The organism is Variovorax sp. MHTC-1 (assembly GCF_003984645.1).
In the GTDB taxonomy this organism is placed as follows: Bacteria; Pseudomonadota; Gammaproteobacteria; order Burkholderiales; family Burkholderiaceae_C; genus Variovorax.
In genome coordinates this window covers 1-82,886 of the sequence record NZ_RWKI01000021.1, presented here as the reverse complement: position 1 = coordinate 82,886, position 82,886 = coordinate 1, and the positions used below count along the sequence as shown (strand labels likewise).

Sequence of the window (82,886 nt, the reverse complement as noted above, 5' to 3'; positions counted from 1 at the left end):
GAGGATCCCAAAGCAGCTCGCCGTCTTGAGCGGAGCCCTCGATTATGACACGGTTTATGAGCGCCGGCCAACTGCCCCTCAACTTTTTGCGCGCAACGCCGCTATCTGCTGCCGCTACTGCCGCGCCATGCGGGTGTTCGCCGGCAGTGCCTGCGGCCAACTGGTGCGGAACGGGTTGATGTCGAGTCCGCCGCGCCGGGTATAGCGGGCATAGACGGCCAGCTTCGCCGGCTGGCAGCGGCGCCAGATGTCCCGGAACATGCGCTCCACGCAGGGTTCATGGAACTCGTTGTGATTGCGGAAGCTCACGATGTAGCCCAGCAGGCCCGCCTGGTCGATCGGCGGGCCGCTGTAACGAATCTGCACGCTGCCCCAGTCGGGCTGGCCGGTCACGAGGCAGTTGCTCTTCAGCAAACGGCTGGTGAGCGTCTCGGCCACAGGAACCTGGGTCGGGTCGCTCGAAAGCAGTTCGGGCGCCGGCTGATAGTGCGTGCATTCGATGTCGAGCCGATCGAGATCGAGGCCGTCGAGTTCATGCACCTGCTCGCGGTCGAACATGTCGGGGGCGACCAGTTTCACGCCGATGCCCGCGGCGCTGTCGCTGCCGCGCCACAAGGCTTCGCTCAGATCCGTGCGCAGGCGTTCGCGCACGGCTTCCGCATCGGCGAACACCGTGCTGTTGAAGCTGTTGAGATAGAGCTTGAAGGATTTGCTCTCGATGATGTTGGGCGTCTCGCAAGGCACGGTGAAATGCGCGATGGACAACTGGGGCTTGCCGCGAGGATTGAGCCAACTCAGCTCGAAAGCAGTCCAGAGGTCGGCGCCGAAGAAGGGCAGTGCATTGGCGGCGATGCCCATGGCTTCACGCTGCGTTGCGCGCGAAATCGGGAACAGCAGGCCGGCGTCGTAGCGATCGACGTAAGCCGAGGCGCGGCCCAACTGGGATTGTTCGGGGGTGTTGTCGAGGCTCATGCGCGTTTCTCGGCTGTCTGCAAAAAAGGGACGATGTGCTGCAGGAGGATGTCGATCACCTGTGGCGGCAAGTCATGTCCCATGCCGGGCACGGACACGAAGCGTGCGCCCGGGATGCGCCGCGCGGTGTCCTGACCGCAGGCGATGGGAACCAGGGGATCGGCGTCGCCATGCAGGACGAGCGTGGGGCTGGCAATGCGCGCCAGCAGGGCTTCGCGGCCGCTGTCGGCACCGATGGCCAGCATTTGCCGCACGATGCCCGCCGGCCGGTACGCGCGCCTCAGCCCGCGGGTGATTCGGTCGGTCAGCACCCGCTCTTCCTGCGGATATGCAGGGCTAGAGATCAGGCGAACAAAGCCCAGGCTGTGCGCCACCAGCGCGGCCTCGGTCCGGCTGGCGGGGCGCCGCATGAGTGCGGCCGCCACATCGGGCCGCGGGCCCGGCAGGTTGCGGGCGCCGCTCGAGCTCATGATGCTGACCAAGCTGGTCATCCGCTGCGGCGCGGCGGCTGCCAGGCGCTGGGCGATCATCCCGCCCATCGACGCGCCCACCACGTGGGCAAGCCCGATGCCCAGCGCATCGAGCACGCCTAGCGCGTCGTTCGCCATGTCCTGCAGCGTGTAGGCGGAGCGCACCGGCAGACCGATGCGCTGCCGCACGGCCTGCCAGACGAGGTTGCCGGTACCGGCCTCGTCGAAGCCCTGACTCAGGCCGATATCCCGGTTGTCATAGCGCACGACCCGGAAGCCGGCCTCGACCAGTGTCTGCACGAAGGCGTCCGGCCAGGCAATGAGCTGCATGCCCAGGCCCATGATCAGAAGAATCACGGGGCGCCCCTCGCCGCCGCTGTCTTCGACCTCGATCTGGATGCCGTTGGCTGTCAGTTTCATAGCGTCGTCGACAACCCGCAGGAGCGCCGCGGGCCCTGGTGAGCTAGATGAACTCGCGCTCCCGCAACCACTTGGTCGCGACCCACTTCTCGCCGGCGAGCACCGGGGCCCCGCCATGCAGCGTGCGCGTCCCAGGGTCGGGTCGCTCGTAGCTGAAGAAGACGCCGGTGCCGCGCTTGGGTGCAACCTCGAGCCCGACGTCCGGGAAGGTGGTGGCGCCGCCCAGCTCAGGCTCCTGAAGGTACATCACGAGCGTCGCGACGCGCTGGCCGCCGCGCCGCAGGATGGTCGGAGTGCCGGGCTCTGCGGGATCGAAGTAGTCGTAGTGCGGCCGGTATTGCGCACCGGGGCTGTAGCGCAGGATCTGCAGGCCTTCGCCGAACTCGAGCGGCCAGCGCAGCAAGGTCGCGATGCGCTGCTCCAGCCGCGCGACGAAGACGTTCTCGCCGCGCTCGAAAAACATGCCGTCGCTGGTGCGATCGACGTTGAGCGCCTCGCCGCCGGTCTGGGTCTCGACGGTGAGGGAACGCGCGAGCCGCAGCCGGGCGGCCGCGATCAGGCCTTCGCATTCCTCGTCGGACACCAGGTCGCCGAACACCACGACGCGCGGATGGCGCATCGTCTGGAGCACCTGGACGAGGCGATCTCCGGTGTCGATGTAGAGCGGCGAGGTCGACAGGTCCGGCCCCGGCATCTCGGCACGCGGCGGAGTGACGGCCGCCGCGCCCGCAGCCTGCGCCTCGACCTCGGCCAGGGCGGCTTCCGCTACCTCGGGGTGCCAGCCGGCATCGCGCATCGAAGCTCGCAGGCTGGGTACCGAATGCCCCGCAGCGAGCTGCGCGACAACCCACTCGCGCAACTCGGGACTGATTGCCTGCCCCAGACTCATGCCGCTCTCCTCCTGAATACGAAGCGCTCGGGCGACGATGCCCCGGCATCGAAGCCGTAGCCCTCGAGATCGAACTTCTCCAGCACCTTGGGCGTGGCCGCCTTGTGCAGCACGGCCCAGCGCGCCATCAGGCCGCGGGCGCGCTTAGCGAAGAAACTGATGACCTTGTACTTGCCGTTCTTCCATTCCTCGAACACGCATTCGATCACTCGCGCCCTGAGCACCTTCTGGTCGACCGACCTGAAGTACTCCTGCGAAGCGAGGTTGATCACGACCGGCGTGCGATCCGCCTGGAGACGCTCGTTCAAGTAGCCGGCAATGCGTGAGTTCCAGAAGGCATAGAGGTCCTTGCCGTGGCCATTGGCCAGCTGCGTCCCCATCTCGAGCCTGTAGGGCTGCAGCCGATCGAGCGGCCGGAGCACGCCGTAGAGGCCGCTCAGGATGCAGACATGATCCTGCGCCCAGGCCAGCTGCGCCGCGCTGAGCGTGTTCGCGTCGAGCCCACCATAGACATCGCCGTCGAAGGCCAGCGCAGCCTGCTTGGCGTTCTTCTCCGTCCCCTTGGGGGTCCAGGCAGCGTAGCGCGCCACATTGAGCGCGGACAGCTTGTCCGACAGGCGCATGAGTTCGGCGATCTGTTGCGGCGACTTCTGCCGCAGCAGCTTGATCAGCTCGGCGGCCGGGCCCCGCGGCCCTTCGAAACGAGGCTGAGTGGCGGGCAGCGCATCGGGTACCGGGGTGTCGTAGTCGAGCGACTTCGCAGGCGAGATCAAAAACAGCATCTCTGAATTATCTTCGGGCCCGGACGGATTGCTCTCGAGGCATCGAACACGGCGCACGCCGCAGTCGAATAAAATCCTTCGCTCATCCACCCCCACCAGCGGCATCCTGCGGGATGCCGCTCGTCTTTGCACCGCCATGAGCGACACCTTGTCCCAACCCGGCCTCGAGAGCCTTTCCAAATCCTTCGAACCCGCCGCCCTCGAGGCGCACTGGGGTCCCGAGTGGGAACGGCGCGGCTATGCGGTCGCGGGTTTCCGCGGCACTGGGCAACCGAAAGACGGCGCGCCCTCCTTCGCGATCCAGCTGCCGCCGCCGAACGTGACCGGCACGCTGCACATGGGCCATGCGTTCAACCAGACGATCATGGACAGCCTCGCGCGCTACCACCGCATGAAGGGCGACAACACGCTGTGGATGCCAGGCACCGACCACGCGGGCATCGCGACCCAGATCGTGGTCGAGCGCCAGCTGCAGGAACAGAAGATCAGCCGCCACGACCTGGGTCGCAAGAACTTCGTCGCCCGCGTGTGGGAGTGGAAAGAGCAGTCGGGCAACACCATCACCAACCAGATGCGCCGCATGGGCGACACGGTCGATTGGAGCCGCGAATACTTCACGATGGACGAGAAGCTCTCGAAGGTCGTCACGCAAACCTTCGTGCAGCTCTATGAAGAAGGCCTGATCTACCGGGGCAAGCGGCTGGTGAACTGGGATCCGGTGCTCAAGACCGCGGTGAGCGACCTCGAGGTCGAGAGCGAAGAGGAAGATGGCTTCCTCTGGCACATCGCCTATCCGCTCGAAGACGGCACGGGCACCCTCACGGTGGCGACCACCCGGCCCGAGACCATGCTCGGCGACGTCGCCGTCATGGTGCACCCCGAGGACGAGCGCTACAAGCAACTGATCGGCCGGCGCGTCAAGCTGCCTCTGGTGGACCGCCTGATCCCGGTGATCGCCGACGACTACGTCGACCGCGAATTCGGCACCGGCGTGGTCAAGGTCACGCCCGCGCACGACCACAACGACTACGCCGTCGGCCAGCGCCACGGCCTGCAGACCCTCGGCGTGCTGACGCTGGACGCCGCGATCAACGACAACGCCCCCGAAAAATACCGGGGGCTCGACCGCTTCGTCGCGCGCAAGGCGGTGGTGGCCGACCTCGAGGCGCTCGGCCTTCTGGTCGAAACCAAGAAGCACAAGCTCACGGTACCGCGCTGCGCACGCACGGGCGCCGTCGTCGAGCCGATGCTGACCGACCAATGGTTCGTCGCCATGACCAAGCCTGACGCCGGAGGCCAGTCGATCGCGCAGAAGGCCATCGATGCGGTGCGCTCGGGCGAAGTGAGCTTCGTGCCCGAGAACTGGGTCAACACCTACAACCACTGGATGGAGAACATCCAGGACTGGACCATCTCGCGCCAGCTCTGGTGGGGCCACCAGATCCCGGCCTGGTACGACGAGGACGGCAAGGTCTACGTGGCACACGACGAGGTCGAAGCGCAAGCCAAGGCGCCCGGCAAGAAGCTCATGCGCGACGCGGACGTGCTCGACACCTGGTACTCCTCGGCGCTGGTGCCCTTCTCCTCGCTCGGCTGGCCCGAGAAGACACTGGACTACGACCTCTACCTGCCCTCCAGCGTGCTGGTCACGGGCTACGACATCATCTTCTTCTGGGTCGCCCGGATGATCATGATGACCAAGCACTTCACCGGCCGCGTGCCTTTCAAGCACGTCTACATCCACGGCCTGGTGCGCGACTCGCACGGCCACAAGATGAGCAAGTCCGAGGGCAATGTGCTCGACCCGGTCGACCTGATCGACGGCATCGCGCTGCCCGAGCTGCTGGACAAGCGCACGCAGGGCCTGCGCCGGCCCGAGACCGCGCCCGCCGTGCGCAAGAACACGCAGAAGGAATTCCCAAACGGCATCCCGGCTTTCGGCGCCGATGCGCTGCGCTTCACCTTCGCGTCGCTCGCCTCGCTGGGCCGCAACATCAACTTCGACCACAAGCGCTGCGAGGGCTACCGCAACTTCTGCAACAAGCTCTGGAACGCGACGCGCTTCGTGCTGATGAACTGCGAAGGCCAGGACTGCGGTCTGCGCGAGCACACCAAGGAAGAATGCGCCGTCGGCGGCCCGGCTCATGGCTACCTCAAGTTCAGCCAAGCCGACCGCTGGATCAGCTCGCAGCTGCAGCGCGTCGAGGCCGAGGTCGCCAAGGGCTTCGAAGACTACCGGCTCGACAACGTCGCCAATGCGATCTATCAGTTCGCCTGGGACGAGTTCTGCGACTGGTACCTCGAGATCGCCAAGGTGCAGATCCAGCAGGGCGACGACGCGCAGAAGCGCGCCACGCGCCGCACGCTGATCCGCACGCTCGAAACGCTGTTGCGACTGGCGCATCCGGTCATTCCCTTCATCACCGAAGAGCTCTGGCAGAAGGTGGCTCCCGTGGCCGGCCGCCGGGGCGAGTCGGTCATGATCGCAGCCTATCCGAAGACCCAGCCCGAGAAAATCGACGAAGCGGCCGAGGCCCACGTCGCGCGGCTCAAGTCGCTGGTCGATGCCTGCCGCACGCTGCGCGGCGAAATGAATGTCTCGCCCGCCACGCGCCTGCCGCTGTATGCCGTGGCCGACGACAACGCGAGCAGCGCCTTTCTGCGCGATGCCGCACCGGTGCTGCAGGCGCTGGCCAAGCTCAAGGAAGTGAAGGTCTTCGACCACGCATCCGACTGGGCTGCGGCTGCCGAGGCGGCGCCGGTGGCAGTGGTCGGCAACGTGCGCATCTGCCTGCACATGGAGATCGACAAGGCCGCGGAAAAAGCCCGCATCGGCAAGGAACTGGCGCGCGTCGAAGGCGAGATCGTCAAGGTCAACAGCAAGCTAGGCAACGAAGCCTTTGTCGCCAAGGCGCCGCCCGCGGTAATCGAGCAGGAGCGCAAGCGGCTCGCGGACTTCAGCGCCACGCTCGAGCGGCTGCGCGACCAGCTTGTGCGCCTCGGCTGACAGACGTTCGACATCGGAGAGCTTTAGTATTCGGGTTCGGCGCAAAGGCGCCGTTCCTCCTCCGATCCATCCTTCCCGATCAGACGCAAAGCCCATGTCCACTTCACCAGCGCGCATTCGCAAGGCCGTGTTTCCCGTCGCAGGCTTCGGCACCCGTTTTCTGCCAGCCACCAAGGCGCAGCCCAAGGAAATGCTGCCGGTGGTGGACAAGCCCCTGATCCAGTACGCGGTCGAAGAAGCCTACGCTGCCGGCATTCGCGACATGATCTTCGTCACCGGGCGCAACAAGCGTGCGATCGAAGACCACTACGACACCGCCTACGAGCTCGAAAGCCAGCTCGAGGCCAGCAACAAGCTTGCGCTGCTCGAGATCGCACGTTCGGTGATGCCGGACGACATGACCTGCTCCTATGTGCGCCAGCCCCGCATGCTCGGACTGGGGCACGCCGTGCTGTGCGCCGAACACCTGGTCGGCGACGAACCCTTCGCGGTGCTGCTGGCCGATGACCTGATGGTCGGCCCCGAGAACGGCGAACCCGTGCTGGCGCAGATGACACGCGCTTTCGGCAGGCTTGGCGGTTCCTTGCTGGCGGTGCAGGAAGTGCCGCTCGAACACGTCAAGCGCTACGGCATCGTGGCCGGCGACACGATCGAGGAAGGCCTGGTCAAGGTCAATCGCATGGTCGAGAAGCCGAAGCCGGAGGACGCGCCCTCGCGCCTCGGCGTGGCAGGCCGCTACATCCTGACCCCGGGCGTGTTCGAGGAGATTCGCAACCAGCCCAAGGGCGCCGGCGGCGAGATCCAATTGACCGACGGCATCGCCGCGCTCATGAAGAAGGAATCGGTCTACGCCTATGCCTACAAGGGCGTGCGCTACGACTGCGGCAGCAAGGAAGGCTTCCTGCAGGCCACCGTCGAGCTTGCACTCGCGCACCCGGAGGTGGGCGGCGAGTTCCGCGACTACCTCAAGAGCCTGGAGCTTTAGGCGGATTCGACAGCACCAGCGGCTCGAGGAAGCGGACCAACTCCTCATCGGCGATCGGCGTCAGCGGTAGGCCGAAAGCATCCTTCACGCGCGCCACGAGGGCTTGCGCCCACAGAGCGTTCCACGCCAGCCCGGTGTGGCGGTCGGCCAGCAAGGCGTTGCGGGGATCGTCGCCAATCGTGTTCGTCACCTGCAGCGTCGAGCCGATTGCGACCGTCTTGTAGTCCGGCTTGCCATCGGCACTGCGCGACCCCCAACGGGCCTGGAACCACGCGAGATCGTCGAAATACGCCAGGCGGGGGTCACTGCCGGCCAACCGGCGGATGGCTGCATTGAAGCCGTCGAGCGCGGCCGCGATGTTCGTGGTTTCGGCTGCCGATTGCCATCGATCGAAGTTGGCGGGGTCGTCCGCTTCGTTGCCGATGCCCACCAGGAGGATGCGCGTCGACGGGTGCGAGGCATGGATCAATGCGACCGCGGCACCGATCTCGCCGGCGCAATAGGCCGTGGCGGCACGCAGTTCGGGCGCCGAAGGATCGCGCGCCTGGAGATCCAGCAGTCCGCTCCAGCTATTGAGGCCGATGCGGATCACCACCAGGCCGCGCATCCAGCGCTCGGGCTCCTCGTCCATCAGCGCGACCAGGCGCGGCGCTTGGCGAAAACGGCCTCCCATGAGGTTTTTGCAAGCGGCACCGGAATTCGCGAAGTTGTAGAGATAGTCCTCCTTTTTCGGAGCCCGGCCGCCGCGCAGGCCCAGTTGTTCGCGCGCCCACGCCACCACACCGGGCCGACCCCAGGGGACCCAGGGCCCCAGGTCCAGCTCCTGCCCGCGCAGGCGCGCGAGCACCTCGGTCCACTGGAAAGTGCGTGAACGCCACGCGCCGCCACGCTCGGTGGTATCGGAAGGAAACCAGGCATGGTCCTGGTAGGAATGACTGTTCGAGTCGCCAAGCACAGCGAGCGGAATCGCCTTGGACAGAGGACGATGCGGGGTATCGGGCGGCATGCCGTCGCTCCAGAGGGTCAACGTGAGCAGCGCGGCCGCGGCGGCCAGCGCAAGCGCCAGTACGGCAATGCGTGCGCTGCGCTTCACGGCGGCACCGTCAGCGGCGGCGCAGCACGTGGATGAAATCGGTGCCGACGGTCTGTTGTTCGACCAGGTCGTTGCCGGTCTGGCGTGCGAACGCCTGGAAATCGCGCACCGAGCCCGGATCCGTGGACACCACCTTCAGCAACTGGCCGCTCTGCATCTCATTGAGCGATTTCTTGGCCTTCAGGATGGGCAGCGGACAGTTGAGTCCGCGGGTGTCGATTTCTTTGTGGATGTCCATCGCCTTGTCCTGTCCTTGAAGCTGCGTCGATTCTAGGCAGCTCATTCGGCCACGGGGGTTGCCGGCCGCGGCCAGTCCATGAACTGGGGCTCGTGCCCGCGAGTGCGCAGCCAATCGGCCAGCGCGTAGCCGGTGCCGGCCGGCCAGCACTTGAGGGCGCCAAGCTCGTAGAGCCGGTAGTCGACCAGTTCGGGCGACAGGCGCACCTCGCCATCGGCCACCGCGTGGTAGGCAATGATCACCTGGTTCATGCGCTGGAAGTCGTACACGCCGACCAGGTTCAACGCGCTGGCGTCCAGGTTCGTCTCTTCCTTGATCTCGCGCGCGATGCCCTCCTGCGGCGTCTCGCCGGCCTCCATGAAGCCGGTGATCAGCGCATACATCTTGTGCGGCCACGCGGCATTGCGCGCCAGCAGCACCTGGCCGCGGTACTCGATGATCGCGGCCAGCACCGGTGTCGGGTTGTTCCAATGGGTCCAGCCGCAGGATGGGCAGCGCAGGCGTGACTTCGGCCCGCCGTCCTCGGCCAGCTCGATGTGGGCCAGCGGCGTGGCGCAGGCCGGGCAGAACTTGTGCTCGGACATTTCGCGTTCAGGCGGGAAACACACCGGTGGACAGGTAGCGGTCGCCGCGGTCGCAGACCACGAAGACGATGGTCGCGTTCTCGACCGTCCTGGCGATCTCCAACGCCACCCACAGCGCCCCGGCCGACGAGATGCCCGCGAAGATGCCCTCCTCGCGCGCGAGCCGGCGGCACATCTCCTCGGCGTTGTCCTGGCTCACGTGGACCAGCTGGTCGACGCGGCTGGGCTCGTAGATCTTGGGCAGGTATTCCTCCGGCCATTTGCGAATGCCCGGGATCCGCGAGCCTTCCTCGGGCTGCGCGCCAACGATGCACACTTCGCGGTTCTTTTCTTTCAGGAAGTGCGAAACGCCGGTGATGGTGCCTGTGGTGCCCATCGCGCTCACGAAATGCGTGATGCGCCCGCCGGTGTCGGCCCAAATCTCGGGCCCCGTGGTCTCGTAGTGGATGCGCGGGTTGTCTGGGTTGGCGAACTGATCGAGCACGCGGCCCTTGCCTTGCGCCACCATCTGCTCGGCCAAGTCGCGCGCGTATTCCATTCCGCCGCTCTTGGGCGTGAGCACGAGTTCTGCGCCGAAGGCTTTCATGGTCTGTGCGCGCTCGACGGACAAGTCCTCCGGCATGATCAGCACCATGCGGTAGCCCTTGATGGCCGCCGCCATCGCGAGCGCGATGCCGGTATTGCCCGAGGTCGCTTCGATCAGGGTGTCGCCGGGCTTGATTTCACCGCGCTCCTCGGCCCGCTTGATCATCGACAGCGCCGGACGGTCCTTGACCGAACCTGCCGGGTTGTTGCCTTCCAGCTTGCCAAGGATCACGTTACCGCGCTTCGCGTTCGCGGCCGCGTCGATGCGCTGCAGCGCGACCAGCGGCGTCTTGCCGATCGCGTCTTCAATCGTCGGGTATGTCATGGAAGGCACTGTGCCATAATTTTGGGCTGCCTCCCTTCCGTGCCCGGGTGGTGAAATTGGTAGACGCAGGGGACTCAAAATCCCCCACCGAAAGGTGTGCCGGTTCGATTCCGGCCCCGGGCACCATGGCCTCCCGGCCATGCAGTGGCGCCTGCGTGTCAGCCGCAGCCGACGCCCACACACCGGATGAATCCGGACAAGATATCCGCACCGGAGCCGACGAGGCGGTCAGCCGCGGGCTGCTGGCTTCCAGGTCCGCGAACGCCTATACCTTCAAGCATTGGAGGCGCGCCATGGACAAGATCATTCTGGATTCGGCAGGAGTGGGTTGGGGTTACGAATGCCTCGGGCTGAATGGCTCGAGGATCTTCACCAACAGCCAGGCCGAAGCCCACTTTTGGCATTCACTCGGCTATGTGGTGCTTCACTATTCGCATTGGGCGACGTGAACCATCGGATCGCGAGATGCATGGAGGAGAAGCCATGTTCATCATCATAAGAAACATACCGTCAGGGCAGGATTCCCGCATCGTGATCGCGTGCATCCGCGCGTGCGTCTGGGCCGGCGTCGAAGGCCGGCCGTTCTGCATGCTGCGGTGAAAAGGCGCTTGCCTCTTTCCGACTTCAGTCGTCCCGATCATCCCAATCCCGGCGGTGGTGATGGCGGTACCCATGGCGATAGCCTGGACCGTAGTACACCGGGGCTGGCGGCCCGTAATACACGGGCGCGGGACGGTAGTACGCAGGCGGAGGCGGACGGTAATACACAGGCGGCGCGGGCTGGTAATAGATCGGCGCGGGGCGCGAATAGACGGGGGCGGGTTCGTAGTAAACCGAGCCAGGTTCGGCGACGCCGATGGCCACGCCGGGTGCATTGATCCCTACGGACCAGCTCACACCGGCATTGGCCGTCGTTGCCGCGAAGAGCGCGGCGGCCATCGCGGTACCGGCCGCGACATACTTGAAAAAGACAGAACGGTTGAGGTTCACAAGAACTCCTGAGAAAAGGGCAAAAAGTGCCATCTCAACAACCAACGCGCCGAGCGCAGCGTAAGTGCACCGTCTCGCGAGTGAAGATCGTTGCCAAACGTCACAGGCCGAGGAGCTGTGACCATCCCGGCAATCAAAGATGAATGACGCCGAGCCGGGCCGCCTGCGTGACGGCGTCGGTGCGGCCTGTGGCATCGAGCTTGTCGATCAGCGAACCGACATGGAACTTCGCCGTGTGCACCGAGATGCCCAGGCGCCGCGCGATGGCCTTGTTGGAGGCGCCTTCAGCCACCAGGGCCAGCACCTCGAATTCGCGCGGGGTCAGCACCGAATCCACGGGCTCGCCGTGCTCCACCGCGTCTGAAGGATGGACCACGACGACATCGGCGGTCTCTCCGCGCTCGGCCAGGCGCAGGCCCGGCGCAGTTGCCAAGGCGGCAACGAGCCGTTGCGCCAATCCGGCGTCGTCGATCTGGATCGCGACCACGATCGCCTTCATCGCAGGGCCCTCGTTCAATCGATCGGCCTTTCACCCACGGTGAGCTGAACCTCGACTGGCTCGCCCGCACGCTGGAGCGACAGCGTGAGGACCGAGCCTACGCTCGCTGGACCGAGTGCGCGCAGCAGCAGTTGCACGCTGCGGATCGGCTCGCCGTTCACCGCCACGATGATGTCGCCCTGATGGATGCCGGCCGCCGCACCGGGCCCCTGCTCCGCCACTCCCATGACCATCGCGCCGACGCTGGCATGGTTCACCTTGACCGGCTGCAGGCTCAGCCCGAGATAACCACGCGGCATGCGTCCATGCGCGGCGAGCTGCGCGGCCACGCGCTCGATGGTCGGCGCCGGAATCACCAGCACGCGCCGCCGCGGGCCGAACACCGACATGCCGATGACGCCGCCCTTCGCATCGAGCACCACCCCGCCTTCGGCGCTGGGTCGCAAGCGCAGATCGAGCTCGATCCTGGCGTCGATCTCGCCGCCGCGCAGGCTGCGCCAGCCCGGACCGGCGAGCGAGACCATGCCGCTCGCGCAAAGCGGCACACCTTCGCGCGAAGCGACTGCGAGCACGAGCTCGCCGGCGCGCGTCGATGCGTTGTCGAGCGCCAGATGCGGGGCTTCTGCACCTTCGAAGCGAAGCAGCACGATGTCGGTAGTGGGGTCGCGGCCGGCCACCTTGGCGGCAACGGTCGTACCGCCGGGCAGCGTGATCTCGACGTCCTCGTCTTCGGGAAGCGCTTCTTCCGAGGAGACGATGCATCCGGGGCGCCAGACGAAACCGCTGGCGCGCGAGCGCCGCGTGTGCACGGCGACCACGCTGCGCGCTGCGACGGCGACCATGTCGGCCATCGCCGCAGACAATTGTTCGAGGGGCGACAAGGAAACAGTGTTCGACATCAAGACCTCCAGAGACGCTTGCATTGTCGGAACCCCTGCGCTTCACGCCTACTGCCCGGTTGGGCAGGCGAACCCTAGCCCGCTGCTTCGACGGCCGCAGTTCGGCGTTCGCGCATTACCCAGATTGAACAGCGGCGTGGCCATCAAGGTCGTGACGATCGCCATCAGTGCCAGGATCGACGCGCATTCATCAGCGAGCCGATGACGAGGCGGGGTCAGGGAGCGAGGCCCGTCGCCACGGTCGGATGACGAAGGCGCACTCGCAGCTCGCGCTTGAGCCGCGTATTGTCCATCCGCCGCGACTCGCCCAGGAAGCTGAGCAGCGACGGTGGCAACTGCGTCTGCGCCTGCTCGCGTGCGATGCGCGGGGGGCGCGGCATGCCGTACAGGTCGGCGGCCAGGTCGATGTAGTCGCCCATCTTGATCTCGCTGTCGTCGCTCGCGTGGAACACGCGCTGCGAGCCGCCGCGCCACAATGCGGCCACGCAGGCGCGCGCCAGGTCGTCGGCATGGATGTGATTGGTGTAGACGTCGTCTTCTGCGCGCAGCACCGGCGTGCCCTTTTTCAGCCGCTCGCGCGGCGTGCCGCCTTCGCGATCGGGCGCATAGATGCCGGGGATGCGCAGGATGCGCACGGCGACACCGGCGCGGCCGAGCCAGCGCACGCTGCGCTCGGCATCGACGCGGCGATGTGCGCGCGGCGTGTCGGGCTTCACGGCTCGCGTCTCGTTGATGCGCGCACCGCCGCAGTCGCCGTAGACGCCGCTGGTCGAGCCGTACACCATCGCGGCCGGCAACGAGCGCAGCCGCAACGCGCGCACCAGCGCGATGGTGCGCGCGTCGCGCCACCATTGCGCCCCTTCCGCGCGCGCCGGCGGCGCGAGATGCAGCACGCGCGTGGACAGGCCCGAGAGCCGACGCAGCGTCGCGGGTGCATCGAGATCTGCCACGATCGGCGTGATGCCGGCTTCGCGCATCAGCACCACGCGCCCGGGCGAGGAGGTCAGCCCGATCAGCTGCACGCGACCCCGCAGAGCGCGTACCGCCCTGAGTCCCACATCGCCGCACCCGACCACGAGCACACGCTCGCGCCGGAAGCGCGAGGGCCTTGCACCTAGAGGGCTGTTGATTGAGGGCAAAATCCAATTCCTTTTTCTTGATTCAGAGTCGAAGAATACCCATGACCAGTGCAGCGCCGAACGAGGCGGGTTTTCACATCACGGTAGAGCCGAGTGGTCGTCTTTTCACCGCGCATGCCGATGAAACCATCCTTGCGGCCGGCATTCGCCAGGGCATCGGGCTGCCCTATGGCTGCAAGGACGGCGCCTGCGGCTCGTGCAAATGCAGGAAGCTCTCGGGCGAGGTCAGCCTGGGTCCGCACCAGAGCAAGGCGCTCAGCGCCGATGAAGAGCTGGCCGGTTTCGTGCTGACCTGCTGCGCGCGTGCGCAGAGCGATGTGGTGCTCGAATCGCGCCAGGTGACCGACGCCAACGCCTTCCCGATCCGCAAGATGCCGGCGCGCGTGCTCGCCATCTCGAGGAAGTCGCACGACGTCGTGATGCTGCGCCTGCAACTGCCGGCCGGCGAACCGCTGCAGTTCCACGCCGGGCAGTACATCGAATTCATCCTGCGCGACGGCACACGGCGCAGCTACTCGATGGCCAACGCGCCGCACACGCTGGGCGAGCCGGGCACCGGCATCGAGCTGCATATACGGCATCTGCCGGGCGGCAAGTTCACCGACCATGTATTCGGCGCGATGAAGGAGAAAGAGATTCTCCGCATCGAGGGGCCGTACGGCAGCTTCTTCCTGCGCGAAGACTCGGACAAGCCGATGGTGCTGCTCGCCTCGGGCACCGGCTTTGCACCGATCAAGGCGCTGCTCGAACACATGAAGTTCAAAGCCATCCATCGGCCTGCGACGCTGTACTGGGGCGGCCGGCGGCCGGAAGACCTCTACATGGACGACTGGGTGCGCTCGCATCTTGAGCAGATGCCGAACCTGCACTACGTACCCGTGATCTCGAATGCGGTGCCGGAAGACAACTGGCGCGGGCGGACCGGCTTCGTGCACCGCGCGGTGATGGAGGATTTCGCCGATCTTTCGGGCTACCAGGTGTATGCCTGCGGAGCGCCGATCGTGGTCGACTCGGCCAAGCGGGACTATGTGGCCGAGCGCGGCTTGCCCGAGGACGAGTTCTTTGCCGATGCGTTCACGACGGAGGCGGATAAGGCTTTGCCTTAGGCTGCGAAGCTCGGATCGCAAGCACAATCGGCAGCATGAACGCCAGACATTTTCTTTTCACCCTCGTTTCCGCCGCCGCCCTCCTCGCCACCGCGCAAGCCGCAGCCCAGCAGCAACGCCCCATCCGCCTCGTCGTCCCCTACGCCGCCGGCGGCCCGATCGACGTCACGGCCCGCGTCCTGGCCGAAAGAGTCAAGGACTCGCTGGGCACCGTCATCATCGACAACAAGCCCGGCGCCGGCGGCAACATCGGCGCCGATGCAGTGGCCAAGGCCGCGCCCGACGGTCTCACGATCGGCATCGCCGCGACCGCGACCCACGCGGTCAATCCGTGGCTCTACAGCAAGATGCCCTTCAACGCGGCCGCCGACTTCGCGCCGATCACGCAGATGGTCCGCGTGCCCAATGTGCTGGTGATGAATGCCGAGACCGCGCAGCGCCTGAAGATCAACACGCTGGCTGACCTGATCGCGTACGCCAAGGCGAATCCGGCCAAGCTCAACTACGGCAGCGGCGGCAACGGCAGCGCGGGCCACCTCGCGGGCGAGATGTTCAAGAAGGACGCCGGCATCTTCGCCGTGCACATCCCCTACAACGGCGGCAATCCGGCGCAGCTCGCACTGCTGTCGGGCCAGGTCGACTTCAACTTCGACAACCTCGCGACCGCAGCACCGAATATCCGCTCGGGCAAGCTCAAGGCGATCGCAGTGACGACGGCCCAGCGCAGCAGCGCGCTGCCCGAGGTGCCGACGGTGGCCGCCACGCTCAAGGGCTTTTCGATCGACACCTGGTGGGGCCTGGTGGCGCCGGCCGGCACGCCGGCCGATGTGGTGGCCAAGCTGAATCAGGCCTTCGTCGCGGCGCTCCACACGCCTGAGACCAAGACCCGCTTCGCGTCGCTGCTGGCCGAGCCGGTCGCCAATACGCCGGAGCAGTTCGGCGCCTTCATGAAGAACGAGCTCGTGAAATACGAGAAGGTGGTGAAAGCCACCGGCGCCAAGGTCGACTAGCGCTACTCCCCGAGGTACGCTGCCCGAACCTTCGGGTCGCTCAGCATCACCTTGGCGTCGCCGCTCATGGTGATAAGGCCCGACTCCATCACGTAGCCGCGATCAGCCAGTCCGAGCGCACGACTCGCGTTCTGCTCGACCAGGAGCACGGTGACGCCCTGGTCATAGACCTGCTTCACCACCTCGAAGATCTTGTCGACCATGATCGGCGACAGGCCCATCGAGGGCTCATCGAGCAGCAGCACCTTGGGACGCGCCATCAGCGCGCGGCCCATCGCGAGCATCTGCTGCTCGCCGCCGGACATGGTGCCGGCCAGCTGCATGGCGCGCTCCTTCAGCCGCGGGAAGGTCGAAAAGACACGGTCCATGTCCTTCGCGATCTCGGCCTTGTCCTTGCGGATGTAGGCGCCGATCTGCAGGTTCTCGGTGATGGTCATGCGCGTGAACACACCGCGCCCCTCGGGCACCATGACCAGCCCCTCGCCCACCAGGTCCCAGGCCCCGCGGCCCTTGATGCTCTTGCCGAGGAATTCGATGTCGCCGGCGCCATACGGCAGCGTACCGGTGATGGCCTTCATGGTCGTCGTCTTGCCGGCGCCGTTGGAGCCGATCAGCGAGACCAGCTCGCCTTCGCGCACCTCGAAATCGATGCCCTTGACGGCCTGGATGCCGCCGTACGCGACCTTCAGGCCGCTCACCTTCAGAAGTGTCTGTGCCATTTCAGTGTCCTCCCGTGCCGAGGTAGGCCTCGATCACCTTCTCGTTTCGCTGCACGTCCGCCGGCGTACCCTCGGCGATCTGCTTGCCGTAGTCCAGCACCGTCACGCGATCGCACAGGCCCATCACGAGCTTCACGTCGTGTTCGATCAGGAGGATGGTGCGGTCGTCCTTGCGGATGCGGTCGATCAGCTCGCGCAGCAGCACCTTCTCGGTGGCGTTCATGCCGGCAGCTGGCTCGTCGAGCGCGATCAGCTGCGGGTCGGTCGCCAGCGCGCGGGCGATTTCGAGCCGGCGTTGGTCGCCGTAGCTCAGCGTGCGCGCCTTGTAGTCGGCGAACTTGCCGATGCCCACATAGTCGAGCAGCTGGTGTGCGCGCTCGGCGATCGCCGCTTCCTCGGCCTTGAAGCCGCCCGTGCGGAAGATGGCACCCATCACGCCCGAATGGGTGCGGACATGGCGGCCCACCATCACGTTCTCGAGCGCGGTCATTTCCGCGAAGAGGCGGATGTTCTGGAAGGTGCGCGCGATGCCGGCCTTGGCGACCTCGTGCACCGCCGTCGGCTGATAAGGCTTGCCGGCCAGTTCGAAAGTCCCGCTGTCGGGCGAGTACAGGCCCGTGATGACGTTGAAGAAGGTGGTCTTGCCGGCGCCGTTGGGGCCGATCAGTCCATAGACCTGGCCGCGCGTGATCTTGATGCCCACATCGGACAGCGCCTGCAGGCCGCCGAAGCGCTTGGAGATGCCCTGAACATTGAGGACGGTGTCAGTCATTGTTGTGCTCCCCTCGCTCACGGATTGATCGACATGGGACGCGAGGCGGCACCGGGAACCTCGTCGGCCGGCGTATCGATGCCCGGCGCCGCAGCCGGCATGCCGGATGCGGCGCCGGGCGTCGCGCCCCTGCGCGTCAGCGACTTCCCGTGCTCCGGCGAGGGCCACAGACCGCGCGGGCGCACCAGCATGATGATGATCATCGCCAGCGCGATGAACAGCTGGCGCAGGATCGAGGCATCGAGACGCCCGTCGGTCATGGCCTGCAGCGGCCCGGCCACGTAGCGCAGCACTTCAGGCAGCGCGGCCAGGAGCACCGCACCGAGGATCACGCCCGGCAGGTGGCCGATGCCGCCCAGCACCACCATCGCGACGATCATCACCGACTCGTTCAGGGCGAAGGACTCGGGTGAAACGAAGCCCTGGAAGGCCGCGAACATCGCGCCCGACACGCCGCCGAAGCTCGCGCCCATGCCGAAGGCCAGCAGCTTCATGTTGCGGGTGTTGATGCCCATGGCCTTGGCAGCGATTTCGTCTTCGCGGATGGCCATCCAGGCGCGGCCGATGCGCGAGATCTGCAGCCGATGCGAAATGATGATCGTGAAGATCACGAGCGCCAGGAACAGGTAGTAGTACAGCGTGACCGACGAGAGCGAGTAGTCGCCGATCTTGAGCGGCCGGCCTAGGTTGAGGCCCCAGAAGTGGACCGGGTCGATCGCCGTGATGCCCTTCGGACCGTTCGTGATGTTGACCGGATGATCCAGGTTGTTGAGGAACACACGGATGATCTCGCCGAAGCCGAGCGTCACGATCGCCAGATAGTCGCCGCGCAGCTTCAAGGTCGGCGCGCCGAGCAGCACGCCGAACAGGGCCGCGAGCCCGAGCGCGGCCGGTATCACGAGCAGCAGCGAACTGTGCAGGCCGTTGGGAAACATGGCCTTGATGGCCGGGAAGGTGTCGGTCAGGTGCGGCGAGCCGAGCAGCGCGAACAGGTAGGCGCCGATCGCGAAGAAGGCCACGTAGCCCAGGTCGAGCAGGCCGGCGTAGCCGACCACGATGTTGAGCCCGAGGGCCAGCAGCACATAGAGCAATGCGATGTCGGCGATGCGCACCCACGCGTTGCCCTGGCTTTGCAGCAGCAGCGGCAGCACCAGCAGGGCGACGGCCGCGATCAGGAAATAGACGATGTTCTTGCCGTTTTTCATGGCTGTCCCTCCTTCAGGCCCGGTCCGCCACGCGCTCGCCGAGCAGGCCCGAGGGCCTGAGCGTGAGCATGACGATCAGCACGATGAACGCGAAGATGTCGCTGTAGTGGCTGCCGAGCACGTCGCCGGTGAGCGCACCGATGTAGCCCGAGCCGATGGCCTCGATGAGCCCCAGGAGAATGCCTCCGACCACCGCGCCTGCGAGGTTGCCGATGCCGCCGAACACCGCCGCCGTGAAGGCCTTGAGGCCGGGAATGAAGCCCATCGCATGCTGCGCGATGCCGTAGTTGGAGGCGTACATCACGCCGGCGACCGCGGCGAGCACCGCACCGATGACGAAGGTGGCCGAGATCACCATGTCGGGCCGGATGCCCATCAGCGCAGCGACGCGCGGGTTCTCGGCGGTGGCGCGCATCGCGCGGCCGAGCTTGGTGTAATTGACCAGCCACATCAGCACCACCAGGCAGAAGGCGGTGACGCTCAGGATCATGACCTGCGTGGGCGAGATCACGGCGCCGCCGACATGGATCGGCGTGGTGGACAGCAGGTTGGGATAAGCCTTGTTGGTCGGCTTCCAGATGATCATCGCCAGCGTCTGCAAGAGGATCGACATGCCGATGGCAGTGATCAACGGTGCGAGCTTGGGGCTGTTGCGCAGCGGCCGGTAGGCCACTTTCTCGATGACGAAGTTGAGCGTGGCGGCGACCACGCAGGCAATGATCAACGCAATGATGAGGATGATCCATCCCGGCGTGCCGGGCATCGATTCCTGCATGAGTCCGATGATGGTCCAGCTGGTCAGCGCGCCGACCATGAGCACTTCACCGTGCGCGAAATTGATGAGGTTGATGATGCCGTACACCATGGTGTAGCCCAAGGCTATCAAGGCGTACATGCTGCCGAGTACCAGACCGTTGATGATCTGTTGCAGCAAGATGTCCATAGGAGGTTCCCTTTTTCTAATGGTGACGCCCTTGGGGGACGCCCGACTGACCAGGCACGCCGGTTGGGCACCCTGGTTTCCCTTAGCAAAAAACCCGCCAGCATGTGTCGACGGCGGGTTTGTGGCCGGGATTGTAGTCATGCCGGATCGCCATTTCGGTGCGTACCCGACGGGGGTTTTCCCGCTGGCGCGGACCGAATGGTCTTCGGTGGTGCAAGGGAGTACCGGGCCGACGCGCTGCGTGCTTTGTCGTATTAACCGGCCGCGTCGTCGTTTCGCTTGCGCAGTTCGCGCAATTTCTCCGCGATGCGGATCTCGAGGCCGCGCTCGACAGGCCGGTAGAAGGGCGGCGGATCGAGGCCATCTGGCAGATAGCGCTCGCCGGCCGCGAAGCCGCCCTCCTCGTCGTGCGCGTAGCGGTAGCCCTTGCCGTAGTCGAGCTCTTTCATGAGCCGCGTCGGCGCATTGCGCAGATGCATCGGGACCGGGCGCGTGCCATCGGTCTTGATGAGGGCGCGGACCTCGTTGTAGGCCTGGTAGACCGCATTCGACTTCGGCGCGATCGCAAGGTAGACCACGCATTCGGCCAGCGCCAGTTCGCCTTCGGGCGAGCCGAGCCGCTCATAGACCTCGGCGGCGTCGAGCGCCAGACGCAGCGCGCGCGGGTCGGCCAGGCCGATATCTTCGCTTGCCATGCGCACCAGCCGGCGCGCCATGTAGCGTGGATCGGCACCGCCGTCGAGCATGCGCACGAACCAGTAGAGCGAGGCGTCGGGGTCGCTGCCGCGCACCGACTTGTGCAGCGCGGAGATGGTGTCGTAGAACTGCTCGCCGCCCTTGTCGTAGCGGCGCATGCGCTCGCCCAGCACGCGCAGCAGCCATTCGTCGGTGATGTCGCCGAGCTTCTCGGAGCCGGCTGCGACCGAGAGCGTTTCGAGGGTGTTGAGGAGGCGCCTGGCATCGCCGTCGGCATAGGCCACGAGCCGATCGATGGCCTTCGTTTCGATGGCAGGCACCGCCTGGATGTCCTGCGCCCGGGTCACGATCTGCCGGAGATCGTCTTCGCCGAGCGGCTGCAGCACGTACACCGCAGCGCGCGACAAGAGCGCGGAGTTCACCTCGAAGGACGGATTCTCGGTGGTCGCACCGATGAAGGTGAACAGGCCCGACTCCACATGCGGCAGAAAGGCATCCTGCTGGCTCTTGTTGAAGCGGTGGACTTCGTCGACGAAGACGATGGTGCGGCGCTGCTCGAGTCCGTCGCGCGCCAGGGTCGCACGTTCGACTGCATCGCGGATGTCCTTCACGCCGCCGAGCACCGCGCTGATGCTGAGAAACTGCGCATCGAAGGCGTCGGCCATCAGCCGCGCGATGGTCGTCTTGCCGGTGCCGGGCGGTCCCCAGAGGATGCAGGAGTGCGGCTGGCCCGACTCGAAGGCGATGCGCAGCGGCATGCCGGGGCCGAGCAGATGCTGTTGGCCGATGACCTCGCCCAGGGTCTTGGGTCGCAGGCGTTCGGCCAGGGGCTGGTGGGTGGAGGTGGCCATGGAAGCCCGCCGCCCGGCGCTATTGCTTGATCACGTCGGCGCCGGCCGGGGCCTTGAACTGGAAGGTGGCTGCGGGCAGCGCGGGATTCACCTCGACCTTGCTGAACTTCAGCACCGAGCGCTGGCCGAAGCTGTCGAGGATCTCCAGGGCCGCCAGCGCATCGCCCTGAAAGCCCACCTGCACGTTCTGCAATTGGCCCTCCTTGTTCTTGGGGCTGGCCTTGATCCATTGCAGCCCGTCGCGCTCGGGGCCCGCCTCGAGCGCAAAATCGGCTTGCAGCGCTCGCAAATCGGGCGCAGCGGCAATCAACGCGGCCGGCGTCGAGCCGAGCGCCTGCGACTGCTTGCGCTGCGTGACCTGGTTCAGGTCGGCGTCGTAGAGCCAGAGCGTCTCGCCATCGGCCACGATGCTTTGCGCGAAGGGCTTCTTGTAGTCGAACTTGAACTTGCCGGGCCGCTGGAATTCGAAGGTTCCGCTCGACACCTTGGCGCGCGCAGCCTGCCCATCTTTGGCTGGCGCGGTGACGGTCTGCGTGAATTCGGCACGGCCCGACTTGACGTTCTTCACGAACGCTTCGAGGCGTTCCATGCCGCCGGCCCAAACACCGCCTGCGGCAAGAGCCAAGCCCAATCCAACGAGCAGCTTCTTCATCGACATCCCTGATCCCATCATTCGGTGCGTGCGGGCACCAGAATTTCGCGCTGGCCGCTGCCGCTCATGGCGCTCACCAGCCCGGCGTTTTCCATGTCCTCGACCAGCCGCGCGGCGCGGTTGTAGCCGATCTTCAGGTGGCGCTGAACCAGCGAAATGCTGGCCTTGCGGTTCTTGAGCACGACTTCGACCGCCTGGTCGTACATCGGGTCCTTCTCGCCGCCATCGCCGCCACCTTCACCCAGTAGATCGCCTTCGCCGTCGACGGTTCCACCTTCGAGCACCCCTTCGATGTAGTCCGGCTCCCCTTGTGACTTGAGGTAGGCGACGACACGGTGCACTTCTTCGTCGCTCACGAAGGCGCCATGCACGCGCACCGGCAGGCCGGTACCGCTCGGCATGTAGAGCATGTCGCCCATGCCGAGCAGCGCCTCGGCGCCCATCTGGTCGAGGATGGTGCGCGAGTCGATCTTGCTCGACACCTGGAAGGCGATGCGCGTCGGGATGTTGGCCTTGATGAGCCCGGTGATCACGTCGACGCTGGGCCGCTGCGTAGCAAGGATCAGGTGGATGCCGGCGGCGCGCGCCTTCTGCGCCAGTCGGGCGATCAGCTCTTCGATCTTCTTGCCGACCACCATCATCAGGTCGGCCAGCTCGTCGATCACGACCACGATGTGCGGCTCCCGCGCGAGCGGCTCGGGGCTGTCGGGCGTGAGGCTGAAGGGGTTGTAGATGAACTCCTCGCGGGCCTTGGCCTCGTCGATCTTGGTGTTGTAGCCCGCGAGGTTGCGCACGCCCAGCTTGCTCATGAGCTTGTAGCGGCGTTCCATCTCGGCCACGCACCAGTTGAGGCCGTGAGCCGCTTGCCGCATGTCGGTGACCACTGGCGCCAGCAGGTGCGGGATGCCTTCATAGACCGACATTTCGAGCATCTTCGGGTCGATCATCAGCAAGCGCACGTCGCGCGCCTCGGCCTTGTAGAGCAGGCTCAGGATCATCGCGTTGATGCCGACCGACTTGCCGGATCCGGTGGTGCCGGCCACCAGCACGTGCGGCATCTTCGCGAGATCGGCCACCACCGGGTTGCCGACGATGTCCTTGCCGAGGCCCATGGTGAGCATCGACTTGCCTTCGTTGTAGACCTGCGAGCCGAGGATCTCGCTGAGCTTGATCGACTGCCGCTTGGCGTTCGGCAGTTCGAGCGCCATGAAGTTCTTGCCGGGGATGGTCTCGACCACGCGGATCGACACCAGCGACAGCGAGCGCGCCAGGTCTTTCGCAAGGTTGACGATCTGCGACCCCTTGACGCCGGTGGCCGGCTCGATCTCGTAGCGAGTGATCACCGGGCCCGGGGAAGCCAGCACCACGCGCACCTCGACGCCGAAGTCCTTGAGCTTCTTCTCGATCAGGCGCGAGGTCATCTCGAGCGTGTCGGCGGAAACGGTTTCCTGGCGCGCCTGCGCCGAGTCGAGCAGGTCGACCTGCGGCAGCTTGCTGTCGGGCAGTTCGCGGAACAGGGGCTTCTGACGCTCCTTGGCCACGCGATCGCTGCGCGGCACCTCGGTCAGCGCGGGCTCGATCTGTACCGGCGGCGAGGGCGCACGGCGCTTGGGGCGCGGCACGATGCTTAGCTCCTCGTCGGCCGATTCGAGCTCGCCGCCCTGCTCCGCCAGCTCTTCGCGCTCGCGCACCGCTCTCTTCCCCATCGCGATGTCTTCGGCGATCTCGCGTTTTTCGCGGCGCAGTTCGAACAGCGAATAGAGACGAGAGCCGATGCGCTCGGCGATATGACTCCACGAGAAGCGGAACACGAGCGCCGAGCCGATCACGCCGGCAGCAATGGCGATCAGCGCCGAACCGGTGAAGCCCATCCACTTCACGCCAAGCGGCCCGACCAGATAGCCGAGCACGCCGCCGCCATGCCCGGGCAGATGGAATTCCAGCCGATAAAGACGCGACCATTCGAGCATCGCGCTGGCGCACAGCAGCAGCACCAGGCCGAACCAGAACGCCAGGCGACTGCGGTTGAAGCGGCCCCGCGGCGGCTGATCGGCGGGCGTCGGCTCACCGCCGCGCAACCAGCCGGCCAGAGAAGACAACCACACGCGCAAGCCCGCTGCCAGGCACCACCAGACCGAGTAACCGGCCAGGAAATAGCTGGCGTCGGCCAGCCAGGCGCCAATGCGGCCGCCCCAGTTCTTGATCTCGCCGCCGGTGCCCGAGGTTGACCAGGCCGCATCCGAGGGCGTGAAGCTCAACATCGCGAGCAGCCAGTAAAGCAGCAGGACGAAGCCGGCGATCAGCGTGATCTCGTGCGCGAAGCGCATGGCGCGCAAGCGCACCGGCTGCGATTCGGCCGATGTGGACGATTGAAGGGTATTGAGCGAATAGGTCATGGAAGACACGGCCACTGGCCCGCAGGAACGGGCAGACGGCTTGCAGAAACTACAACGAAAACAGTCGCGGCCGCGTTGTCAGGGCCGGCGATGCAGGGGCCAGCGCACTCCGGCGCTGCTAGCCGAAGGATCAGGCGAGCGATGAGAGCCGTTCCTTGACGATCATCGAGCCGTCGGGCTGCGTCTGGACGAAGCCGCGCTCTTCGAGGTCCTTCATGACCCGGCTCACCATTTCGCGCGAAGCGCCGACCATCTTGGCCAGGTCCTGGCGCGAGATCTTGTCACGCACCTTGAGATTGCCCGCGCCGTCGTCGACCGCGAACTCGAGCAGCGAACGCGCCACTCGGCCGTAAACGTCCATCAGCGCGAGCGATTCGATCTTGCGGTCCGCGTGACGCAGCCGCGCAACGAGGCCCCGCATGATGTTGTAGGACATCGAGGAGTTCTCGGGCAGGCAACGTGCAAAGGCTTCGCGGCCGAGCATCAGCACATCGGTCTGGACCTCGGTGCGCACGGTGGCGGAATGCGGCTCGTCGTCGATCATGCTCATCTCGCCGATGTAGTCGCCGGGATGCAGCGTCGCGAGAATGACTTCGCGACCACGGCTGTCCGTACTCATCACCCGGGCGCGACCGGTCAGGATGATGTAGAGCGCGTCCGACTTCTTCCCTTGTTCGACCACCGCCTCGGCCCGCTTGAAGCGCTTCTTGATGATCGCGTCGGCAATGCTCGCAGACTGGGTTGGCGTCAACGCAGCGAACAAAGGTACGCGGCGGAGCAATTCAAGATTGGACAGCATCGACATTCATCAATCCCCGAATTCCGCGCGATCGAGAAGCCCATGCATTAATACAATCGCACGCATTGAAAACAGCCCACGCCCGGTCTTGAACCGAACGGTGATACTCCATATCTATCACCCTGAAAATGTACACGCTGATGCAGCGTCAATCCTAGGTTTTCTACTCATGTCGTCCTCCCCACGCCACGCGAAGGTTCTCATTCTCGGCTCCGGCCCGGCCGGTTATACCGCCGCCGTCTATGCGGCCCGCGCCAACCTTCAACCCATGTTGATCACCGGCATCGCCCAGGGCGGCCAGCTGATGACGACCACCGACGTCGACAATTGGCCGGCCGACGTGCATGGCGTACAAGGCCCCGACCTCATGCAGCGCTTCCTGGAGCATGCCGAGCGTTTCAAGACAGAGATCGTGTTCGATCACATCAACAAGGTCGACCTGAGCAAGCGCCCCTTCACCCTGACCGGCGACAGCGGCACCTACACCTGCGATGCGCTCGTGATCGCCACGGGCGCTTCGGCCAAGTACCTCGGGCTCGACTCCGAGCAGCACTTCATGGGCCGCGGCGTCTCGGGCTGCGCGACCTGCGACGGCTTCTTCTACCGCGATCAGGAAGTCTGTGTGGTCGGCGGCGGCAATACCGCGGTCGAAGAGGCGCTCTACCTGTCGAACATCGCCAAGAAAGTCACGCTGGTGCATCGTCGCGACAAGTTCCGCGCCGAGCCGATCCTGATCGACAAGCTCCACGAAAAGGCCGCCGAAGGCAAGATCGAGCTCAAGGTGCACAACACGCTGGACGAAGTGCTGGGCGACGACACCGGCGTCACCGGCATCCGCCTCAAGAACACTCAGACCGGCGCGACGGAGCGGATCGACCTCAAGGGCTGCTTCATCGCCATCGGCCACCACCCGAACACGGACATCTTCCAAGGCCAGGTCGAGATGAAGGACGGCTACATCCTCACCCGCTCGGGTCTTCAGGGCTTTGCGACCATGACCAGCGTTCCGGGCGTTTTCGCTGCCGGCGACGTGCAAGACCACGTGTATCGCCAAGCCATCACCAGCGCCGGCACCGGCTGCATGGCGGCGCTCGACGCGCAGCGCTTCCTGGAGCAGGACGGCACGCTTTGAGCCGTTCGCCGGCCATGAGGCTATAATCCAAGGCTTTGCCGAATTCGGCCTCTTCTTTTGGGGGGCCGGGAATTCACGGCAAGCCGGGGTACCGCCACCCGTTTCTGGCGAGGTCAAGCTGCAAACCACCCCGCAATCCCCTTGCGCCGGTGCCAGCTGTTTCAAGAAAGAGTGTCCACATGGCACGCGTATGCGACGTAACGGGCAAAGGCCCGATGGTCGGAAACAACGTTTCCCACGCAAACAACAAAACCAAGCGCCGGTTCCTGCCGAACCTGCAATACCGCCGTTTCTGGGTCGAGACCGAAAATCGCTGGGTGCGCCTGCGTGTTTCGAGCGCCGCTTTGCGCCTGATCGACAAAAACGGCATCGACGCCGTGCTCGCAGACCTGCGTGCACGCGGCCAAGCTTAAGGAGCTGAATCATGGCAACGAGCAAAGGCGGACGCGAAAAGATCAAGCTGGAATCCACCGCGGGTACCGGCCATTTCTACACGACCAGCAAGAACAAGAAGACGATGCCCGAGAAGATGTCGATCATGAAGTTCGACCCGAAGGCGCGCAAGCACGTCGAGTACAAGGAAATCAAGCTGAAGTAATTCGGCCGATTTAAGCAAAAAACCCGCTGCGATCCAGCGGGTTTTTTGTTGTCTGCGTTCCATCGACCAGCATGCAGCATCCAGAAAAAAGCCGGCCCCGCAGGCCGGCTTTGGAACGGAGCGGAGACCGCCGCGCGTCAGGCGCGCGCCGCGCGCAGACGGGTGGAGAACTCTCGCAACCCTGCAATGCCGCTGGCTTCCGCACGATGGCACCAGGCGGCCAGGTCGGCGGCCAGTTGTTCGCGCGACTGCGAGGTGTTGAGCCATAGTTGGCGAAGTTCTTCGCGCATCGTCACCATCTTGTCGAGCACCGGGTGTGCGGCACGCGCCTGCACGAGATTCAAACGCGCGGCCGCCGGCACCTTGTCGTCGTCGCGATGCAGCCAGCGCTTGGCGGCCTTCAGCACCGACAGGTCGGCGCCCTTGGCCTTGAGCGTTGCCAGCTCTGCCTTGGTGGCGCGACGCATTTCACGCGCATAACCGGCCATCACTTCGTAGCGATTGGCGATGACGGCTTCGAGCGTCTTCTGGTCGGCCACCGGCTGGATGTCGCCCAGCTGCATCTTCGGCGGCACCTTCTTGACCTTGGCCCAGCCGATCGTCTGCATCATGCGGATATAGACCCAGCCGATGTCGAACTCGTATTTCTTGACGGAGAACTTCGCCGAAGTCGGATACGTGTGATGGTTGTTGTGCAGTTCCTCGCCGCCGATGATCAGGCCCCAGGGCATGATGTTGCGGCTGGCGTCGGGTGCCTCGAAGTTGCGATAGCCCCAGTAATGGCCAATGCCGTTGATGACGCCGGCCGCCGTGATCGGGATCCAGAGCATCTGAACCGCCCACACGGCCATGCCGAGCGCGCCGAAGAGCGCCAGGTTGATCACCAGCATCAGGCCCACGCCCTGCCAGCTGTAGCGCGAATAGAGGTTGCGCTCGAGCCAGTCGTCAGGCGTGCCGTGACCGTAGCGCTCCATCGTTTCCTTGTTCTTCGACTCGGCACGATAGAGCTCGGCGCCGCGCCACAGCACTTGGTCGATACCACGGACTTGCGGGCTGTGCGGGTCTTCTTCGGTTTCGCACTTGGCGTGGTGCTTGCGGTGAATCGCCACCCACTCCTTGGTCACCATGCCGGTGCCCAGCCAGAGCCAGAAACGGAAGAAATGCGAAGGAATCGGGCCCAGATCCATGGCCCGGTGCGTCTGCGTGCGGTGCAGGAAGATCGTGACCGCAGCGATCGTGATGTGCGTAGTGAGCAGCGTGTACAGCACGACCTGCCACCACGTGAGATCCCACAAGCCGTGTCCGAGCCAGTCGATGGCCGCGCTGAGAACGGCAGAGTCAGGAAGCAACATTGAGTTCGGTACTCCATGGCCGCACGAAGGTGCAGCCTTCAGGTAACCTGTGATTTTAAGGCTTCTGCCCCGAAAAGGGGGCTAAATCCTTGATCCATCGCGAGTTATCTCTCTTCTTTGGGTCTTCGCGCCTATTTCCGATTCCAGACCGCGGCAAAGAATCCATCGGTGGCATGACGGTGCGGCCAGAGGCGCAGATAGCGTTTGCCCCCCTCCCCTCCGGCAGCCAGACCCTCGGCGCCCGCGACCTTCAGCCCGGTCAGCAGATCCACGGCGTCCTGCGGCAGGAAATCCGGGTTGGCGGCGCCGAAAGCCTCGGCGATGGCCTCGTTTTCCTCCGGCAGCACGCTGCAGGTGGCGTAGACGAGGCGGCCACCCGATTTGACGAGCCGTGCCGCGCTCTGCAGGATCGCCGTCTGCTTCGCAGTGAGTTCCTCGACCGACTTCGGCGACTGCCGCCACTTGAGGTCCGGATTGCGCCGCAGGGTACCCAGGCCCGAGCAGGGCGCATCGACCAGCACCCGGTCGATCTTGCCGGCCAGGCGCTTGACGCGCTCGTCGCGCTCGTGGGCGATGGCAGCGGGATGCACGTTCGAGAGCTTGCTGCGCGCCAGGCGTGGCTTGAGAGCATCGAGCCGGTGCGCCGAGGTGTCGAATGCATAGAGCCGGCCGGTGTTGCGCATCGTGGCCCCGATGGCAAGCGTCTTGCCGCCCGCGCCGGCGCAGAAGTCCACCACCATCTCGCCGCGCTTGGCATCGAGCAGCAGCGCCAGCAGCTGTGAGCCCTCGTCCTGCACCTCGACCGCGCCTCGCGCAAAAGCGTCCAGCTTGGTGAGCGCCGGCTTGCCGTCGATGCGCAGGCCCCAGGGCGAGAACGGCGTCGCGACCGCCTTGATGGCGGCCAGCGCAAGCTCTTTCTGCACGTCGGGGCGCTTGTCGGTGAGCGCGTTGACCCGCAAATCGAGCGGCGCGGGCTGCTGCAGGCTTTCCATCAGCGGCCAGAATTCGGCGCCCAGCTGCGCCTTGAGCGGCGCCACCAGCCACTCGGGCAGGTTGTGCCGGTGGCGCTCCAGCAGGTCGTCGGGCTTGACAGCGTCGCAGTTGTCGAGCCAGCGCTTTTCCGCGTCGTTGAGTGCGCTCTTCAAAAAATCGCGCGGGCCATGGAATCCGAGAATGGCCATGCGCCGTTCCTTCGGCCCGCTGCCGGAGGGCGACAGATGATCGAACAGCAGCTTCTTGCGCAACACGGTGTAGACCGTCTCGGCGAGCGTGGCGCGCTCCCGGGGCCCGAACTCACGGTGCTCACGAAAGAAGCGGGAAACGACCTGGTCGGCAGGATGATCGAATTTCAGGACGAGGCCGACCAGATCGGCGCAGGCCTCGAGAAGGGCTTTGGGGTGCATGCCCCCATTGTCTCAGCCGGCCGTGCGCATCCAGACCGGCCCGAACGCCTGACGCTCGATCTCAGCGAGAGTGGGCGAATGGCCGGCCCACAGCACCAGCACGGCGCCGGGCAGGTTCAAGGTCTGCTCGAGCTGGCGGCACAGGTTCCAGCGCTCCTCGTCGGGCAGCCCCGGCAGCTCGACGAATAGGACGTAGGCGCGCCGCCATGGGAATTCGCGCAAGTTCTTGCGTACCAGCCAGGCTCGCGAGATCGGGCTACAGCGCACCAGGTCAGCCCTCAGCTCGCCGAGTTCGAATTCGCTCAGGTCATGCCGCGCGATCTGGCTGAAGAAGGGCGTGCTGGTGATCTCCTCCCAGGCGCGCTGCTCGGCCGCCTCGGCCGCCTTGGCCCGCTCGCGCCACAGCTTGAGCGCGGGCTCGTCGTGCGGCCCGGCATCGGGATCCTCGAGCAGCTCGACGGCGTCCTTGGCGGCCCACCAGCGGCTCGCGGCGCTCGCCGCATGCAGCCGCTCCAGCACCGCGAGGCGCGCTGTGCGATCCCTGGGCGGAAGCGTCTGCGCCAATCCTCGCAGCGCGCCGGAATGGTCGGGCGTGATCTGCAACGCGCGCTCGTAGCGGCCACGCACATCGGCGGCGGCATTGATGCGGCGCTCGCAATCGGCCCACTCGACCATCTCGTCGGCATTGTTGCGTCCCCTGCTGGCGGCCAGTGCGACGACGCGTTCCCGCACGCGTGCGAGGTAGGCGTGATGCTGCTTCCAGTCGCTCGCATGCGCGCGGCGCCATTCCCCGTCGAAGTACGCGATCCATTTCGCCTTGTCGGCCAGCAGCTCGAGCGCCGACTTTGCTGACCAAGCCGGCAACACGGCCTTCTCATCGAGCGCCTCGAGCCGGTCGCGCAGCACCGGATGAGTGTCGTCTACATCGCTCACGCGCCGCAATGCGCTGCGCAGCGCCTCGCGCGCCAGATCGGGGGTGACAGGCGCGCCGAGCTGCGTTTCCATCGCGGAGAAGGGCCCGGCCGGCAACGGCTCCCGGGCGGCGCGCGCCCAATGGCCGGACCAGAAGGCATCCGCATACCAGGTGCTCTTGACGGCGATCTCGGTCAATGCGGCAGCGGTCACGCCGGGGCCGAGCAGGCGCGCCGAGATGCGGTCGGCTTCGTATTCATCCTGCCGCGCCAGCGCAAAGGTCTTGGCCGCGAAGCGCGGGAAGTACCAGCGAAAGAAGGCCTGCGAGGCCAGCGCCATCACGCCCTCGTCGTTTTGCAGGCTGGCATCGAGCTTGAGCCAGGACAGGCGTGTGCGGTAGATCCAGGCGCTCAGCTTGCCGTGATTCCCGCGCAGGTGGCCGTACTCGTGCGCCAGCACCGACAGCAGGCGACGCTTGTCCAGCGCCATCAGGAGCGGCAGCCCCACACTCAGGTAGTTGACGGCGCCGCCGAAGAGACCGAAGCGCGGCAACTGGCGGATGCTGGCGTTGAACTCGCTGTCCAGGTAGACGTGGTGGACCGGCGGGCCGTCGATCTTCTGCCGGATGCGGTCCAACGCCTCGAAAAGCGCCGGCGCATCCTCGCGCGCGAGCTGCACGCCTTCGGGCTCATCGAAGCGCACCCACAGCGCGCGCAGCGTGGCCCACAGCAGGCCGAGCGCGAACAGCAGGAGCCAGCCGCGCGTAAAGTTGAAGCGGCCCTGCCCCATCGAGGCGACCACCCAGACGATGATGCCGACCGCCAGCGCCAGGCATGCGATCACCCACAGATAGCCCAGTGCAGCGAAAGCGGCGACGCCGCGCCGGTAGCCGCTGCTGTCGTCCGCGCTGGCATGCTCGCTCAATCGGACCAGATGAACAAAATCGGCTCGATCCATCTCGACCTTTCAGTTCCTTGAGGACAATGCCCAGCGTGACCGACGACAACCTGCCGCCCCTGATCGAAACACCGCCCGGCCGCTACCGCCACTACAAGGGCGGCGAATACGAAGTGCTCGGCACCGTGCGCCACAGCGAAACGCTGGAGCCGATGACGCTCTACCGAGCGCTCTACGGGGCGCGCGGGCTGTGGGTCCGCCCGGCGGCGATGTTCGGGGAGACCGTGGAGATCGACGGGTTGCCACGGTTGCGTTTCGTCAAGCTCGACTAGCAGGCCGGATGTTCAGCCGCAACGCACGGCGGTCACACGGTTGCGCGCATCGACGACGAGATTGAGCCGGCCGCCGTTGAATTCCAGCGTGACCACCTGGTTGGGCTTGAGGATGCGCACGCTCTCGGCACCGGCGCGAACGCGGGCAGCGGTCTCGAGTTGCGCCGATGCGGGCTCGCCGACCGCGAACTTGGCGCCGTCGGCATGGCATTGCGCTTGCGGCGCCGGCGCGGGGGCGGCAGCCACCGGTGCAGGCGCAGGCGACGGCATGGGCGCAGGCGCAGATGCAGCACAACCGGAGAGCGCAGTGGCAACCACTACGGACAGCAACAGGTGACGGCTATTCACAAACGACTCTCCACGCGGGCAAAAACCAGATTGTGTCATTTTGTTTCATAAAGCCAGTCCGCAATAGCCCGCGGGTAAACCCTGTGTTCCTGCGCCAGCACGCGCGCTGAAAGCGTCTCCGGCGTGTCGTCCGGCAGCACCGGCACCACCGCCTGCGCGAGGATCGGCCCATGGTCGAGTTCGACCGTCACCTGGTGCACCGTCACGCCCGCCACCCGGCAGCCCGCTTCGATCGCGCGCCGATGGGTGTGCAGCCCGGGAAAGGCCGGCAGCAGCGAAGGATGGATGTTGAGCAGCCGCCCTTCATAGCGCGCCACGAAACCCGGCGTGAGGATGCGCATGAATCCCGCGAGCACCACCAGCGCCGGCGCATGCGCGTCGATGGCATCGGCCAACGCCGCATCGAAGGCCTCGCGGGTGGCGAAGTCCTGGTGCGGAACCACCGCGGTCGCGATGCCTCGCGCCTGCGCCAAAGCGAGCCCCGGCGCCTGCGCCTTGTTGCTGATGACCGCTGCGACCCGCGCACCGAAGCGCTGTGCCCAGCGCTCATGCGCGGCGGCATGCACGATGGCCGCCATATTGGAGCCGCTGCCGGAGATCAGGATCACGATGTTCTTCATGAGAGGCGGGATTATCTGTGCTCGTTTCCACCGATCTCATTTGTCGCGGCGCGGACACCGCCAACTAGCACGACCGTGCTAAAACCAAACGGTCCGACGGACGCGCCGCCCCCTGCGGCGTTCGATCAACACAGCGAGGCAAGCATGGATTTGAGCTTCACGCCCGAAGAACAGAAGTTCCGCGAAGAGATTCGCGCCTGGGTCAAAGAGAACCTTCCCCAAGAGATCTCCCACAAAGTCCACAACGCGCTGGAGCTCACGCGCGAGGATCTGCAGCGGTGGGCCAAGATCCTCGGCAAGAAGGGCTGGCTCGGCTACGGCTGGCCGACCGAATTCGGCGGCCCGGGCTGGACCGCGATTCAGAAGCACCTGTTCGAGGAAGAAACCGCCCTTGCCGGCGCGCCGCGCATCGTCCCCTTCGGTCCGGTCATGGTGGCACCGGTGATCCAGGCCTTCGGCAATGCCGAGCAGCAGAAGCGCTTCCTACCCGGCATCGCGAGCGGCGAGGTCTGGTGGAGCCAGGGCTACAGCGAGCCCGGTTCGGGCTCGGACCTCGCTTCGGTAAAGACCAAGGCCGAACGAAAGGGCGACAAATACATCGTCAACGGCCAGAAGACCTGGACCACGCTCGGCCAGTACGGGGAATGGATTTTCTGCCTGGTGCGCACCAGCAACGAAGGCAAGCCGCAGACCGGCATCAGCTTCCTCCTGATCGACATGAAGTCGCCCGGCGTGACGGTGCGGCCGATCAAGCTGCTAGACGGCAGCCACGAGGTCAACGAGGTCTGGTTCGACAACGTCGAGGTGCCGGCCGAGAACCTGATCGGCGAGGAGAACAAGGGCTGGACCTACGCCAAGCACCTGCTCTCCCACGAGCGCACCAACATCGCCGATGCGAATCGCGCCAAGCGCGAGCTGGAGCGGCTTAAGCGCATTGCGAAACGCGAGGGGGTATGGGAGGACCAACGCTTCCGCGATGAAATAGCCAAGCTCGAAGTCGACGTGATCGCGCTCGAGATGCTGGTGCTGCGCGTGCTCTCGGCTGCCACCTCAGGCAAGAACTCGCTCGACATCGCGGGCCTGCTCAAGATCAAGGGCAGCGAGGTCCAGCAGCGCTATTCCGAACTCATGATGCTGGCCGCCGGCCCCTTCGCGCTGCCGCTGATCCGCGAAGCGATGGCAGCCGGCTGGCAAGGCGACTTCCCCGGCGGACACCCGGAAGCGGCGCCGCTCGCGACGACCTACTTCAACATGCGCAAGACCACCATCTACGGCGGCAGCAACGAAGTGCAACGCAACATCGTCGCCCAGACCGTCCTCGGTTGAGCTCAGGCACAAGGATCAAGACAATGGACTTCAATTTCAGCGACGACCAGCAACAGCTTCGCGACGCCGTCGCCAAGTGGGTCGAAAAAGGCTACGGCTTCGAGCGCCGCCGCGCGATCGAGGCCGCCGGCGGCTTCTCGCGCGAAGCCTGGGACGAGCTGGCCGAACTGGGCCTGGGCGGTCTCTACATTCCCGAAGACGAGGGCGGCCTCGGCATGGGTCCCGTCGAGTGCATGATCGTGATGGAAGAGCTGGGCCACGGCATCGTGCTGGAGCCGCTCGCCCAGTCCTTCATCGCCGGCGCCGTGCTCGCCGGACATGCCGACGAGGACACCAAGGACAGCTGGTTGCCGCGCATCGCGGGCGGGCAAGCCCTGGTGGTGCTCGCACACCAGGAACGCAAGGCGCGCTACAGGCTCGACGTCTGCGAAGCCAGGGCGGCCAAGGACGGCGACGGCTACCAACTGAGCGGCGCCAAGAGCGTGGTGCCGGCCGGCGACGAGGCCGACGCCTTCATCGTGCCCGCCCAGCTGGACGGCAAGATCGCCCTCTTCCTCGTCCCGCGTTCCGAAGACGGCGTGACCACGCGCGGCTATGGCACGCAGGATGGCAGCCGCGCCGCCGAGGTCGTGTTCGACAGCGCCGCAGCCACCCTCATCGCGAAAGACGGCCTGCCCGCACTTGAACACGCGGTCGACATCGGCATCGCCGCGGCTTGCGCCGAGGCCGTGGGCGTGATGGACAAGACCCTCGCACTCACCGTCGAGTACATGAACACGCGCAAGCAGTTCGGCGTGGCGATCGCGAGCTTCCAGGCACTGCGCCACCGCGTGGCCGACATGAAGATGCAGCTCGAACTCGCGCGCTCCATGAGTTATTACGCCACCCTGAAGCTCAACGCACCGGCCGCCGAGCGACGCCAGGCCGCGGCGCGCGCCAAGTACCAGTTGGGCGTGTCGATGCGCTTCATCGGCCAGCAGTCGGTGCAACTGCACGGCGGCATCGGCGTGACCGACGAGTACATCGGGAGCCACTACTTCCGGAAGCTGACGCAGATGGAGATGAGCTTCGGCGATACGCTGCACCACCTGGGCGAGGTATCGTCGCGCATGCAGGACACAGCCGGCGTCTTCGCTTGACACGCGGAACTGCTATCTTTTCGCGATAGCACCGCGCCCGCCAGCCCTGCGCTCGCGGGCGCTTTTTCTTGTACTGGAGCCTGCCCATGCACACTCGCCGACACTTGATCGTCCTGAGCCTTGCCACGACCATGCTCGCCGCCTGCAACACCGCGCCTCTTTCCAGCGAGCGGCCGCCGATCGTCTTCATGCACGGCAATGGCGACTCCGCGGCACTGTGGCAGACGACGCTGTGGCGCTTCGAATCGAACGGCTGGCCGCGCGAGCGGCTCTTCGCGGTCGACCAGCCCTTTCCGCTGGCGCGCGACGACGATGCGGTGGCCCAGCCGGGGCGCAGTTCGACCGCGGAATCGATGGCTTTCCTGAAGGCGGAAGTCGAGCGCGTGCTGAAGACCACGGGCGCCAGCAAGGTCGTCCTGATCGGCAACTCGCGCGGCGGCAACACGATCCGCAACTACGTGCAGAACGGCGGCGGCGATCGCGTCGTGAGCCACGTGGTGCTGGGCGGCAACCCGGCGCATGGCATCTGGGCGGTCAAGGGGTTTCGCGAAGGCAACGAGTTCTCCGGGCTGAGCCCCTTCATGCAGCGGCTCAACGCACCGAAGAACGGCGCCGGCGACGAAGTCGCGCCAGGCGTGAAATGGCTGACCGTCCGCTCCGACAAGAACGACAAGTACGCGCAGCCCGACGGCGTGTGGATCGGCGCCAAGGGCATGCCGACCAACATCGGCTTCGACGGGCCGGCGTTGAAGGGAGCAACCAATGTGACGCTGCCGCGCGTCGACCATCGCGAGACTTCGTTCTCGCCGGCCGCCTTCGAGGCGGGCTGGCGCTTCCTGACTGGCGAAGCCCCGCGCACGCTGCAGCCGGTGGCCGAATCGACGATCACGCTGTCGGGCAAGGTCACCGGCCTCGGGCTCGATCCGCTCAATCCGGCGAGCGGCAGCTTCGTCAACAACCTGCCGCTCGTGGGCGCCCGGCTCGCAGTCTTTGCAGTCGATGCCGCGACCGGCGCACGCCGCGGCGCGGCCGCGTGGGAACAGACCATTGCGCAGGACGGCCGCTGGGGCCCCTTCAACGCGCAACCGGCCACACCTTACGAGTTCGTGCTGAGCGCGCCGGGCTACGCCACCACGCACATCTACCGCAGCCCCTTCCCGCGTTCGAGCGCAGTGGTGCAGTTGCGGCCCGAGCGCATCGCCGAAGCCGACCGCGACGCCAAGGCGCTGGTCATCTTCACGCGGCCGCGCGGCTACTTCGACCCCCAGCGCGACACCATGCGCTTCGACGGCCAGGCCGCCCTGCCCGGCGTGCCGCCCCAGGGTGCGGGCGTGTCGAGCTCGAAGCTCAAGCTTTCAACTGATGCGCCGCGCAGCATAGCGGCCGAGTTCAATGGCGAACGCGTGGCCGGCCAGAGCTGGCCTGCGGCGCAGGGCAATGTCAGCGTGCTGGAGCTGACCTATTGAGGAGCAAGCGATGGACGCAACAGCCGACTTCGTCCTGCGCTCGCGCGATGCGCGCGGCGTGATCACGCTGACCCTGAACCGGCCGCAGTCCTTCAACGCGCTGTCCGAGGAAATGCTCGCGGCGCTCGACCGCGCATTCGAAGCGGTCGCCGCGGATGACTCGGCCCGCTGCGTGGTGCTGGCCGGTGCCGGCAAGGCTTTTTGTGCCGGCCACGATTTGAAGCAGATGCGGGCGAAACCCTCGCTCGACTACTACGACGAGCTGTTCGGCCAATGCGGCGAGACGATGCTGGCCGTCCAACGCCTGCCGGTGCCGGTGATCGCGCGCGTGCACGGCATCGCGACGGCTGCAGGGTGCCAGCTGGTCGGCATCTGCGACCTTGCGGTGGCGTCGAGCGACGCGAAGTTCGCCGTAAGCGGCGTCAACGTCGGCCTCTTCTGCTCGACGCCCAGCGTCACGCTGTCGCGCAACATCGGCCGCAAGGCTGCCTTCGAGATGCTGGTGACCGGCGATTTCATCAGCGCTGACGAGGCGCTGGCCAAGGGCCTGGTCAATCGGGTCGCAGCGCCCGAAGCACTGGATGCCGAGCTCGAAGCGCTGGTCGCGAGCATCGTCGCGAAGCCCAGGAAGGCGCTGACCCTCGGCAAGGCCTTGTTCTACCGCCAGCTCGAGACCGGAATCGAAGCGGCCCTGGCCGATGCGAGCAAGACCATGGCGTGCAACATGATGGATGACAGCGCACAGGAAGGCGTGCTGGCCTTCATAGAGAAGCGAACGCCCGATTGGCGCTGACTAGCCGTGCAGCCGCGAACTGTGCGGCAGGTGCGCCATCAGGAACTCCATCTGGTCGGCCAGGATCCGGCGATTGCGCAGGATGAAGTCTTCCCACAGGCTGGGCACGTAGGGCGCGTAGAGCAGCGGCATATTGGCCTGCTCGGGCGTGCGGCTGCTCTTGCGGTGGTTGCAGGGCTTGCAGGCGGTGACCACGTTCATCCAGGTGTCGATGCCGCTTTGCGCGAATGGAATGATGTGCTCGCGCGTCAGCTCTTCCTCGTGGAAGTGGCCGCCGCAGTAGGCGCAGACGTTACGGTCGCGCGCGAACAGCTTGCTGTTGGTGAGACCTGGGCGCTGCGTGAACGGGTTGATGCGCGGCACGCCCTTGGTGCCGATGATGCTGTTGACCGCGATCTGCGACTGCTCGCCCGTGACCGCGTTGTGGCCCCCGCGAAACAGCGCGACCTGCGCGCCGACTTCCCAGCGCACCTCGTCCGCCGCGTAGTGGATCACCGCCTGTTCGAGCGAAATCCACGATTGGGGCAGCCCTTGGGCCGACAGCTTCAAGACCTTCACCACACGCCTCCTCAGCAAAGAAGAACCACGGAAAGACCAGGCCATCACGCTCACCCGGAGGCTTGCGGACGACGCACTGCGTCACAATATACCGGCTTTGTGACAAAAAGCTCCGAATGGGCCCATTCGGCGGGCGCAAAGCGCTATCAAAAAGATATCAACCCATGCAGGTTTTCCGGGGTTTCAGGCATCCGGGCGTAGCAAAGGCCTGCGCCCTGACCATTGGCAATTTCGACGGCGTGCACCGCGGCCACCAGGCCATGCTGGGGCTGCTCAACACCGAGGCGCGCCTGCGCGGGCTGCCCAGCTGCGTGCTGACCTTCGAGCCGCATCCGCGCGATTACTTCGCCGCTGTCGCCAAGCGGCCTGAGCTGGCGCCGGCGCGCATCGGCACCCTGCGCGACAAGCTCACTGAGCTGGCGGCCAGCGGCGTCGCGCAGACCATCGTGCTGCCTTTCGACGCCCGCCTCGCCTCGCAGACGCCCGACGAATTCATCCAGCACGTGCTGATCGAGGGCCTGGGCGTGCGCTACGTGCTGGTGGGCGACGACTTCCGCTTCGGCGCCAAGCGCGCCGGCGACTACGCGATGCTCGATGCAGCCGGCGACCGACACGGCTTCGACGTCGCGCGGATGATGAGCTACGAGGTGCACGGCCTGCGCGTCTCGAGCTCCGCCGTGCGCGAGGCGCTGGCCGAAGGCCGGATGGGTGACGTGCAGGCGCTGCTCGGCCGGCCCTACGCAATCTCCGGCCACGTGGTCCATGGCCGCAAGCTCGGCCGCGCGCTGGGCGCCTCGGCGCCGGGCCGCGACGACGGCTTCCGCACCCTCAACCTTCGCTTCAAGCACTGGAAACCGGCGGCCAGCGGCATCTTCGCGGTACTGGTGCACGGCCTGGGCGAGGCGCCGCTGCGCGGCGTCGCCAATCTTGGCGTGCGGCCCTCGCTCGACGCCAATGACGTCAACGCCGGCCGGGTACTGCTGGAGACCCATTGCCTCGATTGGCCGGCCGACCTCGGCGCCGAAGGGGCCTACGGTAAAATCGTGCGCGTGGAACTGCTGCACAAACTGCACGACGAATTGCGCTACACCAGCCTCGAGGCCCTCACCGCGGGCATCGCGAAGGATGGCCGCGACGCACGTGCGTTCTTCGCATCCACCCACGCCGAAACCCATCGCCAGACCACGCGCGACCGAATTTAGCCCTGCACGCACCGTGCTGCCGCCCTTCGACAAGCTCAGGGCGAACGGCTTTTTATTCGCGCCGACGCCTAACCGTTCGGGCTGAGCCTGTCGAAGCCCTGTTTCGAACTCCATCATGTCTGACGTTGCACCCTCCACCGACTACCGCGCCACGCTGAACCTGCCCGACACTCCCTTCCCGATGCGCGGCGACCTGCCCAAGCGCGAACCGGGCTGGGTGAAGGAGTGGAACGACGAAGGCCGCTACCACCGCCTGCGCGACGCGCGCCACGGCGCGCCCAAGTTCATCCTGCACGACGGCCCGCCGTACGCGAACGGCCAGATCCACATGGGCCACGCGGTCAACAAGATCCTGAAGGACATGATCACCAAGGCGCGCCAGCTCGAGGGCTACGACGCGCTCTACGTGCCGGGCTGGGACTGCCACGGCCTGCCGATCGAGAACGCGATCGAAAAGAAGTACGGCCGCAACCTCAGCCGCGACGAGATGCAGGCCAAGAGCCGCGCCTACGCCACCGAGCAGATCGCGCAGCAGATGGGCGATTTCCAGCGCCTGGGCGTGCTGGGCGAATGGGGCCATCCCTACAAGACCATGGACTTCGCCAACGAGGCCGGCGAGTTGCGCGCCTTCAAGCGCGTGATCGAGCGCGGCTTCGTCTACCGCGGGCTCAAGCCGGTCTACTGGTGCTTCGACTGCGGCTCCTCGCTGGCGGAGTTCGAGATCGAGTACGCCGACAAGAAGAGCCAGACGCTCGACGTCGCCTTCAAGGCGCATGAGCCGGCCAAGCTCGCGGCCGCCTTCGGCCTGCCCGCGCTCGCCAAGGACGCCTTCGCGGTGATCTGGACCACCACCGCCTGGACCATCCCGGCCAACCAGGCGCTCAACCTGAATCCCGAGCTCGACTACGCGCTGGTCGACACCGAGCGCGGGCTGCTGGTGCTGGCCGCCTCGCTGGTCGAGATGTGCATGACCCGCTATGCGCTCGACGGCAAGGTGCTGGCCACCGTCAAGGGCGAGAAGCTCGGCGGCCTCGAGTTCGAGCATCCGCTGTACGACGTCGATGCCGGCTACCGCCGCCTGTCGCCGGTCTACCTGGCCGACTATGCCACGGCCGACGACGGCACCGGCCTGGTCCACTCGTCGCCCGCCTACGGCGTGGACGACTTCAACTCCTGCATCGCGCACGGCGTCGCCTACGACGACATCCTGAACCCGGTGCAGGGCAACGGCTCGTACGCGCCCGACTTCCCGCTCTTCGGCGGCCAGAACATCTGGAAGGCCGTGCCGCACATCATCCAGACGCTGCGCGATGCCAACCGTCTTCTCACGACCGAAGCCATCACCCACAGCTATCCGCACTGCTGGCGCCACAAGACGCCGGTGATCTATCGCGCCGCCGCGCAGTGGTTCATCCGCATGGACGAGGGCGAAGGCGTGTTCACCAAGGACAAGGCGCCGAAGACCCTGCGCCAGACCGCGCTGGAAGCAATCGAGGAGACCAGCTTCTACCCCGAGAACGGCAAGGCCCGCCTGCACGACATGATCGCCAACCGGCCCGACTGGTGCATCAGCCGCCAGCGCAGCTGGGGCGTGCCGATCCCCTTCTTCCTGCACAAGGATTCGGGCGAGTTGCATCCGCGCACGATGGAGATCCTCGACCAAGCGGCCGACATCGTCGAAGAAGGCGGCATCGAGGCCTGGAGCCGCGTGACGACCGAAGAGATCCTCGGCGCGGCCGATGCGGCCCACTACACCAAGAGCACCGACATCCTGGAGGTCTGGTTCGACTCTGGCTCGACCTTCTTCCACGTGCTGCGCGGCACGCATCCGAACGTCCATCACGAGACCGGCCCGGAGGCCGACCTCTACCTCGAAGGCCATGACCAGCATCGCGGCTGGTTCCACTCGTCGCTCTTGATCGCCTGTGCGCTCGAAGGCCGCGCGCCGTACAAGGGCCTGCTCACGCACGGCTTCACCATCGACAGCCAGGGCCGCAAGATGAGCAAGTCGCTCGGCAACGGCCTCGATCCGCAGGAAGTCAACAAGAAGCTCGGCGCCGAGATCATCCGGCTCTGGGTCGCGGCCAGCGACTATTCGGGCGACATCGCGGGCGACGACAAGATCCTCGCGCGCGTGGTCGACGCCTATCGGCGCATCCGCAACACGCTGCGCTTCCTGCTCGCCAACACCAGCGACTTCGACATCGCGAAGGACACGGTGCCGATCGATGAACTGCTCGAGATCGACCGCTATGCCTTGAGCCGCGCGGCGCAGTTCCAGGCCGAGGTGCTCGCGCACTACAAGGTCTACGAGTTCCACCCAGTGGTGGCCAAGCTGCAGGTGTATTGCTCGGAAGACCTGGGTGCCTTCTACCTCGACGTGCTGAAGGACCGCCTCTACACGACCGCGCCTCATTCGCCGGCACGCCGCAGCGCGCAGACGGTGTTGTGGCACATCACCCAGGCGATGCTGCGCTGGATGGCGCCCTTCCTGAGCTTCACCGCCGAAGAGGCGTGGAAGTTCTGCGGCAACGGCGAGTCGATCTTCACCCAGGTCTTCAGCGACCTCGGCACGCCCGACGAGGCGCTGCTCGCCAAGTGGAGCCGCATCCGCGAGATCCGCGACAGCGTCAACAAGGAGATCGAAACCGTGCGTGCGGCCGGCCAGGTGGGCTCCTCGCTGCAGGCCAACGTGAAGCTTGTCGCGCCGGCCGAGGACCATGCACTCCTGGCCTCGCTCGGCGAGGACCTCAAGTTCGTCTTCATCACCTCCGCCGTCGAGCTGGCGGCCGGCGACACTCTGTCGGCACAGGTGACGGCGAGTTCCGCCGTCAAGTGCGAACGCTGCTGGCACTGGCGCGAGGACGTCGGCCACGACCCGGCCCATCCGGCCATCTGCGGCCGCTGCACCAGCAATCTCTACGGTGCCGGCGAAGCAAGGAGCATCGCCTGATGGCCACCCGTTCCCTTGCCGCGCCGCGCGCCGGCATCTGGCCCTGGCTCGGCCTGGCGCTGGTGATCCTGATCCTCGACCAGTTCACCAAGACGCTGATCCTCGGCTCCTACAAGCTCGGCGACGCCACCTACATCACGAGCTTCTTCAACATCGTGCGCGCCCACAACACCGGCGCCGCCTTCTCCTTCCTCGCGGATGCGGCAGGCTGGCAGCGCTGGTTCTTCACGGCCGTCGGCGTGGCTGCCGCCATCTTCATCGTCTGGATGCTCAAGTCGCATCCCGGACAGAAGCTGTTCTCCTTCGCCATGGCCGCGATCCTCGGCGGGGCGATCGGCAACGTGATCGATCGCCTGATGCACGGCTACGTGGTCGACTTCCTCGACTTCCATCTTGCGGGCCGGCACTTCCCGGCCTTCAACGTGGCGGACAGCGCGATCACGATCGGGGCGATCTGTTTGATCCTCGACGAGCTGCGGCGGGTGCGCAAAGCGCGCTGAACCTCGTTTCCTGAGCTGCCAAGGGTTTGTCCTTGGCCACCCCTTGTCACGACAGGGTCACACTGCGGCGCTGCAATGTAATCGATTACATAGCAGCGCCGTTACATGAGCATCCAGTCCGTTGCCGAAAGAGCCGGGGTCTCCGTGGCCACGGTCTCGCGCGTCTTCAACTTTCCGGACAAGGTGACGCCGGCCACGCGCGAGCATGTCGAACGCGTCGCCGGCGAGCTCGGCTACCTGCCCAATTCGAGCGCCCGAACGCTGCGCACCCAGCGCAGCCGCGTGCTCGGCGTGGTGCTGCCCACGCTGCTGAACCCGGTGTTCGCCGAGTGCCTGCAGGGCATCGCCCGGGCCGCCGCCGCGGGCGGCTACGCGATCATTCCTGTCACCACCGGCTACCAGCTCGACGAGGAACAGCGCGCGGTCAATCTGCTCATGGCCGGCAATGTCGACGGTCTGATCCTGGTGGTCTCCAATCCGGCCACTTCGGCGGCGCTCGAGCGGCTGCGCGGCGCCGGCCTTCCCTATGTGCTGGTCTACAACCGCCATCCCGAGCACCCCTGCGTCTCGGTCGACAACGAGGGCGCAGTAGGGGGCGCCGTCGCACGCCTGGTCGAGCTCGGGCACCGCCGCATCGCGATGGTCAGCGGCACGCTGGCCGCATCGGACCGCGCACAGCAACGCTGGCGCGGCTTCCTCCAGGGCATGGCAGCCGCCGGGCTCGAGCCGCCCGCGCTGGTCGAAGTGCCCTTCATCGAAACCGCGGTCGACGAACTAAGGCGCTTTCTAGTAACCGCGCCGCGACCGACCGCCCTCGTCTGCTCCAACGACCTGCTGGCCATCCGCAGCATCCGCGCCGCCCATCTGAGCGGGCTCCAGGTGCCGCGCGACCTGAGCGTGATCGGCTTCGACGGCATCGCGCTCGGCGAGGACCTGACGCCGGCGCTCAGCACCGTGACCCAGCCGAACGGCGACATCGGCCGGCACAGCGTCGAGCTGCTGGTGCAGGCGCTGGCCGGCGGCACCGTCCCGAACGCCGACGCGAGCCTCGTGCTGCCCCACGCGCTTCGCACCGGCGAATCCTGCGCACCAGTTTCCTGAACCGCCCTCCACTCCTCAACCAAGGAACTCCCATGTCACTGCCTCTCCATCGCATCGCCCGCGCCGCCCTGCTGGCCTTCGGCCTCGCCGCCGGCTCGGCCATGGCGCAGACCGCCATCTGCTACAACTGCCCGACCGAATGGGCCGACTGGGGCACGCAGCTGCGCGCCATCAAGGCCAAGACCGGCATCACGGTGCCGCCGGACAACAAGAATTCCGGCCAATCGCTGGCGCAGCTCGTCGCCGAGAAGGCCAGCCCCGTCGCCGACGTCACCTACCTCGGCGTGACCTTCGCGATCCAGGCGCAGAAGGACGGCGTGGTCCAGCCCTACAAGCCGGCCGCGTGGAAAGACATTCCCGACGGCCTCAAGGACCCCGAAGGCCATTGGTTCACCATTCATTCCGGCACGCTCGGCTTCATGGTCAACGTCGACGCGCTGCGCGGCAAGCCGGTGCCCAAGTCCTGGGCCGACCTGCTGAAGCCCGAATACAAGGGCCTGATCGGCTACCTCGATCCGGCCTCGGCCTTCGTCGGCTATGTGGGCGCCGTGGCGGTCAACCAGGCGCGCGGCGGCACGCTCGACAACTTCACGCCGGCCATGGACTACTTCAAGGCGCTGCAGAAGAACGAGCCCATCGTGCCCAAGCAGACTTCGTATGCGCGCGTGCTGTCGGGCGAGATTGCGATCCTGCTCGACTACGACTTCAACGCCTACCGCGCCAAGTACAAGGACAAGGCCAACGTCGCCTTCGTCATCCCGAGCGAAGGCACGGTGGTCGTGCCCTACGTGATGAGCCTGGTCGCCAACGCGCCGCATGCGGCCGAGGGCAAGAAGGTGCTGGATTTCGTGCTCTCCGACGAAGGCCAGGCGCTCTGGGCCAAGGCCTACCTGCGGCCGGTGCGCGCCGGCGCGATGCCGAAGGAAGTGGAGGCGCAGTTCCTGCCGGCGGCCGAATACGCGCGCGCCAAAGCGGTCGACTACGGCCGCATGGCGCAGGCGCAGCGCGCGTTCTCGGATCGCTACCTGAAGGAAGTGCGCTGACAACGAACCAGCGTTGGCTGCTGCCGGCCTGTCTGGCGCCGGCGGCGGTGTTCTTCCTCGCCTTCTGGCTGCTGCCGGTGGCGCGCCTGATCGCGCTGCCGGCGGCCAAGGGCTGGGAGACCTACTTCGCCGTGCTCACCGACAGCCGCTATCTGGCGAGCATGCTCAACACGGTCGCGCTGTCGCTGGCGGTGACCGTCGCGACGCTGGTGCTGGGCAGCGCGGTTGGCATCTACCTGGCGCGCCGCGCCTTTCCGGGCCGGCGCCTGCTGCTGTCGCTGCTGACGCTGCCCCTGTCCTTTCCGGGCGTGATCATCGGTTTCTTCGTGATCCTGCTCGGCGGCCGGCAAGGGCTGGTCGCCGACCTGGGCGCGGCCTTCGGCCTGGAGCGCATCACCTTCGCCTACGGCCTGCTCGGTCTCTTCCTCGCATATCTCTACTTCTCGCTGCCGCGCGCCATCGCCACCTACGCGGCGGCGGCCGAGGCGATGAACCTGCAGCTGGAGGAAGCCGCGCGCTCGCTCGGCGCTTCGCGGCTGCGCGTGGTGCGCGACGTCTGGCTGCCGGAGCTCGCACCGACCACGCTGGCCTGCGGCGCGATCCTCTTCGCCACCTCGATGGGCGCCTTCGGCACTGCCTTCACGCTGGCGAGCAAGTTCGAGGTGATCCCGATCACGATCTACAACGAGTTCACCAACTACGCCAACTTCGCGCTCGCGGCTTCGCTCTCGATCGCGCTGGGCCTGGTGACCTGGGCCGTGCTCTTCGCGGCCCGGCATTTCGGCGCCGACCCCACACGCTAGGCACGCGATGCGAACCACCACGACACCCGCTCCCTTCCTGCTGACCGTCACCATGCTCGTGAGCCTCTTCATGATCGCGCCGATGCTGCTGTCGATCATGGCCGGGCTGGTCAACAACTACAGCGCCGGCCTCGAGAGCGGGCTGACATTGCGCTGGCTCGGTGAAGTCTGGGAGGTCTACGGCAACACCGTCGGCTGGTCGATCGCGCTGGCCCTGGGCTGCGTGATCGGCACGCTGCTTTTGGGCGTGCCCTGTGCCTATGCGCTGGCGCGCAGCCGCACGCGCGCCGCACGCGCCTTCGAGGAACTGATCACGCTGCCGGTGGCGGTGCCCGGGCTCGCCACCGCGCTCGCACTGATCCTGGCCTACGGCCAGCTCACCGCCTTCCGCCAGAGCTTCGCCTTCATCCTGGTCGGCCACATCGTGTTCACGCTGCCCTTCATGGTGCGCACCGTGTCCTCGGCCTTCCAGCGCGAAGAGCTGCGGGCGCTCGAAGAAGCCGCGCGCTCGCTGGGCGCGAACTTCAGGCAGCGCTTCCTCGGCGTGCTGGTGCCCGCGGTGTTTCCGGCCATCGTGGCCGGCAGCCTGATGGTGTTCACGCTGTCGGTCGGCGAGTTCAACCTCACCTGGATGCTGCATACGCCGCTGACCCGCACCCTGCCCGTGGGCCTGGCCGACAGCTATGCGTCGATGCGGCTGGAGATCGGCTCGGCCTACACGCTGGTCTTCTTCATCGTCATCCTTCCGGTGCTGTGGGGCCTGCAGTACCTGGCCCATCAAGTGCAAAAACGCTATGGAACTTGAGCGCATTCCCGTCGATATTTCCAGCTGCGCGAAAACCTACGCCGACGGCACGCGCGGCCTGCTGCCGACCACGCTGCATGTCGAGCCCGGCGAGGTGCTGGCGCTGCTCGGCCCCTCGGGCTGCGGCAAGACCACGCTGCTTCGCCTGATCGCCGGCCTCGAGTCGCCCGACGAGGGCAGCCGCATCGTCTTCGGCGACCAGGACGTGACCGACCGGCCGGTGGAGCAGCGCGGCGTCGGCATGGTGTTCCAGAGCTACGCCCTCTTCCCGCAGATGACGGTGGAAGCCAACATCGGCTATGGCCTGCGCATCCGCGGCGTGGCGCCCGCCGAAGAGCGGCGCCTCGTCGGCGAGTTGGTCGACCTCACCCGGCTCGGCGGCCTGGAGAAGAAGCGGCCCAGCGAACTCTCCGGCGGCCAGCGCCAGCGCGTCGCGCTGGCGCGCGCGGTGGCCGTTCGCCCGCGCGTGCTGCTGCTCGACGAGCCGCTGGCCGCCCTCGATGCCAAGCTCAAGGAGTCGCTGCGCGACGAACTGGCCGAGCTGCTGCGGCGGCTGCACATCACCGCGATCCACGTCACGCACGACCAGCAGGAGGCGATGGCGATCGCCGACCGGCTGGCCGTGATGAGCGCCGGCCGCATCGTGCAGATCGGGCGCGGCGAGGATCTCTACCGCGCGCCGCAGCATCCCTTCGTGGCCGAGTTCCTCGGCCGCGTGAACCGGCTGCAGCGCGCGCCCGATGCGGTCGCCGTGGGCGTGCTGCACCTGGGCGGCGCGGCCTTCACTTGCCCGCCGGCGTGGAAGGCGCACACGACGCTGCTCATCCGACCCGAAGACCTGGAAGTCGGTGCGCCCCAGGCCGGCTGGGGCGCAGCGACCGTCGAGCAGCGCACCTTTCTCGGCGACCGCGTACAACTCAAGCTACGCGCGGAGGGACAACCGCTGCTCGTCGCCGACGTAGGCCGCGACATCGCTTTCCGCCCGGGCGACAGCGTCGGTGTTCGCATCGACCCCGATCGCCTCATGACCTCTCAGGAGTTCGCATGACCACCTTTCTCGTTCAACTGAGCGACCTGCACATTCGCGAACAGGGCCGCCTCGCCTACGGCCGGCTCGACACGGCGCCTTACCTGCAGCGCGCGGTGCAATCCGTCCTGCATCTGAAGCAACGGCCCGACGCGGTGGTGATCACCGGCGACCTGAGCGACTTCGGCCGCGCGGCCGAATACGCGCATCTCGAAGAACTGCTGGCGCCGCTTCCGATGCCGGTCTACCTGATGCCCGGCAACCACGACGACCGGGACCAGCTGCGCCGCAGCTTTCCCGCGCATGGCTACCTGGGCAGCGAAGGCTTCGTCCAATACGCCGTGAAGGTCGGCGAGCTGCGCCTGCTCGCGCTCGATACCTGCGTGCCCGGCCACAGCCACGGCACCCTCTGCGAACAGCGGCTCGAGTGGCTCGAAGCGCAGCTCGCGCGCTACCGCGGCGAGCCCGTGGTGGTCGCGATGCACCATCCGCCCTTCGAGACCCTGATCGGCCACATGGACGAGATCGGGCTGCTGGAAGGCAGCGAAGCCCTCGAAGCCCTGATCGCGCGGCATCCCAATGTCGAGCGCATCATCTGCGGCCACCTGCATCGCGCCATCGACGTGCGCTTCGGCGGCAGCATCGCCTCCACCGCGCCGTCCCCGGCGCACCAGGTCGCACTCGACCTGGCGCCGGACGCGCCCTCGGCCTGGATGCTGGAGCCGCCGGGCTTTCGCGTCCATGCCTGGGCCGGCGAGCGCCTGGTGACCCACCTCGTGCCGAGCGGCAGCTTCGAGGGCCCCTACCCGTTCCACGACCACGGGGCGCTGATCGACTGAAGCGGCGCGGGCGCGGCGTATAGTCCTCCGCTTCCATGAAGCATCTGTTGAATCTGCTGGCAGCCGTGGCGCTGCTGGTATGGGGTACCCATCTCGTTCGCACCGGCGTGCTGCGCGTCTTCGGCGCCAATCTGCGCAAGATCCTGGTGCACAGCATGCGCAATCGCTTCACCGCGGCCCTCTCGGGCATCGGCGTGACGGCGCTGGTGCAGTCGAGCACCGCCACCTCGCTGATGACTTCCTCCTTCGTCGGGCAGGGCCTGGTCGCGCTGCCGGCCGCGCTGGCGGTGATGCGCGGCGCCGATGTGGGCACGGCGCTGATGTCGGTCCTGTTCTCGGCCGATCTGTCGTGGCTGTCGCCGCTCTTCATCTTCGTCGGCGTGGTGCTCTTCATCACGCGGGCCTCGACTGCGGCGGGGCGCATCGGGCGCGTGCTGATCGGCCTCGGCCTCATGCTGCTGGCACTGCAGCTGGTGGTGGAAGCCACGGGGCCGCTGTTCTCCTCGCCGCCGGTGCTGGCCTTGCTGGCCTCGCTCAGCAGCGACGTGCTGCTCGAGATCACCATTGGCGCCGCGCTCGCGATCGCCGCCTATTCCAGCCTGGCGGTGGTGCTGCTGGTCGCGGCGATGGCCAGCTCGAACGTGGTGCCGCTCGACGTCGCGCTCGGCCTGGTGCTGGGCGCCAACCTCGGCAGCGGTCTGCTCGCGGTATTGACCACCGCGAAGGCGGCCGCCCCGGTGCGGCAGGTCACGGTCGGCAACTTGGTCTTCAAGCTGCTCGGCGTGGCGATCGCGACGCCCTTCGTCGGCCTGTACCTGCGCGAGGCCAAGCCCTACATCGGCGATGCGACGCAGCTGGTGGTGCTTTTCCACCTCGCTTTCAACGTGGTCGTCAGCATCGGTTTCATCGGGCTCACGGACGGGGTCGCGAAGCTGGTGACGCGGCTCTTGCCCGTGGTGGCCGAGCCCACGGCCATGCAGCGGCCGCACCACCTCGACCCCTCGGCGTTGTCCACGCCTTCGCTCGCCATCTCCAATGCAGCGCGCGAGGCGCTGCACCAAGCCGACATCGTCGAGACCATGCTGATCGGCATGCTCAAGGTGATCCGCGACAACGACCTGCGCCTGGCCGCCGAGCTGCGCAAGCTCGACGACACCGTCGACGAGCTGTACTCGGCCATCAAGTACTACCTGACCAAGATCTCGCGGGAGGCGCTGGGCGACGAGGAGAGCCGGCGCTGGACCGACATCATCAGCTTCACCATCAACATGGAGCAGATCGGCGACATCATCGAGCGCGTGGTGATCGACATCGAGGACAAGAAGATCAAGAAGCAGCGCAATTTCTCGGATGCCGGCACGCGCGAGATCGTGGAGCTGCACGAGCGGCTGGTCGCGAACCTGCGGCTCAGCATGAGCGTGTTCCTGAACGGCAGCGTGCGCGACGCCCAGAAGCTGCTCGAAGAGAAGGCGCGCTTCCGCGACCTCGAGCGCGCGTACGCGACCACGCATCTGGGGCGGCTCTCGGACCAGACCGCGTCGAGCATCGAAACCAGCTCGCTGCACATCGACCTGATCAGCGACTTGAAGCGCATCAACTCGCACATCTGCTCGATCGCCTACCCGATCCTCGATTCGGCCGGCGCGCTGGCGCCGAGCCGATTGCGCGAGTCGCGCCTCACCGCGCTCGAATAAATATCAGAGGGTCAGGATCGTGCACCCGGTGGTCTTGCGCGCCTCGAGATCGCGATGCGCCTGCTGCACATCGGCCAACGCGTAGCGCTGGTCGATCGGGATCTTCACTGCGCCGCTCGTCACCGCCGCGAACAGGTCGTCGGCCATCGCCTGCGTGCTCTCGCGCGTCGCGATGTGGGTGAAGAGCGTCGGCCGCGTCACATAGAGCGAGCCTTTGGAGGCCAGCGTGCCGAGGTTGACCGGCGGCACCGGCCCCGAGCCGTTGCCGAAGATGGCAAGCAGGCCGAAGGGGCGCAGGCAGGCGAGCGAGCCCTCGAAGGTGTCCTTGCCGACCGAGTCGTAGACCACCTTCACGCCCTTGCCGCCCGTGATCTCCTTGACGCGCTCTGCGAAGTTCTCGGTGCTGTAGTTGATCGCGTGCGCGGCGCCGTTCGCAAGCGCCAGCTTGCACTTGGCATCGGTGCCGGCGGTGCCGATCAGCTGCAAGCCCAGCGCCTTGGCCCATTGGCAGGCGATCAGGCCCACGCCGCCCGCGGCCGCGTGGAAGACGAGGAAGTCGCCCGGCTGCAGCCCTTCGACCGGCAGCGTCTTCTTGAGCAGGTACTGCGCCGTCAGGCCCTTGAGCATCATCGCGGCGCCGGTCTCGAAGGAGATCGCATCCGGCAGCTTGCACACGCACTTGGCCGGCATCACGCGCAGCTCGCTGTAGGCGCCCGGCGGCTGGCTCGCATAGGCGGCACGGTCGCCGGGCTTCAGGTGCGTGACGCCCTCGCCCACCGCCTCGACCACGCCCGCGGCTTCCATGCCGAGCTGCAGCGGCATCGCGAAGGGGTAGAGGCCGCTGCGCTGGTAGGTGTCGATGAAGTTGAGGCCCACGGCGTGGTGGCGGATGCGGATCTCTCCGGGGCCGGGCTCGCCGACCTCGACGTCGACGATCTTCAGTTCCTCGGGACCGCCGGTGCGGTCGATGCGGACGGCTTTGCTCATGGGTGATGGCTCCTCGTGCTGACAGTGCATTGGGGTTGATGAAAACGAGGTGCCTATGCTGCCACGGACTGCCGACTAATAGCCCGCGCCCTGAAATGCAGCTGCCGAGCCGGTACAGTCCGGGACCCATGCAGCAGCGTCTTACCCCGGGCACCGCCCTTCTTCTCACGGTGCCACCGCTGCTGTGGGCCGGCAATGCGGTGGTCGGCCGCCTGGTACGCGAAATGGTGTCGCCGATGACGCTGAACTTCGTCCGCTGGCTGCTCGCGTTCGTGCTGCTGCTGCCGATCGCGGCCGCCGTGCTGCGTCGCGGGAGTCCGCTGTGGGCGCACTGGAAGCGCTTCGCCATTCTTGGCCTGCTCGGCAACGGCTGCTACAACGCATTCCAGTACCTGGCGCTGCAGACCTCGACGCCGATCAACGTCACGCTGGTCGGCTCCAGCATGCCGCTGTGGATGCTCGCGACCGGCACGCTGTTCTTCGGCGCCCGGGTGAAGTCGCGTGACCTCGCCGGCGCCGCGCTCTCGATGCTCGGCGTGCTGCTGGTCCTCAGCCGAGGCCGGTGGAGCGAGCTGCTCGCGCTGCGGCTGGTGCCGGGCGATCTCTACATGATGCTGGCGACGATCGCGTGGGCGTTCTACAGCTGGATGCTGGCGCGCACCCACGAACCCGCGGCGGTGCGCCAGGACTGGTCGGCGTTCCTCATGGCGCAGCTGGTTTTCGGCGCCGCGTGGTCGGGCGCCTTCGCGGCCGGCGAGTGGGCGCTCGGCGACGCGTACATCGGCGGGGGTTGGCTCCTGGCCGCCGCGCTGGCCTTCATCGTCATCGGGCCGGCCATCGTCGCCTACCGCTGCTGGGGCGCAGGCGTGCAGCGTGCCGGGCCGCAGGTGGCCGGGTTCTTCACCAATCTCACGCCGCTGTTCGCCGCGCTGATGTCAGCGGCATTCCTGAAGGAGACGCCGCACTGGTACCACGGCGTCGCCTTTGTGCTGATCGTGGGTGGGATCTGGGTTTCTTCGCGGCGCTAGAGCTTGTCGAGAGGCCCTAGTAGGTGCCCGGATAGGCACCGCCGTCCGCCAGCACGTTCTGCCCCGTCACATACCCCGCCTGCACGCTGCACAAGAAGGCGCAGATGGCGCCGAACTCCTCCGGCGTGCCGAAGCGCCGGGCCGGGATGTTCTTCTTGCGGCTCTCCATGACCGCTTCGACATCCTGGCCGGATTTCTTCGCCGCGCCGGCCATGGTGCCCTTGAGGCGGTCGGTGTCGAAGGAGCCCGGCAGCAGGTTGTTGATGGTCACGCCCTTCGCCGCGACCGGAGTGCGCGCGACGCCGGCGACGAAGCCGGTGAGGCCGCTGCGCGCGCCGTTGGAAAGGCCGAGGATGTCGATCGGCGCCTTCACCGAGCTCGAGGTGATGTTGACGATGCGGCCGAAGCCGCGCGCGGCCATGCCGTCGACCGTGGCCTTGATCAGTTCGATCGGCGTCAGCATGTTGGCATCGACCGCCTTGATCCAGGCCTCGCGATCCCAATCGCGGAAATCGCCGGGCGGCGGGCCGCCGGCGTTGGTGACCACGATGTCGAAGTCCTGCTGCAGCGCGAACACGGCGGCGCGGCCTTCCGAGGTGGTGATGTCGGCCGCCACGTGCTTGACGAAAGGCGTCGCACCGCCGGTAATCGCCTGCAGTTTCTTCGCGGCAGCCTCCAGCGCCTCGGCGCCGCGCGCGACGATCACAACGTTCACGCCCTCGCGCACCAGCGCTTCCGCGCAGCCGTAGCCGAGGCCCTTGCTTGCGCCGCACACCAGCGCGGTCCTGCCTGCAATTCCAAAATCCATGGTTCTCTCCTTCGGGCGTTCAGCGCCCCGTTCGTGTGAAAACAAAAATGCCGGCGATGACAAGGGCGGTGCCGGCCGCGATCCATGCGGTGAAGGGCTCGCCGAGGATCAGCACGCCCATCAGGATGGTCGACATCGGCCCGACCATACCCGTTTGCGCCGCCATCGCGGGGCCGATGCGCTCGATGGCCATCATCACCGCCAGGACGGGCAGCGCGGTGCACAGCGTGGCGTTGAGCACCGACAGCCAGACCACCTCGGGCGCCACCTGCAGAGCCGCGCTCATCGGCCGCAGCAAGACGAACTGCGCGATGCACAGCAAGCAGGCCACGCTGGTCGCGAGCCCCACCAGCCGCAGCGAGCCGAGCCGTTTGACGAACTCGCCGCTGGCGACGAGGTAGACCGCATAGCTCACCGCGCTCAGGAACACCAGCAGCGTGCCCCAGGCCGCAGCCGCGCTCTGGCCCAGCTGCACTTCGTGGCCGAACACGAGCAGCACGCCGGCGTAGCTGACGGCCATGCCCGCCACCTGCCAGCGCGTGATGCGCCGGCGGTAGGCGATCCAGCCGAACAGCAGCACCAGCGTGGGATTGAGGTACAGGATCAGCCGCTCCAGGCTGGCCGTGATGTAGGCCAGGCCTGCGAAGTCCAGGAAGCTCGACAGGTAGTAGCCCGAAAAACCGAGCCCGAACACGCCGAGCCAGTCACGCCGCGTCAGCGCCGGCTTGCCGCGCCCGGCCCACCAGGCCATGAGCGCGAACAGCGGCAGCGCGAACAGCATGCGCAGCATGATGAGCGTGACCGCGTCGACGCCGTAGCGGTAGGCCAGCTTGACGATGATGGCCTTGCCGCTGAACGCGATCGCGCCGGCTGTGGCGAGGGCCAGGCCGGGTCCGATGCTGGCGCGAACCGCCGAATGGCTGCTCTTCACGGGGAACACCGCGGAACCGGCTTTGCCGGTCCGCTGGTGTTGCCCCCGGTGAGGGGGTTGGAGAAGCGACACGAAGTGCGCGGAGCCTGGGGGAGTGCCATCAATAGCCCGCGGCCAGGCCGTCGCGGCGCGGATCGCTTGCGGCCACGTAGCCTTCGACCGCCGGATCGCCCGCGCGGCAGATGAACTGGCCGGCGCCGAAGTCCTGGTAGGAGTCGTTGATCACGTCGACCTTGTGGCCGAGCTCCGCGAGACCACGCGCCGTCTCCGGGTTCATGGCGGCCTCGACATTGATCTCGAGACCGTTGTTGAAGCGCCAGCGCGGCGCATCGCAGGCCGCCTGCGGGTTCTGGCCGTAGTCCAGCATGCGCACCAGCGTCTGCATGTGACCCTGCGGCTGCATGTTGCCGCCCATCACGCCGAAGCTCATCACCGGCTGCCCATCCTTCGTGAGGAAGGCCGGGATGATGGTGTGGAATGGCCGCTTGCGCGGCGCCACCAGGTTGGGGCTCTTGTCGTCGAGGCTGAAGCCGTGGCCGCGGTTCTGCAGGCTGATGCCGAATTCCGGCTCGACGCAGCCGGAACCGAAGCCCATGTAGTTGCTCTGGATGAAGCTCACCATCATGCCGCTCTCGTCGGCCGCGGTGAGGTAGATGGTGCCGCCCTTGACCGGGTTGCCCGCCTTGAAGTCCTGCGCCTTGTTCACGTCGATGAGTTTGGCACGCGAGGCGAGGTAGGCGCCATCGAGCATTTGCAAGGGCGTCACCTCCATCGACGATGGCTCCGAGACATAGCGGTAGGTGTCGGCGAAAGCGAGCTTCATGGCCTCGATCTGCAGGTGCTGCGAAGCGACAGAGTCGACCGGAAACGACGCCATGTCGAAGTTCTGCAGGATGCCGAGCGCGATCAGCGCCGCGATGCCTTGGCCGTTGGGCGGCATCTCGTGCAGCGTGTGCCCGCGGTAGTCCTGCGAGATCGGCGCCACCCACTCGGGCTTCCAGTTGGCGAGATCGCGCACCTTGAGGCTGCCGCCGTTGGCGTTGGAAAACTTCTCCAGCGCCTCGGCGATCTCGCCGCTGTAGAAGGCATCGCCCTTGGTCGCGGCGATGGCCTTCAGCGCGCGCGCCGCTGCCGCAAAGCGGAACAGCTCGCCGACTTCGGGCGCACGGCCCCAGGGCAGGAAGGCCTGCGCGAAGCCGGGCTGCGACTGCAGGATCGGCGTGGCCGCGGCCCACTTCTGCTGCACCACCGGCGGCATCAGGTAGCCGCGCTCGGCAATCTCGATGGCCGGTGCCATCAGGTCTTCGAAGGGCAGCTTGCCGAAGTGCTCGGACAGCGCGACCCAGCCGCCGACGGCGCCCGGCACCGTGACCGAGTCGATGCCGCGCTGCGGCGGTGCCTTCGCATCGGCGCCGTACTTGCGGCGGAAGTACTCGGGCGTCCAGGCCTGCGGCGCCGTGCCGGATGCATTGAGCCCGTGCAGCTTCTCGCCGTCCCACAGGATGCAGAAAGCGTCGCTGCCCAGGCCGTTGCTGACCGGTTCGACCAGGGTCATCACGGCGGCCGTCGCGATGGCCGCATCGGCGGCATTGCCGCCTTGCTGAAGCATGCGCAGCCCGGCCTGCGCGGCGAGCGGATGCGAGGTCGAAACCACGTTGCGTGCGAAGACGGGGATGCGGATCGAAGGATATGGATTGGCGTAGTCGAATTTCATGGGGTCAATCGCCTGTGATCTTGCGTTCGGTGATGATCTTTTTCCACTTGGCCGCGTCCTGCGCCACCATGCTTGCGAACTGCGCCGGCGTGCTGGTCGTCGGCGCGATGCCGAGCTTGTACAGCTTGTCGCGCACCTCGGGATCCGCCAACGCTTCATTCGCGGCCTTGTTGATGCGTGCCGCCATATCCGCCGGCAAGCCCTTGGGGCCATAGAGCCCGAACCAGGTGTTCGATTCGAAGCCCGGCAGCGTCTCCGCAATGGCCGGCAGCTCGGGCGCGAGCGGGCTGGGCTTCAGCGTCGTCACGCCCAGCGCGCGCAGCCGCCCGTCGCGCACATGCGGCATGCCGGTGGGCAGCGAATCGAAGAGCACATCGATCTTGCTGCTGATCAGGTCGGGGATCGCGAGCGCCGTGCCCTTGTACGGGATATGCGTGACGAACACGCCGGCCTGCGACTTGAACAGCTCCGCCGTGAGCTGCACGATGGTGCCGTTGCCGCTCGATGCGTAGTTGAGCTTGCCGGGGTTCTTCTGTGCGTACGCTATCCATTCGCGCACCGTCTTCGCCGGCGAGCTGTTGGGCACCAGCATGATGCTCGGCGCATCGCCCACGTGGGCGATCGGCGTGAAGTCGCGCACCGTGTCGTAGGGCAGCCTGGCGTTGATCGCGGGGCCGATGGCGTGCGTGCTGGTAGTGGCAAGCAGGAGCGTGTAGCCGTCGGCCGGCGCCTTGGCCGCGAGATCGGAGCCGATGGCGCCGCCGGCGCCCGGCTTGTTGTCGATGACCAGCGTGGTGCCGAGCTTCTCGCCCATCTTCTGCGACAGGGTGCGCGCGAACAGGTCCGTCGCGCCGCTGGCCGGGAAGGGCACGATGAGACGTATGGGCTTGCCGGGATAGGCCTGCGCGAAGGCGGCAGGCACGACAGCCGCGCACAGCACGAGCGCAGCTGCGCGAACAAAGTGGATTCTTTTCATGGATTGGATTCTGAAGGCCAGCAAAGCCTACTGGAAAAAAACAAAGGCCGCCTTGCGGCGGCCTTTGCGTTCCAGGAACACCGCGGAACCGGCTTTGCCGGGCCGCTGGTGTTGCCCCCGGTAGGGGGTTGGCGCAGCGACACGAAGTGCGCGGAGCCTGGGGGCGAGCCCTAGTCTGGTTCGACGAAGGCTTCCTCGCGCTTGGACTTCACGGCGGGCAGCAAGACGATCACGATCATGAGGGCGGCCGCGATGAGCAGGCCGGCCGAGATCGGCCGCGTGACGAACACGCTCCAGGTGCCGCGCGAGAGCAAGAGCGCGCGCCGCAGGTTCTCTTCCATCATCGGCCCGAGGATCAGCCCCAGCAGCAGCGGCGCCGGCTCGCAGCCGAGCTTGATGAAGGCATAGCCGATGATGCCGAAGATCGCGACCATCCAGACGTCGAAGGTGTTGTTGTTGGTCGAGTACACGCCGATCGCGCAGAACAGCACGATGGCCGGGAACAGCCAGCGGTAGGGAATGGACAGCAGCTTGATCCAGATGCCGATCAGCGGCAGGTTCAGGACGATCAGCATCAGGTTGCCGATCCACATCGAGGCGATCAGGCCCCAGAACAGCTCGGGGTTGCTGGTCATCACCTGCGGGCCGGGCTGGATGTTGTGGATGGTCATCGCGCCGACCATCAGCGCCATCACCGGGTTCGGCGGAATGCCGAGCGTCAGCAACGGAATGAAGGACGTCTGCGCGCCGGCGTTGTTGGCCGCTTCGGGACCCGCGACGCCGCGGATGTTGCCCTTGCCGAAGGGAATTTCGCCTGGCCTGAGCTTGAGCTTCTTTTCCATCGTGTAGGCCGCAAAGGCCGACAGCAGGGCGCCGCCGCCCGGCAGGATGCCGAGGCAGGAACCGAGCGCGGTGCCGCGCAGCACCGCGGGCACGCCGTTCCTGAAGTCTTCCTTGGTCGGCCACAGGTGGTGCACTTCGGAGGTGAAGACCTGGCGGTCTTCCTCCGGGCGCGCGAGGTTGGAGATGATTTCGCCGTAGCCGAACACGCCCATCGCGATCACGATGAAGCTGATGCCGTCGGTCAGCTCCGGGATGTCGAAGCTGTAGCGCGCCACGCCCGAGTTCACGTCGGTGCCGACCAGGCCCAGCAGCAGGCCGAGGATGATCATGCAGATCGCCTTGATCAGCGAGCCCGAGGCCAGCACCACGGCGCCGATCAGGCCCAGCACCATCAGCGAGAAGTACTCGGCCGGTCCGAACTTGAAGGCCAGCTCGGTCAGGGGCGGCGCGAAGGCCGCCAGGATCAAGGTGCCCACGCAGCCGGCGAAGAAGGAGCCCAGGCCGGCGGCCGCGAGTGCCGCTCCCCCTCTCCCCTGCTTGGCCATCTGGTGCCCGTCGATCACGGTCACGACGGAGGACGACTCGCCCGGCAGGTTGACCAGGATCGCGGTGGTCGAGCCGCCGTACTGCGAGCCGTAGTAGATGCCCGCCAGCATGATCAGCGCGGCCACCGGCGGCAGCGCATACGTGGCCGGCAGCAGCATCGCGATGGTGGCGACCGGACCGATGCCGGGCAGGACGCCGATCAGCGTGCCCAGCAGGCAGCCAACGAAGGCGTAGATGAGGTTCTGCAGCGTGAACGCCGCAGTGAACCCGATGGAGAGGTTATTGACGAGATCCATGGTGTTGTCGTTCTCAACCGGTGATGAAGGTAGGCCACACCTGGAACTGCAGCTTCAGCAGGACCACGAAGGCGACGTAGCTGCCGACGGCAAGAATGGTGGCGAGGATCAGGCTGGCCTTGAGGCTGTAGTGCTCGCCCGCGAGGCCGGCGATCAGCACCAGCGCGTAGATCGCGGCGATCAGTCCCATGGCGGGGAGCCCGAAGGTCGGCAGGCCGCCGAGCAGCACGCCGAACACCAGGTTGGAACCGATGATGTAGCCCAGCGGCCGCCATGCGATCTTTCCGATCGGCTCGCCGTCCACCGTCTCGATGGTGAGGGCCGTGAAGATCACGATGATCCCCAGGATGCCCAACAGGATGCCCAGCATCAGCGGAAAGTAGCCCGGGCCCATGCGCGCGCCGGTGCCCACGTTGTAGGTCGTTGCGCCCCATGCGAAGGCGATGCCGACGATGGTGAACATCAGACCCGCAAAGAAGTCCTTCTGACTCTTGATTTTCACGAACAGTCCCCTCGAAAAATTCGAACAGCGGATTGTGTGATCAGGCAGTGGTCAGCTTGATGTGGATTCCACCTAGCGAGAGCCTAGGGTTATCCCGGGGCGCGACGCCGCGCCGAAGCGCTTACTCGAGCGGCGGAGTCGCGCTCAAGACTTCGTCGATGGTCGTCAGGCCCTCGGCCACGCGCAGCGCACCCGCGAGCCGCAGCGGCCGCATGCCGTCGGTCACGGCCTGGCGGCGCAGCCCGGCGAGGTTAGGCTCCTTGTTGACCAGCGTTTTGAAGCCCTCGCCCACGGTGAGAAGTTCGTACAGGCCCATGCGGCCGCGGTAGCCCGTCATGCGGCAGTCGACGCAGCCGACCGGCTTGTAGGCCCGCACCGAGCCCGTGATCTGCCAGGGCTTGACGAAGTCGCCGAGCTGCTCGCGCGTGATGCTGTCGTCCGGCGCCTTGCAATGCGGGCACAGCGTGCGCACCAGGCGCTGGGCCAGCACGCCGAGCATGGTCGCATTGACGAGGTAGTTGGGCACGCCGAGCTCCATCAGCCGTGTGATCGCGCTCGGCGCATCGTTGGTGTGCAGCGTGCTGAAGACCAGGTGGCCGGTGAGCGCGGCCTGCACCGCCATCTCGGCCGTCGCGATGTCGCGAATCTCGCCCACCATGATGATGTCCGGGTCCTGCCGCATCAGCGCGCGCAGGCCCTCGGTGAAGCCGAAGTCGAGCTGCGGCTGCACCTGCGTCTGGTTGAAGGAGGGCTCGATCATTTCGATCGGATCCTCGATCGTGCTCACGTTGACCTCCTCGGTCGCGACGCGCTTGAGCGTGGAGTACAGCGTGGTGGTCTTGCCGGAGCCGGTCGGCCCCGTCACCAGGATGATGCCGTGCGGGCGCGTCACGAGCTGCTCCCAGCGCTGCGCATCGTGCTGCGCGAAGCCCAGCGCATCGAGGTCCTTGACCGCGGTGTCGGGATCGAAGATCCGCATCACCATCTTCTCGCCGAAGGCGGTGGGCAGCGTGGAGAGCCGCATCTCGATCTCTTCGCCGCGCATGTTGCGGGTCTTGATGCGGCCGTCCAGCGGCCGGCGCTTCTCGACCACGTCCATGCGGCCGAGCAGCTTGATGCGCGACACCATCGCGTTCATCACGCCCATCGGCATCTGGTAGGCCGGATGCAGCACGCCGTCGATGCGGAAGCGGATCACGCCCTGCTCGCGCCGCGGCTCCAGGTGGATGTCGCTGGCGCGCTGGTCGAAGGCGTACTGCCAGAGCCAGTCGACTACCTGCACCACGCTCTGGTCGTTGGCATCGAGCTGCTTGTTGCTCTTGCCGAGCTCGACCAGCTGCTCGAAGCTGGCGCCGCCGGCACTGCCGCCGGCCTTCTGCGCCGCGCGCACCGACTTGGCCAGCGAGAAGAACTCCGCCGTGTAGCGCTGGATGTCGACCGGGTTCGCGACCACGCGCCGCACCGCGCGGCGCGCCTGGCGCTCGACCTCCGCGATCCAGTCGGTGAGGAAGGGCTCGGCGGTGGCCACCACCACCTCGGCAGGCGTGACCTGCACCGGCAGCACCTTGTGCCGCTCCGCGTACGCCGCGCTCATGGTGTCGGCCACCTTGCCCACGTCGACCCGCAGCGGATCGATGCGCAGATAGGCCAGGCCCGCGCGGCCGGCGAGCCACTGGCTCAGCATCTCCAGGTCGAGCGGCTTGCCGTCGCTCTCGCGCGTCATCGCGACATTCGCGAGCCGAACCAGCGGATGCTGCCGGCTCTCGGCCTGCGCGCAGCGCGCCAGCGTGCGCTTGGCCTCCACCGGAGAGATCACGCCGTCCTTGGCGAGCCACTCGATCAGGTGCCGCAGGTCGAGCGGTCCTTCGTGGCGGGACAGAGCAGATGGGGTCGAGGAGGAAACAGCGCTCATGAATCAGCAATGGGTTTGAACACCCGCAGCCACTTCGGCGCAGGCAGGCCCCACCGAGTCTGGATGCTTTGGGCGCGATCGGCAAGCACGGGGCGCTTCGGCCGGCCGGGCGTGCGCTGGGCCAGCACCACCGTGTTGCCCTCGCGCGTGGGCCTGAAGGCCCAGAGCGCATCTTCGCCGAAGGCGGCGGCGATCTTCTCGAGGCTGCGCTCGTAGCTCGAGGAGCGGCCGAACAGGTTGACCGTCATGCAGCCGTCCTCGGTCAGCAGGGCGCGGCAGTCGGCATAGAAGGCTTCGCTGTCGAGCACCGGCGCGGCGGCCTCGTGGTCGTACAGGTCGACCTGCAGCACGTCCACATCGCCCTGCCACAGCGGCCGCCGGATCTCGACCGCCGCATCGGCGACGATCACGTGCAGCCTCGCGTCATCGGCCGGCAGCTTGAACCAGCCGCGGCAGGCCGCGACCACCTGCGGATTGAGCTCGACCGCCGTGGTGCGCATGCCCAGCGTCTTGCGGCAGAACTTGGTGAGGCTCGCTGCGCCCAGACCCAGCTGCATCGCATGGCGGCTGCGCACGCTCGCGGCATCGACGAAAAGCAGCCAGGCCATCATGCGCTGCACGTACTCGAGTTCGATCTCGAAGGGCGCATCCAGCTTCATCGAGCCCTGTACCCACTCGGTGCCGAGGTGCAGGTAGCGCACATCGCCCCAGTCGGAGAAATTGACTTCCGGAAGTTCGGGCGCCGCGGCTTTCCTCGCCGCCATCAGACCAGTCCGTGCTTCAGGAAGACCTCGCGCCAGGCCTCGAGCTTGCGATCGAAGGTCCACGATGCGTTCGCCGCGCTCGAGGACGGCAGCCGATAGACCGGCACGCCGAGGCCCTGGGTGTGTCGCGCATGCTTGAAGCTTTCGCCGCCGTTGTGCGCGATCGCGGCCAGCCCGGGCAGCGCAAGGCCCGCGATGTCGTTCGCCTCGCCGTTGCGGATCGCCGAATCGAGGCTGCCTTCGCGCTCGCAAGCGGCGTACACATCCCAGAGGCCGAGGCCGCGCTCGAGCAGCCAGTCACGGCGGGCGGGATAACTGTCTGCCCCCGCGGGGAGCGGGTGGTCGGGCCAAATCGCTTGCAAGATCTTCCAGAAGTGGTTTTGCGGGTGCGCATAGTACTGCCCCACGGCGAGCGAACGGCCGCCCGGGAAACTGCCGAGGACGAGAACGACGGTGCGATCCGAGACGATCGGATCGAGGCCGGTGAGCCGCAGCGGCGGCGCAGGCGATGCTTTCTTCATGCGTGCAGTAGACACAAAAAAACCCGCCGAGGCGGGTTGTTGGCGACAGCCGAGCCCAGGGACTCAGGGCTTCTTGGCGGCATCGTGCTCTGCCGTGCCGGGCACCTTCTCGCCGATCTTCTGGCCGGCGCTGCGCATGCCGTCGGCCGTCTTGTGGCCCGCGCTCGACACGGCATCGCCGGTCTTCTTCGCGACGTTCTTGGTGGCTGTACCTGCCTTCTTGACGCCGCGCTCGGTGGCGCCAACGACCTTCTTCGTCGTGCGCTTGGTGGCGTCGACGGCGTCCTTGCCGGTTTCCTTGGCCTTCTCGGTCATGGTCGGCTCCTGCGTCGCCGGCGCTGGCTGGGGTGCGGACTGGGTTTGCGCCACGGCCGACAGGCCGATGGATGCCAGGGCCAGGGCCAGCACGGCAGGCAAGGTGCGGATGGACGATTTGTTCATGGGAAAGCTCCTTTGATGAGTTGGAGTGACGAACTTGCCACTGGCCAAGAACGAACACTCGAAGCCCAAGGATGACATCCGGATCGCGCCATCGACGCGCTGGCGCGGAAGTCGGGCACTTGGCCTACGCGTGCTGCGGCATGCCGGCCGACGCATCGATCAGCGATGACAGACGCGGCAGCGCCGAAACGGCGTTTCGCGTGGTCGCCTGCGCCAGCGCATCGAGCGCGATACCGCGCAGCCCGGCCACGACTTCGGCGATGCGCGGCAGCTCGCCCGGCTCGTTGCGACCCTGCGGCTCGCCCGCCGCACGCTGCGCTTCGGTGCGGTAGAGCCAATGCGGCTGGATGTCGGGCGCATCGGTCTCCATCACGATCGACGCGAGCGGCAGCGTTGCGGCAAGACGCCGCAGCTGCAATGCGCGCTCGAAGGTCACGGCGCCGCCGAAGCCCAGCTTGAGGCCCAACTCGATGCAGGCCTGCGCCTGCTGCGCGCTGCCGTTGAACGCATGCGCGATGCCCTGCCAGGTCTGGCCGGGCGCGACCTGCCGCAGATGCTTCAAGACCTTGTCCACCGACCGGCGCACATGAATGATCACCGGCAGTCCATGTTTGCGTGCGAGTTGCAACTGAGTGTGAAAGAAGCGCTCCTGCTTGTCGGGATCCAGGCCCGGCACGAAGAAATCGAGCCCGATCTCGCCCACCGCCACCAGGTGCGGGTCGTCGCGGTGCGCGGCAAGTTCCGCGTCGAGCAGCGCCAGGTGCTCGTCCTGCGCCTCGTTGGTGCACATCGGGTGGATGCCCAGCGCGTAGGCATCGTTCTGGGCATGCGCGAGTTCGCGCACCGTTGCGAAGTTGGTGGCCGCCACCGCCGGAATCACGCACAGGGCAACGTTCCGGGCCGCCGCACGCGCCCGTATTGCGGGCATTTCGGTGCCGAATTCCGGTGCATCGAGGTGGCAGTGGGTATCGATGAAGACGGCCATCGCGCGATGATGCCCGAATGCATGCACGGCCGGAGAAAGCGTGCTACCGTGCCTCTCTCACGCGTCGATATTTTTGCCGGAGGTGCCCGATGCGCAGGCCTGCTTTCTACAGTCGCTCGCCCCGCGCGCCGCAGGATGCGGCCGAGTCTCGAACGCCCGAGGCGTCCGACGAAGCCCAGGTGGGCGCGGAAACTCAACCGGCTAAAGCCCCGGCCTCGCGCTGGCAGCCTGGACGCCGCAGCTTCGCGCTGCTGCTTGCGGTCTGCTTCGGCGCCTCGGGCTCGGCGATTGCGCTGTGGCCGCAGCAGAACATCCGCCAATACACGCAGAAGGACATCGACGCCGCCGTGCTGCGCACCCTGCAGACCGCCACCCTGCCCTCGCCGGCCGCCAAGGCAGCCGAGATCATCCGTCCCTCGGTGGTGCGGGTGGTCGGCTACGGGCCCGAAAAGAAGACGCCGGAAGCCCAGACCCAGAAGCGCGGCAACAACGTCGCCAAGGGCAAGCCGCCCGAGGCCGACGAACCGCCGGGCGAGGTGGAGCGCGGCGTCGGGACCGGCGTCGTGGTCGTCGACAAGGGCATCATCCTGACCAACCTGCACGTGGTCGCGGGCGCCGAGAAGATCAAGGTCACTTTCGCCGACGGCCTGGAGGCGCCCGCCGTGATCACCGGCGTGCAGCCCGAGAACGACCTCGCCGTGCTGCAGGCGCAAAAGCTGCCCGACGACCTGATCCCGGCCACGATGCGCTCGACCGCCGACCTGCAGTCCGGCGACCAGGTGGCCGCGGTCGGCTTTCCCTTCGGCATCGGCCCCTCGGTCTCGGCCGGCGTGGTGTCGGGCCTCAAGCGCTCTTTCCGGTCGCCCGAGGGCAAGCAGGAGCTGGGCAACCTGATCCAGTTCGACGCCGCCGCCAACCCCGGCAATTCGGGCGGACCGCTCATCAACATGAACGGCGAGGTGCTCGGCATCGTGACCGCGATCCTCAACCCGACCCAGCAGCGCACCTTCATTGGCATCGGTTTTGCAGTGCCGATCGAGAACGCGGCCTCGGCCGCCGGCTCTCCGCCTTTCTGATGGTCTTTCCGATTCCTCATCGAAAGCAGCAAGCATGAGCACAGAGAACGAACCGACCTCCGCCTCCGCGTCCACCGCCGAGCTGATGGAGCAGATCCTCTACCAGGTGAAGCGCGTCGTCGTCGGCCAGGACCGATTTCTCGAGCGCGTGATGGTCGCGGTGCTGGCGGGCGGCCACCTGCTGGTCGAAGGCGTTCCCGGGCTGGCCAAGACCCTGACCGTCAAGACGCTGGCCGATGCGGTGCGCGGCCAGTTCAAGCGCATCCAGTTCACGCCCGACCTGGTGCCGGCCGACCTGGTCGGCACGCGCATCTACAACCAGAAGACCGGCGAGTTCAGCACCTCCCTGGGGCCCGTGTTCGCCAACCTGCTGCTGGCCGACGAAATCAACCGCGCCCCGGCCAAGGTGCAGAGCGCGCTGCTCGAAGTGATGCAGGAGCGCCAGGTCACGATCGCGGGCGAGACGCACAAGGTGCCGCGTCCCTTCCTCGTGATGGCGACGCAGAACCCGATCGAGACCGAAGGCACCTACCCGCTGCCCGAGGCGCAGGTCGACCGCTTCATGATGAAGGTGCTGGTCGACTATCCGACCGACGAGGAAGAGTTCGTGATCGTCGAGCGCGTGATCGGCGCGCCGGTCGAGGCCAGCCCGGTCGCGACCACCGACCAGCTCGCGGCGCTGCAGGCAGAAGCGCGGCGCGTCTATGTCGACCCTTCGCTGATCCAGTACGCGGTCAGGCTGGTGTCGGCCACGCGCACGCCCGAGCGGCACGGCCTGAAGGACATGCGTCGCTTCATCACCTTCGGCGCCAGCCCGCGGGCCAGCATCAACCTGACCGAAGGCGCGCGCGCCCTGGCGCTCTTGCGCGGCCGCGGCTATGCGCTGCCCGAGGACATGACGGCGCTGGTGCCCGACGTGCTGCGGCATCGCGTGACGCTGTCCTACGAGGGCCTCTCCGAAGGGCTCACGCCCGACGGCCTGATCGACAAGATCATGCGGGCCGTGCCCCCGCCAGCCAAGCCGCTCGAACATGAAAAGCTGGTGGCCTAGCCGGCGCGAACGCGCCGCCAACGACGAACGACTCGCGGGCGAGGCCGCGGCGGGCTCCGCCGAGCGCCTGCTGCGCCGGCTCGAATGGACGGTGATCCGCCGGCTCGACGGCCTGCTGCAGGGCGACTACCGCACGCTGATGCGCGGCACCGGCCTCGACCTGGCCGACCTGCGCGAGTACCAGCACCACGACGACGTGCGCCACATCGACTGGAACGTCACCGCGCGCCTGCAGACGCCGCATGTGCGCGTGTTCACCGAAGACCGCGAGATGGCCGCCTGGTTCATCCTCGACCTGAGCCGTTCAGTCGACTTCGGTTCCGGCCGCAAAGCCAAGCGCGAGATCTCGGCCGGCTTCGTCGGCGTCATCGCTCGCCTGCTCACGCGGCACGGCAACCGCGTCGGTGCGCTGGTCTACGGCAACGACGTCGAGGCCGTGATCCCGCCGCGCAGCGGCCGGCGGCACGTGCTGCACCTGCTGCACGCGATGGAACGCCGCGCCGAAAAGAAGAACGCGCCGGTCCAGAAGGGCATGACCCGGCTGGCCGATCTGCTCAAGTCGGCAGCGGTGCTGATGCCGCGCCGCTCGACCGTGTTCGTGGTGTCCGATTTCCTGAGCGAGCCCGGCTGGGAGCTCCCGCTCGCTCAACTGGTGCGGCGCCACGAGGTGGTGGCGGTGCGCCTCTTCGACCCGCTCGAACTCGAGCTGCCCGACCTCGGCCTGGTGCCGCTCACCGATGCCGAGACCGGCGAGCAGCTCTGGGTCGACACGCACGACGCGAGCTTCCGCAAGCGCTTCGCCCGCGTTGCCGCAGAGCGCGAAACAACCCTGCGCGAGACGCTGGCCAAGGTCGGCGTCGACGCGCTCGAACTCTCGACCAACGACGATCTGGTGGAAGCCATCGTGCGCTTTGCCGACATGCGCAAGCGCCGCGTGCGCGCCGGGTCGTCCAACCCGAAGGCGGTGGCAGCATGAACTTCCTCTGGCCTCAATTCCTCTGGCTGTTGCTCGCGGCGCCGCTGCTGGTGCTGCTGTACTTCTGGCTCATGCGGCGCAAGAAGAAGCTGGCGCTGCGCTACGCCAGCCTCTCGATCGTGCGCGAGGCGATGGGCGTGCGCCAGAACATTCGCCGCCACATCCCGCCCTTCCTGTTCCTGCTCGCGATGATCGCGATGCTGATCGCCGCCGCGCGGCCGATGGCGGTGGTGGTGCTGCCCTCGAACCAGCAGACCATCATCCTGGCGATGGACGTGTCGGGGAGCATGCGCGCGGCCGACGTGCAGCCCAACCGCCTCGTGGCCGCGCAGGAAGCGGCCAAGAGCTTCCTGAAGGAACTGCCGCGCCACGTGAAGGTCGGCATCGTCGCCTTCGCCGGCAGCGCGAACGTCGCGCAGCTGCCGACCACCAACCGCGAAGACCTGGTCACCGCCATCGACTCCTTCCAGCTGCAGCGCGCGACGGCCACCGGCAACGCCATCGTCGTTTCGCTGGCCACCCTGTTCCCGGATGCGGGCATCGACGTCTCGAACTTCGGCCCCCAGAGCAGCCGCCAGCGCGGCGTGCCGCTCGAGCAGGCCGGCAAGGGGCCGCAGAAGGAGTTCACGCCGGTGGCGCCCGGCTCCTACACCTCGGCCGCCATCATCATGCTGACCGACGGCCAACGCACCACCGGCGTCGACCCCCTCGATGCGGCCAAGGTCGCGGCCGAGCGCGGCGTGCGCGTCTACACCGTGGGCATCGGCACGGTGGACGGCGAGACCATCGGCTTCGAAGGCTGGTCGATGCGCGTGCGCCTCGACGAGGAAACGCTCAAGGCGATCGCCAACAAGACACAGGCCGAGTACTACTACGCTGGCACCGCCACAGACCTCACCAAGGTCTACAACACGCTGAGCTCCAGGCTCACGGTCGAGAAGAAGGAAACCGAGATCTCGGCGCTGTTCGCGCTCAGCGCCGCCGTGCTGGCCCTGCTCTCCGCCGGCCTCTCGCTGCTGTGGTTCAACAGGATCCTGTAGCCCGTCGATGTTCGATCTGACGGGAAAAGTCGCGCTCGTCACCGGCGGCAACGGCGGTATCGGGCTCGGCATGGCCGAGGGCTTGGCGAAGGCCGGGGCGCGCGTGATCGTTGCGGCGCGCAATCCTCAGAAATCGGCCGCCGCGGTCGAGAAATTGAAGGCATCGGGCAGCGACAGCTTCGCGCTGGCGGCCGACGTGAGCGACGAAGCATCGGTGCAGCAAATCTTCGACCAGGTGGCCGAGCGCTGCGGCCGGCTCGACATCCTGGTCAACAACGCCGGCACCACGGTGCGCAAGCCGGCCGACCAGCTCGCGCTGGCCGAATGGCACATGGTGATGGACACCAATCTCACCAGCGCCTTCCTGTGCTGCCGCGCGGCCCATCCGCACCTCAAGGCGGCCGGCGGCGGCAAGATCATCAACATCGGTTCGATGATGTCGCTCTTCGGCGCGCCCTATGGGCCGGCCTACGGCGCGAGCAAGGGCGGCATCGTGCAGTTGAGTCGCGCGCTGGCTGCCTCCTGGGCGCCGGACAGGATCCAGGTCAATGCCGTGCTGCCGGGCTGGATCCGCACCGAGCTGACCGACGGCGCGCGTGCGCAGGTGCAGGGCCTCGAGGAGCGCGTCAATGCGCGCACACCCGCCGGGCGCTGGGGCCGGCCGGAGGACCTGGCATCGCGGTCTTCCTCGCGAGCAAGGCTTCCGACTTCGTGACGGGCGCGGCGATCCCCGTCGACGGCGGCTACTCGATCGCAGCCTGAGGCGGCGCCGCGCGCCCTCGCGCGCGGGCGGGTCATTCCATGCGAGCTGCTTCGGCGACATCGTCCGCGCAAACGGGTTCCAGTTCCGCGTCCATCCTCGCCACGGCCTGGTGCAGCAGGCCGCGCAGCCAGACCAGCCCCGGATCCTGCGTGCGGTACTTGTGCCATTGCATCGTCTGCTTCATCGCCGGCATCGGCATCGGCACCGGCAGCAGCCGCAGCGGCAGGGACCTCCGAGCCAGCCAGGCGAGCCGTGCGTGCAGCGTGGCGATGCGATCGGTGCCCACAACCAGATAGGGCACCGCGGCGAAGCTGTAGGTGGTGACTTCGATGCGCCGCACCCCGGGGTAGCGCCGCTTCAGCCATCCCGCGAGCGTGGGCTGGTCCATGCCGGAGGGCTGCATCACGACGTGGCCGGCCGCAGCGTACTGCTCCGCCGTCAGCTGGTCGGCATGCCCGAAGCGGCCGCCGCTCCAGACCACGCAGACGAACTGCTCCTCGAACAGGATGTCGAAGGGATGAGGCTCGGGCGTGCGGTATTCCAGCGGCAGGACGAGCAGATCAGCCTCGCCGCTCTCCAGCTCCCGGTGCGGCGGCCGCAGCAGCGGCAGCAGTTCGAAGCACACGGCGCGCGACTGGGCGCTGGCCAGCGCGAGCACCTGCGGCATCAGGACCATCGAGGTGTAGTCGGAGACGATCAGGCGAAAGCAGCGCTGCGATTCGGAGGGATCGAAGCCCGGCTGGGCCAGGATCGCGGAATCCACCCGCACCAGCACGTCGCGCACGGCCTCCTTCAGCGTCTCGGCGCGCGGGGTCAGCTCCAGCTTGCGGCCGACCTGCACCAGCAGCTCGTCCTCGAAATAGGCCCGCAACCGCGCCAGCGCATTGCTCGTTGCCGACTGGCTCAGGTGCAGGCGTTCTCCCGCCCTGCTGATGCTGCGCTCCGTGAGCAGCGCATCCAGGGCCACCAGCAGATTCAAGTCGAGCTTGTTGAACCGCATGCGGTGACCTCGCCCTTCGAAATCCCTGCGTGCTCCCGAGCTATTCGCGGCATCGATGCAGCGCATGGACGCAAACCATTTTACGGAGGGGTCCGACGCCCATAACCTCTGTCAAACCCTCGAATCCCCGTGCCAGGAGACAAGACCCATGGCCAGACGCCAGGAAGTTGCAGCCCATGTCCATTGAGTTGGCCTGCGAGGCCGTGGGCGACGGTCCTCCGGTGGTGATCCTGCACGGGCTCTTCGGCGCGGGGCGTAACTGGGCCCGGATCGCCCGCGCGCTCGGCGACAGTCACCGCGTCTACCTGCCCGATGCGCGCAATCACGGCGCGTCGCCCCGGGGCCAGACCATGTCGTACACCGAGATGGCGCAGGACGTCCTGGCGCTCATCGAGCGCGAGCGTTTGCAGCGGCCGCTGCTGATCGGCCACAGCATGGGCGGCAAGACCGCCATGACGCTGGCCCTCGAGCATCCGCAGGCCATCTCCGGCCTGGCGGTGGTCGACATCGCACCCGAGCGCTACAGCGACCAGTTCTCGCCCTACATGATGGCCATGCGCGGCTTCGACGCGGCCGCCGCGACCGGCCGCAACGAGGCCCGCCAGGCACTGGCGCAGGACCAGGCGGGCGACACGCCAGTGCTCGACTTCCTGATGCAGAACCTGCGGCGCCACGACGAGCGCTTCGACTGGCGCCTCAACCTGCTGGCAGTGGCCATGTGCATGCAGGAGCTGTGCGGATTTCCGCGGCGGTTCCGGCACCGGCAGTACGAAGGGCCGGCGCTGTTCCTCGCCGGGACCGAGTCGTCCTATGTGCAAGCCGAGTCGCATGACCGCATCGCACGCCTGTTTCCCCGTGCGCACCTGGAACACATCGACGACGCGGGCCATTGGGTGCATGCCGACCAGCCGGGGGCGCTGCTGCGCGCCTTGAGGCGCTGGCTGCATCGGCATGAAGCCGGCACGCCGCGCACCGCAGCTCCGCAGGCAGCGCTGGCGGTGCGCTGATCCGACTCCGACTTCAAAGAAAGCAAGCAGTCTGTTCACCATGCTCCACACCGACAACACGCCGCCCGTGCCGGCAGAGGGCAGCGCGACCCCGCGCGAGCTCGCGCAGGCCTGCCTCGACAATGCGCTCGCCCTGATCGAGTCGGTTCTCGAGGATCGCGAGGACGAGAAGGCCGCGGCCGGCGAACGCGCGGCCATCCGCGTCTGCGTCACCTCGGCGCATGTGCTGCTCGGCGCGGCCCGGCAGCTGATGGCCGAGCCGCTCCATCTGCTGGCGCCGAAGGAGCGCGCGCTGCGGCTGAAGGCGCTGATCGACGAAGCCAAGAACGGCGGCCGTGCGGCCTACCGGGCGGCGCTGATGCTGACGGGACACGAGTGATTGCAGGAGCGTGAAGAATGCCGCGCCACCATGGGTAAACCCTAGCTGGGCGGTATCGGCGGCTCGTTTCAAATAGTTATTCAACTTAACTATCGAAAAAGGGCCTCGTTCATGCAGCGTAGAAGTTTTGTCGCCTCCACGGCCGTCTTTGCCACGGGCTTGGCGCATTTGTCCTCCGCGCATGCCGAAGCCGGGGTGAGCGACAGCGAGATCCTGCTCGGCAGCAGTGCCGTGCTGAGCGGCCCACTCGGCTCGCAGATCAAGGTCGTACACAACGGCGCGGGACTGGCCTTCGATGCGGTCAACGAGCACGGCGGCGTGGGCGGACGCAAAATCAAGCTGGTGTCGCTGGACGACGAGCTGAAGCCCGAGAAGGCGGTGGAGAACTACGGCAAGCTCTTGAACGACCATCGCGTGTTCGCCTTCTTCGGCTGCGTCGGCTCGGGCACCACGGCCGCCGCGGCCAAGCTGCTGCAGCAAAGCGGCGCACCCAGCGTGGGCTGTTACGGCGTGGGCGACACGGCGCGCGAACGCGTAGCCGGCTCCGCCTACTTCGTGCGCGCGAGCAATGCGCGCGAAGCACAGGCCCTGGTCGAGCACCTGACGACCGTCGGCGTGAACAAGATGGCGATCGCCCATCTCGACAACCCGGGCGGCGCCGAAGCGGTCAAGCTCATCGAGGCCGCCATGGCCACCCACAAGCTCACGCCGACGGCAGTGGTTTCGGTGAAGGGGGACGGCTCGACCTCCGCCGCCGCCGGCAAGACATTGGCCGACAGCCAGCCGCAGGCGGTGCTGATGTACTTGGCCGGCACGGTGGCCGGCGAGGTCATCAAGGCGACCTACGGCGCCGGCAGCAAACCGATGTTCTATGGCATGTCGGTCGTCCCGGGCGAGATCACGGCCAAGGTGGTGCACCTGCAGGCGGGCGGACTGGCCATCTCGCAGGTCACGCCCTATCCCTGGGGCGAGGTGGAGACCGTCACGCGCGACTACCGACGCCTGGCGGAGCGCGCGCAGGTGCCGGTGGGCTACGGCAGCTTCGAGGGCTACCTGAATGGGCTGGTGATGATCGAGGCGCTCAAGCGCACCGGCCGCGACCTGACGCGTGCGCGCCTGCACGCGGTGCTGCGCGCTTTCAGGCTGCGGCTGGCCGGCATGGACATCGATTTCACGGCCGGCAGCAGCACGGGTTCGAAGTTCATCGAAATGGTTCGCGTCACGCCCGAAGGCCGCTTCGTGCGCTGACCCGGGCGCTAGGGCCTGTAAGGCTATTTGCGGCGTCGCGAAGGCCTGCCAGGGCGGGCCAATCAAGGCGCGCGACGCCGTGCGTGCGTCGGCACGCACAAGGGGAGCGCAACGCAGAGTGGCGCGCCCTGGCAGGCCTTCCCTGCGGGTTGCCCAGCCAAGGGGCCGTCTGCGGCGTTGCCCGCGCTTGCAAGGCGCAAGCCTTGCTGCGCACGGGCGCCTTGCATCCAGCCCCTTGGCTGGGCAACGCGATCCCCGCAAATAGCGTTAACAGGCCCTAATTCTCGACCCGGTTTCCCAGACCGCCCGCGTCAGCATCCGCCCCGCCCGCGCCCGGACCGCGGGTTCTACCTCGCCGCCGCGGAAGGCGCAGGCGCCGTTGACGAACACGCGCTCGATGCCCACGCTGGCGCTCTTCGGCCGGTCGTAGGTGGCGGTGTCGGCGATAGTGCGCGGATCGAACACCACCACGTCGGCCATCGCGCCCAGGCGCAGCAGGCCGCGGTCGGCGATGCGCAGGTTGCGCGCCGTCATGCCGGTCATCTTGTGCACCGCCTGTTCAAGCGTGAACAGCTTGCGCTCGCGCCAGTAGCGCGCGAACACGCGCGGAAAGGCGCCCCACAGGCGTGGATGCGGATGGCGGTCGTGCGGCAGGCCGTCGCTGCCGATCATGGTGCGCGGATGGGCGATCACGCGCTCCACGTCCTCTTCCTTCATCTGGAAGTAGCAGGCGCCGCCGGGCTGCAGGCGGCGGCAGGCTTCCTTCTGGCCGACGCCCCATTCGCGCGCGATGTCGGCCAGCATGCGGCCCGGCACCTCGGGATGCGGGTCGGACCAGGTCAGCAGGATGTCGATCACGCCGTCCACCAGGTCTTCGCGCAGCACGGTGGAGCCGGCCACATAGGGGTAGACGTCGAGCGCGATGTCCTGCCGCTTGGCGAGCGCGTCGACCAGCGGCAGGGTTTCGAGCGTGCGGCCCCAGTTGGCGGGGCCGGCGCACTTGTGGTGCGAGATCACGAGCGGCGCGCCGGCGCTGAACGCGGTGTCGCCGGCTTCGTGCATGGCCTCGATGATGGTTTCCATCTCGCTGCGCAGGTGCGTGGCATAGACGCCGCCGTGGCGCGCGACGATGCGCGCCAGCGCCGTCACTTCCTCGGCCGGCGCGGCGAAGGCCTGCTCGTAGAAGAGGCCCGAGGAAAGGCCGTGCGCACCGTCGAGCATGCAGGCTTCGAGCAGCTGGCCCATGCGCGCGCACTCGTCCTCGGTGGCGGCGCGGTCGAGCGCATCCATGGTCGCGAAGCGCAGCGTGGTATGGCCGATCAGCGCGGCGACGTTAAGCGCCGGCTGCGCCGCCTCGACCGCGGCGCGGTAGTCGGCCATCGTGGCATGGCGGAAGGAATCGATGCCCAGCAGCGTCAGCGGCGGCCGGGCTTGCGGCGTGCGGTAGGGCGCGAGCGAGATGCCGCAGTTGCCGGTAACCACCGTCGTGATGCCTTGCGAGATCTTCGGCAGGCACAGCGGATCGCGCAGCACGATCGCGTCATCGTGCGTGTGGACGTCGATGAAGCCGGGGGCGATCACCTTGCCGCGGCAGTCGACGGTTTCGAGATCGGCCGCGGCGATGCCTTCGGGCAAACGCTGGCGCAAGCCTTCGCCCATGGCCGCGATGCGGTCGCCGGCCAAGAGCACGTCGCCGGGCCAGCTCGGGCCGCCGGAGCCGTCGACCACCAAGCCGCCTTCGAGCAAGAAGATCGCCTGCTCAGCCATGCTTCACGCCTCCACCATCCCAGCTCTGCAGCGGATGCGTGCTGGCATCGATGCCGTGGCGCTGGAAGGCCTCGCGCGCGCGCTGCAGGCGCTGCACCGCGGGCTCGCCGCGGCGCTGCGCGACCAGCACGGTCAGGATCTCGATCACCGTCAGGTGCGTGAGGTAGGCATCGATGCCGACGTGCATCACCGCGTCGTCGGGCACCGACAGGCCCAGCAGGAAATCGGCCTTGGCGGCGAGCGCCGTGCCGGGCCGCGTGAGCGCGACCACCTTGGCGCCCTGCCCGCGCGCGATGTCGACCGAGTCGAGCAGCGAGGGCATGCCGCCCACGTGCGAGATCGCGATCACCACGCCGCCGGGACGCTGGGCCGCGCCCGCCACCTGCTGCAGGTGGTAGTCGGCCCAGGCGTTGGCCGAGAGGCCGAGGCGGAACAGCCGCGCCTGCAGGTCGTTGGCCATGAACCACGAGGTGGCCCCCGCGCCGTAGAGGTCCACATGCGGCGCCGCCGCGATGGCGGCCACGGCGCCGTCGAGCACTTGCATGTCGAGCTGGCTGCGCACGCCCGACACCGAGGCCGCGGCGCTGCGCGCGATCTTGCCGACCACCTCGTCGGCCGCGTCCTCGATGTTTACGCGCCGGTGCAGCGGCGAGCCGCCGAGCGCCAGCTCCTGCGCCAGCGCGAGCTTGAACTCGCGCAGGCCGGCGAAGCCGAGGTCGCGGCAGGTGCGCATGATGGTCGGCACCGAGCTGCGCGAGCGCTCGGCCAGCGTCTCGAAGCTTTCCTGCAGCGCACGGTCGGGGTCTTCGAGGATCAGGTCGAGGATGGCGCGCCGCGTAGCCGAGGCGCCGTCGCGGCTTTGGGCCATCTTCTGGAGCAGGGAGGATGTCATCGCGCTCGCCATCAGAAATGCATGGCCACGGCGTCGCTGATGCGCAAGTCCTCCTCGACCACCGGCATCCAGTGCCACTTGTCGAAGGTGGTGCAGGGGTGCGAGATGCCGAGGCCGACGCGCTCGCCGACCACGGGCGCCTGCGGCTCCTCGGCGTCGTCCCAGCGCAGGTAGGCGTGCTGGTCGTTGAGCGCCGTGATCTTCCAGCCCGGCGGCACCGCGGCGGGAACCAAGCTGCCGCGCGCGGCGCGTGCGATCGGCACCGGCATCGAGAGGTCGAAGGAGATGTCGCGCTTGCCCACGGCGAGAATCGCGAGCTTGGGCTCGGGGCGCGACTGCACCGTGGCCCACACTTCCATCGCGGGACGCAGGCTCTCGCCGCAATCGCATCCCAGGCGCTGGTCCACTGCGTTCAGCATGCGCTGGTAGAAGCCATGGTCGTGCGTGACGTAGCAGCCCGAGCGCAGCAGGCCGCGCACGCTGCGTCCGAGCCCCGGCTTCAGGCGGCCGGCCACCAGGTCGAAGATCGCCGAGCCGCCGGCCGAGACCAGCACCTCGTCGGTGTCGAACAGACCGTTGACGTCGCAATGGCGGGCGACCGCCTCGACGCGGTCCATCAGCGCGTTCGCATAGGCCGCATCGGGCCCGCTCTCGCCGGTGGCGCCCTGCCCTTCGTAGCACTCGATGCCGGCCAGCTTGACCGCCGCGCTCTCGTGCAGGCGGGTCGCGAGAGTGATCGCCTCCTCATGCGTGCGGCAGCCGGTGCGCGCGCCGTCGACGCCGATCTCGATCATCGCCTCGAAGGGCAGGTGCTCGGGATGACGCCCTGCCCAGTCCTCGATCAGCGCGAGCTGGGCCAGCGAGTCGACCAGGAACACGACGCGCAGGTCGATGTGCGCGTGCAGCAGCAGCTGGATGCCGGCCAGGTCTTCGTCGTTCACCACCTGGTTGGCGATCAGCGTGCGCCGCGCGCCGGCGGCCACGCCGACGGCGAGCTGAGTCACGGTCGCGAAAGTGAGGCCCCAGGCGCCGGCATCGAGCTGGCGCTGGAAGAGCTGCGGCGACATGGTGGTCTTGCCGTGCGGCGCGAGATCGATGCCCCACTGGCGCACGCGCGCCTGCATCCATTGGAGGTTATGTTCCAGCGCCTCGCGCTTGAGCACGGCCAGCGGCAGCGGCAGGTCGCCGGCCAGCACGTGCCAGCCGGCCTGGCCGATCTCGCTGCGACGCTTCGGCGGCTGGGTGCGCGGGTAGCCCTTGAAGCCGGTGTCGAGCAGCGGGTCGAGGAAGTCGTCGTGGTCGGTGGTCATTGGGAAATCAGCTCCTTGCGGATGCAGGCGGAAAAATGGCCCGGTGCGAGTTCGGAAAGCGGCGGCACGGTCTGCGCGCAAGCCTCGATGGCATGCGGGCAGCGCGTGCGGAAGACGCAGCCGGACGGTGGCGACATCGGGCTCGGGATGTCGCCCTGGAGCGCGACATGCTCATTCGGTACAAGCGGATCGGGCTTCGGGCTCGCGGCCAGCAGGGCCCGCGTGTAGGGATGCCGAGGGCGCTCGAAGAGTTCGCTGGTGGTCGCCACTTCCATCACCTTGCCGAGGTAGAGCACGACCACACGGTCGCACAGGTATTCCACCACGTCCAGGTCGTGCGAGATGAATAGCATCGTGAGCGACAGGCGCTCTCGCAGGTCGGCCAGGAGGTTGATCACCTGCGACTGGATCGACACGTCCAGCGCCGACAGCGGCTCGTCGGCGACGATGAACTCGGGCTCCACCGCGAGCGCGCGCGCCACGCCGATGCGCTGCCGCTGGCCGCCCGAGAACTCGTGCGGGAAGCGGCTGGCGTGCTCGGGGCGCAGGCCCACGGTTTCGAGCAGCTCGGCGATGCGCTTGTCGCGTGCGGCCGCGCCCTTGTGGAGTCCGTGCGTGGCCAGCGCCTCGCCGAGGATCGCGTTGATGCGCATCTTCGGATTCAGGCTCGCGTACGGGTCCTGGAAGATGATCTGCAGCTTGCTGCGCAGCTTTCGCAGCGGCCCGGAAGAAAGCTTGCCGATGTCGTCGCCGCGGTAGAGCACCTCGCCCTCGGTGCGCTCGACCAGGCGCAGCAGCGTGCGGCCGATGGTGCTCTTGCCGGATCCCGATTCGCCGACCAGTCCCAGCGTCTCGCCGGCGCGGATGGCGAAGGACACGTCGTCGACCGCGCGCACCGGGCGCTCGCCGCTGCCGAAGTATTTCTTGAGGCCGCGGACCTCGATCAATGGAGCGTTCATGCGGCCCTCGCCAAGGTGTCGATCGCCGGCACGCGGATGCAGCGCGCCTGCCGATCGGGGCGGGTCTCGACCAGCGGCGGGATGGCCTGCCGGCAGGCCGCCACCGCATGGTCGCAGCGCGGCTCGAAGGCGCAGCCCGGCGGCGGGGCCAGCGGGCTCGACACCTGGCCGCGGATCGCGAACAGGCGCTTGGGCTTGGGGCCCCCGCGCAGATGCGCCTTGCCGGGCAGGCAGGCCAGCAGCCCCTGCGTGTACGGATGTTCGGGCGATGCGAACAGCGGTCGCACCGGCGCGCTCTCGACCACGCGGCCCGCATACATCACGACCACGTCGTCGGCATGGTGCGCCACCACGCCGAGGTTGTGGGTGATGAAGAGGATGCTCATGCCGGTCTCGGCCTGCAGCCGGCGCATGAGCTCGAGGATCTGCGCCTGGATCGTGACGTCGAGCGCGGTGGTGGGCTCGTCGGCGATCAAGAGCGTCGGATCGCAGGCCATCGCCAGCGCGATCATCACGCGCTGGCGCATGCCGCCCGAGAGCTGGTGCGGGTATTCGTGCAGGCGCCGCGCCGCGGCCGGAATCTCCACCAGCTCGAGCATCCGCAGCGCATGCGCGAGCGCGGCCTTGCGGTCCAGCCCCTTGTGCAGGCGCACGCTCTCGGCGATCTGCTCGCCGATGGTGAAGACCGGGTTGAGGCTGGTCATCGGCTCCTGGAAGATCATCGCCAGTTCGTTGCCGCGCAGGCGCCGCATGTCGTGGTCGCCCAGTGTCAGCAAATCGACCGTCTTGCCTTCGCGCGTGACGAAGGCGGTGCTGCCGTCGACCTGCGCATTCGCCGTTTTCGGCAGCAGGCGCATCAGCGTGAGACTGGTGACCGATTTGCCTGAGCCCGATTCACCGACCAGTGCGGTGGTCTTGCCGGGCTGGGTCGAAAAGCTCACATCAGCCACCGAGCGGACGAGGCCGTCTTCGGTAGGAAAGCTGGTGCTCAGGTTCTTGACCTTGAGGCGGGGGGTGATTGTCATGTCAATTGCTCCGCCGCGCGATCGCGCTCGAGCTTCGGCCGTCGGGGGTGCGTGCCGAGGACACGGGGTATCCCCCTCCGCGAATGTCCCCCGGCTTCGCCTCCTCCTTTATTTCGCTGCGGGGGACACCCCATGCCCTCGGCACGAGAAACGTCGCGCCGTGCCGGCCGATGCACCACCACCGTGACGGATCACGCCGATGGCGTGCTCTGCGCAGCGAAATAAAGGAGGAGGCTTGCGGCCCTAGGCCGCGCCGGGGGACATTCGCGGAGCAGAGCACGCCGTCGGCGTGATCCCGCCCCCACCGCAGCCAAACCCCTTGATAAGGCGTGAGAGATGCGTTCACCCTATGCCGCCTTCTTGAGCTTGGGATCGAGCAAGTCGCGCACGCCGTCGCCCAGCAATTGCAACGAGAGCGCCGTGAAGATGATGGCGAGCCCAGGGAACAGCACGACCCAGAAGGCCCGGTCCGCATACTGCTGGCTGCCGGCGACCATGGTGCCCCAGGTCGGGATCTCGGGCGGCACGCCGACGCCGAGGAAGGAGAGCCCCGCCTCCGCGAGGATGGCGTAGGCGAAGATAAAGGACACCTGCACCAGGATCGGCGACATCAGGTTGGGCAGGATGTGGCGCCACAGGATGCGCGAGGTGCGCACGCCCAGGGCGCGCACGGCCTCGACGAAGAGCAGCTCGCGCACCACCAGCGTGGAAGCGCGCACCACGCGCGCCACGCGCGGCGTGTAGACCAGCACCAGCGCCAGCACCACATTGCCCAGCGAGGCGCCGAGAATGGCGACCAGCGCGATCGCGAGCAGGATGTCGGGGAAGGACATCATCGCGTCGACCACGCGCATCAGCGGCGCATCGAGCCGGCGGAAGAAGCCGGCCACCAGGCCCAGGAGGGTGCCCGCGACCACCGAGCCGAGCGCCGTCAACGCTGCGATCGCGAGCGAATAGCGCGCGCCGTGGACGATGCGCGAGTACATGTCGCGGCCCAGTTCGTCGGTGCCCATCAGGTGCTGGGCGCTCGGCGGCTTGAGGCGGTCGAGCACGGCCGTGTCGTTCGGGTCGGCCGAGGCGAACCACGGCGCGCCGAGCGCGAGCACCGCGATCACCAGCAGCACCAGGGCCGAGACCATCACGATGCGGCGGTGCATCAGCTGGCGGAGCATTCTTGGCATTTGCATGATTCAGATCTTCACGCGGGGATCGACGACGGCGTACAGCAGGTCGATCGAGAAATTGATGAGCACGTAGATCGCCGCGATCACGAGCAGCGCTCCCTGGATCACCGGATAGTCGCGCCTGAGCACCGCGTTCACCACCAGGTTGCCGACGCCGGGCAGGCCGAACACCGTTTCCGTCACGACCGCACCGCCGATCATCAGCGCGATGGTGAGCCCCAGCACGGTGACGATCGGCACCAGCGCATTGCGCAACGCATGCTTGAGCACCACTGTGCTTTCCGCCAGGCCCTTGGAACGCGCGGTGCGCACATAGTCCTCGCCCAGCACGTCGAGCATCGAGGCGCGCGTGAAGCGGATGATCAGCGCCGAGTTCAAGAGCCCCAGCACCGTGGCCGGCAGGATCAGCGCATGCAGGCGCTCGGCCAGCGGCGCGCCGGGCGCGCCATAGCCCGACACCGGAAACCAGCCGAGCGAGACCGCGAACAGCTGGATCAGCACGATGCCGAGCCAGAAGCTCGGGATGCTGGCGCCCAGCATCGCGATGCCGGTGAACACCTGGTCGACCACGCGCCCGCGGAACACCGCCGAGACGATGCCGCAAGGCAGCCCGATCAGCGCCGCGATCCCGACCGCCATCAGCGCCAGCAGCGCGGTCGGCTCCGCGCGCTCCATGAGCGCCTGCGTGACCGGACGCTGCAGGAAGATCGACTGGCCCAGATTGCCCTGCAGCACTTCGCGCAGCCAGTAGCCGAACTGCACCGGCAGCGGCTTGTCGAGGCCGTATTCCTTCTGCACGCGTGCGATGTCGGCGGCGGTGGCCTGGTCGCCCAGCAGCACCGAGACCGGGTCGCCCGAGGCCGCGCGCGTAAGGATGAAGACCAGCACCGCCACGATGGCGAGCACGACCAGCATGCCCGCGAGGCGGGACGAGAGATAGCGGACCATGGCGAAGGAAGCGGCAGGTGCTTACTTGATGCGCGTATTCCAGAAATACGGCCAGGTCGCCGGCTGGTAGTTGTCCAACGCCGGGCTCTTCGCCGACAGCCCGTTGAACTTGCCGACGTTCACGTACGGCACCTCGTCGTAGACCACCTGCTGCACCTTGCCCCACAGCGCGCCGCGCTTGGCCGGATCGCTCTCGACATTGAAAGCGGACAGCGCGGCCTTCTTGGCCGGCGAATCCCACCAGCCCGGCGCGCCGTCGCCGAGCTGCGGCGGCGAGAGCATGGGCTCGGGGAACTGGCCCGAATGCGTGACGTAGATGTCCCACAGCTTCGGGTCGTTGCGGCGCTGCACCAGCGTGGCCCAGTCGACCACGTTGAGCTCGACCTTGAAGCCGGCGCGCTTGAGCTGCTCGGCCATCAGGAGCGCCATGTTGTAGTGGAAGTCGTACTGGCGGCTGGTCAGCACGCGGATCGGCTCTCCCTTGTAGCCGGCCTTGGCCGCCGCCTCCTTGGCCTTGGGCGCATTGCGCTGGTTGTAGAGATCGGTGCCGCCGGTGGCGTAGAAAGGCGAGCCCTTGGGGAAGTGGTTGCCTTCGGCGACGAAGAAGCGCGTGTCGCCGAAGCCGGCCGCGAGCATCTCGCCCTCGCCGAGCGCGACCTGGATCGCCTGGCGCACAGGCTGGCTGGCGGCCACGCCTTCCTTGGTGTTGAACACCAGGTAGGGGAAGCCGAAGGACGGCGTCATGATCGGCAGCGTCTTCCCGCTGGCCTTCTCGAGGCGCGGCAGGGCTTCCACCGGCAGCAGGTCGGCATAGTCGTACTGGCCGGCCAGCGCGCCCTCGACGCGCGTGTTCGCATTGGGCACCGGCACGAAGCGCAGCTCCTCGATGGCCGCCTCGCGCTTGCCGCCGTAGCCGCTCGCGGGCTCCTTGCGGGCGCTGTACTTGTCGAAGCGCGTGAGCAGCACGTACTGGTCGGGCCGGCGCTCCTTGAACTTGTAGGGGCCGGTGCCGACGAATTCCTTCAGCGGCTGCGCGATCGAGTCCTTGGCCATGATCGCGGCCATGCCGCTCGGCAGCGCCAACTGGGCGAGCAGCGGCGCATACGGCGCCTTGAGCACCAGCTCGACGCCGAGCGGGCCCTTCGCCTTGAGGCTCTCGAGCTCCTTGCCCACCGCCTTGCCGCGCGGCGACTGCTCGATCCAGCGCTGCAGGCTCGCCACCACGTCTTCGGCGTTGAGCTCGCGGCCGTTGTGCAGCATCACGCCCCTGCGCAGGGTGATGGCGTAGGTCTTGCCGTCGGCCGAGATCTTCGGCATGGCTTCGGCCAGCATCGGCACCACGTTCCACTTGGCATCGAAGGTGTAGAGCGGCTCGTAGACGTGCTGCATGATTGTGCCGACCAAGTCGGCGGTGGAGGCCATCGGGTCCAGCGTCTGTGGCTCGGCCACCATGGCCAGGGTCGCGAAATTGCGCGGGCCCTGGGCCTGGGCCGGCGCCACGGCGCACAGCAAGCTGACGAGGAACGCGCCGAGCAGGCTGCGCTTCGAGAGGGCGGGCATGGGCATCTGGAATTCCTTCGTGGGTCGAATGGGGTGTGAAATATATTTTCTATTCGGCCGGACTTTGAAGCATCAAACGTGCCAAATCACGGGTGTTAACCCTAGGTTTTTAGATTTTTACTGAAATAGAATTTCAAACCACCCCTCAACCCAGGAGCCTTTCATGCCACTCGAATACCTCGGTACATCCCCCAAGGCCTCGGACAACCAGGTCCGCCCGTTCTCCCCCGCCGTGCGCGCGGGCGATTTCATCTACGTGTCGGGGCAGGTGCCTGCCGATGCGAACGGCGAGATCGTGGTCGGCGGCATCGAGGCGCAGACCCGGCAGGTCATGGAGAACCTCAAGTCGGTGCTCGCGCTGGCCGGCGCCACATTCGACGACGTCTGCAAGACCACGGTATGGCTGCAGGACGCGCGCGACTTCGGTGCCTTCAACCGCGTCTACATGGGCTACTTCGGGGCCGGCCGTCCCGCGCGCTCGACCACCGAGGCGCGGTTGATGGTCGACGCCAAGGTCGAGATCGACGTCGTGGCCTACAAGCCGAAAGCCTGATGCCGATGCGCCCGAGCCGACGCGACGCCCTGTTGTGGGCTCTCGGTCTGACGACCTTGCCCGCGGCGCGGGCGGCCAGGGCCAGGCCCGGCCCCGCGCCTGCGGAAACCTGGCCGCGCGCATCGCAAGTGCCGGGCGGCGTCGCCCGCCTTTCGCTGGGACCGGCTGCTGCGCGGCCGGTCGCGCTCACTGACGGCGATGTCCCGTTGCTGGTGCTCGGAGACGCCATCGAATGGTCGGCGCTGGTCGGCATTCCGCTCGCCGCGGCGCCGGGCGAGGCGGCGATCAGGATCGTCGCGGGCCAAGGCGCCAATGCACGCGAACTGCGCTACACCATCGCGCCCAAGGCCTACCGCGAGCAGCGGCTGAAGGTCGCTCCCCGCACGGTCGACCTCTCGGCCGAAGACATGGCGCGCTACGAACGCGAGCGAACGCACCAGCAAAAGGTGGCGGCCACCTTCAGCCAGCCGCTGCCGCCCGGCGAGCTGCGAATGAAGGTGCCGGTGCCGGGTCGACGCTCGAGTTCCTTCGGCTTGCGGCGTGTCTTCAACGGTGAGAAGCGCAATCCGCACAGCGGCATGGACATCGCGGCCGCCACCGGCGTGCCCGTCGGGGCGCCGCTGCCGGGCCGCGTGATCGACACCGGCGACTACTTCTTCAACGGCGGCACGGTTTGGCTGGACCATGGCGGCGGCTTGCTCACGATGTATTGCCACCTGAGCGCCGTCGACGTGAAGCCGGGGGAGTTGGTGAAGACCGGCGAGCGCCTCGGCGCCGTCGGCGCCACCGGCCGCGCGACGGGCCCGCACCTGCATTGGTCGGTGATGCTCAACCGGGCGATGGTGGATCCGGCGCTCTTCATCGCCGCCTAGGGACTTGCAACAGGCCCCAGTCCGCTGAATCATTGAAATGGGCGGTGAGGGACGCCCGAGACGGGATGCGATGCAAGGCGCAAAGCGCAGCGATACCCGTAGGTATCGCGAGCATTTGCAACGCCGCAGCGCGCCCGTCTCGGGTGGACAGCG

Annotated in this window: 81 protein-coding genes and 1 tRNA gene; 35 read left to right on the top strand and 47 right to left on the bottom strand. The window is 67.1% G+C overall.

What is annotated here, in order from left to right; genetic code table 11:
• Positions 1 to 114: 114 nt before the first annotated feature.
• The 4 genes from queF to yaaA are packed head-to-tail and all read right to left on the bottom strand — an operon-like array spanning position 115 to position 3,533.
• Positions 115 to 972, bottom strand: a complete 858-nt coding sequence (gene queF / locus EJI01_RS24090) for an NADPH-dependent 7-cyano-7-deazaguanine reductase QueF (RefSeq protein WP_126839657.1) — start codon at positions 970 to 972, stop codon at positions 115 to 117.
• The gene (locus EJI01_RS24085) at positions 969 to 1,862 is read right to left on the bottom strand and encodes an alpha/beta fold hydrolase (RefSeq protein ID WP_126839656.1); all 894 of its coding nucleotides are present in this window, start codon (positions 1,860 to 1,862) and stop codon (positions 969 to 971) included. The genes queF and EJI01_RS24085 overlap by 4 nt, the downstream gene beginning before the upstream one ends.
• 43 nt (positions 1,863 to 1,905) lie before the next feature.
• Positions 1,906 to 2,745: a 2OG-Fe(II) oxygenase gene (locus EJI01_RS24080; RefSeq protein ID WP_126839660.1), complete on the bottom strand. Its 840-nt coding sequence runs from the start codon at positions 2,743 to 2,745 to the stop codon at positions 1,906 to 1,908.
• 2 nt (positions 2,746 to 2,747) lie between these two features.
• Positions 2,748 to 3,533: a peroxide stress protein YaaA gene (gene yaaA / locus EJI01_RS24075; RefSeq protein WP_126839655.1), complete on the bottom strand. Its 786-nt coding sequence runs from the start codon at positions 3,531 to 3,533 to the stop codon at positions 2,748 to 2,750.
• 136 nt (positions 3,534 to 3,669) lie between these two features.
• Between yaaA and EJI01_RS24070 the strand changes: the two genes are divergently transcribed.
• Together EJI01_RS24070 and galU are read left to right on the top strand one after the other, a co-directional pair.
• Positions 3,670 to 6,540 (top strand): valine--tRNA ligase, encoded by a 2,871-nt coding sequence (locus tag EJI01_RS24070; RefSeq protein ID WP_126839654.1) that lies wholly within the window; start codon positions 3,670 to 3,672, stop codon positions 6,538 to 6,540.
• Positions 6,541 to 6,634: 94 nt separating this feature from the next.
• On the top strand, positions 6,635 to 7,525 hold the full coding sequence (galU, locus tag EJI01_RS24065; protein WP_126839653.1) for a UTP--glucose-1-phosphate uridylyltransferase GalU: 891 nt from the start codon (positions 6,635 to 6,637) through the stop codon (positions 7,523 to 7,525).
• On the opposite strand, the gene EJI01_RS24060 is transcribed toward galU, so the two are convergent.
• From EJI01_RS24060 to cysM, 4 genes are read right to left on the bottom strand one after another with little or no spacing between them, the layout of a single operon-like run.
• Positions 7,506 to 8,618 (bottom strand): SGNH/GDSL hydrolase family protein, encoded by a 1,113-nt coding sequence (locus EJI01_RS24060; RefSeq protein WP_126839652.1) that lies wholly within the window; start codon positions 8,616 to 8,618, stop codon positions 7,506 to 7,508. The two genes, galU and EJI01_RS24060, sit on opposite strands and share 20 nt — an antisense overlap.
• A 10-nt stretch (positions 8,619 to 8,628) precedes the next feature.
• Positions 8,629 to 8,856: a sulfurtransferase TusA family protein gene (locus tag EJI01_RS24055; RefSeq protein WP_093108912.1), complete on the bottom strand. Its 228-nt coding sequence runs from the start codon at positions 8,854 to 8,856 to the stop codon at positions 8,629 to 8,631.
• A 41-nt stretch (positions 8,857 to 8,897) separates the two neighbouring features.
• Complete coding sequence (locus tag EJI01_RS24050; RefSeq protein ID WP_126839651.1) at positions 8,898 to 9,440, bottom strand: NUDIX hydrolase; 543 nt, start codon at positions 9,438 to 9,440, stop codon at positions 8,898 to 8,900.
• Between the two features lie 7 nt (positions 9,441 to 9,447).
• Entirely contained in the window at positions 9,448 to 10,350 is a 903-nt protein-coding gene (gene cysM, locus EJI01_RS24045) for a cysteine synthase CysM (RefSeq protein ID WP_126839650.1), read from the bottom strand.
• Positions 10,351 to 10,391: 41 nt separating this feature from the next.
• Between cysM and EJI01_RS24040 the strand changes: the two genes are divergently transcribed.
• Together EJI01_RS24040 and EJI01_RS28880 are read left to right on the top strand one after the other, a co-directional pair.
• Positions 10,392 to 10,476 (top strand) — tRNA-Leu (locus tag EJI01_RS24040).
• A gap of 167 nt (positions 10,477 to 10,643) precedes the next feature.
• Positions 10,644 to 10,799 carry a hypothetical protein gene (locus tag EJI01_RS28880; RefSeq protein ID WP_185879036.1) on the top strand — a complete coding sequence of 52 codons (156 nt, stop codon included), beginning with the start codon at positions 10,644 to 10,646 and terminating at the stop codon, positions 10,797 to 10,799.
• 175 nt (positions 10,800 to 10,974) lie between these two features.
• Here EJI01_RS28880 and EJI01_RS24030 read toward each other — a convergent pair whose 3' ends face one another.
• From EJI01_RS24030 to EJI01_RS24015, 4 genes are all read right to left on the bottom strand, one after another.
• Positions 10,975 to 11,340 (bottom strand): hypothetical protein, encoded by a 366-nt coding sequence (locus tag EJI01_RS24030; protein ID WP_126839648.1) that lies wholly within the window; start codon positions 11,338 to 11,340, stop codon positions 10,975 to 10,977.
• A gap of 133 nt (positions 11,341 to 11,473) precedes the next feature.
• Complete coding sequence (locus tag EJI01_RS24025; protein ID WP_126839647.1) at positions 11,474 to 11,839, bottom strand: response regulator transcription factor; 366 nt, start codon at positions 11,837 to 11,839, stop codon at positions 11,474 to 11,476.
• 14 nt (positions 11,840 to 11,853) lie between these two features.
• Entirely contained in the window at positions 11,854 to 12,738 is an 885-nt protein-coding gene (locus tag EJI01_RS24020; protein WP_126839646.1) for a S1C family serine protease, read from the bottom strand.
• Between the two features lie 215 nt (positions 12,739 to 12,953).
• The gene (locus EJI01_RS24015; RefSeq protein WP_126839645.1) at positions 12,954 to 13,877 is read right to left on the bottom strand and encodes an NAD-dependent epimerase/dehydratase family protein; all 924 of its coding nucleotides are present in this window, start codon (positions 13,875 to 13,877) and stop codon (positions 12,954 to 12,956) included.
• A gap of 41 nt (positions 13,878 to 13,918) precedes the next feature.
• Here EJI01_RS24015 and EJI01_RS24010 point away from each other — a divergent pair, with 41 nt between their 5' ends.
• Entirely contained in the window at positions 13,919 to 14,983 is a 1,065-nt protein-coding gene (locus EJI01_RS24010) for a CDP-6-deoxy-delta-3,4-glucoseen reductase (RefSeq protein WP_126839644.1), read from the top strand.
• A 35-nt stretch (positions 14,984 to 15,018) separates the two neighbouring features.
• Positions 15,019 to 15,993, top strand: a complete 975-nt coding sequence (locus tag EJI01_RS24005) for a Bug family tripartite tricarboxylate transporter substrate binding protein (protein WP_126839643.1) — start codon at positions 15,019 to 15,021, stop codon at positions 15,991 to 15,993.
• Between the two features lie 2 nt (positions 15,994 to 15,995).
• Here the strand turns inward: EJI01_RS24005 and EJI01_RS24000 are convergent, their stop codons facing one another.
• From EJI01_RS24000 to EJI01_RS23965, 8 genes are all read right to left on the bottom strand, one after another.
• Entirely contained in the window at positions 15,996 to 16,712 is a 717-nt protein-coding gene (locus EJI01_RS24000; RefSeq protein ID WP_126839642.1) for an ABC transporter ATP-binding protein, read from the bottom strand.
• A 1-nt stretch (position 16,713) separates the two neighbouring features.
• A complete protein-coding gene (locus EJI01_RS23995) occupies positions 16,714 to 17,484 on the bottom strand; it encodes an ABC transporter ATP-binding protein (RefSeq protein WP_126839641.1) in 771 nt (256 codons plus the stop codon).
• Between the two features lie 17 nt (positions 17,485 to 17,501).
• On the bottom strand, positions 17,502 to 18,689 hold the full coding sequence (locus EJI01_RS23990) for a branched-chain amino acid ABC transporter permease (RefSeq protein ID WP_126839640.1): 1,188 nt from the start codon (positions 18,687 to 18,689) through the stop codon (positions 17,502 to 17,504).
• A gap of 13 nt (positions 18,690 to 18,702) precedes the next feature.
• Entirely contained in the window at positions 18,703 to 19,632 is a 930-nt protein-coding gene (locus EJI01_RS23985) for a branched-chain amino acid ABC transporter permease (protein ID WP_126839639.1), read from the bottom strand.
• A gap of 254 nt (positions 19,633 to 19,886) precedes the next feature.
• On the bottom strand, positions 19,887 to 21,179 hold the full coding sequence (locus tag EJI01_RS23980; RefSeq protein ID WP_126839638.1) for a replication-associated recombination protein A: 1,293 nt from the start codon (positions 21,177 to 21,179) through the stop codon (positions 19,887 to 19,889).
• Positions 21,180 to 21,198: 19 nt separating this feature from the next.
• Positions 21,199 to 21,831, bottom strand: coding sequence for an outer membrane lipoprotein chaperone LolA (lolA, locus tag EJI01_RS23975; protein ID WP_409513979.1), 633 nt, complete (start codon positions 21,829 to 21,831; stop codon positions 21,199 to 21,201).
• A 17-nt stretch (positions 21,832 to 21,848) separates the two neighbouring features.
• Entirely contained in the window at positions 21,849 to 24,227 is a 2,379-nt protein-coding gene (locus EJI01_RS23970; protein ID WP_126839636.1) for a DNA translocase FtsK, read from the bottom strand.
• Positions 24,228 to 24,357: 130 nt separating this feature from the next.
• Positions 24,358 to 25,032, bottom strand: a complete 675-nt coding sequence (locus EJI01_RS23965) for a Crp/Fnr family transcriptional regulator (protein WP_093108931.1) — start codon at positions 25,030 to 25,032, stop codon at positions 24,358 to 24,360.
• A gap of 163 nt (positions 25,033 to 25,195) precedes the next feature.
• On the opposite strand from EJI01_RS23965, the gene trxB reads away from it, so the two are divergent.
• From trxB to rpmG, 3 genes are all read left to right on the top strand, one after another.
• Positions 25,196 to 26,158, top strand: coding sequence for a thioredoxin-disulfide reductase (gene trxB / locus EJI01_RS23960; protein ID WP_126839635.1), 963 nt, complete (start codon positions 25,196 to 25,198; stop codon positions 26,156 to 26,158).
• Between the two features lie 179 nt (positions 26,159 to 26,337).
• Positions 26,338 to 26,571, top strand: coding sequence for a 50S ribosomal protein L28 (gene rpmB / locus EJI01_RS23955; protein WP_007830293.1), 234 nt, complete (start codon positions 26,338 to 26,340; stop codon positions 26,569 to 26,571).
• Between the two features lie 11 nt (positions 26,572 to 26,582).
• A complete protein-coding gene (gene rpmG, locus EJI01_RS23950; protein WP_007830291.1) occupies positions 26,583 to 26,756 on the top strand; it encodes a 50S ribosomal protein L33 in 174 nt (57 codons plus the stop codon).
• 137 nt (positions 26,757 to 26,893) lie between these two features.
• Here the strand turns inward: rpmG and EJI01_RS23945 are convergent, their stop codons facing one another.
• From EJI01_RS23945 to EJI01_RS23935, 3 genes are all read right to left on the bottom strand, one after another.
• Positions 26,894 to 28,108, bottom strand: coding sequence for a fatty acid desaturase (locus tag EJI01_RS23945; protein WP_126839634.1), 1,215 nt, complete (start codon positions 28,106 to 28,108; stop codon positions 26,894 to 26,896).
• A gap of 131 nt (positions 28,109 to 28,239) precedes the next feature.
• A complete protein-coding gene (locus EJI01_RS23940) occupies positions 28,240 to 29,511 on the bottom strand; it encodes an RsmB/NOP family class I SAM-dependent RNA methyltransferase (RefSeq protein ID WP_126839633.1) in 1,272 nt (423 codons plus the stop codon).
• A gap of 12 nt (positions 29,512 to 29,523) precedes the next feature.
• The gene (locus tag EJI01_RS23935; protein ID WP_126839632.1) at positions 29,524 to 31,380 is read right to left on the bottom strand and encodes a M48 family metalloprotease; all 1,857 of its coding nucleotides are present in this window, start codon (positions 31,378 to 31,380) and stop codon (positions 29,524 to 29,526) included.
• Positions 31,381 to 31,415: 35 nt separating this feature from the next.
• Here EJI01_RS23935 and EJI01_RS23930 point away from each other — a divergent pair, with 35 nt between their 5' ends.
• Positions 31,416 to 31,652 (top strand): DUF1653 domain-containing protein, encoded by a 237-nt coding sequence (locus EJI01_RS23930; protein ID WP_126839631.1) that lies wholly within the window; start codon positions 31,416 to 31,418, stop codon positions 31,650 to 31,652.
• Between the two features lie 12 nt (positions 31,653 to 31,664).
• On the opposite strand, the gene EJI01_RS23925 is transcribed toward EJI01_RS23930, so the two are convergent.
• Both EJI01_RS23925 and purN read right to left on the bottom strand, forming a co-directional pair.
• Positions 31,665 to 31,898 (bottom strand): I78 family peptidase inhibitor, encoded by a 234-nt coding sequence (locus tag EJI01_RS23925; RefSeq protein WP_312846081.1) that lies wholly within the window; start codon positions 31,896 to 31,898, stop codon positions 31,665 to 31,667.
• A 137-nt stretch (positions 31,899 to 32,035) separates the two neighbouring features.
• Positions 32,036 to 32,620: a phosphoribosylglycinamide formyltransferase gene (gene purN / locus EJI01_RS23920; protein WP_126839629.1), complete on the bottom strand. Its 585-nt coding sequence runs from the start codon at positions 32,618 to 32,620 to the stop codon at positions 32,036 to 32,038.
• 144 nt (positions 32,621 to 32,764) lie between these two features.
• Here purN and EJI01_RS23915 point away from each other — a divergent pair, with 144 nt between their 5' ends.
• The 4 genes from EJI01_RS23915 to EJI01_RS23900 all read left to right on the top strand — a co-directional run bounded on the left by EJI01_RS23915 (position 32,765) and on the right by EJI01_RS23900 (position 37,344).
• Positions 32,765 to 33,946 (top strand): acyl-CoA dehydrogenase family protein, encoded by a 1,182-nt coding sequence (locus EJI01_RS23915; protein WP_126839628.1) that lies wholly within the window; start codon positions 32,765 to 32,767, stop codon positions 33,944 to 33,946.
• A gap of 23 nt (positions 33,947 to 33,969) precedes the next feature.
• Positions 33,970 to 35,085 (top strand): acyl-CoA dehydrogenase family protein, encoded by a 1,116-nt coding sequence (locus EJI01_RS23910; protein ID WP_126839627.1) that lies wholly within the window; start codon positions 33,970 to 33,972, stop codon positions 35,083 to 35,085.
• 86 nt (positions 35,086 to 35,171) lie between these two features.
• Positions 35,172 to 36,551, top strand: coding sequence for an alpha/beta fold hydrolase (locus EJI01_RS23905; protein ID WP_126839626.1), 1,380 nt, complete (start codon positions 35,172 to 35,174; stop codon positions 36,549 to 36,551).
• A 10-nt stretch (positions 36,552 to 36,561) separates the two neighbouring features.
• Positions 36,562 to 37,344, top strand: a complete 783-nt coding sequence (locus tag EJI01_RS23900; RefSeq protein WP_126839625.1) for an enoyl-CoA hydratase — start codon at positions 36,562 to 36,564, stop codon at positions 37,342 to 37,344.
• On the opposite strand, the gene EJI01_RS23895 is transcribed toward EJI01_RS23900, so the two are convergent.
• Entirely contained in the window at positions 37,345 to 37,902 is a 558-nt protein-coding gene (locus tag EJI01_RS23895; protein ID WP_126839624.1) for an HNH endonuclease, read from the bottom strand.
• Positions 37,903 to 38,066: 164 nt separating this feature from the next.
• Here EJI01_RS23895 and EJI01_RS23890 point away from each other — a divergent pair, with 164 nt between their 5' ends.
• From EJI01_RS23890 to EJI01_RS23845, 10 genes are all read left to right on the top strand, one after another.
• A complete protein-coding gene (locus EJI01_RS23890) occupies positions 38,067 to 39,104 on the top strand; it encodes a bifunctional riboflavin kinase/FAD synthetase (RefSeq protein ID WP_126839623.1) in 1,038 nt (345 codons plus the stop codon).
• Between the two features lie 115 nt (positions 39,105 to 39,219).
• Positions 39,220 to 42,057, top strand: coding sequence for an isoleucine--tRNA ligase (ileS, locus tag EJI01_RS23885; protein ID WP_126839622.1), 2,838 nt, complete (start codon positions 39,220 to 39,222; stop codon positions 42,055 to 42,057).
• Complete coding sequence (gene lspA, locus EJI01_RS23880; protein WP_185879035.1) at positions 42,057 to 42,557, top strand: signal peptidase II; 501 nt, start codon at positions 42,057 to 42,059, stop codon at positions 42,555 to 42,557. Before ileS ends, lspA begins: the two co-directional genes overlap by 1 nt.
• Before the next feature lie 105 nt (positions 42,558 to 42,662).
• Complete coding sequence (locus tag EJI01_RS23875) at positions 42,663 to 43,658, top strand: LacI family DNA-binding transcriptional regulator (RefSeq protein ID WP_126839621.1); 996 nt, start codon at positions 42,663 to 42,665, stop codon at positions 43,656 to 43,658.
• 32 nt (positions 43,659 to 43,690) lie between these two features.
• Positions 43,691 to 44,701 carry an ABC transporter substrate-binding protein gene (locus EJI01_RS23870; RefSeq protein ID WP_126839620.1) on the top strand — a complete coding sequence of 337 codons (1,011 nt, stop codon included), beginning with the start codon at positions 43,691 to 43,693 and terminating at the stop codon, positions 44,699 to 44,701.
• The gene (locus EJI01_RS23865; RefSeq protein WP_126839658.1) at positions 44,698 to 45,504 is read left to right on the top strand and encodes an ABC transporter permease; all 807 of its coding nucleotides are present in this window, start codon (positions 44,698 to 44,700) and stop codon (positions 45,502 to 45,504) included. The genes EJI01_RS23870 and EJI01_RS23865 overlap by 4 nt, the downstream gene beginning before the upstream one ends.
• 7 nt (positions 45,505 to 45,511) lie before the next feature.
• A complete protein-coding gene (locus EJI01_RS23860) occupies positions 45,512 to 46,309 on the top strand; it encodes an ABC transporter permease (RefSeq protein WP_126839619.1) in 798 nt (265 codons plus the stop codon).
• Positions 46,299 to 47,357 carry an ABC transporter ATP-binding protein gene (locus EJI01_RS23855; protein ID WP_126839618.1) on the top strand — a complete coding sequence of 353 codons (1,059 nt, stop codon included), beginning with the start codon at positions 46,299 to 46,301 and terminating at the stop codon, positions 47,355 to 47,357. Before EJI01_RS23860 ends, EJI01_RS23855 begins: the two co-directional genes overlap by 11 nt.
• Positions 47,354 to 48,175 carry a phosphodiesterase gene (locus EJI01_RS23850; RefSeq protein ID WP_126839617.1) on the top strand — a complete coding sequence of 274 codons (822 nt, stop codon included), beginning with the start codon at positions 47,354 to 47,356 and terminating at the stop codon, positions 48,173 to 48,175. Before EJI01_RS23855 ends, EJI01_RS23850 begins: the two co-directional genes overlap by 4 nt.
• Before the next feature lie 35 nt (positions 48,176 to 48,210).
• Entirely contained in the window at positions 48,211 to 49,869 is a 1,659-nt protein-coding gene (locus EJI01_RS23845; RefSeq protein WP_126839616.1) for a Na/Pi cotransporter family protein, read from the top strand.
• A 3-nt stretch (positions 49,870 to 49,872) separates the two neighbouring features.
• Here EJI01_RS23845 and EJI01_RS23840 read toward each other — a convergent pair whose 3' ends face one another.
• On the bottom strand, positions 49,873 to 50,856 hold the full coding sequence (locus tag EJI01_RS23840) for a quinone oxidoreductase family protein (RefSeq protein WP_126839615.1): 984 nt from the start codon (positions 50,854 to 50,856) through the stop codon (positions 49,873 to 49,875).
• Between the two features lie 128 nt (positions 50,857 to 50,984).
• On the opposite strand from EJI01_RS23840, the gene EJI01_RS23835 reads away from it, so the two are divergent.
• Positions 50,985 to 51,884: a DMT family transporter gene (locus tag EJI01_RS23835; protein WP_126839614.1), complete on the top strand. Its 900-nt coding sequence runs from the start codon at positions 50,985 to 50,987 to the stop codon at positions 51,882 to 51,884.
• A 16-nt stretch (positions 51,885 to 51,900) separates the two neighbouring features.
• On the opposite strand, the gene EJI01_RS23830 is transcribed toward EJI01_RS23835, so the two are convergent.
• From EJI01_RS23830 to EJI01_RS23775, 11 genes are all read right to left on the bottom strand, one after another.
• Positions 51,901 to 52,692, bottom strand: coding sequence for an SDR family oxidoreductase (locus tag EJI01_RS23830; RefSeq protein ID WP_126839613.1), 792 nt, complete (start codon positions 52,690 to 52,692; stop codon positions 51,901 to 51,903).
• Positions 52,693 to 52,711: 19 nt separating this feature from the next.
• A complete protein-coding gene (locus EJI01_RS23825) occupies positions 52,712 to 53,623 on the bottom strand; it encodes a DMT family transporter (RefSeq protein ID WP_260602639.1) in 912 nt (303 codons plus the stop codon).
• 100 nt (positions 53,624 to 53,723) lie between these two features.
• Entirely contained in the window at positions 53,724 to 55,337 is a 1,614-nt protein-coding gene (locus EJI01_RS23815; protein ID WP_126839611.1) for a gamma-glutamyltransferase family protein, read from the bottom strand.
• Positions 55,338 to 55,341: 4 nt separating this feature from the next.
• Entirely contained in the window at positions 55,342 to 56,313 is a 972-nt protein-coding gene (locus EJI01_RS23810; RefSeq protein WP_126839610.1) for a Bug family tripartite tricarboxylate transporter substrate binding protein, read from the bottom strand.
• Positions 56,314 to 56,483: 170 nt separating this feature from the next.
• Entirely contained in the window at positions 56,484 to 57,998 is a 1,515-nt protein-coding gene (locus EJI01_RS23805; protein ID WP_126839609.1) for a tripartite tricarboxylate transporter permease, read from the bottom strand.
• Positions 57,999 to 58,011: 13 nt separating this feature from the next.
• Complete coding sequence (locus EJI01_RS23800; protein ID WP_126839608.1) at positions 58,012 to 58,500, bottom strand: tripartite tricarboxylate transporter TctB family protein; 489 nt, start codon at positions 58,498 to 58,500, stop codon at positions 58,012 to 58,014.
• A 121-nt stretch (positions 58,501 to 58,621) separates the two neighbouring features.
• Positions 58,622 to 60,412: a GspE/PulE family protein gene (locus EJI01_RS23795; protein ID WP_126839607.1), complete on the bottom strand. Its 1,791-nt coding sequence runs from the start codon at positions 60,410 to 60,412 to the stop codon at positions 58,622 to 58,624.
• On the bottom strand, positions 60,409 to 61,176 hold the full coding sequence (locus tag EJI01_RS23790; protein ID WP_126839606.1) for a spermidine synthase: 768 nt from the start codon (positions 61,174 to 61,176) through the stop codon (positions 60,409 to 60,411). The genes EJI01_RS23795 and EJI01_RS23790 overlap by 4 nt, the downstream gene beginning before the upstream one ends.
• Positions 61,176 to 61,697, bottom strand: a complete 522-nt coding sequence (locus tag EJI01_RS23785; RefSeq protein ID WP_126839605.1) for a DNA-deoxyinosine glycosylase — start codon at positions 61,695 to 61,697, stop codon at positions 61,176 to 61,178. The genes EJI01_RS23790 and EJI01_RS23785 overlap by 1 nt, the downstream gene beginning before the upstream one ends.
• A 63-nt stretch (positions 61,698 to 61,760) precedes the next feature.
• Positions 61,761 to 62,138, bottom strand: a complete 378-nt coding sequence (locus EJI01_RS23780; protein ID WP_126839604.1) for a hypothetical protein — start codon at positions 62,136 to 62,138, stop codon at positions 61,761 to 61,763.
• A 124-nt stretch (positions 62,139 to 62,262) separates the two neighbouring features.
• The gene (locus EJI01_RS23775; RefSeq protein ID WP_126839603.1) at positions 62,263 to 63,123 is read right to left on the bottom strand and encodes a TatD family hydrolase; all 861 of its coding nucleotides are present in this window, start codon (positions 63,121 to 63,123) and stop codon (positions 62,263 to 62,265) included.
• Positions 63,124 to 63,212: 89 nt separating this feature from the next.
• On the opposite strand from EJI01_RS23775, the gene EJI01_RS23770 reads away from it, so the two are divergent.
• From EJI01_RS23770 to EJI01_RS23750, 5 genes are read left to right on the top strand one after another with little or no spacing between them, the layout of a single operon-like run.
• Positions 63,213 to 64,199 carry a S1C family serine protease gene (locus EJI01_RS23770; RefSeq protein ID WP_126839602.1) on the top strand — a complete coding sequence of 329 codons (987 nt, stop codon included), beginning with the start codon at positions 63,213 to 63,215 and terminating at the stop codon, positions 64,197 to 64,199.
• A 34-nt stretch (positions 64,200 to 64,233) separates the two neighbouring features.
• The gene (locus EJI01_RS23765; RefSeq protein ID WP_126839601.1) at positions 64,234 to 65,250 is read left to right on the top strand and encodes an AAA family ATPase; all 1,017 of its coding nucleotides are present in this window, start codon (positions 64,234 to 64,236) and stop codon (positions 65,248 to 65,250) included.
• Positions 65,231 to 66,226 carry a DUF58 domain-containing protein gene (locus EJI01_RS23760; RefSeq protein WP_126839600.1) on the top strand — a complete coding sequence of 332 codons (996 nt, stop codon included), beginning with the start codon at positions 65,231 to 65,233 and terminating at the stop codon, positions 66,224 to 66,226. Before EJI01_RS23765 ends, EJI01_RS23760 begins: the two co-directional genes overlap by 20 nt.
• The gene (locus tag EJI01_RS23755; RefSeq protein ID WP_126839599.1) at positions 66,223 to 67,266 is read left to right on the top strand and encodes a VWA domain-containing protein; all 1,044 of its coding nucleotides are present in this window, start codon (positions 66,223 to 66,225) and stop codon (positions 67,264 to 67,266) included. Before EJI01_RS23760 ends, EJI01_RS23755 begins: the two co-directional genes overlap by 4 nt.
• Before the next feature lie 7 nt (positions 67,267 to 67,273).
• Positions 67,274 to 67,981 carry an SDR family NAD(P)-dependent oxidoreductase gene (locus EJI01_RS23750; RefSeq protein ID WP_260602635.1) on the top strand — a complete coding sequence of 236 codons (708 nt, stop codon included), beginning with the start codon at positions 67,274 to 67,276 and terminating at the stop codon, positions 67,979 to 67,981.
• Between the two features lie 79 nt (positions 67,982 to 68,060).
• On the opposite strand, the gene EJI01_RS23745 is transcribed toward EJI01_RS23750, so the two are convergent.
• Positions 68,061 to 69,029 carry a LysR family transcriptional regulator gene (locus EJI01_RS23745; RefSeq protein WP_126839598.1) on the bottom strand — a complete coding sequence of 323 codons (969 nt, stop codon included), beginning with the start codon at positions 69,027 to 69,029 and terminating at the stop codon, positions 68,061 to 68,063.
• Between the two features lie 176 nt (positions 69,030 to 69,205).
• Here EJI01_RS23745 and EJI01_RS23740 point away from each other — a divergent pair, with 176 nt between their 5' ends.
• The 3 genes from EJI01_RS23740 (at position 69,206) to EJI01_RS23730 (ending at position 71,663) form a co-directional block, all read left to right on the top strand.
• Positions 69,206 to 70,036: an alpha/beta fold hydrolase gene (locus EJI01_RS23740; RefSeq protein ID WP_126839597.1), complete on the top strand. Its 831-nt coding sequence runs from the start codon at positions 69,206 to 69,208 to the stop codon at positions 70,034 to 70,036.
• Between the two features lie 40 nt (positions 70,037 to 70,076).
• Positions 70,077 to 70,415, top strand: coding sequence for a hypothetical protein (locus EJI01_RS23735; protein WP_126839596.1), 339 nt, complete (start codon positions 70,077 to 70,079; stop codon positions 70,413 to 70,415).
• 111 nt (positions 70,416 to 70,526) lie between these two features.
• Positions 70,527 to 71,663 carry an ABC transporter substrate-binding protein gene (locus tag EJI01_RS23730; protein WP_126839595.1) on the top strand — a complete coding sequence of 379 codons (1,137 nt, stop codon included), beginning with the start codon at positions 70,527 to 70,529 and terminating at the stop codon, positions 71,661 to 71,663.
• A gap of 267 nt (positions 71,664 to 71,930) precedes the next feature.
• Here EJI01_RS23730 and EJI01_RS23725 read toward each other — a convergent pair whose 3' ends face one another.
• The 8 genes from EJI01_RS23725 to EJI01_RS23690 form a co-directional block, all read right to left on the bottom strand.
• On the bottom strand, positions 71,931 to 73,430 hold the full coding sequence (locus EJI01_RS23725) for an N-acyl-D-amino-acid deacylase family protein (RefSeq protein WP_126839594.1): 1,500 nt from the start codon (positions 73,428 to 73,430) through the stop codon (positions 71,931 to 71,933).
• Positions 73,423 to 74,322 carry a MurR/RpiR family transcriptional regulator gene (locus EJI01_RS23720; RefSeq protein ID WP_126839593.1) on the bottom strand — a complete coding sequence of 300 codons (900 nt, stop codon included), beginning with the start codon at positions 74,320 to 74,322 and terminating at the stop codon, positions 73,423 to 73,425. The genes EJI01_RS23725 and EJI01_RS23720 overlap by 8 nt, the downstream gene beginning before the upstream one ends.
• Positions 74,323 to 74,333: 11 nt before the next feature.
• Positions 74,334 to 75,632, bottom strand: a complete 1,299-nt coding sequence (locus tag EJI01_RS23715) for an amino acid deaminase (protein ID WP_126839592.1) — start codon at positions 75,630 to 75,632, stop codon at positions 74,334 to 74,336.
• Entirely contained in the window at positions 75,629 to 76,591 is a 963-nt protein-coding gene (locus tag EJI01_RS23710; RefSeq protein ID WP_126839591.1) for an ABC transporter ATP-binding protein, read from the bottom strand. The genes EJI01_RS23715 and EJI01_RS23710 overlap by 4 nt, the downstream gene beginning before the upstream one ends.
• Positions 76,588 to 77,616 (bottom strand): ABC transporter ATP-binding protein, encoded by a 1,029-nt coding sequence (locus EJI01_RS23705; protein WP_126839590.1) that lies wholly within the window; start codon positions 77,614 to 77,616, stop codon positions 76,588 to 76,590. Before EJI01_RS23705 ends, EJI01_RS23710 begins: the two co-directional genes overlap by 4 nt.
• Positions 77,617 to 77,963: 347 nt before the next feature.
• A complete protein-coding gene (locus EJI01_RS23700; RefSeq protein WP_126839589.1) occupies positions 77,964 to 78,803 on the bottom strand; it encodes an ABC transporter permease in 840 nt (279 codons plus the stop codon).
• Between the two features lie 3 nt (positions 78,804 to 78,806).
• A complete protein-coding gene (locus EJI01_RS23695) occupies positions 78,807 to 79,748 on the bottom strand; it encodes an ABC transporter permease (RefSeq protein ID WP_126839588.1) in 942 nt (313 codons plus the stop codon).
• 21 nt (positions 79,749 to 79,769) lie between these two features.
• Positions 79,770 to 81,314, bottom strand: a complete 1,545-nt coding sequence (locus tag EJI01_RS23690; protein ID WP_126839587.1) for an ABC transporter substrate-binding protein — start codon at positions 81,312 to 81,314, stop codon at positions 79,770 to 79,772.
• Positions 81,315 to 81,471: 157 nt separating this feature from the next.
• Here EJI01_RS23690 and EJI01_RS23685 point away from each other — a divergent pair, with 157 nt between their 5' ends.
• Positions 81,472 to 81,861, top strand: a complete 390-nt coding sequence (locus EJI01_RS23685) for a RidA family protein (RefSeq protein WP_126839586.1) — start codon at positions 81,472 to 81,474, stop codon at positions 81,859 to 81,861.
• Positions 81,861 to 82,733, top strand: a complete 873-nt coding sequence (locus EJI01_RS23680) for a peptidoglycan DD-metalloendopeptidase family protein (protein ID WP_409513978.1) — start codon at positions 81,861 to 81,863, stop codon at positions 82,731 to 82,733. Before EJI01_RS23685 ends, EJI01_RS23680 begins: the two co-directional genes overlap by 1 nt.
• The last annotated feature ends 153 nt before the right edge of the window (positions 82,734 to 82,886 follow it).

What these genes read in the sequence shown, in the direction of transcription:
- EJI01_RS24020 (WP_126839646.1), bottom strand. Translation starts at nt 12,738, where the DNA reads ATGTCGAACACTGTTTCCTTGTCGCCCCTCGAACAATTGTCTGCGGCG.
- EJI01_RS23970 (WP_126839636.1), bottom strand. Translation starts at nt 24,227, where the DNA reads ATGACCTATTCGCTCAATACCCTTCAATCGTCCACATCGGCCGAATCG.
- lolA (WP_409513979.1), bottom strand. Translation starts at nt 21,831, where the DNA reads ATGAAGAAGCTGCTCGTTGGATTGGGCTTGGCTCTTGCCGCAGGCGGT.
- EJI01_RS23940 (WP_126839633.1), bottom strand. Translation starts at nt 29,511, where the DNA reads ATGCACCCCAAAGCCCTTCTCGAGGCCTGCGCCGATCTGGTCGGCCTC.
- EJI01_RS23965 (WP_093108931.1), bottom strand. Translation starts at nt 25,032, where the DNA reads ATGTCGATGCTGTCCAATCTTGAATTGCTCCGCCGCGTACCTTTGTTC.
- EJI01_RS23780 (WP_126839604.1), bottom strand. Translation starts at nt 62,138, where the DNA reads ATGAACAAATCGTCCATCCGCACCTTGCCTGCCGTGCTGGCCCTGGCC.
- EJI01_RS23690 (WP_126839587.1), bottom strand. Translation starts at nt 81,314, where the DNA reads ATGCCCATGCCCGCCCTCTCGAAGCGCAGCCTGCTCGGCGCGTTCCTC.
- yaaA (WP_126839655.1), bottom strand. Translation starts at nt 3,533, where the DNA reads ATGCTGTTTTTGATCTCGCCTGCGAAGTCGCTCGACTACGACACCCCG.
- EJI01_RS23770 (WP_126839602.1), top strand. Translation starts at nt 63,213, where the DNA reads ATGCGCAGGCCTGCTTTCTACAGTCGCTCGCCCCGCGCGCCGCAGGAT.
- EJI01_RS23735 (WP_126839596.1), top strand. Translation starts at nt 70,077, where the DNA reads ATGCTCCACACCGACAACACGCCGCCCGTGCCGGCAGAGGGCAGCGCG.
- EJI01_RS23875 (WP_126839621.1), top strand. Translation starts at nt 42,663, where the DNA reads ATGAGCATCCAGTCCGTTGCCGAAAGAGCCGGGGTCTCCGTGGCCACG.
- EJI01_RS23730 (WP_126839595.1), top strand. Translation starts at nt 70,527, where the DNA reads ATGCAGCGTAGAAGTTTTGTCGCCTCCACGGCCGTCTTTGCCACGGGC.
- EJI01_RS23775 (WP_126839603.1), bottom strand. Translation starts at nt 63,123, where the DNA reads ATGGCCGTCTTCATCGATACCCACTGCCACCTCGATGCACCGGAATTC.
- EJI01_RS23910 (WP_126839627.1), top strand. Translation starts at nt 33,970, where the DNA reads ATGGACTTCAATTTCAGCGACGACCAGCAACAGCTTCGCGACGCCGTC.
- EJI01_RS23710 (WP_126839591.1), bottom strand. Translation starts at nt 76,591, where the DNA reads ATGAACGCTCCATTGATCGAGGTCCGCGGCCTCAAGAAATACTTCGGC.
- EJI01_RS23720 (WP_126839593.1), bottom strand. Translation starts at nt 74,322, where the DNA reads ATGACATCCTCCCTGCTCCAGAAGATGGCCCAAAGCCGCGACGGCGCC.
- EJI01_RS23715 (WP_126839592.1), bottom strand. Translation starts at nt 75,632, where the DNA reads ATGACCACCGACCACGACGACTTCCTCGACCCGCTGCTCGACACCGGC.
- EJI01_RS24085 (WP_126839656.1), bottom strand. Translation starts at nt 1,862, where the DNA reads ATGAAACTGACAGCCAACGGCATCCAGATCGAGGTCGAAGACAGCGGC.
- EJI01_RS23785 (WP_126839605.1), bottom strand. Translation starts at nt 61,697, where the DNA reads ATGAAGAAAGCATCGCCTGCGCCGCCGCTGCGGCTCACCGGCCTCGAT.
- EJI01_RS23685 (WP_126839586.1), top strand. Translation starts at nt 81,472, where the DNA reads ATGCCACTCGAATACCTCGGTACATCCCCCAAGGCCTCGGACAACCAG.
- purN (WP_126839629.1), bottom strand. Translation starts at nt 32,620, where the DNA reads ATGAAGAACATCGTGATCCTGATCTCCGGCAGCGGCTCCAATATGGCG.
- EJI01_RS23680 (WP_409513978.1), top strand. Translation starts at nt 81,861, where the DNA reads ATGCCGATGCGCCCGAGCCGACGCGACGCCCTGTTGTGGGCTCTCGGT.
- lspA (WP_185879035.1), top strand. Translation starts at nt 42,057, where the DNA reads ATGGCCACCCGTTCCCTTGCCGCGCCGCGCGCCGGCATCTGGCCCTGG.
- ileS (WP_126839622.1), top strand. Translation starts at nt 39,220, where the DNA reads ATGTCTGACGTTGCACCCTCCACCGACTACCGCGCCACGCTGAACCTG.
- EJI01_RS23765 (WP_126839601.1), top strand. Translation starts at nt 64,234, where the DNA reads ATGAGCACAGAGAACGAACCGACCTCCGCCTCCGCGTCCACCGCCGAG.
- EJI01_RS23755 (WP_126839599.1), top strand. Translation starts at nt 66,223, where the DNA reads ATGAACTTCCTCTGGCCTCAATTCCTCTGGCTGTTGCTCGCGGCGCCG.
- EJI01_RS23810 (WP_126839610.1), bottom strand. Translation starts at nt 56,313, where the DNA reads ATGAAAAGAATCCACTTTGTTCGCGCAGCTGCGCTCGTGCTGTGCGCG.
- EJI01_RS23850 (WP_126839617.1), top strand. Translation starts at nt 47,354, where the DNA reads ATGACCACCTTTCTCGTTCAACTGAGCGACCTGCACATTCGCGAACAG.
- EJI01_RS23830 (WP_126839613.1), bottom strand. Translation starts at nt 52,692, where the DNA reads ATGGATTTTGGAATTGCAGGCAGGACCGCGCTGGTGTGCGGCGCAAGC.
- EJI01_RS23700 (WP_126839589.1), bottom strand. Translation starts at nt 78,803, where the DNA reads ATGCAAATGCCAAGAATGCTCCGCCAGCTGATGCACCGCCGCATCGTG.
- EJI01_RS24070 (WP_126839654.1), top strand. Translation starts at nt 3,670, where the DNA reads ATGAGCGACACCTTGTCCCAACCCGGCCTCGAGAGCCTTTCCAAATCC.
- EJI01_RS23695 (WP_126839588.1), bottom strand. Translation starts at nt 79,748, where the DNA reads ATGGTCCGCTATCTCTCGTCCCGCCTCGCGGGCATGCTGGTCGTGCTC.
- galU (WP_126839653.1), top strand. Translation starts at nt 6,635, where the DNA reads ATGTCCACTTCACCAGCGCGCATTCGCAAGGCCGTGTTTCCCGTCGCA.
- cysM (WP_126839650.1), bottom strand. Translation starts at nt 10,350, where the DNA reads ATGACATACCCGACGATTGAAGACGCGATCGGCAAGACGCCGCTGGTC.
- EJI01_RS23860 (WP_126839619.1), top strand. Translation starts at nt 45,512, where the DNA reads ATGCGAACCACCACGACACCCGCTCCCTTCCTGCTGACCGTCACCATG.
- EJI01_RS23790 (WP_126839606.1), bottom strand. Translation starts at nt 61,176, where the DNA reads ATGGCGGCGAGGAAAGCCGCGGCGCCCGAACTTCCGGAAGTCAATTTC.
- trxB (WP_126839635.1), top strand. Translation starts at nt 25,196, where the DNA reads ATGTCGTCCTCCCCACGCCACGCGAAGGTTCTCATTCTCGGCTCCGGC.
- EJI01_RS23750 (WP_260602635.1), top strand. Translation starts at nt 67,274, where the DNA reads ATGTTCGATCTGACGGGAAAAGTCGCGCTCGTCACCGGCGGCAACGGC.
- EJI01_RS23945 (WP_126839634.1), bottom strand. Translation starts at nt 28,108, where the DNA reads ATGTTGCTTCCTGACTCTGCCGTTCTCAGCGCGGCCATCGACTGGCTC.
- EJI01_RS23900 (WP_126839625.1), top strand. Translation starts at nt 36,562, where the DNA reads ATGGACGCAACAGCCGACTTCGTCCTGCGCTCGCGCGATGCGCGCGGC.
- EJI01_RS24025 (WP_126839647.1), bottom strand. Translation starts at nt 11,839, where the DNA reads ATGAAGGCGATCGTGGTCGCGATCCAGATCGACGACGCCGGATTGGCG.
- EJI01_RS23990 (WP_126839640.1), bottom strand. Translation starts at nt 18,689, where the DNA reads ATGAAAAACGGCAAGAACATCGTCTATTTCCTGATCGCGGCCGTCGCC.
- EJI01_RS23915 (WP_126839628.1), top strand. Translation starts at nt 32,765, where the DNA reads ATGGATTTGAGCTTCACGCCCGAAGAACAGAAGTTCCGCGAAGAGATT.
- EJI01_RS23905 (WP_126839626.1), top strand. Translation starts at nt 35,172, where the DNA reads ATGCACACTCGCCGACACTTGATCGTCCTGAGCCTTGCCACGACCATG.
- EJI01_RS23845 (WP_126839616.1), top strand. Translation starts at nt 48,211, where the DNA reads ATGAAGCATCTGTTGAATCTGCTGGCAGCCGTGGCGCTGCTGGTATGG.
- EJI01_RS24005 (WP_126839643.1), top strand. Translation starts at nt 15,019, where the DNA reads ATGAACGCCAGACATTTTCTTTTCACCCTCGTTTCCGCCGCCGCCCTC.
- EJI01_RS23740 (WP_126839597.1), top strand. Translation starts at nt 69,206, where the DNA reads ATGTCCATTGAGTTGGCCTGCGAGGCCGTGGGCGACGGTCCTCCGGTG.
- EJI01_RS23815 (WP_126839611.1), bottom strand. Translation starts at nt 55,337, where the DNA reads ATGAAATTCGACTACGCCAATCCATATCCTTCGATCCGCATCCCCGTC.
- EJI01_RS23980 (WP_126839638.1), bottom strand. Translation starts at nt 21,179, where the DNA reads ATGGCCACCTCCACCCACCAGCCCCTGGCCGAACGCCTGCGACCCAAG.
- EJI01_RS24055 (WP_093108912.1), bottom strand. Translation starts at nt 8,856, where the DNA reads ATGGACATCCACAAAGAAATCGACACCCGCGGACTCAACTGTCCGCTG.
- EJI01_RS23985 (WP_126839639.1), bottom strand. Translation starts at nt 19,632, where the DNA reads ATGGACATCTTGCTGCAACAGATCATCAACGGTCTGGTACTCGGCAGC.
- rpmB (WP_007830293.1), top strand. Translation starts at nt 26,338, where the DNA reads ATGGCACGCGTATGCGACGTAACGGGCAAAGGCCCGATGGTCGGAAAC.
- rpmG (WP_007830291.1), top strand. Translation starts at nt 26,583, where the DNA reads ATGGCAACGAGCAAAGGCGGACGCGAAAAGATCAAGCTGGAATCCACC.
- EJI01_RS28880 (WP_185879036.1), top strand. Translation starts at nt 10,644, where the DNA reads ATGGACAAGATCATTCTGGATTCGGCAGGAGTGGGTTGGGGTTACGAA.
- EJI01_RS23995 (WP_126839641.1), bottom strand. Translation starts at nt 17,484, where the DNA reads ATGACTGACACCGTCCTCAATGTTCAGGGCATCTCCAAGCGCTTCGGC.
- EJI01_RS23725 (WP_126839594.1), bottom strand. Translation starts at nt 73,430, where the DNA reads ATGGCTGAGCAGGCGATCTTCTTGCTCGAAGGCGGCTTGGTGGTCGAC.
- EJI01_RS23835 (WP_126839614.1), top strand. Translation starts at nt 50,985, where the DNA reads ATGCAGCAGCGTCTTACCCCGGGCACCGCCCTTCTTCTCACGGTGCCA.
- EJI01_RS23745 (WP_126839598.1), bottom strand. Translation starts at nt 69,029, where the DNA reads ATGCGGTTCAACAAGCTCGACTTGAATCTGCTGGTGGCCCTGGATGCG.
- queF (WP_126839657.1), bottom strand. Translation starts at nt 972, where the DNA reads ATGAGCCTCGACAACACCCCCGAACAATCCCAGTTGGGCCGCGCCTCG.
- EJI01_RS23855 (WP_126839618.1), top strand. Translation starts at nt 46,299, where the DNA reads ATGGAACTTGAGCGCATTCCCGTCGATATTTCCAGCTGCGCGAAAACC.
- EJI01_RS24010 (WP_126839644.1), top strand. Translation starts at nt 13,919, where the DNA reads ATGACCAGTGCAGCGCCGAACGAGGCGGGTTTTCACATCACGGTAGAG.
- EJI01_RS23760 (WP_126839600.1), top strand. Translation starts at nt 65,231, where the DNA reads ATGAAAAGCTGGTGGCCTAGCCGGCGCGAACGCGCCGCCAACGACGAA.
- EJI01_RS23805 (WP_126839609.1), bottom strand. Translation starts at nt 57,998, where the DNA reads ATGGATCTCGTCAATAACCTCTCCATCGGGTTCACTGCGGCGTTCACG.
- EJI01_RS23705 (WP_126839590.1), bottom strand. Translation starts at nt 77,616, where the DNA reads ATGACAATCACCCCCCGCCTCAAGGTCAAGAACCTGAGCACCAGCTTT.
- EJI01_RS23935 (WP_126839632.1), bottom strand. Translation starts at nt 31,380, where the DNA reads ATGGATCGAGCCGATTTTGTTCATCTGGTCCGATTGAGCGAGCATGCC.
- EJI01_RS24000 (WP_126839642.1), bottom strand. Translation starts at nt 16,712, where the DNA reads ATGGCACAGACACTTCTGAAGGTGAGCGGCCTGAAGGTCGCGTACGGC.
- EJI01_RS23870 (WP_126839620.1), top strand. Translation starts at nt 43,691, where the DNA reads ATGTCACTGCCTCTCCATCGCATCGCCCGCGCCGCCCTGCTGGCCTTC.
- EJI01_RS24050 (WP_126839651.1), bottom strand. Translation starts at nt 9,440, where the DNA reads ATGTCCGAGCACAAGTTCTGCCCGGCCTGCGCCACGCCGCTGGCCCAC.
- EJI01_RS23795 (WP_126839607.1), bottom strand. Translation starts at nt 60,412, where the DNA reads ATGAGCGCTGTTTCCTCCTCGACCCCATCTGCTCTGTCCCGCCACGAA.
- EJI01_RS23840 (WP_126839615.1), bottom strand. Translation starts at nt 50,856, where the DNA reads ATGAGCAAAGCCGTCCGCATCGACCGCACCGGCGGTCCCGAGGAACTG.
- EJI01_RS23890 (WP_126839623.1), top strand. Translation starts at nt 38,067, where the DNA reads ATGCAGGTTTTCCGGGGTTTCAGGCATCCGGGCGTAGCAAAGGCCTGC.